Below are 112,122 nucleotides of genomic sequence, written 5' to 3' on the forward strand. Positions count from 1 at the left end.
TCCTCATTCTCGCTGGTCAGAGGCACTTTTCGTTTGCCTGATCACCCGTCGGACACCGGCCTTCATGAAAGCCCGAGGCTAACTCCCCTATTACTGGCCCTTGCGCGAGACCGCACTTCGCGACCCCGGGTCAGACCCCACCCGCCGACAGGAACGCGGTAGGTGTGCGCCGTAGCGCGTCGACCGCGGCTGAATGTATCCGCCCAACTGCCCTCTGCAACAGGTCAATCCGACGAGAATTCTGGGCAGGCTCGAACGCCCGGATCGGTCAACTCCCGCGATTCCAGGGCAAGTCGGGCCGGACATAGCGTGCGCTTCGGCGGCAAATCGCTCGAACACACGGGCCGCATCTTGTCGCGTTCTCATATGCACGGGGCATGGGCGGCGACCGGGGCTTCCCCCACTCTACCCCTTTCAACCATGCAGAATTGCCCCCTCCGCTTGTGAGCGGAGGGGGCAACTTGGGTAAACGCGGGGCGCGTTGGAGGCGTGCGTACGCGCCCCCTCAGCGGCCGAGGAGCGATCAGCCGCCGGCGACGGCCGGGATGATCGAGACGCCTGCGCCGTCCGGGGTGGCCGTCTCCAGGCCGCTCTCGAAGCGGACGTCGTCGTCGTTCACGTACACGTTCACGAAGCGGCGCAGCTTGCCCTGGTCGTCCAGGACGCGGGCGGCGATGCCCGTGTGGTTCTTCTCCAGGTCGGCGATGACCTCGGCGAGGGTCGCACCCTCGGCGGCCACCTCGGCCTCGCCTCCCGTGTACGTACGCAGGATGGTGGGAATGCGGACCTTGACGCTCATGGTGTTCAGCCTTTCCAGTACGGGAGGGATTCAGCGGGCCAGGCCGGCGTCGCGGAACGCGTCCAGGCTCGGGCGGATGGTCGCGGAGGGGCCGGTGGTCGGGGCCACCGCGTCCAGCGTCTTGAGGCCGTCGCCGGTGTTGAGGACGACGGTGGTGAGGGTGGGGTCGAGCAGACCGGCCTCGATGAGCTTCTTGGTGACGCCGACGGTCACACCGCCCGCGGTCTCCGCGAAGATGCCCTCCGTACGCGCGAGGAGCTTGATCGCGTCGACGACCTGCTCGTCGTTGACGTCCTCGACCGCGCCGCCGGTGCGGCGGGCGATGTCCAGGACGTACGGGCCGTCCGCCGGGTTGCCGATGGCGAGGGACTTGGCGATGGTGTTCGGCTTCTGCGGGCGGACCACGTCGTGACCGGCCTTGAAGGCGGTCGACACCGGGGAGCAGCCCTCGGCCTGGGCGCCGAAGATCTTGTACGGCTTGTCCTCGACGAGCCCGAGCTTGATCAGCTCCTGGAGGCCCTTGTCGATCTTCGTGAGCTGCGAGCCCGAGGCGATCGGGATGACGATCTGGTCCGGGAGCTGCCAGCCGAGCTGCTCGCAGATTTCGTACGCGAGGGTCTTGGAGCCCTCGCCGTAGTACGGGCGCAGGTTGACGTTGACGAAGCCCCAGCCCTCGCCGAGCGGGTCGCCGATGAGCTCGGAGCAGAAGCGGTTCACGTCGTCGTAGTTGCCCTCGATGCCGACCAGCTCGCCCCCGTACACAGCGGCCATGACGACCTTGCCCTGCTCCAGGTCGTGCGGGATGAACACGCAGGAGCGGAAGCCGGCGCGGGCCGCGGCGGCGCCGACGGCACCCGCGAGGTTGCCGGTGGAGGAGCAGGAGAGGGTGGTGAAGCCGAAGGCGCGGGCGGCCTCGACGGCGATCGCGACGACGCGGTCCTTGAAGGAGTGCGTCGGGTTGCCGGAGTCGTCCTTGACGAACAGACCGCCGGTGACACCGAGTTCACGGGCCAGATTGTCCGCCTTGACCAGCTTCGTGAAGCCGGGGTTCAGGCTGGGCTTCTCGGCGACGTCGGCGGGGACGGGGAGGAGCGGGGCGTAGCGCCAGATGTTGTCGGGACCGGCCTCGATGCGCTTCTTCAGCTCTTCGGGGCTGTCGGTCGGCAGGTCGTACGCGACTTCGAGCGGTCCGAAACAGAGCTGGCAGGCGAAGATCGGACCGAGTTCGAAGCGCTCTCCGCACTCGCGGCAGGAGAGGGCGGCGGCGGGGCCGAGGTCAACGGTCTTCGGAGTGGCTTCGGTGGTCTGCACAGCCATGATGGCGAGGTCCTTTCCTCATCTTCCCCGCGACGACTTTCGTCACGAGACGGAATTGGCACCTTCCTGACCTGACCTCGCGGTCGGCCGGGGGGTTGCCGGGACTTCAACGGGCCGTTTCCCTCTGTCCCTCTGGATGAGCGCTATGACTCCGACGCCGCACAGGCGGCCCGGGTGTTTGTGTACGCAACGACCCCGACATGCACAGGTCGTCCGCGTTGTTCAAGACTGTAACCGAACCCCCGGACGGGTGTGCCAGACGTCCGGACCGCGAGATGGATCACAAAAGCGACCACATGGGCAGGAGTGACGGGCGTGCTGGAAGAGGTGGAGCGCTGGCTGCGGGCGCGGTCCTGGTCGGCCGCCGACCGCCCGCTGGAGCAGCTCCTCACCGCGAAGGCGGCCCGGTCCCAGACGGTCTCCGTCGTCCTGCCCGCCCTGAACGAGGAGGCGACGGTCGGCGAGATCGTCGCCACCATCCGCCGGGACCTGATGAGCGCCGCCGTCCCCCTGGTGGACGAACTGGTCGTGATCGACTCCGGCTCCACCGACCAGACCGCGAAGGCGGCGGCCGAGGCGGGCGCGCGGGTGGTGCACCGGGACGAGATCCTGCCGCGCATCGCGCCCCTGCCCGGCAAGGGCGAGGTGCTGTGGCGCTCACTCCTGGTCACCACGGGTGACGTCGTCTGCTTCGTGGACGCGGACCTGAAGGACTTCGACGCGTCGTTCGTCAGCGGGATCGTCGGCCCGCTGCTCACCGACCCGTCCCTGCAGTTCGTGAAGGCCACCTACGACCGTCCGCTCGACGGGGCGGCCGGCCAGGGCGGCCGGGTCACCGAGCTGATGGCCCGCCCCCTGCTCAACCTCCACTGGCCCCAACTGGCCGGTTTCGTCCAGCCGTTGGGCGGCGAGTACGCGGCCCGCCGCTCCCTCCTGGAACGCCTCCCCTTCCCCGTCGGGTACGGAGTCGAACTGGGCCTGCTCATCGACGCCCTGCACACGGTCGGCCTGGACGCACTCGCCCAGGTGGACGTGGGCGTACGCATCCACCGCCACCAGGACGGCCAGGCGCTGGGCCGGATGGCCGCGGCCATCTACCGCACGGCCCAACTCCGTCTCTCCCGGGGCCACTTGATACGCCCCGCACTCACCCAGTTCGAGCGGATCGGCGCGGACTTCGTCCCCCGTACACACCCTGTGGACACGGAGGAGCGGCCGCCGATGCGGGAAGTCGCGGAGTACGCGGCCCGCCATGCGGCGTAACCGGGGCGGGGGCAGCGCGTCGCACCCCGCACCGTAACTCTCCGTAGCTAGCTTTCGCGGTATGCGACTGAACCGTCCCCGGAGCACCCTGGCCGTGCTCCTCGCCGCCGCGGCCCTGACCACCGCCGCGGCTCCGGTCCCGCGTCCCCGTGCCGAGGTCGTCGAGCCCTTCGCCCAGCGGTACGACAAGGCCCTCTACGGCGACTTCCGCACCCTGGGCAACACGGTCCTCGGCTGCCCCACCGACCCCGCCGACGAGGCCGAGGACTGCGCCGACATCACCTCCGCCGAACGCCCCGGCGCCAACAACACTGTCCGCACCCGCCGCTTGAACACCACCGGCACCGACCCGGCCTTCGGCTCCAGCACCGGGCGGACGGTGCTCCCGCCGGGCGCGAAGGTGGCGTACGCGCGCCTCTTCTGGGGCGGCACCACCGGCGAGAACCTCGACTTCCGGGGCACCCTGAAGCCCGGCTGCGACGACCACCCCGGCGCGGAACAGGTGGGCCTCTCCCCCGGTGCGCCGCTGGACGCGGTACCGCGGATCCGGGCGGGCGGCACGGGCGCCTTCGTTCCCGTACGGCCGGAATTCAGGGCGACGGACCCGCAGACGGCGAAGGGCGCGCACTTCTACACGGCCGACGCGGACGTGACGAGCGTCTTCGCGGGGCTGACCGGCGACGGGAAGCCGCTGCCGGTGGCGGTGGACGGGATCTGGGCGGCGGAGGGCCTGGGCTGCGCGGCCGGCTGGTCGCTGACGATCGTCCACTCCTACGACCGCCCGCACCCGGAGCACGCGCCGAACCTGCGCCATGTGCACGTGTACGGGGGCCACGTCCTCCAGGGCGCGACCGCCCCCGACACCACCGTCTCCGTGTCCGGCTTCCGCAGGCTGGGCGGGGCGAAGGCGCGGGCGAGCGTGACCGCGTACGAGGGCGACCGGAGCTTCGTCGGGGACCGCTTCCTGGTCGGCGGCAAGGAGATCGCCGAGACCAGCACGGGCACCACCGACAACTTCTTCATCAGCCGCGCGGACGGCGCCCTCGACCCGGCGTACGTCAACAACCTCTCCCTCGACGCCAAGGAGTTCGACCTGCCGGAGGGGGCGATCGCACCCGGTGCGACCGCCACCGAGCTGACCTTCCGCACGGCGGGCGACGCGTACGTGCCCTCCGCGCTGGCCCTGTCCGTGCCCGTACCGGACCTGGAGGTGACCAAGACGGCGTCGCGCAAGACCGTGCATCCGGGCGAGAAGGTGACGTACACGATCCGGGCGAAGAACGGCACCGCCTTCGACCACCCGGACGCGGACTTCACCGACGACCTGACGGACACCCTGGACGACGCGGTCTACCTCGGCGACGCGCGGGCGACGCACGGCACGGTGACGTACGAGGCGCCGAAGCTGCGCTTCAGGGGAGACGTTCCGGCGGGGGCGACGGCGCAGATCACGTACTCCGTACGCATCAAGGACCCCGTCGCCGGCGACCGGAGGATGCGCAACGGCGTCGAGGTCGACGAGCCGGGCACGAACTGTCCGCCGGGCAGCAAGGACCCGGCGTGCGTGGTGACGCCGACGGTGGGGCCGGTCAAGCCGACCGGCAGACCGACGGGTCACGGCCGGAAGCCGGGCGGCTCCTGGTGGCACGGCGGCGGGACCAAGCCGGGCGGCCGGCCGCACCCGGGGCCGATGCCGTCCGCGCAGACCACGGGCACGCGCGAACTGGCCCGCACCGGTCCCGACGACCGGGCGCTGTGGGTGGCGGCCGGGGGCGCGCTGGCGCTGGCCGGGCTCGGAGTGCTGGCTTCCGTGTCGGTCCGGAGCCGCCGCAGGCCGTGACGCGGCGCGTCGTGCGGCCGTACTCGATCGCCGGGTGCGGCCGTACGCACGTTTGAGGGGAATCCGTACCGGCTAGGTTTCGGCACATGACTTCCGAGTACGACGCCGCAGCGCAGCAGAAGGCCCAGATCCTCGTCGCCTCCAACCGGGGGCCGGTCACGTACGCCCTCGGTGACGACGGGGAGCTGACCGCGAAGCGCGGCGGCGGCGGGCTGGTCTCGGGGCTGTCCGCGATCGGCCCGGACGCGGACGCGCTGTGGGTGTGTGCGGCGCTCGGCGACGGCGACCGGGAGGCGGTGCGGCGCGGGGTCGGCGAGCCGGGCGTACGGATGCTGGACATCGACGCGGACACCCACTCCGACGCCTACAACGGCATCGCGAACTCCGTGCTGTGGTTCGTGCACCACCTGCTCTACCAGACGCCGCTGGAGCCCGTCTTCGACGCGGAGTTCCGGCGCCAGTGGGCGGCGTACGAGACGTACAACCGGGCCTTCGCGCAGGCTCTCGCGGAGGCGGCGGCGCCGGGGGCGGCGGTACTGGTCCAGGACTACCACCTGTGCCTGGTCCCCGGAATGCTCCGCGAGCTCCGCCCCGACCTGCGCATCGGCCACTTCTCGCACACGCCGTGGGCGCCGGTGGACTACTTCCGCCTCCTCCCCGACGACATCGCCGAGCAGCTCCTGCGCGGCATCCTCGGCGCGGACCGGGCGGCCTTCCTCACCCGGCGCTGGGCGGACGCGTTCACACAGTGCGCGCTGAGCGTGCTGGGCGAGGAGGCGCTCGACGGCAAGCGGATCGGGGTGCACGGTCTGGGCGCGGACGCGGACTTCCTGCGGGAGCGGGCGCACCGGGACGACGTGGAGGAGCGGCTCGCGGCGCTGCGGGAGCAGGTCGGCGGCCCGGACCGGCGCACGATCGTACGCGTCGACCGCACGGAGCTGTCCAAGAACATCGTGCGGGGACTGCTGGCGTACGGGCACCTGCTGGAGACCCGGCCCGAGTGGCGCGAGCGGGTGGTCCACATCGCCTTCGCCTACCCCTCGCGGCAGGACCTGGCGGTGTACCGGGACTACACGGAGGCGGTGCAACGGGTCGCCGACGACATCAACTCCCGTTACGGGACGCCCGACTGGACCCCGGTCGTCCTCCACGTGAAGGACGACTTCGCCCGCTCCCTCGCCGCGTACCGCCTCGCCGACGTCGCGCTCGTGAACCCCGTCCGGGACGGCATGAACCTGGTCGCCAAGGAGATCCCGGTCGTCTCCGACGAGGGCTGCGCACTCGTCCTGTCGCGGGAGGCGGGGGCGTACGAGGAACTGGGCGAGGACGCGGTCGTGGTCAACCCGTACGACGTCGTCGGCACGGCGGAGGCCCTGCACGAGGCGCTGACGATGGATGCCGGGGAGCGGGGCGAGCGGACGAAGCGGCTCGCGGCGGCGGCGACGGCGCTGCCGCCGGCGCAGTGGTTCCTGGAGCAGCTGGAGGCGCTGCGCTAGCCGGCCGAACGACCGAAGGCCCGGGATCCCTGTGCGGAATCCCGGGCCTTCGGTCTATCTAGTAGCGGGGACAGGATTTGAACCTGCGACCTCTGGGTTATGAGCCCAGCGAGCTACCGAGCTGCTCCACCCCGCGTCGGTGAACACGACAGTACGGGGTTTCTGCGGCGGTGGGAAATCGATTATTCGGCGAGGCGCTGCGCGAGGCGGGCCAGGAAGGCGGTCACCTCGGCCGGTCCGGGCAGCAACACGTCGGCCTGCTCGGCGAGTTCGGGGATGGCGGTGCCGCTGCACAGCAGCAGTCCGGGGATGCCGTCGGAGCGGAGTTTCTCCACGGCCGCGTAGGCGGGGAGATCACCGAGGTCGTCGCCGGCGTACACGACGCACCGCGCTCCGACTTCCCGTACGTACGCCTCCAGGGCCACGCCCTTGTCCACCCCCGGCGGCCTCAACTCCAGCACCAGACGCCCGGGTTCGAGGATCAGCCCGTGCTGGGCGGCGAGCTCGGCCAGGGGCGCGCGGAGGGCTTCGAAGGCGGCCTCGGGGTCGGTGGCGCGGCGGGTGTGGACCGCGACGGCCTGGCCCTTCTCCTCCACCCAGGTCCCGCGCCAGGCGCCGTGCGCGTCCAGCACTCCGGGCAGCTCGGCGCGGGCGGCGGCGATGCCGGGGTGGGGGGAGGGGGCGTGGACGGTGCCGGTGAGGGCGTCCCAGCGTTCGGCGCCGTAGTGCCCGAGGACGACGAGGTGCTCCAGCCCCGCCACCCCGGCGAAGCCGCCGTACCGCACGGCGACACCGGCCGGACGCCCGGTGACGATCGCGACGGACGCCACGTGCGGGGCGAGGGCGGCGAGGGCGGGGACGGCGCCGGGGTGGGCGCGGGCCTGTTCGGGGTCCGGGACGATGTCGGCGAGGGTGCCGTCGAAGTCGAGCGCGACGAGGGCGCGGGCGGGGTCGCCCAGCAGGGCGGCGAGGGCCTCGCGGCCGGCGGGGGTGGACGGTTCCGGAAGAGTGTCCATGCGGGGAGCCTACCGAGCGGACCCGGGACCCGAACGTGCGGTTCCGGCCTTGGGGCCCCCTCTAGGGGCGCGGGGAACTGCGCGAGCAACCACGACGCACCCGCACGGAACCGTTCCCCTTGCCCCGCGGGTTCAGGTGAAGGGGCGGGGCTGGGGACTCCATGCCCCGGCGGGCCGGGGCCGAACGCACCCGGTGCCGGGAGGCGGCCCTACCGCCGGCCCCGGCGGTCGTCGCGGATGCGGCGGAGGCGCTTGACCGTGGCAGGGTCGTGCTCCCACGCGCGGGCGTCGTCCAGGAGGGCGTTCAGGAGCTGGTAGTACCGGGTGGGGGAAATGCCGAGCTGTTCGCGGATCGCCCGCTCCTTGGCCCCCGGCCCCGGCCACCCCCGCTTCTCGACCCCGAGCACGGCGAGCTCCCGCGCGGACAGCGGCGCACCCGCACCGGGGGCCCCGCCGGCAGGCGGCTCGGCGGCCGGGGCCGCGCCGGCCGGGGGCTCGGCGGGGGCGCCCCCGGGCTCGTACGACTCATGCGGGTCGGAAGCGGACATGGGTCCAGCCTAGGCCGACGGCCTACCGCTGTGCCGCGTTGTCCAGCGCAGCGGCCTCGCGGGAGAGGACACCCAGGATGCCCCCGGGCGTGTTCGACGGCTCGACGGCCTTGCCGATCTGCTGCTTGATGTTGCCGCTGACCGTCGCCCAGGAGGTCTTGGAGACGGGGTAGGACTCCGAGTTCGGCAGCGCCTCCAGGAACTTGTGCAGCTTCTGGTGCTTGTTGTCGCGGGCCATCTTCTCGGACGCGGTGAGCGTGACCGGCAGCAGGTCGAACTCGTCGGCGAAGGCCAGGACGTTCTCGTCGCTGTAGACGAAGTCCAGGAACTTGCCCATCTCCTTGCGGTGGCCGTTCTGCTTGAAGCCCATCATCCAGTCGGCGACGCCCATCGAGGGGCGGGCATTGCCCTTGGGCGTGGGCATCGGCGCCATCTCGTACTTGACGCCGTTCTTCTGGGCCTGCTGCATCAGCGACGGGTGGCCGTTGAGCATGCCGACCTGGCCCTTGGCGAAGGCCTCGAAGGCGGCCTTGCGGTTGAGCTTGCCGGGGGCGACGGGGCCGGTCAGGCCGGGCTCGACGAGTTGCTCCTTCAGGAACCGGAACGCCTTGATGTTGTCGGCCGAGTTGATGGTGTACGTGCCGATTTCGTCCACGTAGCCGGAGCCGCCCGCGAGCATCCAGTTCAGGGTCTCCGCCTGGGCCTCCTCGGGACCCAGCGGCAGTGCGAACGGGGTGGGCACGTCCGCCTTCTTGAGCTTCTTCGCGTCGGCGGCCAGCTGCTCCCAGGTCTCCGGGGCGTCGGTGATGCCGGCCTTCTGGAAGAGGGTCTTGTTGTAGAAGAGCTGGCGGGTGCTGCCGATGAAGGGCAGGCCGTACTGGATGCGGTCGACCCGGCCGTCCTGGGAGAGGGAGTCCAGGAAGTTGGCCTGGGTGGGGATGGAGAGCATGTCGTTGGCGGAGTAGAGCTTGCCGTCGGCGGCGTAGTCGGCGTACGCGCCGATCTGGGCCAGGTCCGGGGCCTCGTTCGCCTTGACCATCTCGGCGACCTTCCGGTCGACGTCGTCCCAGGAGTAGATCGTGACGTCGACCTTGATACCGGGGTTCTTCGCCTCGAACTTCTTCGACAGGCCCTCCCAGTACTTCTTGGTGCCGTCGCCGCCGTCGAGGTTGTAGTCGGCGGCCACCAGCTTGAGGGTGACGTCACCGCCGGCGGCACCGACGCTTCCGCAGCCGGAGACCGATATCGCCGTCGCAAGTGCGGCGACTGCCGCGGTCAGACCCAAGTAGCGCCGCTGCACAGCCCGTTCCACCCTCTATTGCCCGTTATGCCGCTTGTTGACATTGATGTGTACGTTGATGTCCACGTGCCCTTGTGAGGCCCCACGTGTCCCACCTACGCCCTTATCCACATGAGTTGTGATTTTGGCCCATGCGCGAGCGCGAGGTCTACACCACTTGGGTATCTCTTCCGCAACACCTTCCGCAAATCGCGTACGGCCTGCTAAGCAGGGCGGCAGCAAGGTCATCCCAGGTTCGCCCGCGTTCGAGGAGTCGTCGCGCATGTCCCGCACCGCAGTTGAGATAGCCACCCAGCCGACCTGTTGGCGGCGTGCCGCCGAGTACGCGGCGGACTTCGAGGGGCTTCCCCTGCCTGGTGAGCGCGTTGCGGTCACCGGCTGCGGCACGTCGTGGTTCATGGCCATGGCGTACGCGGCGCTGCGCGAGGCGTCCGGCCAGGGCGAGACCGACGCCTTCGCCTCGTCCGAATTCCCGGTCGGCCGCGCCTACGACCGTGTGGTGGCAATCACGCGCTCCGGTACGACGAGCGAGGTGCTGGCCCTCCTCGGCGAGGTCCGCGGCACGGTCCCCACGCTCGCCCTCACCGGCGACCCGACCACCCCGATCATGTCCGCGGCGGACACCGTCGCCGTCCTGGACTGGGCGGACGAGGAGTCCGTCGTCCAGACCCGCTTCGCGACGACCGCACTGGCCTTCCTGCGGGCGGGACTTGAGCGCACGGGCAAGCTGGCGGACGGCGTCAAGACGGTGGCCGAGGCCGCCGTCGACGCCGAGCTCGCGGTGACGGAACCCCTCCCGGAGGCCGTCACCTCCGCCGAGCAGTGGACCTTCCTGGGGCGGGGCTGGACGTACGGGCTCGCCCAGGAGGCGGGGCTGAAGATGCGGGAGGCGGCCGGCGCCTGGACCGAGTCCTACCCGGCGATGGAGTACCGCCACGGGCCGATCTCCATCACCGGTCCGAACCGGGTGGCGTGGATGTTCGGCACCCTGCCCGACGGGCTGGCCGCGGACGTCGCGCGGGTCGGCGGCACCGTCGTCGCGCACGCCTCCGCCGACCCCATGGCGGACCTGATCCGCGCGCAGCGGCTCGCGGTGGTCCTGGCCGAGTCCAAGGGCTACGACCCGGACCACCCCCGGAACCTCTCCCGCAGCGTGATCCTGGGCTGACGGGTCCCGCCCCTTCAGGGGCGCGGGGGCGTGCTTGCATGTGCGGCTGCCCCCGCACGGGCGCCCCTTCAGGGGCGCCCAGCACCCGGCACGGGAGCGCAAAGCCCCGCCCGAAGCGGCAGACCCCCCGAAGCCCCCGGCACGGGAGCGCGACCGGTCCTGCAAGGCCCAGGGCGAAGGGCCCGAGAGCGTACGGGCACCAGAGGTGAACGCTCAGTGGACTAGACCTCTCCGAGCAGACGCGCGACACTGACCCACGTGAAACACGTCATCGCCCTCGATGTAGGCGGCACCGGCATGAAAGCCGCCCTGGTCGCCCCCAACGGCACCCTCCTCCACGAGGCCCGCCGCCCCACCGGCCGGGACCGCGGCCCGGACGCCGTCGTCGAGTCGATCCTCGCCTTCGCCGAAGACCTCCGCGCCCACGGCGTGACCCACTTCGGCGAGAGCGCCTCCGCCGCAGGCGTGATCGTCCCCGGCATCGTCGACGCCGAGAACGGCATCGCCCTGTACGCGGCGAACCTCGGCTGGTCCGACGTACCCATGCGCACCCTCCTCAGCGAGCGCCTCGGCGGCATCCCCATCGCGCTCGGCCACGACGTCCGCACCGGCGGCCTCGCCGAGGGCCGCATCGGCGCGGGCCAGGGCGCCGACCGGTTCCTGTTCGTACCGCTCGGCACCGGCATCGCGGGCGCCATCGGCATCAACGGCACCATCGAGCCGGGCGCGCACGCATCCGCCGGCGAGATCGGCCACATCGTCGTGCGCCCCGGCGGCGTCGACTGCGGCTGCGGTCAGCGCGGCTGCCTGGAGCGGTACGCCTCCGCCTCCGCCGTCTCCCTCGCCTGGGCCGCCGCGACCGGCGACCCGGACGCCGACGCCGCCGACTGCGCGAAGGCCGTCGAGGCGAAGGACCCGAAGGCACTCGCCGTCTGGCAGGACGCCGTCGACGCCCTCGCCGACGGTCTGGTCACCGCGCTGACCCTTCTCGACCCGCGCACGATCATCGTCGGCGGCGGGCTCGCGGAGGCCGGGGAGACCCTGTTCGGCCCCCTGCGCGAGGCGGTCGAGAAGCGCGTCACCTTCCAGAAGCTGCCGACGATCGTCCCGGCGGCCCTGGGCGACACGGCCGGATGTCTGGGCGCGGGCCTCCTCGCCTGGGACCTCCTGGCGACGTACAACGACAAGACCCCCCAGAACACCCCGCAGAACACCCCTCACACCCCCCACACCACCCACGCCATGCACACCGACGTCATGGCCCCCACGGAGGTATCCGACTGATGACCAGCAGCAAGGGCAGCCAGGTCCAGGTCCTGTCCGGCGCCAAGGTGGTGCTCCCCACCGGCACCGTCGACGGCGGCCGGGTCATCGTCGACGGCACGAAGATCGCGGGAGCGCTCCCCGACTCCGCGGCCACCGCCCCCGCGCGCGACCTGTCCGGCCACTGGATCGTCCCCGGCTTCGTGGACATGCACGTCCACGGCGGCGGCGGCGCGTCCTTCACCTCCGGCACCCCGGAGGAGGTCCTCACGGCGGTCGAGACGCACCGTCGGCACGGTACGACCACGATGGTCGCCTCCACCGTCACCGACGACATGGACGTCCTGGCCGGCCGCGCCGCGCTGCTCGCCGAGATCGTGCAGCAGGGCGACCTGGCGGGCATCCACTTCGAGGGCCCGTTCATCTCCCCCTGCCGCAAGGGCGCGCACAGCGAGGCTCTGCTGCGCGACCCCGACCCGGCGGACGTCCGCAAGCTGATGGACGCCGCGCACGGCACGGCCAAGATGTTCACGCTCGCGACCGAGCTGCCGGGCGGCCTGGACTCCGTACGCATGCTGGCGGACAGCGGTGTGATCGCCGCGATCGGGCACACGGACGCGACGTACGAGCAGACCGTGGCCGCCATCGACGCGGGCGCCACCGTCGCCACCCACCTCTACAACGCGATGCCCGCGATCGGCCACCGCACGCCGGGTCCGATCGTCGCGCTGCTCGAGGACGAGCGGGTCACGATCGAGCTGATCAACGACGGCACGCACCTGCACCCGGGTGCCTTCCAGCTCGCGTACCACCACGCGGGCGCGGACCGCGTCGCGCTGATCACGGACGCGATGGACGCGGCGGGCTTCGGGGACGGGCGGTACGAACTCGGGCCGCTCGCCGTCGAGGTCAAGGACGGGGTGGCGCGTCTGGTCGAGGGCGGTTCCATCGCGGGCTCGACGCTCACCCTCGACACCGCCTTCCGTCGCTCGGTGACGATCGACGGTCTTTCGGTCGACGACGCGGTGCGCTCGCTGTCCGCCAACCCGGCGCGGCTGCTGGGCGTGGACGACCGGGTCGGCTCGCTCGACCCGGGCAAGGACGCGGACCTCGTCGTGCTCGACGCGGACTTCGCGGTGGTCGGCGTGATGCGCAAGGGCGAGTGGGTAGTTGAGCCCCAATAGTTCCCAAGTGGGGTGATTTCCCCATGAATTGATTTGAAGTGGCTGGCCCGGAACCCTGGGCCAGCCACTTTTCTTTTGGCATGATCCCCCTGGAAAGCACGCCAGAAAGCGCTTTCTACGCTCTTGAGCTCTTGGGGGGATGCGGATCATGGCCAGGATCCTCACCGTCACGCTGAACACCGCACTCGACCTCACCCACCACGTCCCCCGACTCGTCCCGCACACCTCGCACCGCGTCACGCGCGTCACCGAACGCCCCGGCGGCAAGGGCCTGAACGTCGCCCGGGTGCTCGCCGCCCTCGGCCACGACACGGTCGTCACCGGCTTCGCGGGCGGGCCCACGGGGGAGGTCCTGCGCGCACTCCTCGCCGCCGAGCGGCCGGTCGACGCGCTCGTGCCCATCGCGGGCAACACGCGCCGCACGCTCGCCGTCGTCGACGAATCGACCGGTGACACGACCCAGTTGAACGAACCCGGGCCGACCGTCTCCCCCGCCGAGTGGGAGTCCTTCCTCCTCTCGTACGAGTCCCTGCTGGCCGGCGCGTCGGCGGTCGCCCTGTGCGGGAGCCTGCCGCCGGGCATCCACGTGGGCGCGTACGCCGACCTGGTGCGGCTGGCCAGGGGCGCCGGGGTGCCCGTCCTCCTGGACACCAGCGGCGAACCCCTCCTGCGGGGCATCGCCGCCCGCCCCGACCTGGTCAAGCCCAACGCCGACGAGCTCTTCCAGCTCACCGGGTCGCGGGACGCGTGGAAGGCCTCTGCGGAAGCCCGCCGCAAGGGGGCGCGGGCGGTGGTCGCCTCCCTCGGCCCGGACGGCATCCTCGCCACCACGGACGAGGGCGTCTGGCAGGCCGCCCCGCCCACCTTGATCCGGGGCAACCCCACCGGAGCCGGTGACTCCGCCGTGGCGGGCCTCCTCTCCGGGCTGGTCTCCGGCCTCCCCTGGCCCTCCCGCCTCGCCCAGGCGGTCGCCCTCTCGGCGGCGACGGTGGCGGCGCCGGCGGCGGGCGAATTCTCCCCTTCGGTGTACGAGTCCCTCCTCCCGGAGGTCAAGGTCACGGAACACGGCGGCACGGCACCGGAGTAGGCCGCAGTACGGCACGACCGCCCGGCGCGCCGCCGACGCCGCGCCGCGCATCCAGCACGTCGAGCAACAGACAGGTACAGGGCCTCGGGCCCGGGGATTGGAAGCACATGCCCCTCGTCACCACCGGTGAGCTCATCGCCGGCGCCAGCACCGAGGGCCGCGCCCTCGCCGCCTTCAACGTCATCACCCTGGAGCACGCCGAAGCGATAGCCACCGGCGCGGAGGAGGCCGGGGCCGCAGCCGTGCTCCAGGTCTCCGAGAACGCCGTGAAGTTCCACGGCGGCAATGTGCTGGCGATTGCCGCCGCAGCCGCCGCCGTCGCACGGGCGTCGTCCGCGCCGCTCTCCCTCCACCTCGACCACGTCGTCTCCGTGGAGCTGCTGCACTCCGCTCACGAGGCCGGCTTCAGCTCGGCGATGTTCGACGCGTCGAAGATGACGTACGACGAGAACGTGAAGGCGACCGCGGAGGCCGTCCGTTGGGGGCACCAGCGCGGCATCTGGATCGAGGCCGAGCTCGGCAAGGTCGGGGGGAAGGAAGGGGAGGCCCCACTCGACGCGCACACCCCCGGTGTAAGGACCGACCCCCAGGAGGCCGCCACTTACGTCGCGGACACCGGCGTCGACGCCCTCGCCGTCGCGGTCGGCTCCTCGCACGCCATGACCGAGCGCACCGCCTCCCTCGACCACGAGCTGATCGCCCAGCTCCGTGACGCCGTCCCCGTTCCGCTCGTCCTGCACGGCTCCTCCGGCGTCCCGGACGAGGAAATCCGCCGCGCGGCCGCCGCCGGCATGGTCAAGATCAACGTCGGTACGGCGCTCAACACCGCCTTCTCGGGCGCCGTACGCGCGTACCTGGACGCCCACCCCGGCACCGTCGACCCTCGCAAGTACATCGCCCCGGGGCGGGACGCGATGGCGGCGACCGTCGCGCACTTCCTGCGGACGGTCGGGTAGCGCGTACGTACGCGAGAGGGCCCCTGCCGGAACGGAAAGTTCCGGCAGGGGCCCTCTCGCTTAGGCGGTCAAGGACCCGCTAGCTGCTGGGCTTTGCCCAGCCCGGGTGCAGCGACACCGCCGCGAGGTTGGCCTCGCAGCCGGAGGCGCACGAGATCACCAAGGTGTTGTCGCCCTCCTTGAGCATCACGAAGGAGTAGGTGTTCTGCCAGCCCTTCTCCCAGTCCCCCTCGGGCGAACGGCCGTAGTTCTTCATGTTCACGCCGGTGTTGTGCGGCTTGCCGTTGACCGAGAGGTCGGCCTTGGCGTCCTTGCCCGGGATGCCGTAGTTGGCGGACAGCGTGTACTTGCCCGCCTTGGGCACCTTCACGTTCCAGGTCGCCGACGCGCCCGGCGTGCTCAGCGGGACGTAGGTCCCGGTCTCCGAACTCGCGCCCGGCACCGTGTTCGTCGAGCTCAGCCCCGTCGACAACTGCAACATCGCCGCATCCGACTTCGGCAGCTCCGCCGGCGGCTTCTCGTCCTGGGTCGGTTCCGTCGTCGGGGACGGCTTCTGCTCCTGGCCGGAGGTCGTACCGCCCTTGTCGGACGCCTGATCCTTCTTGTCGTCGTCGCCGCCCAGCAGCGCCACGCCGATGCCGATCACCACCGCCGCGACCACCGCGATCGCGCCGATCAGCAGGCCCTTCGTGTTGGGGCCGCGCCCGCGACCGCCGCCGCCGCGCTGGTCGCCCTGGTACGGGGGCGGACCGGACGGGGACCCGCCCTGCTGCGTCTCGGGGGCCGCGTAGTGCGCGTTGGGCTGCCCGTACGGCTGCTGGCCCTGCTGCGGGAAGGCCTGCGTCGACTGCTGGCCGCCCTGCTGACCCTGCTGCCCGTACTGGCGCTCGCCGACCGGCCGGACCTGGTTGTACGAGGTCCTGGGCACCCCGCGCTGCGAGCTCGGTCCCGGGTAGCCGTAGCCGCCGCCCGAGCTCGGCGGCTGAGCGCCCGCCGCACGTCCGTCCTCGTAGAGGTAGCCGAACGGATCGTCGTCCTCGGTCGTGCCCGTGCCGTTGTTCCCGGCCGTCATCCCAGCGTCACTCCTCACCATGTTCCCGCCAGCGTCGCCGACCGGGCGAGCCTACCTGGTGCGGGCGAACGGCCTCCGGGACGTTGACCACAGCATGCGTCCGGGCAGGAGCGGGAAGGTACGCGCGCGGGACTACCCCGCCCGGCGGTGGACCTTCGACCGCGACCGCTTCTCGATGTACATGCGCTGGTCGGCGGACTGGAGGACCTCCTCCACCGTCATCCCGCACTCCGCCCACCCGATGCCGAAGCTGGCACCCACGCGGACCGCCCTCCCGTCCACGCGGATCGGCGGGATGATCGCGTTGCGCAGGCGGACCGCGAGGTCGGCGGCGTCCGCGCTGCCGAGGCCGTCCGCGAGGACGACGAATTCGTCGCCGCCGAGGCGGGCGACGGTGTCGCCGTCCCGGACACAAGTGGTCAGACGGCGGGCGACTTCGATCAGAACCGCGTCACCGGCCTGGTGGCCGAAACGGTCATTGATGGACTTGAAGCCGTCCAGGTCGCAGAAGAGGACGGCCAGACCCTTCGTGCCGTCGTCGGGGTGGCCGGGAACACCCTCCCCCACGCCCTCCTGGGGCGCGACCGTGTGCACGTGGTGGTCGTAGAAGGCGGGGTCGCCCTCGCCCATCGGATCGCCGTAGAAGCCGTCGTCGTACGCCGTGGTGCCGTCGTCGTACGTCAGCCCTTGGTCGTAGGCGTTGTCGTACGCGGCGTCCAGGGCCTCGACCGCCGTTGCGCGTACGGCGTGCGGCCGGCGGCACAGGCGGGCGGAGAGGCGGGCTCTCAGCTCCGCGCTGTTGGGCAGGCCGGTGAGGGAGTCGTGGGACGCGCGGTGCGCGAGGTGCAGCTCGTGGCGCTTGCGTTCCTCGATGTCCTCGACGTGGGTGAGCAGGAAGCGGGGGCCGTCGGCGGTGTCGGCGACGACGGAGTTGCGCAGGTTGACCCAGACGAAGGTGCCGTCGCGGCGCTGGAGGCGCAGTTCGGCGCGGCCGCCCTCCGCGGACGTACGGAGCAGCGTGCCGACGTCCTCGTGGTGGACGAGGTCCGCGAAGGAGTAGCGGCGCATGGCGGAGGCGGGGCGGCCCAGAAGACGGCAGAGGGCGTCGTTGGTGCGCAGCAGGCGGCCGTGCTGGTCGCCGCCCATCTCGGCGATGGCCATGCCGCTGGGTGCGTACTCGAAGGCCTGGCGGAAGGATTCCTCACTGGCGCGCAGGGCCTGCTGCTCGCGTTCCAGGCGGACCAGGGCGCGCTGCATGTTGGAGCGCAGCCGGGCGTTGATGATGGCGATGGCGGCCTGGGAGGCGTACATGGTGAGGGCTTCCTGGCCCCAGGCGCCGGGGCGGCGTCCGCCGCGCGGGCGGTCGACGGAGATCACGCCGATCAGCTCGCCGTCGCCGCCCGAGGCGTACATCGGCGCGTACAGGCGGTCGCTCGGGTGCCACTCGTCGGCGAAGCGGGGGTCGGGGCCCTCGGTGTGCCACTGCGGGACGTCGTCCTCGGTGAGCACCCAGCCCTCGTGGTGCGGGATGAAGTGGAGGGCGCCCCAACGCTCCCCCATCGACAGCCGCCGCTCCCACGAGCCGCGCGAGCCGACGCGCCCGGTGATCAGGGCCTCCGCCGCCGTGTTCCCGGCGAACGCGGCCACCACCAGGTCGCCGTCGGGGCGTACGAGGTTCACACACGCCAGTTCGTACCCGAGACCGGTGACGATGCCGTCGGCGACGGCCTGCACGGTGTCCGACAGACTGCGTGCGGTGTTGAGGTCAGCGACCACCTGGTGCAGTTGCCGCAGGGTCGCAAGACGGACGTACGGCTCCGACTCGGCCTCCATGACCCGCTCCCCGAGACCTCGACAGCAACGACAGCAACTCCAGGCTTCTCATCGTCCGATTGCCACCGCCACTGAATCACAGCGCGCTGCCCTCTCGGTACACAGGGTCAACAATTAGTTCGCTCTGTGACTCAAGTCACAAGCGATGACCGGAAGTTGATGTTTCGGGCGTGGGAGCGCTCCCGCGCTGCTGAGGGCACCCGTGTGGCCGAAAACGGGCGGCGAACGGAGGACGGCCGGGCCCGGTGGAGGGCCGGTGGAGGGCCTGTCGCGAGGGGGGACCTAGGTCCTGTCTGGTCCCTATGCCCGATGTGCCGGGGGCATGGTGCCGCCTAGCGTTGATCATGTGTTGCAGACGACTGAAGCCACCCCGCAAAGCCCCCTCCCTTCGCCCCGCCCCGCGTCGATCCCCCATCCTGAAGGGGTGAGCGATGACGAGTTCCGTGCCGCGATGTCCCGCCTGACGGCGGGCGTGACGCTGGTGACGGCCCATGACGCGGACGGCGGTCCCTACGGCGAGGACGTCGGGATGACCGCGACGGCGTTCATGTCGGTGTCGCTGGAGCCGCCGCTGGTGATGGTCAGTCTGCGCAACGGCTCCCGGATGGACGACCTCCTCGCGGAACAGCCCCTGTGGGCGGTCTCGCTGCTCTCCGAGAGCCAGCGGCACATCGCGGGCCGGTTCGCGATGAAGGGCCGACTGAGTGACCGTCTGCTCTTCGAGGACATCCCGTGGAGGCGCGGCGAGGTGTCGGGGGCTCCGCTGGTGGGCGGCTCGCTGGCGGTCGTGGAGTGCCGTACGGAACAGCGGGTGGAGGCGGGCGACCACACGCTGGTCATCGGCCGGGTGCTCGCGGTGGACCTGCCGAGTGCGGACGGCGGGCCGCTGACGTACTTCCGGGGCAGGTACCGGCAGCTCTCGTAAAGCCGCCCGCCGTCCGTCGTCCGTCCCCGTCGTCCGTCCCCGCCGTCCGTCCCCGTTGTCAGTGCCCGGTGCCATAGTCCGGACATGATCAACGACCTTGAGCTGGACGGCGTCGACTGGGCTTCCCTGGACGACGACGGCGAGCGCATCCCTTCCCTGCTGCGGGCCATGACCTCGGCCGATCCCTCGGCCCGGAAGGAGGCGCGCACCGCGTTCTTCCACGCGGTCAGTCATCAGGGGGATCTGTACGACTCCACGACCGCCGCCCTGCCGTTCCTCTTCGCCCTGGCGGACGACCCCGCGACCCCGGACCGTGCCGGGATCGTCGCCCTGCTGCTCGCCCTCGGAAGCTCGGCCGTCGAACGCGACGACGGCGGTCTCCGGTTCGGCTCGGACGGCGAGGTGACGACGGCGTACGCGGACTGCGCGGCGATCATGCGCGCACACGCCGACTCCTTCGTCGCCTACGCCTCGGAGCCGGACCCGCTGGTGCGGCGGGCGGCCCTGGAGGGGCTGGGGCTCTTCCTCGACGACGCCGGGCGGGCCGTCGGTGTCCTGGGCGAGCGGCTCGGGGCGGCGTCGGACACGGCGGAACGGCTGCTGGTCGTCGAGACCATGGCCACCCTCGCGCTGCGGCTGCCCGCCACGAAGGACGCCGTCGTGGCCCGGTTCGACGCCCTGGCCGACGACCCGGCGACGGACACCGCGATCCGGCTCGGCGCCCTCGTGCAGCGTGCGCACTGCGACCCCGGGGCCATCGTCGCCGACACCGTACCGACGGCGATCGAGCTGCTGCGCCGCCTGACCCCCGCGCCGGAACCGGGACCCACAGACACCTGCCACGACTCGTCCGGCACCTGCCCGTGCGCCGACGCCGAGCGGGCCGCGCAGGAGCAGCAGGAGGCCGTGTCCCAGGGCGCACCCCCGCACATAGCCGCCGCCTTCACGGACCTGGCCCGGCACGGCCGCACCCACGCGCCGACCACCGCCCTCCTGACCACCTTCCACGAGGCGCTGGGCACCCGTGTGCCCGAGCGCACCGCCCTGCTCGCCGCACAGCTCCGCAGCCCCGACTCCGGCACCCGCTACGACGCCATCGGCATGGCCACGCGGCTGATCAACACCGTGCGCGGCGACCACTCCGCGCTCGTCCTGCTGGTGGCGGACTGCCTCGACCCGCAGGACGCGTACACCTCCGCCGAGGCGGCCAAGTGCCTCGCCGCCCTGGGCACCGACGCGGAACCCGCCCGCGAGGCCCTCGCCTCGTACGTCGGCGCACGGCGCGACACCCACGGCCCCGAGGTGTGGGCCGCGCCGCAGGCGCTGGTGCGCCAGGCCCACCAGGAGGCCGTCCTGGCGCTGGCGGGCCTCGGCGACCCGCGTGCGCTGCCCTGTGTCCTGGTGGGCCTGGACAGCGGGGTCGACTCCTGGCGGGCCGTGCTGGTCGCGGGCGGCATCGGCGCAGGTGCCGGGGAGTTGGTCCCCCGGCTCGCGCGCGACCTCACCGGTGTCGACTTCTCGCAGGAGTGGCCCGTGACGAACCCGCACGCCCTGGCGTCCGCGCTCGGCCGGCTGGGGGATGCGGGGGCCGTGCCCGCGCTGGTTCACGCGCTCACCCAGTCCGTACGTCATGAACAGTGGAGCACCGCCTGCTCGGCCCTGGAGGCGCTCACCGCGATCGGCCCTGCGGCCGCGCCCGCGCCCGGGGAGGTGCGTCCCCTGGCAGAGGCGGAGGACCTGTCCGTACGCATGGCCGCGACGGCCGCGCTGTGGGCGCTCGAAGGGGATGCGGCCGACGTCGTCCCTCGGCTGCTCGCCCTGCTCGACACCTACAAGGCGGCCGACGCGGCCGATGTGCTCGGGCGGATCGGACCGGCTGCCGTGCTCGCGCTGCCGCGGCTGCGGGAGATCACGACGAAGAGCTCCGAGTGGCGGCGCGTGCACGCGGCTGCCGCGCTGTGGGACGTCGGGGGCGAGGCCGAGGCGGCCGTGGTCGTCGACGCGCTCCTGGCGGCGTGGGAGGAGAACGACTGCACCGCGACCTTCGTCGTGGAGTGCCTCGACAGGATGGGACCGGCAGCCGCACCGGCACTCCCGCGCATCCGCGACGAACTGTCCCGGCCGCAGGGCAGCTACTTCCGGAGCGCGTCCGCCGACCGGGAGCTGCTGCACCTGTGCAGGTCGGTCCTGAGCCGGCTGGGCTGAGAGGTCCTGGTGCTAGCTGGGCTGACAGGTCATAGTGCCGGCTGAGCTGACAGGTCATAGTGCCGGCTGAGCTGCGAGGTCCTAGTGCCAGTCGCGGCCCGACCGGCCGCCCTTGGTCTGGCTGCGCTGCTTCTTCTCGCGCAGCCGCCGCTCGTTGATCCCGCGCGGGATCTTGGTCGCGCGGCGGGGCTTGGGCGGTGGGGCGGACGCCTCCGCGAGCAGGGAGGCGAGGCGTACGGCGGCGGTCTCGCGGTTGCGCCACTGCGAGCGGTGCTCGGCGGCCTGCACGGAGACGACCCCGTCGACCAGCCGTCCGGCCAGCCGCTCCAGGGCGCGTGCCTTCCACACCTCGGGCAGCGCCTCGGTCTTCGCGAGGTCGAAGCGCAGCTCGACGCGGGTGTCGGACGTGTTGACGTGCTGCCCGCCGGGCCCCGACGACCTGGAGAAACGCCACATGAGCTCGGCCTCCGGGAGGGAGACGGAGCCACGGATGATGTAGGGCCCGGACATGCGTCCATAGTCCCTGCTCGGGCGGCGTCCCGTCACACCGTTTTCGGGGAGCGGGCGTACGTCTGCGTAAAGAAAGTAAAGAGAACCGGGCCGAGCTGGAACTTCCGGGGACCCTGGCCGCGTTAGATGGGGTGACGGTAGCTTCGGGACTCGTACCGAAGCCCGCACATGACGCACGAGGAAAGGGACATCCCATGGCAGTCAGCCTCAGCAAGGGTGGCAACGTTTCGCTCTCCAAGGAGGCCCCGGGCCTGACCGCCGTCACGGTCGGCCTCGGTTGGGACGTCCGCACGACGACGGGCACGGAGTTCGACCTCGACGCCTCGGCCATCGCGGTGAACGCGGCGGGCAAGGTCTACTCGGACGGTCACTTCGTCTTCTTCAACAACAAGGCGACGCCGGACCAGACCATCGTGCACACCGGCGACAACCGCTCCGGCGAGGGCGAGGGCGACGACGAGCAGATCAACGTCAACCTGGCCGGTCTGCCCGCCGACATCGACAAGATCGTCTTCCCGGTCTCCATCTACGACGCGGAGTCCCGCTCGCAGAACTTCGGCCAGGTCCGCAACGCGTACATCCGCATCGTGAACCAGGCCGGCGGCGCCGAGATCGCGCGCTACGACCTGAGCGAGGACGCCGCCACCGAGACCGCGATGGTCTTCGGCGAGCTGTACCGCAACGGTGCGGAGTGGAAGTTCCGCGCGGTCGGCCAGGGCTACGCCTCGGGTCTGTCGGGCATCGCGCAGGACTTCGGCGTCAGCGTCTGAGTCGCAGCGGTACGCAGCCGCAGCAGTACGTAGTCGAGGGCCCCGGCCGCCTTCCCGCCTCGTGCGGGTCGGTGGCCGGGGCCCTCGGTCGTCCCTGTCAGCTCTTGGACAACGACCAGTCCCGCAGGCCCTGTTGGGCCAGGATTTCGTTGGCCGTACGGGCGAACTCCTCCGCCGTGGCCGCCGCCGGAGCCGTGAGGCGCAGGCGGGCGGCGTTCGCGAGGAACTCCACCGGCTCGGCCTGCCAGCCGGCCGGGAGGAGGGCCATGAAGCGGATCGCCGCGGTCTCCGGGGGCGCCCCGGCGGGGCCGGTGATCAACACCTGGTGCGACGTGTGCTTGGCCGTGTTCATGAACTGCTCCGACTGGAGAGAGGGTGGGACAGGGGGTGGAGAGAAGGCGCGGTCAGCGGGTTTCGCCTGTCTTGGGGAAGCGCGCCACCAGCGCCACGATCGCGAGCGCGACCACCGCGCCCACTCCGTAGCGGACGCCGTCGGCGGCACCGCTGGCGAGCACCGCGACCTCCGCGCAGGCGAGCGCGGCGAGCAGGGCGGCGTAGGGGGCGCGGGTACGGGAGGTGGTGCTCATGGTGGGGGTTCCTTTCGGTGGGGGGTGGGGTTTCTTGCGGTACCGGCCCGGTCGGTGGCCGGTGAGTCGGTGCGTCCGTACGGGAGGGGTCAGTCGCCGAGCTTCAGGGCCTGGCCGAAGGAGAGCTTCCGGTCGGTCTGGAGCAGGGCCCGGCGGTAGACCCGGCTGCTGAGGGTCACGATGGCCGCGGCTGCGGCGAGCGACAGGGCGAGGGCGACGGCCGGCTCCCACCAGGTGACCTCGCCCGCCAGGACCCGGGCCGGCATGGTGACCGTCGAGGTCAGCGGGATGAAGGAGAGGATCTCGCGCATGCCGCCCGAGGCGGCGATGCCGATGATGAAGACGAGTGCGGTGACCGCGTTGACGGGCGTCGTGGTCGCCTGGACGTCCTCGCTGCGGGTGGCGAGCGCGCCCGCCGCCGCGTACAGGCAGGCCAGGACTGCGATGCCGACGACGTAGAAGACCAGGAACCAGCCCATTCCGCCGACGACGTCGGTGAGGATCGCCGTCTCGCCCGTGGCCAGCAGCCCGATCGCACCCACCAGGCAGAACAGGGTCATCTGGGCGAGCGCCAGCAGCGTGGAGCCGACGATCTTGCCGACCAGGAGCGCGCGCAGCGGGACCGAGGAGGCGATGAGTTCGACGATGCGGTTCTGCTTCTCCTCCACGACGCTGGTGGCCAGCGCGGAGCCGAGGAGGACGGAGGCGAGGTAGAAGAGGAAGCCGAAGAAGTAGGCCGTCATCTTGACCGCGCCCTCGGGGGCCTTGTCGGTGGAGAGGACGGTGTGGTGGAGCTGGGCGCCCTTGCTCAGGGCCTCCATGCTGGTGCCCGCGTCCTGGGCGTTCGCGGCGAGGGCGGAGTTCTGGACGGCGGCGCCGATCCAGGTGGCGGCCACGTCGTTCTGGCCGGTGTCGCCGAGCAGGGTCCAGCCGCCCTTCTCGTACAGCAGACCGGCCTCGGCCTCCCCGGACCGTACGGTCTCGCGCACGGCGTCGGCGGAGGACTCCTGGCGTACGGAGATGGTGACGTCCTGGTCGGACTGGCGGGCCAGCTTCTCGCCCAGCCCCGCGATCTGGCCGCTCTTCTGGTCGACGACCGCGACGGTGATCTTCCCCATCGAGTCGGCGAGGAAGAGCTGGAGGCCGATCGCGCCCACGATCAGGGCGAGGGTGACGAAGGTCGACACCAGGAAGCCGCGGTTGGTCAGCTTCACCTGGATCTCGCGGGCGGCGACGATCCGCCAGGGTGCGGCGCTCCTGGTCGTACGCGTACGGGGCCGAGGGGCTTCGGGGGAGGACACGGGTGCGGTGGGCGCCGGAGCGGTCTCGGTGTCGGTCTCGGGGGTCTGGGTCATGGCGCTCATGCGGCGGTCATCTCCCGGTAGATGTCGGCGATGCTGGGGACGAGGGGGGTCAGGGCGTGCACGGGGCCCCTGCGCAGGGCTTCGGCGAGGAGCAGGCCCGGGTCGGTGTCGGGGCGCAGTTCCACCCGTGCGCCGTCGGGGAGTTCTTCGAGGTCCGTGACGTCGGGCAGTGCGCGGGCCCAGCCCGCCGGGGAGCCCGTGACCAGGTGGAAGCGGGGCCTGTCGCGGTGGCGCAGCTCGTCGGCGGTGCCCTGGCCGACGACCCGGCCGCGGGTCATGATCACCAGGTCGTCGCAGAGGCGCTCGACCAGGTCGAGCTGGTGCGAGGAGAAGAGCACCGGAACGCCGGCGTCGGCATACTCCCGCAGCAGTTCGGCCATGGTGTCGACCGCGTGCGGGTCGAGGCCGGAGAAGGGCTCGTCGAGGACGAGGAGTTTGGGGGTGCCGAGCAGGGCGGCGGCGATCTGGACGCGCTGCTGGTTGCCGAGGGAGAGGGACTCCAGCTTGGCCTGGCTCTTCTCGGCGAGGCCGAGGCGTTCGAGGAGTTCGAGCATGTGGGCGCGGGCGGGGGCCGCGTCCTGGCCGCGCAGTCTGGCGAGGTAGACGAGCTGGCTGAGGACGGACTGCTTGGGGTAGAGGCCGCGCTCCTCCGGCATGTAGCCGAAGTCCCGGCGGTCGGCGGCCGTCACGGGCTCGCCGTCCCAGTGGATGCGGCCGTCGGTCTTGGCGAGCACTCCCATGATCATGCGCATGGTGGTGGTCTTGCCCGCGCCGTTCCCGCCGACGAACCCGGTCAGCCGGCCGCCGGAGACCCGGAAGGACACGTGGTCGACGGCGCGGTTGCTGTCGAAGTCCCGTACAAGTTCCTTCAGTTCCAACATCTGTCTGTCTCTCTCAGCTCGGTCTCTCGACGTTCGTGGGGCTCGCGCGAGCCGGGGCGTGGGGGTGTGCCCTGGTTCAGGGCAGGGGGTGGGGGGCGACGTCGCGTGGGTCGTCCACGCGGGCCTGGCAGCCGGTGCGTTCGACGGCCGACGCCAGACGGGGCCGGTGCCAGCTCCAGTCCTGGGTCTCGTCCATCCGGAGGTTCTGGTATCCGGGGGCCAGCACCTTCACCACGTGCCACCCCATCGCGGCGACGGCCGGGGAGAGGCGGTGGGTGAGGCCGACGGCGAGGGGGGCGGCCCCGTCGGCGGTCAGGGCCCGGGTGATCTCGGCAACCGGCAGGCGAGCGGCGGGAGTCGACGGAAGCGGCTCCGGCGCCTGGAAGCCGTCCACCCAGTCGCGTACGGACTCGTACGCGGGCCGGGTCAGCATGTACGCGAGCCGGTCGTGCTCCGTCACCACCGAGGCGACGGGACCGGGGTCGCCCTCCTGCCGGTGCAGTGCCCGCAGCGCGGTGCGTACCTGCCACGCCTCCTGAAAGGCCTTCACCGCGGCCTCGGCCGGGTCGGTCGAGGCCTTCATGCCCACGGAGGCGAGGGCCCCCGGGGCTTCGGGGTCGATCAAGCAGGCGGTCATGCACCAGAGTTCGGGCACTGCGGTGGGGATGCGGGCCAGGAAGGGCACGGTCCCCTCCGCCCCGGCCCGCTGCCAGACCGCTTCGAGTGCGGTGTCGGCGGGCGACGGCACGTACGTCGGAAGACGCAGTTGGCGGCCCCAGGCGACGGTGAAGGCGTCGCGCTCGATGACCTCGACCATCGCCGCGCCGAGCGCGGACTCGTAGCTGCGGCCGGCCGCCGCCCCGGACGGGCTCGGGTCGAAGAGCGCCGCCGAGGTGGAGCGGGCGGGCCAGTCGACGCAGTCGGCGGGCACCAGGACCGGTGCCCCGGTGGCCACGTCCTCGGCCTCGTACCAGGGCATGGCGGCCGTGGCGGCGTCCGGGTGGGCCAGGGCGTGGTCCGGGTGGAACGCGTACAGGGTTCGCAGGGTTACGGAGTCCAGTTCCGCGGCGGCGGCGAAGCGGGCCCGGTGGGCGGCCGAGGGGTGCAGGGCGCGGCGCTCAACGGCCTCGCCCGTGCCCCTCAGCAGGGCGTCGTTGCGGGTGGAGCCGCTGGCTCCGGCGAAGCGGGCGGAGGGCGGGAGGTCCGCGCCGGTGCCGATCCCGCGGCCCGAGCCGTCCTCGTACCCCGAGCCGTCCTCGTACGACTGAAAGCCTTCGAGGCCCTTCAGGCTGCCGACGGGCTGGAGTTCGACCGCGCTGCTCCACAGCGGTTCGTCCGCGCGGGGCGGGCTCACCGAGTGGCGCAGGGCGACCCCGGCGGCGGGGGCGAGGGTGGCCGGGATGTCGATCACGACGCCACCTCGGCGGGCACGGGGGCCTCCTCGGCGGGCACGGACGCCGCCTCGGCGGCCGTCACGGCCTCCGCACCAGCACGGGGCGCCTCCGGTGCCAGGAACGGCAGCGCCGGAGCCCCGTCGCGCAGGGACGCCAGCGTCACCAGGACGCCCGCCGAGCCGGTGCCGAGGTCGGTGGAGAGCCGGTAGCCGTGGTTGCCGAGGAAGTCGACGCGGCCCGGTTCGGCGGCGAGCGCCTCCCAGCCGAGTGCGTCGAGGTGGGCGCGCAGGACCCGGCGCTGGGCCTCGTCCTGTGCGTCGGCCGCGTCCGCGAGGACCAGGATCTCGCCCGCCCGGCCGTAGAGGAGGCCGCAGGAGAGGGCGAAGCCGCCGTGCGGCAGCGCGGTCAGGCGCTCCATCGCGGCGTGCAGCCGGGTGTCGTCGGGGGTGTGCGGGAGCAGGGCGCGCAGGGTGAGCACGATGCCCGCCGAGCCTTCGAGGCCGGGGGTGAGGAAGCGGTCCTCGAAGGTGGGGCCCTCGATGATGTCGAGGTCGGCGTGGAGTTCGGCCACGGCCTGGTCCAACAGCGCGCCGTCACCGGTGTGTTCGAAGAGGCGGAGCAGGAAGAGGGCCCGGCCGCAGCGGCCGTGCAGCAGTCCGAAGCGCTGCGGCACCGAGGTGTCGGGCAGCCGTGCGGCGAGCTCCAGGGCCTGGGCGAGGCGGCGGTCGTCGCCGCGTGCCGTGGCGAAGTGCAGTGCGGTGAGGCCGAGCCCGGAGATGCCGGTGGCCAGGGTGGAGCCGACGTTGGGGTCGCAGGCGGCGAAGGCCCGGTCCAGGACCTCGTCGGCGGCCGCGTGGTGGCCCAACTCCTGGAGGGTGTAGGCGATTCCGGCGAGCCCGGTGAAGAAGCCGGGCCCCTCGCCGGAGACCTGGGCCGCCTGGTCGAGCAGCCACTGGACGTGCTCGGCGGGGGCGTCGTGCCCGGCCCGGTGCAGGGCCCACAGGACTCCCGCCGCGCCGTGGGCGAAGGTGACGCCTCCGTCGGCGGCGATGAACTGCATGACGTCGCCGGGGTAGAGGCGGTCGGAGCGCTCCGGGGTGGCGGCCTCGACGATGGACGCGGCGAGTGAGGCGGCCAGGGTGTCGCCCTGTTCGCCGCCGACCGGCCAGCGGACCTCGTAGTCGGTGTGGGCGCCGAGGACGTCGGGGCCGAGCCCGCGCTCCACCTGGTCGACGAACTCCTGCGGCAGCGGGAAGTCCCGTACCGCCGCGTCCAGCAGGGTGCGGATCTTGGCCGTGCCCCATGGCACCACGTGCGGCATCGGCACGAACAGCGTCAGGCGCAGCACGTCGAGGGCGAAGAGGTCGACGTCCGGGCCTCTGAGGTGGCCCGGGGCGCGGAAGCCCAGCGAGCCCATGGCCTGCGGGCGCATTTCATCAACCGGGCTGGCGGTCTCCAGGTCGATGAAGGCGACCTTGTCGTCGGCGCCGACCAGGATGTTGCCCGGGTGCAGGTCGCCGAAGACGACTCCCCGCTCGTGCATGGCGGCGATGCCCTCGGCGACCTGGTCGAGGATGTGCAGCGCCCACTGGGTGTACTCGACGCGGGTGCGGGCGGTGTTCTCGGCGGAGCCGTGCGGGTGGCGCTGGTGGACCAGTTCGGTGAGCGGGGTGCCGTCGACGTACTCGCGGGCCAGGAAGTAGTGCTCGTGCCCCTTGCGCTCGTCCACCAGAGTGGGGACGGAGGGCAGTCCGGCGAGCAGGGACAGCGCCCAGTGCTCGCGCTCCAGGCGGGTGACCGCGTCGTCGCCCGCGGCGTCGAGGCCGGCGAGCGGGCGGGCCTCCTTGAGGAGGACCTCGTTGCCGTCGCGCTTGTCGACGGCGCGGTAGACGCCGCCGCCGTTGGAGAAGTGCAGGGCCTTGTAGACGCGGAAGGGGAAGTCTTCGAGGGTGCGGCCGCGGCGTTCGGCGAGGGCCTCGGCCAGGAACGGCGGCAGCGTGACCCAGTCGGGGGTGTGGAAGCCGGGCCGCCGCTGGTCGGGGACGAGTTCGCCGTCCGGGGTGGTGATCGCGGGGGTCAGCGTGCCGTCCTTGAGACGGGTCGTCTTCAGTACGAAGCCGCCGTAGCGGACGTACAGCGGACCCTCCTTCCAGCGCAGGTCGCTGAGGATGGACGGGGCGGGGGCGCCGCCGACCAGCTCCTCCAGGTCGTCGAGGGTCTGCTTCAGCTCGGCCTCGTCGACCGGGTAGATGGTGATGAACTTCCCGCTGGCGCTGCGGTCGCCGTACTTGCTGCCCCGGCGGCCGAGGGTCTCCAGGTCGGAGATGTACTTGTACATGAGCCCGTGCTCGACGCAGTACGGGGCGACCGCGTCCAGGAGTTCCGCGGCGTTGCCGGGCGAAGCGGCGACGTGGATCTTCCAGCCCTGGTCCGGGATGCGGTTCTCCGGCGGGGTGCAGACGGTCCACTCGCGGCCCCGGACGGTGGTCCAGCCCTCGGGGAGGGTGCGTCCCTCGTGGAAGTCCTCCCCGACGGATTCGGTGGCCGGGGCGTCGTAGAACAGTGAATCCGCTCGGATGAAGTCGATGAACCGGGTGTCGAGCACGGTGTTCTCCAGTGGTCGAAGGGCAGGCCAGTCGTCGTGAGGGCGGGCCGGGGAAGTCGGGTAAGTGGCGATGCTTGCGGGCTAGTTGGGCAGGAAGGGCAGTACGTACGTCCGGTACAGCGACTTCCACAGCGGGACCTCGCCCACCGAGACCTCGGCGGTGCCGTCGGCCGGCGAAGGAGTCCGGTCCAGGTCGATGGCGAAGGCGGTGGCGGGCATGCCCACCGCGTCGCCCATGTCGATGGGGAAGAAGGCGGAGACCGAGACGTCGGCCGGCTGCGCGGGGGCCGCGCCGATCCGGGTGGTGGCGACGTCGTCGTTCATGATCAGACCGTTGGTGCGCAGGCTCACCTGCTGTCCCTCGTGCACCAGCTGGCCGGCGCTGCCCTGCGGCAGCACCACCCGAGTGCCGGAGGCGTCGGTGACGTAGGCGGCGGCCAGGGTCTGCTGGACCGGCAGGAACAGTGCGCCGATCCCGGCGGCGACGAGCGCGGCACTGACCGTCCACGCCCGCACCCTGCTGACGCCCGCCGCCTTGACCTCGGCGGCCAGCCTGACCCCGCCCCGGCCCAGCAGGTACAGGGCGTAGGAGATGACCGAGGAGGCCAGCAGCAGTCCGAGCCAGCCGACCCGCTGCATGGTGTCGATCCAGGTGCCGAGCGCCGTGGTGATGAAGTACAGGGGGAAGGCGAGGCAGCCGAGGCCGTACAGGATCGTCCACCGGGTGGGCAGTTCACGCTTGTACGTGCCGCCGAACAGGAGCCGGGCCAGGGTGCGCCGGGCGTCGGCCATCGACTTGTCCCGCAGGTACGGGGTGTCGACGTGGCTCATCAGGGCGATGTAGCCGTCGAGCTTGATGAACGGGGTGAGGTTGAGCAGGCCCGTCGCGTAGCTGCTGATCGCGAAGAAGAGCAGGCAGGTCTTGGCGACTGAGTCGTCCATCGGCCAGGCCGCCAGGGCCGAGAGCGCGGCGAGCGAGGTCTGTACGGCGGGCCCGGCGAGGGCGGTGTGGACCCGCTGCTTGCGGTCCGGCAGGCGCCAGGCGTCCGACACGTCGCAGAAGAACGCGGGCATCAGGTAGAAGAGCATCACGCCGATGCGGGACGGCTTGCCCCCGTACCGGATGAGGACGGCGGCGTGGCCCAGCTCGTGGATCGACACACCGAACAGCAGGGCCAGCAGTACGCCGACGAAGGTGACGGCGGACATCGGGCTGTTCAGGGTGGTGGCCACCGCCTGGTGCTGGGCGACGAGGGCGACCACGCCGGCCAGTACGCAGAGAATCCCGGCCGCCACGGCGCCCTTGGAGAACAGGCGGGCGAACACGGGACGCAGGGCCTGCATGGCTCGTCCCGGCCGCAGCACGGTGAGCTGGAACGTCATCGGGGGGACGATCAGGAACCGCGGGGCGATCTTGGGCGGTGCGGTCTTGCCGTCGTCCAGGAGCTTGAGGGAGTCCAGTTGCGAGATGGCACTGCCGACCCGCTCGGTGTTCCAGCCGGGGCCCAGCCGGTCGGCCAGGGCCTCGTGGTCGCGCTCGCCGTCGAGCGCCTCGACGAGTTCGGCGACGCGCTCGTTGATCCGCACGTAGCGGGAGCCGTGCTGGAGGACCCAGTTGCCCTGCCCGTCGATCGGCGCGTGGACCTCGGCGCTGGGCGCGAGGCGGGGCTGCCGGGTGTGGTCTTCGGGGAGGGACTCGGTCGAGGTCTCTGTCGGGGGCGGTGGAATCAGGACTGCACTCACGGAGGTTTCCTTAACGGGAACGGAACAGCGGCAGGGAGTGGGGAATCGTGCGACACCCCTGCGGGGGGCCGGCCAACCGTGGCCGGCCGGCCCACCGCAGATCCTCGGGGTCACCCGAGCGGGTAGCCGAGGTGAAGCTGGGAGTCGGGCAACTCCGGCTCCCGCAGCGTCAGTTCACTCGTCGACGCAAAGCCGGTTCGGCTCAGGTGAGGGTGATGGAGGTGGCGACCGAGGCGCTGATCGCGACGCCCGTGGAGACGCCCGTCCAGAAACCCGGGGCCTCCAGGGCCTCCAGCTCCTGCATCTCCAGCTCGACGAGCTCGTTGTTGGCGATGTTCTCGACGGTGCCCAGGTTCTCGCTCATGTGAATTCCCTTTTCTGTGAGGTGTGTTGCGTGGTGGTGGTGCGATGAAGGGTGAAGCGGTCGGATACCGGCCCGGATCGGCCGTTACCGGTCCGGATCAGGTCAGGGTGACGGAGACGCCGACCGAGACACCGGTGGAGAAGGCGACGGAGAAGGTGCCCCAGCCCGGAGCCTCAAGGGCCTCCAGCTCCTGCATCTCCAGCTCGACGAGGTCGTTGGTCTCGATGTTCTCGACGGTGCCCAGCTTCTCGTTCATGTGAATTCCTTTGTGTGCGTGGTGTGTTGAGTGAGGTGTGGTGCGGTGTTGCTGATCCGGCGGGCCCGCCGTCGGGCGGGCCCCGGCCGGTTCGATCAGGTGAGGCTCGCGGCGACCGAGACGATCGAGATGCCGACGCTCACGCCGATGCTGGTGCTCCAGCCCGGGGCCTGGATGGGCTCCAGCTCCTGCATCTCCAGCTCGTTGGCGACGAGTTCCAGCTCCTGCTCGACGGCCTGGATGTTGTCGCTCATGGTGATCTCCTCTTGTTCTGTTTCTTCAGGGATGGGAAGGGTGGTGCGGTTTTCACCTCCCGGTCAGGCGCTCGGGCCCGCCGGAAGGAGTTCGTGGGAGTCGGCCGCGTGGGCGGCGGCCGACTCGGTGGCCTCGTCGAGGAGCGCGGCGATGTCATCGGCGCTCAACCCGGCGAGGGTGGGAAGTCCGGCACCCCAGGAGCGCACGCTGCGCAGGGCGACGGTGCGCAGCAGCTCCCTGGGGAGGCGCACGGTGTGCTCGATCTGCCAGCGCAGCATCAGCTGCTCCAGACCGTCGTACGGGTCCGACGCCAACCACGTTGCGTGGAGACGGAGTTGCCCCCACAGCCGGTGGATACGGGCGGCGCTGCCGAAGCGGGTGTCCCCCGCCAGGGCCCTGCGCCACACGAGCGGCCAGATGGCTGCGACGGCTCGCATCTTGGCCAGGCCGAGCGTGGTGGAGACTTCGTTGGCGAGCGCCCAGCACTTCACCGCGTACGGGCTGCGCCCGACGTTGATGGCACCGAGCTGGCTCTCCGCGCTGAGCCCGGCGACGCGCAGCCGCTCGGCTGCGGGCGCCGGCTTCCCGGCGGCCAGGCTGCGGGCGATCTCGTCCCCGGCCAGCAGCAGGGCTCCGGCCAACTCCTCTACAGCGGCGTCCTGTTGGGGCAGGTCAACACTGTCACTGGTGTACGGGATGACGGTCCGGAAGATCGCTTCCAGCACGCCGTCCAGCACGAGCGGCCCCGGCAGGGTTTCGGTCGCGTCGGCCACCCGGAGGGCGACGCGCGGTCGCAGGACCTCGCCCATCGCGATGCGTTTGACGCTGTCGTACGAGGCGCTCTCGTACGGGAAGCAGGCGACGGGTCCCGCTTCGGTGCCGGTGCCCAGGGTGGTGGGCACCGCGAGGATGTTCGCGTACTCCCCCAGTGCCGCAGGGAGTACCACCAGCCCACTGCGCTGGCCCGCGGTGAGGTAGCGGACGGTTTCGGGGCTGCGGCTGATCGCGGTCGCCAGCTTGGCGAAGTCGAGGGTGCTGCCCCCGCCGATCCCGACGACCAGCTCGCCGTCTGCCAGCCCCGCTGCGAAGGCCTCGATGGCCGGCAGTGTGCCCACCGCCGGGGTCGACACCAGTTCCGGTGCGTACCCGGCTCCTGCGATACGGTCCCTGACCTGCTCGGTGACGGTGTGCTCCGCCACGGCCGGGTCGGCCAGGACGGTCACACCGGTGGGGCGCAGATCCCGGAGCAGGCCAGGGATCTGGTCGTACGAATCGAGTGCGGCGGGCATCTGTCGGCTCCTTCCGGCTCAGGCGGTGGCGGTGGCGGTGGCGGTGGCGGGCAGCAGGGTGTCGATCCCCGCCTCGATGCAGGTCAGAAGCTCGGCGACCTCGTCGCGGGAGTAGGTGAGGGCGGGTACGAGCTGGACGCCGGAGGGGCCGGGGTGGACGATGGCGCCCGCGCTCCGGATCCGGGCGACCAGGTTGCCGACGTCCTCGCCGGACAGTTCGCTGCCGTCGGCGTGCCGCAGGTGCAGGGTGCGGAAGCAGCCCGTACCGGTGGTGTCGTGGGCGAGCGGGTGCCGCTCGACGAGTTCGGCGAGCCCCTGCTGGAGCCAGGCGGCGACGTTGCGTCCCGCCGCGACGGCGTCGAGGCGTTCCATCTCGGCGATGGTGGCGCTGACGGCGGCGCCGACGAGGGCGGTGCCGCCCTGGGTCTCGGCGTGGGCGAAGAAGGTGTCGTGCTCTTCGAGTACGCCGCTCACCCGCCGGGACATCACCAGTGCGGCTGCCGGGCAGGCCCCGTTGGTTAGGCCCTTGGACGTCACCAGGACGTCCGGGCGGCCGGGCCAGCTCTCGGAGGCGAAGTACTGGCCGGTGCGGCCGAAGCCGGTGGCGACCTCGTCGGCGACCAGGAGATAGCCGAACTCGTCGCGCAGTCGGCCCAGTTCGGCGACGTACTCCTCGGTGAGGGGGACGGTGCCGGTGCCGACGACAGGTTCCACGATCACGGCGGCGACGCGATGGCCGAGGGAGGCCATCAGCCGGCCGAGTTCGGCGGTGTCGTTGGGCGAGACGTGCCGGATGTGACGCTGGTCGACTCCGTAGACGCGCTGTCCGAGGTCCTCGCCGGTGAGGGCGAAGCCGCCGAAGGTCAGTCCGTGGAAGCTGCCGCGCAGCGAGACGATCAGATTGCGGCCCTGGGCGCCCTGCACGGCGTGGAAGATGCGGGCCAGCTTCATCACGGCGTCGTTGGCGACACCGCCGCCGGTGGAGAAGAGAACACGGGAGTAGTGGTCGGGGCCGCAGACCCGCAGCAGGTCGTCGGCCGCCCGGCGGGCGTAGACGTTCTCGAAGCGGAAGGCTCCCAGGTAGGAGGCGTTGGCGGCGGCTTCTGCGAGGGCCTGGGCGATCCGCTCGTTCCCGTAGCCGAGGTTGACGTTCCACAGTCCGCTGTCGGCGTCCAGGCGGGTGCTGCCGTCGGCGAAGGTGACGCGGTGTCCGCTCGCGGAGACCGCGCAGATGCTGTCGTCGCCGTGGCCGGAGGGCGGGACGAGGTAGGGCCAGAGCGCTGTCGTCGTCATCGGGAGGCTTCCGTGGTCAGGAGCGTCACACGGTGACGCTCGCCGGGCGGGGTGAGGGGCTGGCGGGCGGTGACGGTCAGCCCTGCGGCCGTCAACTCGGCTTCGAGCTCGGGGAGGTTGACGATGGCCACGCGGTCGGTGCAGACCGTGGTGGGGCCGTCGTCGGGTGCGCCGTCGGCGGGCAGGGGAATCAGGGTGACGGCCCGGCTGTCGGCACCGGCGGGCCAGTGCTCGTACAGCTCGTAGACCGTGCCGCTGGCTCCGGCGACCCGTACGGCGGTCTCGGCGGGGCCTTCGGCGTCGCCGCGCTCCATGACGGTCAGCAGGAACTGGCCGTCGTCGGTCAGGTGGTCCAGGACGCTGCGGAACAGGCCCTTGCGGCCGTTCCCGTCCAGGAGGGAGAGCGAGGTGGTGCCGAGCAGGATGTGCGGGAAGCGCACACCGCCGAGCTGGAAGTCGGACATGTCGCCCTGTACGACGGTGCAGCGGTCCCGCATCGAGGCGGGGGCCTTGCCGAGTTCGGCGTGCAGGAGGGCGAGCATGTCGGCGGACAGGTCGAGGGCGGTGACCTCGCGGCCGGCAGCGAGGAGCGGGAGGGTGAAGCGGCCCGCTCCGGCGGCCAGGTCCAGCACGGCTCCGGGAGCGGTGCGCACGGCGCTCAGCAGGGCCCGGGTCTCGGGGTCGTCGTAGGTGGCGAGGTCCTGGTAGAGGGGGGCGCCGAGGGAGTCGTACAGACCGCAGAGCCGTACGCGGTCGCCGAGCCCGGCGACGCGTCGGGCGGCGTGGGTGTTCGGGGGCGCTTCGAGGGTGAGGGGGGCTTCGGGGGTCAGGGTCGCGGTGCTCATGCGGCTACCACCTGGGGGGTGTCGAGGCGGACGCCGTGCTGGGCGAGCAGCTCGTCCAGCTGGTCGAGTTCGGCGGCGGGGACGAGTTCGGTGACGCGCTCGGGGGCGGCCAGGAGGCATTCCAGAGCGCGGGCGATCTCCCTGCGGACCGCGAAGAGCCGGCCGCTGATCACCATGTACGTCTCGGAGTCGCCGTGGACGACCAGGGGCAGGGTGGCGTCGCCCAGGTCGGCTCCCGCAGCGGCGAGTTCCGGGGTGAGCCGGGCGCCGAATCCGGAGACCCGCAGTCCGGTCTTGCCGTGTGCCATCAGGATGCGCATCGCGGCGATGGCCTTGAGGTAGCGGGGCAGGAAGGGGCGGCTGCGCAGGGCCTGGGCCCGGATGTCCTCCGGGACCACCGCGCCCAGTGCCGCTTCGTCGGGGCCGATCCCGGCGTACCGCCGGGTGAGTGTGTCGAGGCTGTCGTGGACCGTGCCGAGTACGGCGCCGGTCGGGGTGGTGGAGACGAACCCGTCCGGGTCGGCGTAGAGCCGTACGGCGGGGCCGTCCGCCGGGTGGTGGCTGCCGCCGAGGGCTCCGGCGTCGGCGAGCACCACGGAGGAGGTGAGGAGGAAGTCGGGGAAGACGCCTTCGGTCAGGGCGCGGTCGGCGTCGGCGAGGTAGGCCTCGAAGTCGGGGCGGTCCGTCAGCCGTACGACGGTCGGGCCGAAGACGGTCATGTAGGGGCTGGAGGCGTAGGAGTGGGTCTGGAGGAAGAAGTCCTGGCCGTTGGAGAGCTCGTCGCCGGGTTCCGTGAGGCTGCCCTCGTACCCCGTGGCGGGGGCGGGGACGCCGGTCCCGTCGTGGGGTGCCAGCAGCAGGGTGCCGGGGCCGACAAGTCCGGCGGCCACGACGGCGGGGACGTGGTCGGCGTTGCTCAGTACGAGCGTCTGGACGCCGGGGCCGGGGGTGCCCTTGAGGGGGGCGCCGGTGGCCCAGGAGATGAGGTGGTCCTTGAGGCGCTTGCGGTCGGCGGCGGGGGCCGTGCGGGGATCGGCCCCGGTGGAGGCCGTGCCGGGCTCGGCGGAGCCCACTCCTGTCGTGTCCATGCCAGAGAACATCCTTCGTCGGTGTACGTTCCCGTCTGCCTCCAGAGGCATCGGGTCAATGTCAGGTGCTGAATGTCTGAGGGGGGCCGAAGCCCAGGTCATGCGGGGGGCGGTGCCGGTCAGTGCGGCTCGACGACCGCCTTCAGAAGGGTCGACAGGTCGGAGAGGGTCTCCTGCGTACCGAAGAGCTTGTGCACGGCGGTGCTGTTGAGCACGATCTCGTCAACTCCCGCCTCCTCGAAGGCCCGTAGCGCCTTGACCGCCTGCGACAGGTCGCCGCCGGCGAACGCACCGGTCTCCACGACACCGCGCGCCACGTCCTCCAGCTTTCCGGAGCGGACGTCCACGCCGGCCCGGCCGAGCATGTCCAGGTAGTGCGGGGCCTGCATGTGCGGGGCGTTGCCGATCACCGCGAGCCGTTCGGGTGCGTCGCCCTCGCGGCCGTCCTTCTGGATCCCGGTCGGAACCATGGCGACGATGCGAGGAAGAGTCGTACGTCCCGCCCGGGCCGCGCCCTCCTCCACTGCGGGCAGAAGGACTTCCCGCAGATACGCGGGCGGCGTCAGCCACGTGATCACCACATCCGCCACCTCACCCGCCAGCCTGGCCATGCCGGGCCGCAGTACCCCGAGGCCGACATCGACCCTGGGCGCCACGGCCGGGGCGAGCTGCCCCCGGAAGGTGTAGTGCGGTCCGTCCATCTCGACGGTCTCGCCGTCGAGCAGGCCGCGCACTGCCTGTACGTACTGCCGCGCCACCTGGAGCGGCTTGGGGTACGGGGCCCCGAGGATGTTGGCCTGGAAGGCGGCGGCGCCGGGGCCGAAGCCCGCGATCACCGACTCGCCGGTCGCCAGGGCCACCGAACGGGCCTGGAGAGCCGCTTCGTACGGATGCCGCAGCGGCATCAGCGTGACCCCGAAGCCCGTCGGAACCCTGAACCCGGCCCCGGCCAGTCCCGTGAAGGTCTGGTGCGGCTCCATCACCATGGCCTGGCCCTGCCAGAGCCGGGTGGCTCCGGTCCACTGGACCAGTCCTGCGAAGGGCAGTGCCTGCTCCAGTCGGCGGGGGACGCAGGGCAGGAGAACGGAGTAGTCGGTCATGGTCGGTCGGGGTCTCCTCGGTCGTGTTCGCGGGCGGGCGGGGGGCGGTTCGTCGGCGCCCGGTGCGGGCTACTTGCCGCCGCGACCGGCGGACGGGGCTTCCCAGTCGTTGTTCTCGACCTTCAGCGCCACCGCCCCACGGGCACCCGGCACCTCCCAGTCGTTGTTCTCGACCTTCAGCGCCACCGCCCCACGGGCACCCGGCACCTCCCAGTCGTTGTTGTTCTCGGCCGCCTGGGCCGCACCCTGCGCGCCGAAGGCGAGAACCCCCGCGGTCAGCAGACCGACAACAACCTGCGCGCTGCGGCGGGAAAGCCGGCTGTAGGACGAGTTGCTGTTCACGATGATCTCCCCGTTGCTCGGTGCGGTTTCGCTGTGTTCCTGCGGTGCTTCCTTGCAAGAACGACTTTGCCGTCTGCGGGAGCCGGTCACGAGGGCATATGCGCGCAGCTTGCTGCACCTTCGTTTTCCGCATCGTGCAGCGGTCGCCATCGGGCCCTCACAAAGCCTTCGCCAGCGCCTCCCGACAACTCCGCCCCCACAAACGGAACCTGACAACCCGTCAGAAACCTCCGTTGACAACCCTCGATCATCACTTGAAGATCCAGTAAAAGATGTGGTGCCCGCTCGACCACGGGGGAAGACGAAAATGCCGCACTTGCTGGAGTTTCTGGGTGTGAGCGAGAGAGAGGACCACCTCTACCGCGCACTCCTCCGCCGCGAATCAACCCACCCGCCCACCGACCACCCGGAGCGCCCGGCCGCCGAGCGCCCCGACACGGAATCCCAGGCCCCAGAACCCCAGGCCCCAGATCTCCAGGCCCCGGACCCGGACCTGGACCGACTGGTGACCCTGGGCCTGGCCTCCCGTGCCTCCAACGGAGTCGTACGGCCCGTCCCGCCGCCCCGAGCCGTGGACGCCCTCATAGACGGCCGCCTGCGCGCCCTGCGCGAGGAACTGGAGAGCGAGGTCACCCAGCGCGCGGTCCTCGAATCCCTCTTCCGCGAACGCCGCGCGGCCACCCCGTCGCCGCACGCCGGAGCCGGCTCCGAGAACAACCAGATGATCACGCACCTGTACGGCATCGACGCCGTACGGGAAGCCATTGACGAGCTGACCTTCTTCGCCCGCTCGGAAGACCTGACCACACACCCGCGCGGCGTGATGTCGCCGGAGTCCATCGCCGTCTCCCGCCCCATCAACATGCGGCTGCTGCGGCGCGGAGTGCGGATGCGCATGATCCTGGGGTCGGCGGTCCTGCGGGACGAGGCCAGCCTGGCGTACACGCGGGAACTGGTGACGCACGGAGCGGAGATCCGGGTCTCCCACCACCCCATCGAACGCGTGATCATCGTCGACCGGCAGGCCGCGCTCACCCCCATCGACCCCACCCTCACCGCCAAGGGCGCCCTCCTCGTACGCGAACCGGGCCTGGTCTCCACCCTGATCACCCTCTACGAGCGCATGTGGGCGGCCGCCGAGGAACTCCCCGGCGAGGACACCGACCTCCCCTCCGACATCGAACGCAAGGTGCTGGCCCTCCTGCGCACGGCCGACAAGGACGAAACCGCCGCCCGCCACCTGGGCGTCTCGATCCGCACCTACCGCAAGCACCTCGCCACGCTGATGCGCCGCCTGGGAGCAGCCAACAGAGTGGAAGCGGCCCTCATAGCCAACGAGCGCGGCTGGCTCACCTGACCCACCCCTGCACGAGGGCCCCGGTTCTCCGCGCGTCAGCGACGCCGCGACCGGGGCCCTCGCCCGTACCCCTGCAACTCCTGCCGAATCCGCTCGGCCTTTCCGCGTACGACGCCGACGGGCAGCCCCTGCTCAGGACGCTCGACGGGGACTTCGGCTGGGCGGACGGCGCCCCGTACGACCGGGTCGCCGCGACCTACGCGGTGCCGCAGGTCCCGTACGCCTGGGTCGAGCAGAGCGTCGCGCCCGAGGGGCGGATCGTGACGCCGTGGGGTGTCCCGGGACGGCGGCCGGACCTGGGGCCCGTCCGGCGTCTTCGCCTTCGCCATCCCTCGTACGGGGGATGGCAGGCCCGATACTTTCGAACTACTTTGAAAGTCATGAGCGCCGACAGGGCTGAGCAAGCCGACAGAAACGCAGCGGTGAACTTCTCCGAACTGGTCAACAAGAACAAGCAGACCCTCGCCCGCCTCAAGCAGACCCCCCGACTGCTGCTGCACCGCCGGGACGGCGAGGACCTCGTGCTCACCACGGCCTCGCGGGCGGCGCAGGACCAGACCGTGGTGTCGGCGGCGACCCGGATGCTGGCCGCCATCGCCCGCCGCGAGCCCGGCAGCATGGAACTGCTGCTGGACGTGCTGCCGGAGGCATTCCCCTGGGTGCGCTTCCTGCCGGAGCAGGACGTGCACGCCTTCGCCGTGGAACTCGTGTCCACCATGCGAGCGGCGGAGTCCATCGCCAACACCGCCTCCGTCGCCCAACTCCTCACCGCCTGGCAGCACACGGCCGAAGTCCACTCCGACCCGGAGCTGCTGGCCGCACTGACCACCGATCACGGCGCGGACTACGGGGCCGCTCCCGACCCGAGGGGCGTGGTGTGACGGCAGGACGCGGCGACCGGGCGGCCCCGCCCGCGCCACCACAGGCTGAAGGGCACTCTCGCGCACGGCACCCATCGCGGGCAGACCTGCGAGCAGTGGCAGATCGAGGTGACCGGCGGCGGTCGCATCTGGTACCTCGTGGACACCCTGCGCACCACGTGCTGGATCGCCTACGCGGGTACGGCGCATCCACGCGCTACGGACTGAACCGAGCCGTCGCACCTCGTGATCACAACTCCGCTCCATCGCACACCCGTTGACCGAATATCGGTCAGAAGCCCTCACAAATGGATCCTCAGCGGACGATCAACGGGCAAGGGATGGTCAAAAAGTTGTGAGGCAATTGTTGGCAGCCCGTCAACTCCGGTCATTCGATGTAACTCTCACATCGCTTCAGCTCTTACCCCCCACGGAACGAGTGATGGAGAGCGCATGAACCCCCAGAAGAGCTCTGTCCGCACGTCTGCAAACAGCACAGCGAAGAAGAACGGCACGCGTGCCGCCGCCCTCGCCGCAGCCGCCGCCATGGTGGTCGTCGGTGTGCAGGCCGGTACCGCCACCGCCGCCCCCGAGAAGGCGGACACGGCGCAGGCCCTCTCGGTCTCCGCCAAGGCCGCCGCCATTCGGGCGAACAACATCAAGTCGGCCCAGGCCAACGCCACTTCCGCCGCCAGAAGCCTCCAGCTCGGTGCCGGTGAGAAGCTCGTCGCCCGCGATGTCATCAAGGACGCCAACGGCACCGTGCACACCCGCTACGAGCGGACGTACGACGGTCTGCCCGTGCTCGGCGGTGACCTGGTCACCCACGTCGCCAAGGGCGGAAAGCTCAAGGGCGTCGACAAGGCGACCGACGCGAAGATAGCCGTGGCGTCGACGACGCCGAAGGTGAAGGCCGCGGCCGCCGCCCGCAAGGTGATCTTCGCCCTCAAGGGCAAGCCCGTACTCGCCTTCGAGACCGTGAAGACGGGCACGAAGAAGGACGGCACGCCCAGCCGCCTGCACACCGTCACGGACGCCAACTCCGGCAAGAAGCTGTACGAGTTCGACGAGATCGAGACCGGTACCGGCAGCAGCATGTACAGCGGGGAAGTCCCGCTGTCGACGACGAAGGGCGGCTCGGGCTTCGAGCTGACCGACGGCGAGCGCGGCGGCCACAAGACGTACGACCTCAAGGGCGGGCAGTCCGGGACGGGCACGCTGTTCACGGACGCCGACGACAAGTGGGGCAACGGCAAGGCGGACGACGCCCAGACCGCCGCCGCCGATGCCGCGTACGGCGCCGCCATGACCTGGGACTTCTACAAGTCCGAGCTGGGTCGCAACGGCATCGCCGGTGACGGCAAGGCCGCCTACTCCCGCGTCCACTACGGCAAGGCGTACGTCAACGCCTTCTGGGACGACAGCTGCTTCTGCATGACGTACGGGGACGGGATCGGCAACACCCACCCGCTGACCGCCATCGATGTGGCGGGGCACGAGATGAGCCACGGGCTCACCGCCGCCACCGCCAACCTGGAGTACGCCGGCGAGTCCGGCGGGCTCAACGAGGCCACCTCCGACATCTTCGGCACCGCCGTCGAGTTCTTCGCCAAGAACAAGGAGGACGTCGGGGACTACCTGATCGGCGAAAAGATCGACATCAACGGGGACGGCTCGCCGCTCCGTTACATGGACAAGCCCAGCAAGGACGGCCAGTCGCTCGACTACTGGGACGAGAAGGCCGGGGATGTGGACGTGCACTACTCGTCCGGCATCGCCAACCACTTCTTCTACCTGCTCGCCGAGGGCAGCGGCGCCAAGGAGATCAACGGGGTGAAGTACGACTCGCCCACCAAGGACGGGTCGAAGGTCACGGGCATCGGCCAGGAGAAGGCGTACAAGATCTGGTACAAGGCCCTCTCGACCTACATGACGTCGACCACCGACTACAAGGCCGCCCGTGAGGCGACCCTGAAGGCGGCCGGCGACCTGTACGGGGCCGACGGCGTCGAGGCGAAGACCGTGGCCGCCGCCTGGACCGGGGTCAATGTGAAGTAACGCTCAGGCGTTCGGAGTTGCGGGGCGCTCGCCCCCGTAGAGCCAGACGTCCCAGACCGCCGACAGATCCGCGCCCGTCTTCTTCTCGACGAACGCGGTGAAGTCGGCGGTCGACGCGTTTTTGCCCCGGTACGCCGCCGGCCACTCCTCCAGGATCTCGAAGAAGGTGTCGTCGCCGACGGCCTGGCGGATCTTGTGCAGGACCATCGCGCCGCCGTAGTAGACGGGGGACTCGGAGACGTACTTCGGGCCGGGCGGGCTCGCGGGCGGGAACTCCCAGTTCGCGTCGGCGGCGAAGGCTTCCTCGAAGGACTGCTGGGCGGTGTTGCCGCCCTCCAGCTCGTCCTCTTCCCAGAGCCATTCCGCGTACGTCGCGAAGCCCTCGTTCAGCCACATGTCCGTCCAGCCCTTGGGCGAGACGGAGTTACCGAACCACTGGTGGGCGATCTCGTGGAGCTGGGCCTCGTCGAGCGACGCGCCTTCGCCGTCGGTGACGCCTGCGTAGACCGGCTTGGTCTGGGCTTCGAGTGCGTATCCGACGTCACCACGCCCCCGCGTGACGACCGAGCCGATCGAATCGAAGGGGTACGGGCCGAAGTAGGTCACCGCCCAGTCCATCAACTCCGGAATCTGCTTGCGGAGTTCGAGGCTCGACGCGTCGACGGACTCCTCGGCCGCCGCGTACACCGGCACCGTGCGCTTCGGTGTCTTGCCGTCCGCCTCGAACTCGGCGTTCGCCTTCGACTCCCAGATCTTGAAGTCGCCGATCGTCACCATCGCCAGGTAGCTGGCCATCGGCTCGCGCATCTGCCAGTCGAAGGTGGTGCGGCCGTTCGCGGTGCGGGGAGGGGTCTTCAACTCACCGTTGGAGATGGCCGTTTGACCCTGGGGGACGGTGATTTTGATGTCGTACGTCGCCTTGTCGGCGGGGTGGTTGTTGCCGGGGAACCAGGCCATGGAGCCTGCGGGCTGGCCCACCGCCACCGAGAGCTTCTTGTCCTTCGGGCGCAGCCAGCCCTCGCGGGCCTTGTCCACGTCCTTGACCTCCTGCGGGCTGCCCGAGTAGCGGACGACCGCCGTGAACGTCTCGCCCTTGCGCAGGTCCCGCTTGGGGCGCAGCGTCAGTTCCGTACCGGCCTGGCGGGCGGCCGCCTGCTCGCCCTCGACGGTGGCGGAGTCGACGGTGAGCCCGGCCAGGTCGAGGTTGAAGGCGCTCAGCTCCTGGGTGGCCTTCGCGGTGATGGTGGCGGTGCCCTTGAGGCGGTTGGTGGCGGGGGTGTAGTCGAGGTCGAGGGCGTAGTGGGCGACGTCGTAGCCGCCGTTGCCCAGCTTGGGGAAGAGGGGGTCGCGCAGGCCGTGCGCACCAGGGGTGCCGGTGGGGACGCCCTCGCCGGTGCAGCCGCTGACCGCTGCCGCCAGGAGGAGGGCGACGGTCGCGGTAGGGGTACGGAGGGGGCGGCGGCTGCGGGAGGGCATCCCTCGATCCTAAGCGGGGCGGGGCGGACGGGTCCTCGTACCGGCGAGCGGGTCCTCGTACCGCAGGAGCAGGTTCCCGTACCGCACGCGCGGACCCTCGTACCCGACGAGCCGCCCCCGCCGACAGCCGTCAGGGCACCAGCACCACCTTGCCCACCGTCCGCCGGTTCTCCAGGTCGGCGTGTGCCCGGGCCGCCTCCGCCAGCGGGTAGAGCTGGACGGCGGGGCGCAGGACGCCCTCGGCGGCCAGTGCCAGTGAGCGGGTCTCCAGGGTGCGGATCGGGTTGGGGCCGCCGCCCGCCCTGGCCAGCATGGGCGGGCCGAGGACGACCTCGCTGGTGATGGCGCGGTCGGCGAGCTCGGCCTCGGTGAAGGTGAGGGGTTCGCCGTCGTGGACGCTCTTGCCGGACCAGCCGAAGACGAGGTGGTGGCCGCCGGGGGCGAGCAGGTCGACGGCGGCCAGGCCGGTGTCGCCGCCGACCGAGTCGAAGACGATCGTGGCGCCGCCGATGCCGCGCGAGGAGAGGAACGAGGTCACCTGCTCCTGCCAGTCGGGCTGGAGGTAGTCGACGGCGAGGTCGGCGCCGTTCTTCTCGACGAGGGCGACCTTGGCGGGGCCCCCGGCCAGGCCGATGACGGTGCCGCCCACGTGCTTCACGTACTGCACGAGGAGGGTGCCGATGCCGCCCGCCGCCGCCGGTACGACGGCGACCGTGTCCGCCGTGACCTCGGTGAATCCGAGGATGCCGAGGGTGGTGCGGCCGGTGCCGATCATGGCGACGGCCTCGGGGTCGGTGAGGCTGTCGGGTACGGGGTGGAGCTTGGCGGCGTCGGTGACGGCGGACTCCGCGTACCCGCCGGCGGGGGTCTGGGGGTTTCCCCCAGAAGAGAGGGGCATGCCGAGGTGGGCGACGACGCGCCGTCCGAGCCAGGACGGGTCGGTGCCCTCGCCGAGCGCGTCGACGGTGCCCGCGACCTCGCGGCCGGGGACGGTGGGCAGGGCGGGCGGCGCGGGGAAGGGGCCCGGTTCGCCCCGGCGCAGGGAGGTGTCGAGGAGGTGCACGCCGGACGCGGTGACGGCTATCCGGACCTGGCCGGGGCCCGGCGACGGGGTCTCGGTCGTCTCGTACGTCAGGTTCTCGGCGGGGCCGAAGGCGTGGAGGCGGATGGCGTGCATGGCAACTCCCTGGTTCTGTCCGGCCGTTGGTGTGACCTTCGACCTCGTGGAGATCACCCTCCAACCTCAAGCGCGATTGAGGTCAAGGGATCGGGAGGCACGGAGTGCGAGCGAGGCGGCCTCCAGGGCGCTGTTGAGGGAGACCTCGGCGAGCAGGCCGGGGGCGGCGACCTGGTCGCCCGCGAGGTAGATGCCGTCGCCCCGGTCGACGGCGGGCCGGTCGCGCCAGGTGGTGCCGGGCAGGTCGAGGGCCCCGGTGCGCCCGGCGGCGAGGGCTTCGGAACGGTGGGTGACCCGGTCCCGCCAGCCGGGGAACCCAAGGTCGAGCAGCCGCTCGGCACGCGCGATGCCCACGCTCCTCGACTCCCCCTCCTCGACCGGCAGTTGGGCCTGCACGAGCTGCTCACCGGCCGGAGCCAAGGACGGATCCTGCGCCGTGAACCGCTCGATCCACCCCGGTGCGTCCAGGTCCGACACGATGAACGCGTCGCCGCGCCGGGTGCGCAGCCCGAGGTCCAACAGGGCGGTCCGCCCGCTCTCCCCGGCCAGGGAGTCGTCGCCGAGGAGGGCGCGGGCGGCGGCGAGCGAGGTGGCGACGACCACGGGCCCGCGCGCGGCGGCGTCGGCGAGGCCTCCCGGAGTGACACGGGACGCGGTCTCGATACGTACACCGAGCGACCGCGCCCTCCCTGCCAGCCGCTCCACCACCGAACTCCAGCCCCCCACCGGGTACTTGGCCTCCGGGGGCATGGCCAGCACGCGTCGCAGCCGCTCCTGCACGAAGCGGGCGGAGAGGGTGCCGGGGTCGTGGTGGAAGAGGGCGACGGCGGCGGCGTTGGCCGCGTACCGGGCGTGCCGCTCGCCGACGAGCGAGGCGGCCCAGGAGAAGAAGTCCCGGTCGACCGGGGCCAGTTGGGGATCGCGCCGCCCGAGCCGGATCACGGCGAGCGGAGGCGTCCGCCGCAGGGCGCCGTCGCGGTGGAAGCGCATGCGGGCGGCGGCGGACAGGGGGACGGACGCCACGGGCCCGATCAGATCCCGCTGCTGGAGCCAGGTCCAGAGGGGGCCGCGCGAGTAGAGGGCGTGGGGTCCTTCGTTGGTCTTGTACGGGGACGATTCGGCGGTGCGGGCCCGGCCGCCGGGGCTGCGGTGGGCCTCGTGGAGGGTGACGCGGGCGCCGGCCTCGGCGGCGGTGACGGCGGTGACGAGCCCGGCGAGACCGCCGCCGACGACGGTGAGGGTGGTGGTGCTGCTGCTCATGGCGGGTGCTCCCGGTGGCTTGGTGGCTGGGCCTTCGGGAGTGGGACGGACGGGCCCCGCCGGAATGTGACATCGACGCCGGAGGAGTTCGAGGAATTCTTCGACCGGGCGTTGTCAGTGGCGTGGGGCAGCATGGGGACATGGCACGCGAGGCGAAGAAGAAGAACGAGGTCCCGGCCGTACGACGCGCCCAGGTGCGGCTCCCCGAACTGGAGCCGTTCGGGGGCGGGGAGCTGGAGTCGGAGGGGGACTACGACGGCCTGGAGTTCCGGGACGTGGACTTCGCGGGCCAGGAGGGGCGGGGCTCGCGCTTCATGGACTGCGGGCTGTACGGGGTGGCGCTGGACGAGACCCGGCTCGGGCGGGTGCGGGTCATGGACTGCGTGCTGGAGCAGGTGCGCGGGGTGGGCACGCAGCTCGCGGAGGCGTCGCTGCGGGACGTGGAGGTGATCGACGCACGGCTGGGCGGGACACAGCTGCACGGGTCGGTGTGGGAGCGGGTGGTGGTGCGGGGCGGAAAGATCGACTTCGTGAACCTGCGGAAGGCGAAGCTGACCGACGTGGTCTTCGAGGGCTGCGTGCTGGTGGAGCCGGACTTCGGGGACGCGCGGCTGACGCGGGTGGAGTTCCGGGACTGTGTGCTGAAGGGGGCGGACCTGAGCGGGGCGACGCTCAAGGACGTCGACCTGCGGTCGGTGGCGTCGCTGGAGATCGCCCGGGGGGTGGAGCGGCTGCGGGGCGCGGTGATCAGTACGGGGCAGATGCTGGATCTGGCTCCGGTGTTCGCGGGGGCGATGGGGGTGCGGGTGGAGGGGTGAAGGGGTGAAGGCCGGGGGCCGGTCAGTCGATGCGGGGGAACTTGGCCTGGAGGGTCCAGAGGGCGGGGTTGTCGGCGAGGCCCTCGTGCATGTCGGTCAGGTCGGCGATCAGGTCGTGGAGGAAGTCGCGGGCCTCGCGGCGCAGCAGCCGGTGGCTGAAGGTCAGTGCGGGCTCCTCGGCCGGCATCCAGTCCGCCTCGACGTCCACCCACCCGAAGCGGCGCTCGAAGAGCATCCGGTCCGTGGACTCGGTGAAGTCCAGCTCCGCGTACTGCCGGTGCGCGGAGCGGTTCCCGCGCGGGTCCTGGTCGATCTGCTCGACGATGTCGCACAGCGCCCACGCGAAGTCGAGCACCGGCACCCATCCCCAGGCTGTGGAAACCTCCCGGTCCGCCTTGACGTCCGCGAGGTACACGTCCCCGCAGAACAGGTCGTGCCGCAGCGCCCGTACGTCCGCACGGCGGTAGTCCGTCTGCGGGGGATCGGGGAAGCGGCGGGAGAGGGAGTAGCCGATGTCGAGCACGTTCCCGATGGTCGCACGGGAGGGGGCGGGACGGAGAAACGTATCCGCGCACACGTTCGGGTGAAGAAGTCCGCTCACGGCAGCAGCCGCTGCTCCTTCGCCACCGCGACCGCGCCCGCCCTCGTGTCCACGCCGAGTTTGGCGTAGATGCGGCCCAGGTGGGTCTTGACCGTGGCCTCGCTGATGAAGAGGGCGCGGGCGATCTCGCGGTTGCCCAGGCCGTGGGCGAGCTGGGCGAGGATGTCGGACTCGCGGTCGGTGAGGGTGGGGCGGCCGGTGCCCCGCATCTGGGCCATGACGCGGCTGGCGACCGGCGGGGAGAGGGTGGTGCGGCCCTGGGCGGCGGAGCGGATCGCGGCGAAGAGTTCCTCGGGGCGTTCGGCCTTCAGGAGGTATCCGGTCGCCCCCGCGGCGATGGCGCGGGTGATGTCGGCGTCCGTGTCGTAGGTGGTGAGGACCAGGACGTGGGGGCCGGTCCCGGCGATGCGGCGGGTGGCCTCGACGCCGTCGATGCCGTCGCCGAGCTGGAGGTCCATCAGGACGACGTCGGGGGCGAGCTTGGCGGCGGTCGCGACCGCCTCCTCCCCGTTCCCTGCCTCGCCGACGACCTCGATGTCCGGCTCGCTGGAGAGGAGGGCGAGGAGCCCGGCCCGTACGACCACGTGGTCGTCGCAGAGCAGGACCCGTACGGGAGTGGTCGTCGTCATGGCTGGGGCTCCAGGGGGATCGCGGCGGACAGGACCGTGCCCTCGCCGGGGGCGGACTCGACGGCGAGGGTGCCGCCGAGCTGCTGGACGCGGGCGCGGATCGCGGGGAGGCCGTGGCCCCGTACGGCGGACGGGCCCGGGAGCGTACCGGCCTCGAAGCCGCGGCCGTCGTCCGCGATGTCGAGGACCACCTGATCATCCAGGTAGGTGAGGGTGAGCGCGGTGGTGGTCGCGTTCGCGTGTTCGCGGACGTTGGCGAGGGCGCCCTGGGCGATGCGGAGCAGGGCGGACTGGACGCGGTCCGGGAGGGGTGCGGCGGGGGCGGTGCCGTCGATGTGGAAGCGGGCGTTCTCGCGGCCGGCGACCGCACGCAGCGCCTCCTCCAGGCCGCCGCCGCGTGCGCCCGCCTCGGCGAGGTCGGCGGGGGCCAGGTCGTGCACGAACCGGCGGGCCTCGGCGAGGTTGCGCTCCGCGATGGAGGTGGCGGTACGGACGTGGCGGCGGGCGGTCGCCGGGTCCGTGTCCCAGGTGCGGTCGGCGGCCTGGAGCAGCATCTGCTGGCTGGACAGGCCCTGCGCGAGGGTGTCGTGGATCTCGTACGAGAGACGCTGACGCTCGGCGAGGGTGCCCTCGCGGCGTTCGGTGGCGGCGAGTTCGCGGCGGGTGCGGATGAGGTCGTCGATGAGGGCGCGCTGGCGGGCGGCCTGCCGCTGCATGTACACGAACGTACCCGCCGCGACGGCGGCCACGGCGGGCGGTGCGAGCAGCATGGTCGGGTCGAACTGCCCTTTGGAGAGCTGGAGTTGGGCCGCCACGACGAAGGCCGTCAGGAGGGCGACGAGGGCGAGGGCGGTACGGGTGGGGAGGGTGCGCAGCCCGGTGTAGAAGAGCGGAACGGCGCACCAGGCGAAGCTGGGGGCGAGGACGACGAGCACCACCCAGACGGCGACGACGATGCCGAGGTGGACCCGGGGCCGGACCCACGCCGGAGTCCGGCCGATGGCGGGCCGCCGGTCGGGCCGGACCACGTAGAAGAGCACGTGGAGCACGGCCAGCGCGGCACTCAGCCCGATGATCCACGGGGTGCGGGTCTCACCGGGGTGCCGGAGCAGGAACCGGGCGAGGGAACCTCCGAGGAGGAGGAAGAAGGCGACGTGCATGAGGAGGGCGAGGGGGCGGGCGTCGGGGTCGCCACCGGGGGAGGCGGAGGCACTCTGCCCAGGGGTTGAGGCACCCTGCCGGAGGGCCGCAGCGCCCTGCCCGAAGGTCGGGTTCCCCGGTGAGGGGTTGGGGGGCGTGGTGTGTGCCATGGGCTCCGGGTCCTCGTCGGGGGTGTGTCGGCCGTGCGGTGCGGGGGCGGGGGCGTCCGCTCCGGGTTGGGCGCGTGGTGCGGGGGCGGGGGCGTCCGCTCCGGGTGGGGCGGGCGGCCGCGTCCGGCGGTCGGGGGCCGCGCCCCGGGGGACGGGGTCGTCCGTCACCGGTGGCGGCCCCTGACCGAGCACCGTACATACCGCCGCACACCGCCCCGTACACCCCCATCCTCAACCCCCAGGACCACCCCCGCATCAACCGATCGGCTGACCCCCGCATCGGCCCTGCGGTCCGCCGGGAGCAGCCGGTGCACCGACCGTACGGGGCCGGGTCCGCGCCCAGGATGGAGAGCAGAAGGAGCCAGGCAGTCCCGCCGCTCCGGCAGCACCTCCCCCTCCCTCCCCTGGAGTCCACCATGCGCAAGCTGTCCGTCCGTGCCCGTGTCCTGACCGCCTCCGCCGTTCTCGCCGCCGTCGGCGCCGGTACGTTCGGTGCCGTGAGCGCCAACGCCTCCGCCCCCGCCGCCGAGACCAAGGCCGCCGTCGCCGCCGACGCCTCGAACCGCAACCTCCAGCAGTCCACGCACCTGACCGTCGCCGCCGCGACCAAGGCCGCCGAGGCCGTCCTCGACGCCGCGAAGAAGGAGAACCAGCGCGTCTCCGTCGCCGTCGTCGACCGCAACGGCAACACCATCGTCACCCTGCGCGGCGACGGCGCCGGCCCGCAGTCGCCCGAGTCGGCCGTGAAGAAGGGCTACACCGCCGTCTCCTGGAACGCCCCCACCTCCGAGCTGGCCAAGCGCCTCGCCCAGGCCCCGAACCTGAAGGACATCCCCGGCACGCTGTTCCTCGCGGGTGGTGCGCCGGTGCAGGCCAAGGGTGCGCCGGTGGCGGGCATCGGTGTCGCGGGGGCGCCGAGTGGTGACCTGGACGAGAAGTTCGCGCAGGCGGGTGTGGCTGCGCTGGGGCGCTAGCCGCTTCGGCCGGGGGTGGGGGGGCTCGTTGCCCCCACCGCCTCCCCCGGGACCGCTTCTCGGTGCGCCGTCGGCCGCTTCGGCGGGGTGGGGGTGAGGGGCTCGCTGCCCCTCACCCCGGACCACTTCCCGGTGCGCCGCCGGTTCAGCCCGGGCTCCCTGGCCAAGGGGGTCCCCAGCCCCGCCCCTTCACCTAAACCCGCGGGGCAAGGGGACCGGTCTCGTGCGGGTGCGTCGTGGCTGGCGTCTTGCGCAGTTCCCCGCGCCCCTAAATGCCCCCCCGGAATCAGGAAGGCCCCGCCATGTCCCCCACCCCCGACCAGCGCCTCCTCGCCGCCTCCGTGGCCGGTGACAGTGTCGGCGTGCGGGCCGCTCTCCGTGACGGGGCCCGTGTCACCGCCCGGGACGCCGAGCTGCGCACCCCCCTTCTCCTCGCCGCCCTCGGCAGCCACGTCGACGCCGCCCGGGCCCTCGTCGCCGCCGGGGCCGACGTCAACGCCCAGGACCTGCGCGAGGACAGCCCCTGGCTGGTCACCGGCGTCACCGGCAGCGTCGCGATGATGCGCGTACTGCTGCCCGCCGGCCCCGACCTCACGCTGCGCAACCGCTTCGGCGGCATCTCCGTCATCCCGGCGAGCGAACGCGGCCACGCCGAGTACGTCCGGGCCGTGCTCGCCGAGACCGACACCGACGTCGACCACGTCAACCGGCTCGGCTGGACCGCCCTGTTGGAGGCCGTCATCCTCGGCGACGGCGGCCGCGCCCACCAGGAGGTCGTCGAGGTCCTGCTCGCCGCGGGCGCCACCCCCGACCTCGCCGACGGCGACGGCGTCACGCCCCTCACCCATGCCGAACGCCGCGGGTTCACCGTCATCGCCCACCTGCTCCGGCAAGCGGAGAGCGCCGCGCTCCCCCACCACCCCGGGACCCCCTCATGAAGACCCGCCTCGCCCTGTGGGCCCTCCTCGTCACCGTCACCCTCAGCCTCCTCGCCGGATGCGCGGGTACGGGTTCCGGTTCCACCGAGAGTGCCCCCGAGCGGCCCCGCCCCGCGACCGTCACCCCGACCGCGCCCACGCCGAAGGCCACCGCCACCCCCGCCGGCACCCTCCTGGTCGCCGACTTCGACGCCGACACCGTCACCTTCGTCGACCCGGCCCCCGGCAAGGGGCCGATCGGCTCGGTGCGGGTCGGCACCGCCCCGTACGGTCTCGCCGTCGGCAAGGACGGCCGCGCCTGGGTGGCGACCGCCGAGGGCGTCGCCGTCGTCGACACCCGTACGCGTACGAACCTCGGCCGCATCCCGTACGCGACGAAGGCGGACGGCCCCGCGACCATGGGCGAGTACCGGGCGGGCGGCATGGGCATCGCCCTGTCCCCCGACGGCAAGCACGCCTACGTCGGCGTCAACGTGCCCGACGCACGCGGGGTGCTGGAGGTCGTCGACACGGCCACCCGCAAGATCACGGACACCGTCCCGGTCGGCCGCCGCCCCTTCGACGTCGACGTCTCCGCCGACGGCCGCGAGGTCTACGCGACGGGGCACGACTCGTACGACGTGACCGCCGTCCGCACGGACACCCTGAAGGCCCGCCGCCTCGAAGTCGCTCCGTACGGTACGGAGGGCGGCCTCGGCTCCTGGCTCAAGCCGCACTACGCGGCCGTGCGCCCCGCCGACGGCAAACTCCTCCTCCCCTTCGAGGGCGAACGTCTCGCCGTCCTCGACCCGCGCACCGGCAAGGTCACCGTCGAGCCGATGACCGCCAACACCCACCAGCACGGGGCGGCCCTCGCCCCCGACGGCACCCTCTTCGTCGTCGGTACGGGCCCGATCGGCGGCGACGACGCCGCCGCCTCCCTGACGATCCGTCGGCCGGACGGCACGGAGCGGGTGATCCCGCTGGACGGGGCCCACGAGGACATCGCGGTCGCCCCCGACGGGCGGACGGCGTACGTCACCGGCGGCTTCACCCGGGAGGGCTCCTGGGACGGGGTCACGGTGGTCGACGTTCCGACCGGTGACACCCGTCGGGTGGCGGGCGGGGTACGGCCGCTGGGCATCGCGGTCCTGGGCTGAGCCCCGACCTCCCCCGAACCCCGCAAGGCCCGGCTCCTCCCCCGAGTCCGGGCCTTGCGGCCCCCCGCCGCGCCGCTAACCCGCCACCCTCCCCAACGCCTCGTCCGTCAGCCGGTACACATCCCACTCCCCCTGCACCCTCGCCCCCATCGCCTCGTAGAAGTCGATCGCCGGCCGGTTCCACTTCAGCACCGACCACTCCAGCCGCTCGTACCCCCGCTCCACGCACACCCGCGCCAGCTCCGTCAGCAGGGCCTTCCCGTAGCCGCCGCCCCGCGCCGTCGGCCGTACGTACAGGTCCTCCAGGTAGATCCCGTGCACCCCGCGCCACGTCGAGAAGTTCAGGAACCACAGGGCGAAGCCGACGACCGCCCCCTCCCCGTCCTCCGCCACATGCGCGAAGGCCGCCGGGTGCTCGCCGAAGAGGGCCTCCCGCAGGTGCTCCTCGCTCGCCCGGACCTCGTCCAACGCCTTCTCGTACTCGGCGAGTTCCCGCACCATCGCGTGGATCTCCGGAATGTCCTCGACCGTCGCTCTACGAATCATGACCGCACCCTAAGCAGGGTCTCCGCGACGACCACGTGAATATCCGGAATGCGGACCTCGCCGTCCTCCAGCTCCCACAGGCAGTCCTGGAGCACCCGCCCGAGCGTCCACGCCACCGCCCTCTCCCGCTCCAGCCCCATCACCTCCACCATCAGATCGAACCGCCGCACCACCTCCCCCGCCTCGAACCGGTTCCTGATCGCCGGGAACAGCTCGAACCCCGGGTCCCCCGCGAGCGGCTTCGGGTCGATGACCACCCACCGTTCGGCCCGGCCCGAATCCGCCCTCGGCGCCAGCACGTTCTCCCCGTGCAGGTCCCAGTGCAGCAGCCGGTCCCCGGCCTCCCCAGCCACCTCCCGCACCGCCCCCGCACACCGCTCCAGCAGCCGGCGCTCCCCCGCGTCCGCCAGCTCCGGCAGCAGTTCCGATACGTCGTCCAGCATGGCGGCGGCGAGGTCGCCGAGCCTGCGCATCCCCGCCGGGGCCGCCACCGTGTTCAGCCGGGCAAGCTTCTCCGCGATCACCCGTACGCCGTCCAGCGCCTCCCGCACCCCGCCCAGCGACCTCCCCTCGTCGAGCCGCTCCAGCAGCAGCGCGCCCCGGGCCTCGTCCGCCGCCAGCACCTCCACCACCCCGAGCCCCGCCCAGGCCCGCAGCGCCGCGGCCTCGCCCTCGTTCTCCTCGTCCCGGAGCTGGAGCTTGAGCACGGCCGGCCGCCCGTCCGCCTCCCGGACCACGGGCACCACCAGCGCCGCCGCCCCGTGCATCACCCGGCCGTCGAGCCGCAGCCCCCACCCGTCCAGGCACTCCCGGGCCAGGCCCGGCAGCTCCGCCACCCAGTCCCGCCCCGCCTCCCCGTTCCACCGCAGCTGCGGCTCCACCAGTCCCGCCGGGACCTCGACCTCGTACCGCTCACCCATCCGCGCACCTCCTCCCTTGCCAATCGCCGTACGAGACGAGAATGCCCGCACGAATCACCCGAAACCGCCACAATCGGTCCATGCCACGCCCCCTCCGCACCGTCCTCGGCTACCTCCGTTCCGCCCCCGGCACCCATCTCTGGCTCCTCGCCCTGCTCCTCACCACCGTCGTCATCCGCCGCATGGACCCCGCCTTCGCCGACGAGTTCCTCCGGCAGCGCTCCACCAACATCCACCAGCTCTCCCAGCACCCCAGCCGGGTCCTGATCTCCTCCGCGTTCTGGATCGACGGCGGCGGCTGGCTGCTGTACGCCGTCCTCTACTCCCTCTTCCACGCCCCCGCCGAACGCTGGCTCGGCACCCTGCGCTGGCTCGGTGTCGTGCTCGCCGCGCACGTCGGCGCGACGTACCTCAGCGAGGGCGTCCTCGGCTGGGCGATCAAGCACGGCATCGCCCCGCCGCAGTCCGTCAACACCCTTGACGTCGGGGTGAGTTACGCGCTCGCGGGCGTCGTCGCCGTCCTCACATACCGCATCCCGACGCCCTGGCGGTACCTCTACCTCTTCGCCGTCCTCACCTTCTACGCCCTCCCTCTCGTCAACGGCCGCACCTTCACCGACCTCGGCCACTTCACCGCCGTCCTCATCGGCCTCGCCTGCTACCCCCTCACCCGGAGCCCAAGGAATCCAGCGCCGCAGCATCCCCGGCAGCCCCGTACTCCTCCATCAGCTCCGCCCAGAACCCCAGCTCCCTGACCTCCGCATGCCGCAGCCGCTTCCCGCCCGCCGTCGGCCGCAACCGCTCGTACGCCTCCCGCAACCCCTCAGCCACCCCCACCGTCAGCAACTCCAGCCGCTCCCGCACCAGCAGGTCCCAGTCCACCGCACCCGGCCCCCGCCCCTCCCGGTGCAGCTCCACCAGCGGCAACTGCCGGCCGACCGCCCACACCGCCAACTGCGGTACGTCCCGCCACAGATGGGCATGCCCGTATCGCTTCCCGCGGCCCATCCGCGCCACCACACCGCGCACGCACCGGGCGATCTCCACCGCCCGCAGCACGCCCACCGCCTCGGTGTTCTCGTTGAACACCGTCCGGTACGACTCTCCGCCCCGGTCCGACCACAACCGCTCCCTTCCCGCGGCGCCGTCCGCCGCGTGCGCCACCTCCAGCCGGGACCCCGGTGCCAAACACGCCAGCGCCGACGTCGCCTCCTCAACCGTCATACACCGCTCGCCCGCATAAGGTTCCCGCACCTCTCCCCTGCGCACCGCGAACCGCACCCCGTCCTCCCGGAACTGCCGCATCAGCCGCAGCACGTTCGGGTCCCGGACCAGCTCGTCCTGAGCCGTGGCGGGATTGCGCCGCCGGTCCTCCGCGTCCAGTTCGCCCCGTACGGTCTCCACAACCGGCCCGGTCACCAACTCGACCCGCAGCAGCGCCCGCTTCAGCCACTCCCCGGGCAGCCCCTCCGCGACCGCCTGCCGCAACACCCCCAACCGCTGCACCCCGTCCAGCACTTCGGGCTGCTCGACCTGGACCGTGCCCGACCCCCGCAGCCCACCGGGCAGCACCCGCACCTCCTGCGCCGCAAGCACCACCGACCCCACCACCCCGAAGTCGTACGGCCGCTGCCACAACAGCTCCGTCAGCTCGACGTTCGCGTCGCTCTCCCCAAGGAACCCGCGCCGGCCCCCCTCCCACTCCCACTCCACCAGCTGATCGGCACCCACCCACGCCGACCAGCGATGATCCCCGACCCGCTCCACCCTCTCCGACTTCAGAACCAGCCCCTCGAACGACGAGGGCACGGACGACGACACCAGCTGCGGCGGCAGAAACAGAACTTCGGTCATGCCCCGTCCAACGCCCCCACCACCCTCAAGGTCGCGCCCGCACATCCGCACCCCGCACCATCACCACGCCCGCCCCACCCCCACCGCCGCACCGGGCCCCGCCTCCACCACCACGCCCGGCCCGCCCCCACCACCGCCCCCACCCCGACACACCGTCGAGCCGCGCCCCCCGAGCGCGCCCCCCGACGCCCATTGCGCCCCCCACCCACGCCCGCTAGCGTCCCGGCACCACCGCCGACCAGCCCCGAAGCCGAACAGGACGAAGGCCACCATGAGCAGCACCCCCACCCCCCGCACCACCAACGGAGGCATCTCCTTCTGGTACGCCGACCACGGCATACCCACCCCCCGCGAGCCCCTCCCCGGCGACACCACCGCGGACGTCTGCATCGTCGGCGGCGGCTACACCGGCCTGTGGACCGCGTACTACCTCAAGAAGGCCGTCCCCTTCCTCAACATCACCGTCCTCGAAGCCAAGTTCTGCGGATACGGCGCCTCCGGCCGCAACGGCGGCTGGCTCTACAACGGCATCGCGGGCCGCGACCGCTACGCGAAACTCCACGGCCAGGAGGCCGCCACCCGCCTCCAGGACGCCATGAACGACACCGTCGCCGAGGTCGTCACCACGGCCGCCACCGAGGGCATCGACGCCGACATCCACCAGGGCGGCGTCCTCGAAGTCGCCTACACCCCCGCCCAGTTCAGCCGCCTCAAGGCATTCCACGCCACCGAGGTCGCCTTCGGCGAGAAGGACCGCATCCTCCTCGGCGCCCGCGACACCGCCGCCCGCATCAAGGTCGCCGGAGCCGTCGGCTCCACCTGGACCCCGCACGGCGCCCGCCTGCACCCCGCCAAACTCGCCAAGGGCCTCGCCGACACCGTCGAGGCGCTCGGCGTGACGATCCACGAGTCCACCCCGGTCACCGCCATCGAGCCCAAGCACGCCCGCACCCCGTACGGCACCGTCCGCGCCCCGTACATCCTGCGCTGCACCGAGGGCTTCACCCCGAACCTCAAGGGCCAGAAGCGCTCCTGGCTCCCCATGAACTCATCCATGATCGTCACCGACCCGATCCCTCCCCACCTCTGGGAGACCATCGGCTGGGACGGCCGCGAGAACCTCGGCGACATGGCACACGCCTACATGTACGCCCAGCGCACCGCCGACGACCGCATCGCCCTCGGCGGCCGCGGCGTCCCGTACCGCTTCGGCTCGAAGACCGACAACGACGGCCGCACCCAGCCCGCCACCATCGCCGCCCTGCGCGACATCCTGGTCCGCTTCTTCCCCACCCTCGCAGGCACCGGCATCGCCCACGCCTGGTCCGGCGTCCTCGGCGTCCCCCGCGACTGGTGCTCCACCGTCACCCTCGACCGCTCGACGGGCCTGGGCTGGGCGGGCGGTTACGTCGGCTCGGGCGTCGCCACCACCAACCTCGCCGCCCGCACCCTGCGCGACCTCTTCCTCCAGGACTCCGGCCAGGGCGGCACCACCGACCTCACCACCCTCCCCTGGGTCAACCACAAGGTCCGCAAGTGGGAGCCGGAGCCCTTCCGCTGGCTGGGCGTCCAGGGCATGTACGCCGCGTACCGCGAGGCCGACCGCCGCGAACTGACCGGCCGCACCGCCGAAACCAACCCCATCGCCCGCATCGCCGACCGCATCGCGGGCCGCTGAGCCCCTCACACGTAAACGAGGATCTTCCCCCGCAACCGGCCGCGCTCACCACGAGTGTGCGCGGCCGCCAGGTCGCAGAAGGGGAAGGAGCTGTCGATCCGGCTGCGGAACGTCCCCGCCGCCACCCTGTCGAGCACCGAACCAAGCGGTTCCGCTGTCGGGGTCCGGCTGCCCGTAGAGATACGTACACCGAGTGACGCGTCCTCGAATCCGGCGATGGTCACCACCCGCCCCGGATCACCGGTCAGCCGGACGGCGACCGCCGGAAAACCGTGGCCGGCCGCGTCGTACACCGCATCGACCCCGCGCGGATCCAGGTCCCGGATCCGCTCCTCCACTCCGTCGCCGTACGAAACGGGTACGGCACCCAGAGACCGGACGTAATCGTGGTTGGACTCGGAGGCCGTACCGATCACCGTCACCCCCGGCGCGACGAGGAGCTGGACGGCGGGCCCGGACGGGGCCGGAGTCCGAAGGTTGTCCATGAGCGGTTTCTCCTGATGCGGTGTCCGCCGTCGGGTCCGCCACACGTGCGGGAGGGCGTCCGGTCCTGGTGGGGTTCGTACGTCATGCCTCGTACGTCATGCCTCGTACAGGGAGCGCGGGGCGCGGGTCCCCGGAAGGCGACCGGAAAGGTCAGTCGACGGGCACGGCACGCACCGCACCCGTGTCGGCCGACTGCGCCCAGGCCGCATAGGCACGCAGTGCCGTCGTGACGGGCCGCTCGGCGCGGACCGGGCGGTATCCCGTACGTTCCCGCTCCGCGCGGCGCTCGCCCAGCTCCGCCTCGGGAACCTCCAGCCGCAGGCCACGGCCCGGGATGTCGACCGTGATCAGGTCACCGTCGACGACGAGGGCGAGCGGGCCCCCGGCGGCCGACTCGGGCGAGACATGGCCGACCGAGAGACCCGAACTCCCGCCGGAGAAACGGCCGTCGGTGACCACCGCCACCGTCTCGGCCAGGCCCCGATCACCGGCTGGAACGCCGCGTACCTCGACCTGTACCCGAACGTGGCCACCGTCGATGCGGCCGAACGCAACCTCCTCTGGCTGGTGTTCACCGACCCCTACGTCCGCAGCCCGCTGCCGGACTGGGAAGTGACCAGCCGCCGCTTCCTCGCCGAATTCCGCGCCGAGGCCGGACCCAGGGTCGGCGACCTCGCCCAGTCCCCCGCCGTCCAACGGCTGCTGGAGACGAGCCCGGAGTTCCGGGCGGCCTGGCAGGACCACCACATCGAAGGCTTCACCTCCCGGCTGCGCGCCTTCGACCACCCCACTTCGGGCCCGCGCTACTTCGAACACCACCGCCTCGCCCCCGCCGACCACCCCGACCTGTACGTGGTCGTCTACACCCCGGCACACGGTGCAGGACAAGAACGACCTTCACGACGTCGGTGACACGACGGGGCAGCAGCACCCCCCTACTCGACCTCGACCCCGTGATCCCCGATCAACTCCCCCAACCCGCCCCGATACCCCTTCCCACCGGCAACGAAATCCCAGTCGCCACCGCCACGCCGACGGAAGGACCCCAACACCAGAGCTGTCTCCCCCGGCCTCCCGTCCGCCACCGGCAAGCGATCCAGCTCAGCACCCGACACGTCCCGCAACAACACACTCGCATCCGTGAAACCCGACAAGTCGGCATCCGGATTCCTCTCAACATCCACGGACGCCACCAGAACGAGACGGTCCGCCTCCCTCGGCAACCCGTCGAACGCCACCCGCACGGCAGCCCGATCACCCGCCACACCCGGAACCATGCACACAGCGCCGTCCGGCGTCCGGGAATTGTTGAAGAAGACGAAGTACTCCTCCCCCAACACCCGACCGCCCGTGCACACCAACGCGCAGACGTCCAATGCCACGGGCCCCGCCCACGTCATGCCCAGCACGTTGAAGTCATCGCAGCCACTCGCATCGCTCGGCTCCCGAGGCGAGGGAACCGGCGCCACCACATCCACATCCGCACCCGCACCCGCACCCGCACCCGCACCACCCAACCTGCCGCGCAACCCACACCGGTGCAGCAGATCCACCAACTCCGCCCCCGACACCAACGTCAACGGCTTCCCCTGAGCAAACGTGTACGACCCCGGCCCGAACCCCGACGTCGTCACCAGAACACCCTTGTTCGCCCCAGCCCCCTGCACCGTCCCGAACAGATCACGCACCGCACTCGGCGGCACCGTATTCCGGTACCGCTTCACCTGAACAATGATCTTCCCGCCACTGATCGGATCCGGATCCAACGCATCCACATCCACCCCGCCATCATTCGACCGCTGCGTCGTCACCGCCTGCATCCCCCGAGCCCGAAACAGCTCAGCAACCAGCCCCTCGAACTCCACCGGATCCATCTCCAGCAAATCCGGCTCCCCCTCCGCCCCGTGCGACACCACCCCCGACCCCACCTGCTCCGGCAACCGCCCCGGCCGCACCGCCACCCGCTGATCCGGCCGCGCCGACAACTGCCCCCGCAACCCCTCCACCAGACAGTCCACCGCCGCCACAAACTCCAGGTTCAACGCCCCAAAAGCAGCCTTCTCCACCATCACCGTGCTCAAAAACACCTCAGCCGGCCGCCCCGTCACCGGATCCAGACCATCGACGAACCCGTTCACCACCACCGAGTCCAACGCCCCGAACTCATCCGCCACAAACACATCCCGCAACGCCAACAACACACACTGCGCCAACACACTCCGATACAACGCCTTGCGCTGCGTCATCGGACGCGCAGACTCCCGCTCCTCATCAGCACTCGCCACAAAACGCACCGACTTCACCTCAGGAACCACCTCGAACCCCGGCAACTCCCAATTCAGCACCAACTGACGCCCACCCCGGTCGAACGCACCCGACACCCGCCGCGGAAACCCCTCCGGCCAAGCCTCCGACGCATACAACGCCGCCGAAAAGAACTCCACCACCGTCTCCGGCTCACCCGCACGCAACGCATCCGCCATCCCGGCAATCCCCGCGTTGTGCCCACGGATCTCCGCCAGCCGAGCCGCCGCCCACGCGTCGTACTGCTGCCGATACCCCGCCAACTGCTGCTGCCGCTGCAACTCCGCCGCCTGCGCCGCATGCCAGTCCCGCTCGAACCGGGCCCGCGCCTCCTCCTGCGCCTGCGCCCGACGCGCAGCAGTCCACCCACCGCCCTGCGCCTGGTACCGCTGCGGATCCGGCATCACCACCGGCACCGCCAACTGCCCCGGCGCAAAAGGCTCCAACACCTCCGACCGCACCAACGCACCCACCCGGAACGGAGCCGCCCGACACCCCGAAGCAAGCAACCCCTCCAACCGGGCCACCTCGGCATCCAGCTCTTCCGTACGCCGCCGAGCCTCCGCCTCACGATGCTGCCGGTACGCCGCCTGCTGCTGCCGGTCCGCCCGCGCCCTCTCCCGCTCATACGCACGCTGCTGCTGTACCTGCGCCCGCTGCTGGGCCTCCATCCGACGCTGCTGCTGACGCTGCGCCTCAGCCCAGGTGCCGATCAGCCCACTCGACCGACGACTCATCCCGCTGCCCTCCCCACACGGGGCCAGGGAACGCCGCCCGGACCCCCGTACTGTCCCGGAAACGCAAGTGTCCCGGACCAGGGGTGGTCCGGGACAGCGTTTGGAACGAAGAGAGCCGCCTGTCGGAATCGAACCGACGACATCCGACTTACAAGATCGGTGCTCTGCCAATTGAGCTAAGGCGGCGCTGCGCACACCGCGAATCGCGCGCACAAGCACTCTCACTTTACACAGCGCGCTCCCCACTGATCCACGAACTTTCCACCGCCCCCGTAACCCGCCCGACAACTCGTTCGTTGAACGCACTGAATCGCTGTTCCGACTATCGGACAACGCGACGAAGCGAGGGAGGGGACATGACCGAGGCACTCGAGCAACCGCTCCCGCCCCGCGTCACCGGCGCCGAGGCCAAGCGCATCAAGCGCGAGGCCCTGCGCATCCCCGACCAGAGCAAGCACCACCAGCGCCCCGCCACCCCCATGAAACGCCGCGCCAAGGAACCCGGCACCCACCAGCGCGTCTACCGCTACCGCTGCTACCCGACCCCCGACCAGGCAGAACAGCTCATCGAGACCTTCGGCGCCTGCCGCTGGGTCTACAACGAGGGCCTGACCCTGCGGTCGAACGCCTGGCGCGACCACCGCGTCTCCGTCGGCTTCGCCGAGACCTGCCGTGCGCTCACCGGTTGGCGTCAGGCCCGCGAGACGTGCTGGCTCCAGAACGTCTCCTCGACCGTCCTCCAGCAGTCCCTCCGCCACCTCGAAAGCGCCTTCACCCGGTTCTTCAAGGGAGGGGCGAATTACCCGCAGCGCAAGAAGAAGGGCCGCTCGCGCGACTCGGCGACGTACGTCCGTACTGGCTTCCGCTGGTTCGAGGACCCCGAACGCCCCGGCACCGGTCTGATCGCCCTCGCCAAGCAGACCGACCCCCTCGACATCCGCTGGTCCCGCCCGCTCCCCGCAGGCACCACGCCCGTGAAGCTCACGATGACCCGGGACCGCGTGGGCCGCTTCTTCCTCTCCGTCCTGGTCGAGGAACACATCGAGCCCCTCCCTCCCGTCTTCCTGCCGGGCACCCGCGCTCCGAAGGCGGTCGGCATCGACCTCGGTCTGGCCACCCTCGTCACGCTCGACGACGGCGAGAAGCTGGACCATCCCCGTTTGCTCCGGAAGTACGAGAAGAAGCTCGCCAAGGCGCAGCGCGAGCTGCACCGCAAGAAGAGGGGATCGGCGAACCGGGAGAAGGCACGCCAGGAGATCGCCCGCCTGTACGCCCTGATCGGCGACGTCCGCAGGGACATGCTGGACCAGCTCACCACCCGCCTCGTGCGCGAGAACCAAGTGCTCGTGGTGGAAGACCTGGCCGTCATGAACCTGCTGAGGACAACCACCGGCCCTGGCCGCAAGCGCAAGGCGAAGCTGAACCAGTCGATCTTCGACGCCTCGTGGGGCGAGCTGCTGAAGCAGCTCCGCTACAAGTGCGAGTGGTACGGGCGGACGCTCGTGATCGTCGACCGGTACTTCCCGTCGACACGGCGTTGCTCGTCCTGCCACGTGAAGGGGGAGCGGCTGGATCTCTCCGTGCGGGAATGGAAGTGCGGCAGTTGCGGCGCGGTGCACGACCGGGACGTGAACGCGGCGCAGAACCTCCGTGAGGAGGGAATGCGGCTGTATGGGCTGGTGGCCGGGTCCCTGCCTCCGGGACGGACCCCACCACCCGTGATCCGCGCCTCCGAAGTGCCGGAGGTTCCACTGGCCGCTTGATGCACGTGCTGTACCGGACCGACGGGCCGTCGGCCGTGATGCCTGTGGAGCCCATGTAAGACCGGTGGGGTGCGGTTCTTGAGGACCGCGCTCGGCCGGCAGCGGGTAGTGAAGCAGGAAGTGCTGCGTACGGGGCCAAAAGGCAAGTGCTCTGTCACCGCATCAATAGGCCAAAAAGCCCGTGCTCTTCCCACATCAGCGCACGGTCAAAAGTGGGGAACTCTGCCCACCAGCCAGTCCCCGAAATTTCCCTGCCCGCGAAGTACTGACAGAACCCATCCCCCCAGGTAGCGTCACCCCTGGTCCGCCAAATTGGACCAGACCACTCCCTTACAACGGATCGTCCGGCACGTTCCTGCCGGTGAAGGAGACGCATCACCATGGCAACAGTCACGTTCGACAAGGCCACCCGCATCTACCCGGGCTCCACCAAGCCCGCCGTGGACCAGCTGGAGATCGCGATCGAGGACGGCGAGTTCCTCGTCCTCGTCGGCCCCTCCGGCTGCGGAAAGTCGACCTCCCTGCGCATGCTCGCGGGTCTCGAGGACGTCAACGGCGGTGCGATCCGCATCGGCGACCGCGACGTCACGCACCTGCCGCCGAAGGACCGGGACATCGCCATGGTGTTCCAGAACTACGCGCTCTACCCGCACATGTCCGTCGCGGACAACATGGGCTTCGCCCTGAAGATCGCGGGCGTCAACAAGGCCGAGATCCGCAAGAAGGTCGAAGAGGCCGCGAAGATCCTCGACCTCACCGAGTACCTCGACCGCAAGCCGAAGGCCCTCTCCGGCGGTCAGCGCCAGCGTGTCGCCATGGGCCGCGCCATCGTGCGTGAGCCGCAGGTCTTCCTCATGGACGAGCCGCTGTCGAACCTCGACGCCAAGCTCCGCGTCTCGACCCGTACGCAGATCGCGAGCCTCCAGCGCCGCCTGGGCATCACGACCGTGTACGTCACGCACGACCAGGTCGAGGCCATGACCATGGGCGACCGCGTCGCGGTCCTCAAGGACGGTCTGCTCCAGCAGGTCGACTCGCCGCGCAACATGTACGACCGCCCGGCCAACCTCTTCGTCGCCGGCTTCATCGGCTCCCCGGCCATGAACCTGGTCGAGGTCCCGATCACCGACGGCGGCGTGAAGTTCGGCAACAGCGTCGTCCCGGTCTCCCGCGAGGCCCTGTCCGCCGCCGCCGACAAGGGCGACACCACGGTCACCGTCGGTGTGCGCCCCGAGCACTTCGACATCGTCGAGCACGGCGGCGAGGCCGCGAAGACCCTCTCCAAGGACACCAGCGACGCCCCGGCGGGCCTCGCCGTCTCCGTCAACGTCGTCGAGGAGCTCGGCGCCGACGGTTACGTGTACGGCTCCGCCGAGGTCGGCGGCGAGCACAAGGACCTCGTCGTCCGCGTCAACGGCCGCGCCGTCCCGGACAAGGGCACCGAGCTGCACGTCGTCCCGCGCCCGGGCGAGCTGCACGTCTTCTCCACCAAGACGGGCGAGCGCCTCAGCGACTGACCCCGGTCAGCCTCAAGTACGGTCAAGGGCCCCGCACTTCGGTGCGGGGCCCTTCCGCGTGCCGTGCGCTTGCCCAAGCGCACACCGACAAACGTTTATGTGCCGACCAGCTCAAATACCCCGGCACACTGGGCATTTCGAGCCGCGTACGTCAACACACAATTCGAAAAGGCGGATCGAACCTTCCCTCATCAGGGTGACGGAATGTCGCCAAATCGTCACCGCCCGCTACGCTCACTCGCGTGACCCACTCAGCCCGCCGCATCGGCCGAACTCTCGCCCTCGTCCTGCCCGTCGTCCTGGTGCTCTCCGGGACCCTCGCCGTCACCCGCGTCCCGTGGGTCGCCGGCACTCCCGAGTCCCAGATGCTCACCGCATCCGCCGAGGACGTCTCCACCCAGGCCAAGTCCCGTGCCCCGCAGGATATTCTGCGCGACCGGCTCCTGGTGGAGCTTCAGGAGAAGGACCCCGGAACGGCTCTCACGCACCTCCAGCGCGAGGTCGAGCGCCGCCCGTCCCTCGCCAAGCACTGCATGAACATCGCGCGCTCGCTGGGCCGCGCCGCCGTCAAGCACTACGGCCCGACCCGCGCCCAGTCGTACTCGCGGCCCGTCTGCGACACGTCCTTCGCCTCCGGCGTCGCGAACCACCGCCCCTGATCGGCCGAAACGGACCACCGGTAGACACCCCACAGAACTGACGGCCCTGCCCCTCAACGGCGGCGCCCCCCGCGCCGCATATCGTCCCCTGCATGACCACCCCCGACACAACGGCGCCCGCAGCCCCCACCCAGGCCGTCGTCCTGGCCGGCGGCCAGGGCTCGCGACTGCGCCCGTACACCGACGACCGGCCCAAGCCGATGGTCGAGATTCCCGGCACCGGAACCCCGATCATCGGCCATCAACTCGCCTGGCTCGCCGCCGAGGGCGTCACTGACGCCGTCGTCTCCTGCGGCCACCTCGCCGAGGTCCTCCAGGACTGGCTGACCGAGCAGGCCCCCCAACTCCCCTTGCACGTCACGACCGTTGTCGAGACGGAGCCCCTGGGTCGAGGCGGCGGCCTGAAGTACGCCGCCAAGCACCTGCCGCACCCCGAGCAGCCCTGGTACGCCACGAACGGCGACATCTGGACCCGCTTCTCCCTGCGCGAGATGGCCGCCTTCCACGCCGAACGCGACGCCACCGCCACCCTGGCCCTGGCCCGCCCCCGCATCCCGTGGGGCGCCGTCGAGACGGACACCTTCGGCAACGTCACCGACTTCATCGAGTCGCCGCCCTCGCCGTACCTCATCAACGCGGGCGTGTACGTCTTCTCCGCCGCCTTCACCGCCCTCCTGCCCGACCTCGGCGACCACGAGCGCACGACCTTCCCGCGCCTCGCCCGCTCCCGCAGCCTGGCCGGCTACCCGATCCCCCAGGGCGCCTACTGGCGGGCGATCGACACCGCCAAGGACCTCACCGAGGCCGCCAAGGAGCTTGCCGCGCAGGGGCGTTGAGAACGTACGGGAAAGGGCCCGGCGCCATCCCCGGCGCCGGGCCCTTCTCCGTGTACGTACGCGTCCCGCCCTACCCGAGCAGTCCGCCGATCACCTTGTCCCCGCCGGACCCTCCGCCGGAGTTCCCGCCCTGGGAGCCGCCGGAGGACGAGCCGCCCGAGCCGGACCCGCCGGAGGAGGAGGAGCCGCCGTCGCCGGTGCCGCCGCTGGAGGACGGTCCCGCCGTGGCCGAGGGGCCCGAGGAGGCCGAGGCCGGCGGGTTGTTCCGGGTGGGGGTGCGGCCGGTGGAGCCCCGCGTCCGGCTGGGGCCCGCGGTCGCGCCCGCGGTGGCCGTGGCGCGCGGCCCGGCCGTGCTGCTGGGCTTCGCCGACGGCGAGACCGAGGAGGAGGCGGAGGGCTTGGGGGCCTTGCGCTGCGGTCCCTGCGAGGTGCGCTGGGCGCCGGGCTCCTTGGGGAGCGGGCGGCCCGGCAGGTGGTTCGCCGGGTCGTCGTCGGGTCCGGGCACGACGACCTCGGCCGAGCGGACCGCCCCGCCGAGCACCGAGCCGACCAGCAGGGTGAGTCCGACGACCAGCGTCACCATCAGGAAGCCGCGTCGCAGCACGCGCCGCCGCAGCTCCCACACCGCGCTGCGCGGCCCCAGCGTCCGCCAGGCCTCGCCCGCGAGCCGGGAGTCCATCGAGTAGACGGGCGCACCGGCGATGATCAGCGGCGACCAGGCGGCGAGGTAGATGATGTCCGGCGCGTCGTACGCGGGGACGCTCTTCCAGCTCACGGTGAGCAGCAGTGCCGCCGACAGCAGCGTCCCGAAGACCGCCGCGACCCGCTGCCACAGGCCGAGCACCGTGAGCACGCCCACGACGACCTGGAGGAACGCCACGCTGAGCCCGGCACCGACCGGGTGCTGGAGCGCGAAGTCCCGCAGCGGCTCGGCGAGCGGCCAGGGGTGCAGCGCGTTGAGCCACTTGACCATGGAGCCGCGCTCGCCGCCGTCGAAGAAGACGGGGTCGCAGAGCTTGCCCATGCCGGCGTAGATGGAGATGAAGCCGAGGAAGACGCGCAGCGGGAGCAGCACGACGCCGAGGTTCATCCGCCGGTCGGGGTAGAAGGAGTGCCGCGAGCGCCCGTCACCGCGCCCGTCCGCCTCCGACTCTTCGTCGTCGTAAGGGAGTTGGTCCTCGTAGGCGTCGTATGCGCCCTCGGCCTGCCGCATCCGGGGCAGCATCCGGGTCGGCTCGCCGGTGACGGCCGGGGTCTGCATGGTGTCGTCGGGTGCGGGCTCCGGCGGGCCGATGCGCGGGATGAGCTGCGTCGCCCCGGCATCGAGCCCTGCGTCGAGGTCGTCGGCGGGGCCTGCGGGGCGGGTGGCGGTCGAGTTGCGTACGGCCTGGAGGAGCCCGCCCGCGCCGGGGTCGCCCGGCTCGGACCTGCCCGTCCACACGACGGGCGCCCGGCGGCGTCCGGCCGCCGCGCCCGCCGCCGCACCGACCGCAGCGGCTCCCGCCCCGCTGAGCGCGGGGATCTTCGCCGTCCGGTCGTCCAGAGCACCCCGCACCACGGTGGGGCGCGCGCTCTGGCTCGGGGCGAGCTGCACGCGGAAGCTGGCGTGGTTGACGATGACCTGCGCCGGGTCGCAGGGCACCTTGACCATGCTCAGTGCGGGCTGATCGTCGAACCCGGGTGTTCTGGTGTCCACACTCATCTAACCGAGTGATGTGTGTTTAGGACACTGCCTTGACGCCCTCGATCTGTCCGAGACCCGTCAAATCGACACGTTCTCGCAGACACCGCAGGTCAACACAGGTGGACGAAAAGGGCCCCGGACGGAATCCGGGGCCCTCTAGCGCAAACTGACGCACTACTTCCGACGACGCGCCGTCTCGTACAGGACGATCCCGGCCGCGACACCGGCGTTCAGCGACTCGGCGCCGCCGGGCATCGAGATGCGTACGCGGTAGTCGCAGGTCTCGCCGACGAGGCGGCCGAGGCCCTTGCCCTCGGAGCCGATGACGATGACGACGGGACCGCCGATGGCCTCCAGGTCCTCGACCTTGTGCTCGCCGTCGGCGGTGAGGCCGACGATCGTGAGACCGGCCTTCTTGTAGTCCTCCAGCGCGCGGGTCAGGTTGGTGACGCGCGAGACGGGGGTGCGGGCGGCGGTTCCGGCGGAGGACTTCCACGCGCCGGCGGTCATGTGGGCCGCGCGCCGCTCGGGCACGACGACGCCGTGGCCGCCGAAGGCGTTGGTGGAGCGGATGATCGCGCCGAGGTTGCGCGGGTCGGTGACGCCGTCGAGGGCGACGATCAGCGGTTCCTCGTGGTTGTCGTGCGCGGCGTCGATCAGGTCCTGCGGGTGGGCGTACTCGTACGGCGGGACCTGCAGGACGATGCCCTGGTGGTTGAGGCCGTTGGTCATGCGGTCCAGCTCGGCGCGCGGGGCCTCCATGAGGTTGATCTTGCCGCGCTCGCCGGCGAGCTGGAGGATGTCGCGGACCCGCTCGTCGTTGTCGATGTACTGCTGGACGTACAGCGTGATCGCGGGGACGCCGTCGCGCAGGGCCTCGTACACGGGGTTGCGGCCGACGACCATCTCCGAGGTGCCCTTGACACCGCCGCGGCGGGGGGCGGGGCGGCGCGCCTGGGCGTGCTTGGCCTTGGCGGTGGCGAGACGGTTCGCCTTGTGCTTCTTGCGGTCCTCGGCCTTGGGGGTGGGGCCGCGGCCTTCGAGGCCCTTGCGACGCTGGCCGCCGCTGCCGACCTGCATGCCCTTCTTGTTGGACGTGCGTCGGTTCCTGCGCTGGCTGTTGCCGGCCATGACTACCTGTTTCCTGTGGATCCGGCGATCCACATGGTGATGCAGATCGTCAATGCGTACGTAAATGAAGTGTGCCGCCCGGGGTCCCGGGCGGCACATCGGAAGGCCCTTTCGCGGGCCCTGCTCGCCTCAGCCCCTAGCGGGGCCCGAGCGTCCACCTCGGTCCGGACGGGCTGTCCTCGATGACGAGCCCCGACTGCTGGAGCTGGTCGCGGATGGCGTCGGCCGCCGCCCAGTCCTTGCGCTCGCGCGCGGACTGACGCTGGTCGAGCACGAGTCGTACGAGAGTGTCGACGACCCCGTGGAGGTCCTCGCCCCGGTCGGACTCGCCGGCCCAGTGCGCGTCGAGCGGGTCGAGGCCCAGGACGCCGAGCATGGCGCGGACCTCGGCCAGCCTGGCGACGGCGGCTTCCTTGTCGTCGGCGGCCAGGGCGGAGTTCCCCTGCCTGACCGTCGTGTGGATGATCGCGAGGGCCTGCGGGACGCCGAGGTCGTCGTCCATGGCCTCGGCGAACGCGGGCGGCACCTCGGCGGCGGGCTCGACCGGCCCCGCCTTCTCCACCACGCGCTGCACGAAACCCTCGATGCGCGCGAAGGCGGACTCGGCCTCGCGCAGGGCGTCCTCGCTGTACTCGATGGCGGAGCGGTAGTGCGGCGTACCGAGGTAGTAGCGCAGCACGATGGGCCGCCAGGCCTTGACCATCTCGCTGACGAGGACGGAGTTGCCGAGGGACTTCGACATCTTCTCGTTGGCCATGGTGACCCAGTGGTTGTGCACCCAGAAGTTGGCGAAGTCGTCGCCGTAGGCCTTGGCCTGGGCGATCTCGTTCTCGTGGTGCGGGAAGATCAGGTCGATCCCGCCGCCGTGGATGTCGAAGGCCTTGCCGAGGTACTTGTGCGCCATGGCCGAGCACTCCAGGTGCCAGCCGGGACGCCCGCGGCCCCAGGGGGTCTCCCAGGAGGGCTCGCCGGGCTTGGCGGCCTTCCACATCGCGAAGTCGCGGGGGTCGCGCTTGCCGGTCTCGCCCTCGCCGGAGGGCTGGAGGAGGTTGTCCAGCTCCTGGTTCGACAGCTCCAGGTAGCCGTCGTACGAGCGGACGTCGAAGTAGACGTTCCCGTCGGCCTCGTAGGCGTGACCGCGCTCGATGAGGCCGCGCATCATCTCGACCATCTCGGTGATGTGGCCGGTGGCGCGGGGCTCGTAGGTGGGCGGGAGGCAACCGAGCACGTCGTAGCCGGAGTTGAAGGCGCGCTCGTTCTCGTAGCCGATGGACCACCACGGGCGGTTCTGGTCCGCCGACTTCGCGATGATCTTGTCGTCGATGTCGGTCACATTGCGGATGAAGGTCACGTCGTAGCCGCGGTGGGCGAACCACCGCTGCATGATGTCGAAGTTCAGTCCCGACCTGATGTGCCCGATGTGCGGGGCCGCCTGCACGGTGGCGCCACACAGGTAGATCGAGACACAGCCCGGGACGAGCGGGGTGAAGTCACGCGTCTGCCGGGCGCTGGTGTCGTACAGGCGAATAGTCACCCTGCAAGGGTACTGAGTGTTTCACGTGAAACGGGCCCGTACCCCGCGCAAAAGCACGGCGGGACACGGGCCCGGAGGGGTGCCTAGATGTTACCGACGACCTTGCGGGCCGTCACGCGGACGACGACGCGCTCGGTGTCGTTGACGGAGGTCGGGTTGAACTCGGCGTACTTCTTGCCCGTGTACTTCACGGACAGCTCGTCGATCAGTTCCTGACCGCCCTCGGTCGTCAGCTCGGCGGTCCCCCGGATCTCGGCGTACGTGTAGGGGGAGTCGAAGGGCTGGAGCAGCACGGTGACGCGGGGGTCGCGGCGCAGGTTCTTCTCCTTGCGCCGGCCGATCGTCGTCGAGAACAGCACGGCGTCGCCGTCCCGCTTCACCCAGACCGGGGAGACCTGGGGGCTGCCGTCGGGCTGGATGGTGGCGACGGAGATGAAGACGGGGGTGTCGAGGAGTGCCTTGAGGTCTTCGCTGAGTGCGGCGGTCACGTCGGCTCGCGTCCTTCCGGGGTTACGGATACGGCTTGGCCCCCTACGTCTACCCCACCGCCCGCCCCCCATGGCAGAGGCAGGACGGCAAGGAGCGCCCCGGTGAGCGGCACGGCGGCGAGCACGCCCCACAGGACGACGCCCCCGCCCGCCAGCAGCGTTCCGGTCGCGGAACTCCCGATCAGCACCACCAGCCCCGACACGGACGACAGCGCGCCCATGGCGAGCCCGAGATGCCTGTCGTCGACCAGGTCCGGGACGAGGGCGCGGGCGGCCGGGACGAGGAGCATCTGGCCGAGCGTGATCGCGACGACGAGGAACGCGCCGGGGAGCAGCCCGGCGGCCCCGGTGAGGTGCAGCGGTACGGAGGCGGCCACCCCGAGGAACCCGGCCGCCACCACTCCGAGCCCTCCGACGAGCGCGGTCCGCAGTCCGAGCCGTCGCCCGGCCCACCGGGTGACGGGCAGCTGTACGAAGACGACCAGCAGCGAGGACAGCGCGAAGAGCCAGCCGAGGGCGGCCTGCGATCCGGTCGCCCGCTCGACCTCGGCGGGCAGGGCCAGGTACAGCTGGTTGTACGCCACCAGATAGGTGCTGTACGCCAGGCACACGATCACGAACCCGGGGCTGCGCACCAGCGCCCGCACCCCGCCCCGCCGGTGCTCCCTCGCGTGCGCCCCTTCCCGTGCGGGCATCAGCCGCCAGTGCCCGGCGAGCACGGCCACGAAGACCACGGCTCCCGCCAGGCAGGCGGCCCGGAATCCGACCAGGAGCAGCAGGGACCCCAGCAACGGACCGACGAATGCCCCCGCCTGCCCGGCCGCCGAGAACACCGCCAGCACCTGTGCCCGAGGCGTCCCCGTCTCCGTCTCGAACCGCACGGCCTCGCGCGCGGTCTCCGATTCGACGGCGGGCGAGAAGAGCGCCGCCGCGAACCCGATCAGCAGCACGGCCCCGATGACGGTCCCCGTGCTCCCCGCGAACGCCAGCCATACGAACCCGGCGATCCGCAGCACGCACCCCACCAGCACCACGGGCCTCGGCCCGTACCGATCGGTGAGCGCCCCACCCACCACGAACAGCCCCTGCTGGCTGAACGTCCGCAACCCCAGCACGAACCCGACCACCCACCCGGCCATCCCGAGCGCCCCGCCGAGGTGCTGCGCCAGGTACGGCAGCACCGCGAAGAACCCCACATTGAACGCAAGCTGCGTCCCGACGAGCAGCCGCAGGTAGGGCGTCAGCTCCCGCACCTCGGCGAGGGCCCGCCACCTTCCACCCTTCGGGGCCCTGCCATCCGCCTTGTAAGGGCGGCGCTCAACACTGGAGCTGCGCTCACGCCCCGCCGCCCCCTTGGGCGCGCCCCCTTCCGCCGCCGCCCCCTTGGGCGCGCCCCCTCCCGCCGCCGCCCCCTTGGGCGGCGGGGCCGCCCCCCGGGGGCGGGACGGGCGGGCAAGGGGGCGGCCCCTCCCGCTCCCGGCCCGCCCGGGTGCCGCCCCTCGGCCCGCCCCGGTACCGTCCGGCCCCCGCTCCGGCCCCCTCACGCCCGTACCTCCACCAAGTCCTTGTCCACAGCTGTGGACAACCGGCCCCGGCGGCCGGCGGCCCCCGCCACTGCCGCCCACAGCACCGCCCCCACCCCCAGCACCACCAGCGCCGCCGCCGGTGCCAGGACAGACCACGGCGCCCGCTCGGCGTAGGGCAGGTTCTCGGCCAGCATCCGCCCCCACTCCGGAGCGGGCGGGGCCGCGCCCAGCCCCAGGAAGCTCAGCGAGGCGAGGGCCAGAGCGAGGGCGGGGATACGCAGCACCGCGTGCCGGACGACCCCCGGGAGGACGCCGGGGAGGACATGGCGGCGCAGGACCCAGCCCCGCCCCGCCCCCAGCGCCCGCGCCGCCGCGACATGCGGAGCCGCACGTTCCTGCTCGTACAGCGCACGCGTGTGCGCGGCGAGCGGGGCCCAGGCGACGACCGACACCGCGACCGCCGCCGCCACCGCGCCCGGTCCCGCGACGCCCGCCACGACCAGGCCCGCGACGATCGCGGGCAGCGCGTTCACCATCTCGGTGAAGCCGCCCGCCCCGGGGAGGAGCCCCACCAGTACCCCGACCACCAGCGTCACCACGGACACCGCCAGCGCCGCCAGCACTGTCCGCCCCGCCCCGTGCCCGAGCCGGGCCAGCGTGTCGCGGCCGAGGGAGTCGGTGCCGAGCGGATGCCCGGCGCCGGGCCCGGCGAGGCGGGCGGTCACGTCGATGGCGTACGGATCGCGCAGCAGCCCCGCCACCACGACCCCCACGAACACCACCGTCACCAGCACCGCCCCCCAGCGCACCGCCCGCCCGGCCTCCAGCCGGGGCCTGACCAGCGTCGGAAGCGCCCCGTCGCGCAGGGCGGGCCCCAGGAGCAGCCGCCCGAGCCCGCGCACCGCGAGCCCCGCCGCCACCCCCAGCAACAGCAGCACCAGGACGGAGGCCTGGAGGACCGGGAGATCCTGCGCGAGGGCGGCCGCCAGCGCCGTACCCCCCAGCCCGGGAATCGCGAAGAGGGTCTCGACCGCGACCGCCCCGCCCGTCAGCCCGACCACCACGAACCCGAACTGCGGCAGCACCCCGGGCAGCGTCCTGCGCAGCGCGTGCAGCGCCACCCGCGCACCAGGGATCCCACCTGCCGCAGCCGCCCGCGCCCAGGGCTCCGCGAAGGCCCCCGGCAGCGCGTCGTCGAGCAGCCGCCCGAGCAGCGCTCCGGCCGGGATGCCCATGGCCACGGCAGGCAGCACTACGGCCGCGAAGGTCCCCCAGCCCACCGCCGGGAACCACCCCAGTTGAACGGCGAAGACCGTCGCCAGCACCGCCGCGATCAAGAACTCCGGCAGCGCGGCCAGCACCGCCCCGACCACGCCCGCCCGCGCCCGTACGAGCCCCCGCCGCGCCCCGAGCCGCAGCGTCCGCAGGCACAGCAGCCCCGCCAGCACCACGGCCACCAGCAGCGAGCAGCCCATCAGAGACAGAGACACCCCGAGGGCACCCGTCACATCCGGGCCGACGGGCGCGCCCGACACCCACGACACCCCGAAGTCCCCGCGCAGGGCCGCGCCGAGCCAGCCGCCCAGCACGTGCAGCGGGCCGCCGTCGAGGCCGGTCTCGGCGCGGATGGCGGCGAGCGTCTCGGGCGTCGGCGGCCGGTCGGCGTACCGCGCGTGGAGGATGGTGAGCGCCGGATCGTTCCTGGTCAGCCAGGGCAGCAGCCCGACCGCCAGCACCACCGCGAGGAGGGCGACGGCCCGCCCCGCGAACCCCCTCAGCCTCATCCGATATGGGTGTCGGCGGTGACCAGCGTCCGCTCCATCGGGTCGAGCGAGACGCCTTCGACGCCCTTGCCGACCCCCTGCACGAACCGCTCGTGCACCAGCGGAACCACCGCGTCCGTCGCGAGCACGGCCGCCTCGGCCTTCATCTCGGCGGCCTGCCGGGCCGGGGTGTCGACGGCGGAGACCGTCTTGGCGGCGGCCTCGTCGACCTGCTTGTCGCAGAGCTGGGAGATGTTGAAGGACCCGGCGCAGGTGAAGTCGCTGGCCAGGTAGGAGGACGGGTCGCCGGTGTCGAGCAGCGTGTTGCGCGGCAGGATGAACGCGTCGAACTTGCCGCCCAGCGCGTCCGCCTCCATCTGCGCGTAGTCCCGGACCACCTGGCGGACCGTGAAGCCCGCCTTCTCCAGCTGCTGCTGGACGGCCGTGGCGACCTCGGGCAGCTCGGGCCGGTTGGTGTAGGTGGCGAGGACGATCTCCCCGGCGGCCGCGACCTTGTCCCGGGGCGCGGGCGTGGCCCGCCCCTCGACGGGTACGCGCTGCTTCGCCGCCCAGGCGACGCCGGGCCCGAAGAGGCCCTGCGCGGTGTCGGCCCGGCCCTCGTACACGCCCTCGACCAGCGCCTTGCTGTCGATGGCGGCACGGGCGGCGGCCCGCAGCGCGGCGTCCGCGAAGGGGCCCTTCTTGGTGTTGAGGTAGAGGCTGTTGGTGCGCGCGGTGGGCACCTCGCGGACCTGGCTCTCCTCCAGCAGGGAGGCCTGCGAGACAGGCACGTACTCGGCGATGTCGGTCTGCCCGGCGCGCAGCGCGTTCGCCCGCGCCTTGCCGTCGGCGACGAACGCCACGTCGACGCCGATCGCCTTGGCCTTCGTGCCCCAGTAGGTGTCGTTCCTGGTCAGCGTGGCGCTGACGGCGCCGTTGAGCTTGGTGAGGGTGTACGGGCCGGTCGCGTGCCCGGCGGGGTCGACCTTGCCGCCGCTGTACGCGCCCGCCGAGAGGATCGCCAGGGAGGGGTTCGCCAGCCGCTGCGGGAGGAGCGGGTCGGCGGTCTTGGTCGTGATGCGTACGGTCTGCGCACCTTCAGCCTTGGCGTTCAGGTCCGTGTCGCTGAGCACGCGCGGCTTGGGCTTGGCCTGCTCGGCGGCGGTCAGGGCGCGTACGACGGACTCCGCGTCGACCGGCTTGCCGTCCTGGAAGACGGCCTTGCGCAGGGTGAAGGTCCAGCTCTTGTCGCCGTCCGGCTTCCATTCGGTGGCCAGCGCGGGCAGTGCCTCGCCGTTCTTGCCGAGCGCGGTGAGCCCCTCGACGACCGCGAGGCGGCTGAGGGTCACGGCGTCGTCGCCGTACGGGGACATGGCCTGCGCCGGCGGGAACGCGAGCGAGACGCGCAGCCGGCCGTCACCGCCGCCCGAGCCCGCCGCACTGCCGGAACCACCGCCTCCGCAGGCCGTGACGGTCAGGGCGAGCGTGGCGGCCGTCGCTGCGAGGGGCAGCGCGGCACGGCGGCGTATCGAGGACATGTCACGACCCTACCTGAAAACGATTATCACCTAGCGGGCGGGCTGACCGCTCTCCCCGGCGCCCATCGGCAGCTCGAAGTGGACGATGCCCTGCCCCCCACCAGGCAGCTTCCGCTCGTCGCAGACCTCGGTCGCCAGCGAGCGCCAGAACGGCTCGGCACCCGGAACGGCGGGGTCGGTGTGCAGATAGACCGCCTCGTACCCACCGACCTTCACGACAAAGTCGCACAATTCGCGCACGAGCGCGCGGGCAAGTCCGTGCCGCCGGTGCTCCGGGCGGACGTAGATCCGGCAGAGCTGGGCGGTGGTCCCGGACGGGAAACGGGCCGCGACCCACTCCGGATTGGGCGGCGCCTGCGGGCCCTGGTCGCGCACCGCCCCGGTGGCGACGATCTCGCCGTCCTTCTCGACCACGAGGAGGGTGCGCCGCTCGGGGCGCAGATACGTTCCGTCGAGGTCGATGATGTCCGCGTGCCAGCGCGGTACGTAGCCGGACTTCAGGTCGCGGTAGACGGTGTCCAGCATGACGGCGCGCGCCCCGCCGACGTCCTCGGCGGTCGCGGGCCGCAGCACGTATCCCGTGGACACGCCGGTCCGGACCTCGGTCGTCACCGTCACCGCTTGCCTCCACTCGTGCCACATGCCTTGCCGTACCAGCGTACGTGCAAGGCATGTGCAAAAGCGGAGCGGGCGGTTCAGCCCAACAGGGGCAGGGCTCAGACCCGGTACACCAGCGCCGTGGCGATGGCCGCCAGCCCCTCCGCGCGCCCGGTGAGCCCGAGCCCGTCGCTCGTCGTCCCCGACACCGACACCGGTGCGCCGACCGCCGCGCTCAGCACCTTCTGGGCCTCCTCGCGCCGCTTGCCGACCTTGGGCCGTACGCCGACGACCTGCACCGCGACGTTCCCGATCTCGAAGCCCTCGGCCCGTACGATCCGGGCCGCCTCGGTGAGCAGCGTGACCCCGGACGCCCCGGCCCACTGAGGCCGCCCCGTCCCGAAGTGCGCCCCGAGGTCGCCGACCCCGGCGGCGGAGAACAGCGCGTCGCAGGCGGCGTGGGCCACCACGTCGGCGTCCGAGTGCCCGGCGAGTCCGAACTCCTCGTCCGGCCAGTGCAGGCCCGCGCACCACAGCGCACGTCCGCGCTCGAAGGCGTGGATGTCGGTCCCGATGCCGACCAGCGGAATCACCGGGGCGGGATTCCCGGGGTTGTTCTCAGAAGCCATCGTTGGCCCTCCTCCGTGCGAGTACCGCCTCGGCCAGCACCAGGTCCAGCGGCCGGGTCACCTTGAACGCCTCTTCGTGCCCGGGGACCACCACGACCGGCCGCCCGAGCCGCTCGACCATACCGGCGCAGTCGGTGGCCCCCTCCTCCGTGCCGGGGACGGTCTCGTGGGCGTGCACCAGCAGCGCGCGGTCGAAGCCCTGCGGCGTCTGCACGGCCCTCAGCAGCGCCCGCTCGGGCGTCGCGACGACGAGTTCCGGAGCCCCGTCCTTGCGGGGCTCGACCTGCTTGACGGTGTCGGAGAGGGGCAGCGCGGGCACCACGGCCACGGCCCCGCCCCGCACCGCTTCGACCACCGCGTCCACGGTGTCCACCGGGACGAGCGGACGTGCCGCGTCGTGCACCAGTACGGCGGTGATGTCCTCGGGCAGCGCGTCCAGGCCCAGCTTCACGGACTCCTGGCGGGTGTCCCCGCCGGGGACGACCAGGAACTCGGTGCGCTCCGGCAGGGCGTGCTCGTACTCGTCGAGGAGGCTCTTGACCTCGGTCTCGCCGTCGGAGGGGGCGACCACGACGACCAGCGAGACGTGCCGGGAGGCGGCCATCGCGCGGACGGCGTGGATGAGCATCGGGGTGCCGTTGAGGGTGCGGAGCGCCTTGGGGGCGCCGGGGCCCAGGCGGACGCCGCGGCCTGCGGCCGGGATGACGGCGGCGGTGCGGGCAGGGCCGTTCACCGGGCTTCCCGTGGGGCTCGCGGGGCTCTCGGCGGGGCTTACGGAGGGCGCAAAGGGGTGTTCGACTGTCATGGACTACTCCGGAGGTTTGTGTCCTCGTCCCCCATGGGTATGGCCACAGCGAGCCGGGAGCGACGCCCTGACCGGACCCCTTCCGTGACAGTCGGACGGGGCGGCGCATCGGCACCGCAAAAACCGCATGCGGGATCAGGCGCAGGGAACGTAGAAAAGAAGAATGCCGCGGTGTCCAACGGCCGACTGCGGACACAGTCGGTCGCCGGGCACCACGGCATCACTCACACCATCAACGCACGCGCCGAAGCGGCAGCAGCCGATGCGACGGCACGTGAACGGTTACGACGCGAGAACCTCGTCCAGCAGGGCCTCGGCCTTGTCCTCATTGGTGTTCTCCGCGAGGGCCAGCTCGCTCACCAGAATCTGGCGCGCCTTCGCGAGCATGCGCTTCTCGCCGGCGGAGAGACCGCGCTCGCGCTCACGACGCCACAGGTCGCGCACTACCTCGGCGACCTTGATGACGTCGCCAGAAGCGAGCTTCTCCAGATTTGCCTTGTAGCGACGAGACCAGTTCGTGGGCTCTTCCGCATACGGTGCGCGCAGCACCTCGAAGACCCGGTCCAGCCCGTCCTGGCCGACCACATCGCGTACACCGACGAACTCCGCATTGTCCGCAGGCACACGAACCGTCAAGTCGCCCTGGGCGACCTTGAGCACCAAGTAGGTCTTGTCCACGCCTTTGATCTGGCGAGTCTCAATGGCCTCGATCAGCGCGGCCCCGTGATGGGGATAGACCACGGTGTCGCCAACCTTGAACGTCATGTGACAGGTACCCCTTCCGTGGCTATCCAGAGTAACACGGAAACTGCTTGTTCTGAATGGCGTTTCCGCAGGTCAGGGCATATCTCGGGGCTTGACAACTGCAACAGGAACGTGCTGCGGAGGCCTTCCGGAAGACGGTATTCGCAGGTGGGAGCGGCTCTGCGGGCGAAGAGAAACGCGTACGTTACACGCACCACAGACCCTTGAAGAGGGCCCGAAAGTCCCGGTTTGCCGGGTTCCGCGAGGTGAACTTCGTCTACTCCGTTCGGAGATCGATCACCCGTCCGGCGGCAATCTTCGGCAATCCCCGCCAATCCCGAATTGATCACGGTCCCGTTGATCAGTCCTTGATCAGCCCTTGATCAATTCCGCTGGCAATATCCCGCCATTGAACGCTGTACGAATTCCGCCACCCCGCGCGCCGGGCCGTCGCCCCGCGTGCGCGCCGGGTGCCGTGCGACCCGTGGGGCGGGTCGGGTGCAGGCCCAGGTCGGCGAGTCGATAACCTAAGCCCGCAGTAAGTCGGACCGCTGTATGTCAGACCGCCTGCCAAGTCCCCCCGTCCGTAACGTCCAAGGAGTTGCCGCCGCCGTGAGCCGCAGCCTTCGACGCGGCACCCTCGCCGCCACCGCCCTCGCGTTCTCGATCGTCTCGCTCGCCGCATGTGGCGCCGGCAACGACGCACAGACCCTGGCCATCAAGCCGGACAACGCCGCGATCTCCGTCGACAACGGCAAGATCAAGATCCAGAACGCGCTGGTCATCACCCAGCCCCTGGACGAGAAGACCAAGAAGGCCGGCAAGGGCGATGCCGTGGTCGCCGCGACCGTCTTCAACAACGGCGACAAGCCGCAGACCCTGGACGCCATCAAGCTCGACGGCTCCTCGGCCACCGTGAAGCTCACCTCCGGCAAGGCCGAGGGCGCCAAGACCGGCCCGATCACCGTCCCGGCCGGCGGCTCCGTCGTCATCGGCGGCAAGGACAACGCCTCCGCCGTCGTCCCGAGCGGCAGCGAGAGCGAGAGCCCCTTGCTCGGCAAGGCCCAGCCCGTCACCTTCTCCTTCAGCGAGACCGGCGACGTGACGCTGAAGGCGTTCGTGGTCCCGTCCACCGGTCACTTCGAGGGCTTCGGCCCGGACAAGCTCCCGGCCACCCCGGCTCCGACGGGCTCCCCGACCGGCTCCCCCTCGGGCACCCCCGCCTCCGGCGCCCCGGGCGGCACGCCGACGGGTGCGGCCTCGGGCACCCCGGCCAAGCAGGACCCGAAGAAGGACGCCAAGAAGGACGAGAAGAACACGCCGTCGGGCGCGGCCACGACCGGCGCCGGCGCGGGTCGCTGACCTTTCGTACGTACGACGAGGGGCCCCGCCGGAATCGGATTCCGGCGGGGCCCCTTCGTCATGTGCGGGAGGCGGTCTACGGCTCGAACTTGTAGCCCAGGCCGCGCACCGTGACCAGGTAGCGCGGGGCGCCCGGGTCGGGCTCGATCTTGGCGCGCAGGCGCTTGACGTGGACGTCGAGGGTCTTGGTGTCGCCGACGTAGTCCGCGCCCCAGACCCGGTCGATGAGCTGCATACGGGTCAGCACGCGGCCCGCGTTGCGCAGCAGCATTTCGAGGAGGTCGAACTCCTTGAGGGGAAGGTCGATCTTGGCGCCGGCGACGGTGACGACGTGCCGGTCGACGTCCATCCGTACCGGACCGGCCTCCAGGGCGGCCGGGGTGACCTCCTCCGGTTCGCCGCGGCGGCGCAGGACGGCGCGGATGCGGGCGATCAGCTCGCGGGAGGAGAAGGGCTTCGTGACGTAGTCGTCGGCCCCTATCTCCAGCCCGACGACCTTGTCGATCTCGCTGTCCTTGGCGGTCACCATGATCACGGGGACGTTGGAGCGCACGCGCAGCTGGCGGCAGACCTCGGTGCCGGGCAGGCCCGGCAGCATCAGGTCCAGCAGGACGAGGTCGGCGCCGTTGCGCTCGAACTCGTCCAGGCCGTCGGGGCCGGTCGCGGCGATCGCGACCTCGAAGCCCTCCTTGCGGAGCATGTAGGACAGGGCGTCGCTGAAGGATTCCTCGTCCTCGACGACGAGCACTCGGGTCACGGAAGGACCTCCGGGGCAGGGGTGTTCTCACGGATGGGGGTCTTGAGCGCGGGGGTGCCGACGGCGGTCGGGGCACCGGCCTGGGCCGTGTCGGCTTCGTCGACTGCGCCCGTCTCGTCGGTTTCTTCGGCTTCGTCGTCGAAGTCCTCGACCGCGTCGGCGTCGCCGGGGCCGACGAGGGGGCGGCCGGGGGTGTGTTCCACCCGGGCCTCGCGGACGGAGCCCGCTTCGGGCAGCCGCAGGGTGAAGGTGGAGCCCTGTCCCTCGGAGCTCCACACGGTGACCTCGCCGCCGTGCGAGGCGGCGACGTGCTTGACGATGGACAGGCCGAGGCCGGTGCCTCCGGTGGCGCGGGAGCGGGCCGGGTCGACGCGGTAGAACCGCTCGAAGACCCGGTCGCGGTCGCGCTCGGAGATGCCGATGCCCTGGTCGGTGACGGCTATCTCTATGAGGTCGCCGCCGGGTGCGGGCACCCGGCGGGCGGCGATGCCGACCTTGGTACGGGCGGGGCTGTAGTTGACGGCGTTCTCCACGAGGTTGCCGAGGGCGGCGGCGAGCTGGCCGCGGTTGCCCCAGACGTGCAGGCCGGAGGTGCCGCCGGCCTGCATGGTGATCTGCTTGGTGGACGCCGTGTGGCGGCTGCGGTCGATGGCCTCCGCCACCAGCTCGTCCACCCGTACCGGCTCGGAGTCCTCCAGCGGGTCGTCGTTCTGCACCCGGGAGAGGTCGATCAGCTCCTGGACCAGGGAGGTCAGGCGGGTCGCCTCGATCTGCATGCGGCCGGCGAAGCGGGTCACCGCCTCCGGGTCGTCGGAGGCGTCCATGACGGCCTCGGAGAGCAGGGAGAGGGCGCCCACCGGGGTCTTCAGCTCGTGGCTCACGTTCGCGACGAAGTCGCGCCGTACCGCTTCGATACGGCGGGCCTCGGTGAGGTCCTCCACGAGGAGCAGTACGAGGCGCGAGCCGAGCGGGGCCACCCGGGCGGACACCGCGAGGGCCTCGCCGCGGCCGGTGCCCCGGCGCGGCAGGTCCAGCTCGACCTGGCGTATCTCCCCGTCCCTGCGGGTGTCGCGGGCCATGTGCATCATCGGCTCGACGGCCAGCTTTCCGCCTCGGACCAGCCCCAGGGCGTACGCCGCCGAGCTGGCCTTCACCACGTTGTCGCTCTCGTCGAGCACGACCGCGGAGGAGCGGAGCACGGAGAGGACGGTGTCCACTCCCGGCGGCAGCGTGGCGTTCACCTCGGGGCGCACGGCGGCCCTGGTGGGGCGCTTCTGGTCGCGTTCGCTCCAGCGGAACGCCAGCATGGCGATGATGCCGGTGCACAGACCGGCTATCGCTGCTGCTGCGGCCACTGCCGCGTTCACGTCCATGTGCCCAAGGTTATGCCTGGTCACTGACACTGCCCCAAGCGAATGGGTGTCAGCTCGAACGTTCGTCGCCCAGAGTTCACCAAGGGGATGGGGGCGGTTCACTTCGGCGGTCGGAACCGGACGCGTACCGCGCGGATGGTGGGAGTGTGGGGACCGGAGCCCCGCCAGACCCCGGAATTCACGGCTGCGCTGTGCCGCAGTCGGCCGTACTGACGAAAGCAGGAACCCCCATGCGGGACGCGTACCACGAGGAACTGGACTCGATCGGCGAGGACCTGGTCGAGATGGCCCGTCTGGTCGGCTCTGCGATAGGTCGCGCCACGACCGCCATGCTGGACGCCGATCTGAAGCTCGCGGAGAGCGTCATCGCCGCCGACCAGAAGGTCGACGACCTCCAGCACGACCTGGAGGCGCGCGCCATCGCCCTGCTGGCCCGCCAGCAGCCGGTCGCCACCGACCTCCGTATCGTCGTCACTTCCCTCCGTATGAGCGCGGACCTGGAGCGCTCGGGCGACCTCGCCCAGCACGTGGCGAAGCTGGCGCGGCTGCGCTTCCCGGCCACCGCCGTGCCGCACGACCTGCACGCGACCATCCTGGAGATGGGCCAGCTCGCGCAGCGCCTGATGGCGAAGGCGGCGGAGGTCATCATCACCAAGGACGTCGACCTGGCCCTCCAGCTGGAGCAGGACGACGACGAGATGGACCTGCTGCACCGCACGCTCTTCACGCACCTGATGGACGACCGCTGGAAGCACGGCATCGAGACCGCCGTCGACGTCACCCTCCTCGGCCGCTACTACGAGCGCTTCGCGGACCACGCGGTCTCGGTCGCCAAGCGGGTCGTGTACCTGGTGACGGGCGAGCACGCGGACGACGTCCAGGCGGCGCAGGAAGGCTCCGTACAGGCGTAGTACGGGCGTATCCGCACGGACCCCGTGCAGGGCACATCAACTCCTGTGCTTCCGCGCGCTGTTGATGCGCCCGCGATTCGGGCATGCAATGGGTGGGGGGAGGCCGCCCGCCTCCCCTGCCGTGCCTTCGGGCATCGAGCCAGTGATCCATCGAGAACCCGAGGAGATCCCATGGCCGACACCCCCACCACGACCGAATCCCCGCAGGAAGCCCCCGAAGTGACCCACCTGCCGCTGCTCGGCGCCTGCGGCTGCGGCTCGGGCTGCGGCTGCGGCTGCCAGTCCGGCGCGCCGTGCCAGTGCGGCGGCTGCTGCGGCTGATTCCCGCACGTCCTACGCAGTACGAGGAGGGGCCCCGCCCGCACCGGACGGGGCCCCTCCTCATGCGTGTGCGGGAGGTGGTCCTACTTCACCGTGACCTTGACGGTCGGGGAGACGGTGTCGTCGTCGCCCTTGATCCGGAGCTGTTCCTTGCCCTTGGTGAGGAGTTTGGCGTCGAGGGTGTAGCCGCTGCCGTTCTTGACCGTGGTGCTCGCCTTGAGCGTGGTCCACTTGGTGCCGTTCTTGTGCTGGAGCAGCAGCTTGCTGCCGACCTTGAGGCCCTTGGTGCGGCCGGTGAAGGTGACCGTTCCGCCCTGGTCTACCTCGTTGGCGCTGGCCTTGACGGTGATGGCGGCGGTGCTCGCGCCGGCGCTGGTGCTGGCGCTGGGGCTGGGCTTCGGGGAGGGGGCCGCGGAGGCGGCGGCGGTACCGGCGGTCAGCAGGGCGGCGGTCAGGACGCCCGCCGTGAGGGCGTGGGCGCAGCGGCTGCGCAAGGAGGCGTTCATACCGGACAAATTACCCCGAATGGGTGAGACCCGCCTGGGGAGCGACGCGGGGTGCGCCGGGCAGCGGAGAGGCCCCCGGCCGCGGTGGTCCGCGGCCGGGGGCCTCTCTCGTACAAAAAGAACGGAAAGAAGGGGCTACTTCTTCTTGCCCTGGTTCTTGACCGCCTCGATGGCCGCGGCGGCCGCGTCCGGGTCGAGGTACTTGCCGCCCTTGGTGACCGGGCGGAAGTCGGCGTCGAGCTCGTAGTAGAGCGGGATGCCGGTGGGGATGTTCAGGCCGGAGATGTCCTCGTCGGAGATGCCGTCGAGGTGCTTGACCAGGCCTCGGAGGCTGTTGCCGTGGGCGGCGACCAGGACGGTCTTGCCGTCGAGGAGGTCCGGGACGATGCCGTCGTACCAGTACGGCAGCATGCGCTCGACGACGTCCTTGAGGCACTCCGTGCGGGGGCGCAGCTCCGAGGGGATGGTCGCGTAACGCGGGTCCTCGGACTGCGAGAACTCGGTGCCGTCTTCCAGGACCGGCGGCGGGGTGTCGTACGAGCGGCGCCACAGCATGAACTGCTCCTCGCCGAACTCGGCGAGCGTCTGCGCCTTGTCCTTGCCCTGGAGCGCGCCGTAGTGGCGCTCGTTCAGGCGCCAGCTGCGGTGGACCGGGATCCAGTGGCGGTCCGCGGACTCCAGTGCGAGCTGGGCGGTGCGGATGGCGCGCTTCTGGAGCGAGGTGTGCAGCACGTCCGGGAGGAGACCGGCGGCGGTGAGCAGCTCGCCGCCGCGCACTGCCTCCTTCTCGCCCTTCTCGGTGAGGTTGACGTCCACCCAGCCGGTGAACAGGTTCTTCGCGTTCCATTCGCTCTCGCCGTGGCGGAGGAGGATCAGCTTGTACGGTGCGTCGGCCATGCGTACGAGCGTAATCGACATTTCGGCCCTCCCGCGCGGGACGAGGGACCGTACCGGCGGGACCTTCGTCGATTGCGGACCTGCGTCAATTGAGTGGCGGATGCACCGGGCGCGTACGTAAGTTCCGGGTGTCCAGTGAGCCGCTTACACACCCGGGGGATTCCGATGTCCGCAGCAGGTCTCAGACGCGCCGTGCGCGAGAGCGTGTCGGGGCTTCCCCGGGAGTTCTGGTGGCTCTGGACGAGCACGCTGGTGAACCGGATGGGGGCGTTCGTCGCCACCTTGGTGGCTCTTACTTAAACCGTATGAGGTTCCGACAGGCGGAGTCGTACGGTTGTTCGATAAGGGGGTCACCGTATGAATCTGTCCGGTATCCAGTCGCTGCGCGAGAGCTTGAAGGGCAAGCGAGCGGGGCTGTACGCACGGAAGAGCGCGTACAGAGGAAAGGGGAAGCGCAGGGGCTACTCGGTCCGTGAGCAGCTAGACGTCGGCCGCGCCACTTCCGACGAGCTCGGAACGGTCGTTGTTGGTGAGTTCATCGACGACGACCGCTCGGCCTCCACCTACCGCGACCGCGACCGCGAAGAGTTCGAGCGCATGATCGACGCCGTAGAGGCTAGCGAGCTCGACATCGTGATCGCTTACGGATCGAGCCGGTTGCAGCGCGACGTCGAGATTTACGCCCGCCTCCGCAACGCCTGCGCAAGGCACGGCGTTCTCTGGTGCTACGGGGGCAAGGTCTACGACCTGACCAACAAGGATGACCGTTTCCGTACCGGCCTCGACGCACTGATTGGCGAGCGTGAAGTCGACGAGCTGCGCGACAACGTCATGCGCACGCTGCGAGCGAACGCCGTTTCTGGCCGGCCGCACGCGCAGGCCGCGTACGGCTATCGCCGCGTCTATGACCCGCGTTCGGGTGCGTTCATTCGCACGGAGGAACACCCCGAGCAGAAACCGATCCTCGTGGAGCTGACGCAGCGTGTCGGTAGGTTCGAGGAACGCACAAAGATCGCCGTTGCCTTCAACAAGCGAGGCATTGCGCCGCCAACTCGCCATTGGACAAAGGGGATGGTGAAGAAGCTCGCGGCATGGCATCCGGGGCTGAAGGAAAACGAGGACATCCACCCGGATTGGGTCGCGCGAATCGAGGCTGCGGTCGACCTCCGCCAGGAAGCCAAGGACAGGCTTGACGGCGGCGAAGAGGCGAAGGACATTGCGCGGGACTTCATCGACCGCGACGAGCCGCTCGTGATGGCGCGGTGGATCGCCGTCACCGTTACCGCTTATGCAACCGACACCCGGTATCTCGGATACCGCAAGCACCACGGCAAGGTGGCCAATAAGGAAGCATGGCCGGCCCTGGTAGACCCGACCGATCACCTGCTCGCCGTGGCAGCCATCAAGAAGGGCCGGGAAGGGAGGGCGTTCAACGCACGCCCCGGTCGATCGATTCACCAACTGTCGACCCTGATGATCTGCGACGTCTGTGAAATTCCGGTCAATTCCGATCGGAAGTACGGGCACCCCCGATACGGGTGCGAGACGCCGGCCCCCGAAGGCCAGAAGGGGTATCACGCTACGGCGCGGGTCGCCATCGTCGACCCGTATGTCGAGTCGAAGCTGTTCACATGGCTCGCGTCCCCAAAATTCGCCCGCGCGTACGCAAGGGACGACGCCGAGATGCTGAAGGAGATGGAACAGGCCGCCGCCACGGCCAAACTGCTTCAGAGCGAGCTTGACGAGTTTTACGCGGAAGCGGGGGCGGGGCGCCTGTCGGCTCGTGCCCTGGCAGCGGTCGAGGCCGAAAGGCTGCCGAAGATCGAGGAAGCCAAGACGCGGGCGCGCACGTTGTCTGTCCCGCCCATGGTCCGAGAGCTTGCGGGCGCGTCCGTCAAGGAAATCGCGAAGGCTTGGGCAGTCATGGACTTGTCACAGCGCCGGGCGATCATCGGGGCGTTGCTTGAGGTACGACTGAAGCCGCAGGGGCGGAGGCGCAATGTTCCGGTCGAGCAGTTCGTCGTCGTGACCCCGAAACAGGCCAAGCGACCCAGGAAACAGCGGGCGAGCGCATCTGAGCTGACGCGGGCAGCGTAGGCAGGGAGGGCAAACGGGAGGGCCGCACGGACGTCGCGCGGCCCTTTGTGATGCTCATGCCCGGGGGCGCCGGGGGGAGTGTGGATCGGGGGCCCTGGTACCGCGAGCGTGGGGGGCGATGGCATTCAGGACGGTCTCTAGCGCGCGTGCGCCTGCGGCAGAGATTTCTCTGTCGTCGAGCACGATGTCGGTTCTGTCGGCAGCGGCACGCGCTGCTGCCGGGGTGGTGTCGTCGAGTCGGATACGGGTGACGCGGTACAAGATGCCCCCCTCGTGGCATGGCTGGCCCTTGCATCGGACATATGTTCGATGCAAGGTCCGGACCACCCTACTCCCGCTGACACCGCAGGTCACGCTCTTAGGACCCAGTGTTACCGCCCGTAGAGGGCGTTCCTTCCTTGCCATCAACTGCCCATGTTTTGAGCAGCTCTTGAAGCTTTGTCATGTCCTTTGGTCCCGACCCGGGGACGTGGGCGACGACGACTGTCGTCTCCGCCGTACTGGCACCAAGCGGGTCGCCGGCGACGAGTCCGACGTACTGCTGCGCAGCGGCGAGCTGCACCTCCCGCTCGGGCTTTCCGATCCCAGCGGCGACCGCCCTCACGAGTCCCGGGTGAATCTTGACGGACTGGCCCTGTCCGATCTTCCACAGCGTGGTGTGCGTGGCCTGGAAGCCGGTAACGGGGTCGACCGCGCGCTGTGCGAGCTGACGCGACGTCGTCCCCTGTAGGGCTTCCTGCACGAGCTCGGCAAACGGCGCGCCGGATTCCCACATGGTTTCGCATCTCCGTTCTTGTCGCGTTACGCGAACACGCTCATCTAACCAGCCATAGGGCCGATTCGCACGCCGATCAACGCCGTTGACGTGCAGGAATGACCCCCCTAACGTTGCCCCTGTTCCCAAACAGGAACAGGCGTTCCGCCCATACCGGGCAGCTTCCACCTGCGCTTGTTTCTGTTCGAGTACAGGCAAGGGGGAGTCATGCACACCGCAGAGAACGGCGCCGACGAACGGACCGAGCCGCAGGAGTGGCCGGAGCCGACCGACGAGCAGCTCGCGATGATCCGCCGTCTCCTCGCGCCTGAGATCCACCGGGCGCGCACCGAGCGCGCAGCCGACCCGTTCGCAGCGTGAGGAGAGAACAGCACGTGAACGTCGAGTTCATCGGTCCGCCGCCGACTAAGCAGCCGAACACCAAGCACGCCGTTATCGCCGACAACCTGCGTCGCCACCCTTCTGTGTGGGGCGTCGTACGGCGCGCGGCGACAACCACCCGCGCCGCTTCCGCCGCGCAGGCCATCCGTGACGCGCGGCTCACCTCGTATGCGCCGGTCGGCTCGTTCGAGGCAGTCGCGCGGACCGTGGTCGAGGGCGGCATCGTCGAGCATCGGGTGTACGCCCGGTACGTCGGGGGCGAGCAGTGACTGCGCCCGCACCAACTCTCGCCACACCGACGGGCGTTGTCGTCGCGCCGCCGGACCTCGACCGCGAGCAGTGGCTCGCCGTTCGCCGTACCGGCATCGGTGGGTCGGATGTGGCCGCGCTGCTCGGCATGAGCAAGTACACCTCTCCGCTAGAGCTGTACCTCGACAAGCTCGGCGAGCTCGGCGACGTGCCGCGCTCCCCCGAACTCGTCGAGGCGGCGTTCTGGGGGCACGTGCACGAACCGTCGGTCGCGAACGTCTTCGCCGAGCGTTCGGGTCTGCGCGTCGTCGAGGGTCCCGGCGTGCTGGCGCATGTCGAGCGTCGTTGGATGCTCGCCAACGTCGACCGGTACGTGCTCGAACCTGGCGAGCGGACGCCGTCGAGCCTCTTGGAGATCAAGACGCGTAGCGCGTTCCAGCTCGACGAGTGGCTGCTCGGCGTTCCGGACGGGCCGGCGCTGCAAACGCACTGGTATCTCGCCGTCACTGGTTATCAGCACGCGCACGTCGCCGCGCTGCTCGGCGGTAACCGGCTGCTCGTGCACCGGGTCGAGCGCGACGAGCAGCTCGTCGAGCACCTCGTCGACCTCGTCGGCGCGTTCTGGCAGCGGGTGCTCGACCGCACGCCGCCGCCGGTAGACGGTTCGGAGGCGACCGAGTCTCTGCTCGGCCACCTCTACGCGGTGCGGCCGGACGCCGTCACCGTGGCCGATCCGGCGGAAGTGCTTCCCCTGCTGGAACGCCGCCGCGAACTGAAGCGGCGCGAGCAGCGGGTCGAGGCCGAGCTGCGCGAGATCGACAACCGGCTGAAGGCGACCGCGGGCGAGTCCGAAGTCGTCGAGGTGCAGGGCTCGACCGCGTACACGTTCCGGCAGAACGGGCCGTTGGCGCAGAAACGATTCATCGCCGCGCACCCCGCGCTCGCCGCCTCGTACACCCATCAAGTTGACGCGCTCAACACGACGCGACTCGCAGCCGAACACGCCGACACCGTGCGTGAGTTCCGTGCGCGTCGTCTGGTCGTCCCGAAGGAGAACAGCGCAGCATGACAACCAACCTGGCCGAGCGAGTCGCCAACCGCCGTAATCATGTGCCTGCGCGTCAGTCCGCGCAGCACGGTGCCGCGGCGCAGCCCACCCTCGTGCAGTTCGTGCAGTCGATGCGTGGCGAGATCGCCCGCGCGCTGCCGGCGCACGTCGCCAACCCGGAGCGCATCGCCCGTATCGCCCTTACCGAGCTGCGGCGCGTGGAGCACCTTGCGGAGTGCACGCAGGAGAGTTTCGGCGGTGCGCTGATGACCTGCGCGCAGCTCGGTCTCGAACCGGGCGGTGCATTGGGTGAGGCGTACCTGCTGCCGTTCTGGAACAAGAAGGTGCGCGCCTACGAGGTGCATCTCGTCATCGGCTATCAGGGCATGATCCGGCTGTTCTGGCAGCACCCCGCCGCCGCTGGTCTGGCGACGCACACAGTGCACGAGAACGACGAGTTCGCTTTCGAGTACGGGCTGACCCCGGTACTACGGCACAAGCCGGCCCGTTCCAACCGGGGGCGCCCGACCGATTACTACGCTGTCGCGACCATGGCGAACGGCGGAAGTGCGTTCGTGGTCTTTTCGGTCGAGGACGTCGAGGCGATCCGGCAGCGCAGCAAGGCACGCGATTTCGGGCCGTGGGCCACGGATTACGACGCCATGGCGCGCAAGACGTGCATTCGCCAACTGTTCAAGCTGCTGCCCAAATCGAGCGAGCTCGCTCGCGCGGTCGCACATGACGAGGGCGTGCGGCGCGATGCGTCGCCGGAGGGGCTCGACGTGCCCCCGGACTACGTCGAGGGTGAAGTCGTCGAGCAGGCGCCCACGCAGCAGGCAGTCGAGGACGTGCCCGAGGAGTTCACCGGGTGGCCCGAAGCCGCTGAGCCTGCCGCTTCCCAGTGAGGCACGGCAGCGCCGTTCCGCCGCCGTTGTGCGGGCATTGGAGCGGCGCCGACCGCCGGTACTGCCGTGCAGTCGACGGCGTCCGCCTCTACCTCCCCGGACACCGCTGCCCCGTGCATACCCCTGCCGCGCTCGCCGGTCGTCCCGAAGCACCGGGGGCGACAACCCCTGTAAGGAGAAGGACAGTTGAGCCGCGCAGCGACGGAATGGGTGTGGGACCACGCCACCGCCCGGGGAACCGCGCGAATCGTGCTGCTCGCCATCGCTGACCGGGCGAACGGCGACGCCGTCGCCTACGCCGGTACCGCGATGCTCGTGCAGCGCACCCGTGCGGCTCGCTCGACCGTGCGCGACGCCGTCGACGCGCTGCTCGACTCGGGCGAGCTCGTCGTCGTCGAGGGCGCCACGGGGCCGCGCGGAGAGACCGTTTACCGCCTGCCGCTCGTCGCCGAGCACGCCCTGTCGGAGGGGGCCGGAATCCGGTCCGGGCCGGAATCCGGTCCGGGTCGGAAATCGGCCCCCCGGGGGCCGGAATCCGGTACGGAGGGGGGCCGGAATCCGGTACCAGGGGGGCCGGAATCCAGCCCCCAGAACAAGAAGAACAAGAGAGAACAAGAAAAGCAGCAGCCGCGCGCGAGCTCGGCCGCCCGCTCCCCGTTGATTCCCGAGCTGCACCCGCTTGGCGACGCACTCGCCGCCGCCGGCGTTTCGGTCCGCTGGTCACTCGGTCTCGGCGAGCAGCGCGACGTCTGGCGACTCGTGCAGCAGCACAGCGTCGAGGCCCTCGTCGAGCTCGCCGCACGCCGCACGCAACCGGGCACCGACCCGAAACCGGGCCGCTACTGGCTGAAGGTCTGGGGCGACCTCGACCGCTCCCCCGCCGTACGCCCGGGGCCCAATGTCGTTCCGTTCCGCAGCAGTTCGCCCGCCGCCTATACCGACAATCTCGCCGCCGGTCTGCAACTGCTGCGCGCGCAGAAGGAGAGTTCCCAGTGATCGACGAACACATCGTCGCCCTGCTCGCCTACGCCGGGCGCCTCGACTCCCGCGTGCGCCGCGCTCTTGCCGACCCGCAGCAGTCGGCCCGTACCATCGCCGATTGGTCGACCGCGCTCGCCGACGTACCCGCCACCCTGCCGGCGACCGGTTGGGACGCTTCACACGCCGTCCGCCGCTACTACGAGCAGAAGGCGGGCGACCGCTCCGCACAGTTCCGGGGCGTCGAGCCGCACGACGTGCTCGCCGCTTGGTCGCCCCACCGGGCCGAGCTCATGAACCGTCACACCGACCCCCTGCCGGCCGCAGACCCCGACGACCCGCAGGCGTGGCGGGCGGAATTGCTCGGCGGGCGCGTCGACGTCGCACACGGCCACCGTCCGCCCGCGCAGTACCGGGCCGAGATCAACGAGGGCGGGCAGAAACGTCTCGCCGCCCTGATGTCGGGCGTCGGGACCGAGCGCCGCCGCTACATGCCCGCGCACGTTGCCCGCGAGCTCGCAGCGTTCCGGCCGAGCCGTGCGCACCGCGAGACCCTCGTCGACGAGGGGATGCCCGACCCGCTCGGCGCCCCGTGCCCCCACTGCCGCGCCACCGTCGAGCAGCCGTGCCAGACCGGATACCGGCGCAACGGCAAGGGGCGCCGGCCGATCAGCGGCGTGCACCCCTCCCGCATCGAGGCAGTTGTCGCCGCACTTGGGCCCGACGCTGCGAAGGATGCCGAGCGGGTACGGCTCGCCCGCATCATGTGCCAGCCGCCCGCCCCGCGCCGTGACGCCCGCGCCCGCCACACATCGGGAGGGCAGCACTGATGATGCCGCCCGCTGCCCGTGCTGCCATCGCCGCGCACCTGACCGACGCGCTCGACGTGCACCCCACGCTCGCCGCGGACGACATCGCCCGCCGCCTTACCGCAGAGGGATGGGAGATCAACAGCGTTCGTCTGCGGGATGCCGGTCAGGACCGACGCCATGCACACGTACCCGCGCGACCGGTCGCGCCTCGCGCGCGGGGGCCGCGCGCTCGGCGCCTGCCTGCTCTGCGCAGAGCCCTGCGCGTATTCGACGTTCGTCGTCTTGCGCACGAAGAAACGGACCACGCCGTATGACCACTGCCCAACTCGTCTCCGCCCTCGTTGTCGTGCTCGTCGTGCTCTCCGGAATCCCGCTCGGTCGCATCGCCTGCCGACGCGACCCCGGACCGCGGCGACGCCACCCTGCCGACACCCGCGGCGCCTGCGTCGCCGAATGCCGTACCTGCACCGCACTGAAGGAGAGGGGCTACTGATGAGCCGCCGTATCGACGCCCGACGAGGACGTGCTGCCCGACGCGACGCCGCGCGCGACGAGCGACGGGCACGGCTGCACGTCCTGCTCGCTCGCGCCGACCGGGGCGTGCTCACCCCCGAAGACTGCGCGGCCCTGCGCCTCGGCGTCGAGGCCGAGATCGCCGAGAGCAACACCCATCGCCGGAGCGCCGGCGGGCAGCAGGCAGCAGCGACGCGACTGCACGCCCGGGTCGAAGCTGCCGAGCAGGCGATCGTCGAGACCGAGCAGCGCGCCGAGACCGCCGAGCAGCTACTCGACGCACTGTGCAGCACCCGCACGTACCGCGACCTGCTCGCCGAGCAGCTCGCCGAACGGCACGGGCCCCTCGTCGACGAGTACCCGCCGGCCTTTCACCGCTTGCTCGACCACGTCGCCGAGCAGCTCGCCCCCCGGGCGCAGCAGTGAGCACTCGTCGGCCCATCCTGTGTGCTCACCGGTACGGGCTCATGCAGGACTCATGCCCCGGGTGCGACGCCGAGCAGGAACGGCCGCACCCCGCGGACCCCGTTGCCGTACGGCCCCGATGGGCCACACGCGACTACCGGCGCTGCCGGCGCTGCTCCCTCGTTCCGTCCGCCCGCATTCACCGGGGGCACACCCCCACCACGTGATCACGGGGCGCAGCCGCAGCCCCTGCGCCCCGCACTGCGCCGTCGCACCACGCCAAGGAGAGACCCACCGTGCAGCACCCTGATACCCACCGCACGGCCGCCAGCCTGCGCACCATCCGGGAACTGTGGGGCGAGCTGCTGCTCGCCATCGCCACCCCGCCCGCGGACGTCTGGCCACCGCGGCAGCTCGCGCAGACCCTGCACGCCGTCGACGACGAGCTGCTCGTCGTCGAGCGGGCGCCGCTGGTGTTGAGGGAGCACCCCGCGCCCCTGAACCTGACCGCGCTCGATACCGGTCTCGCGATCGAGCGCGCGCTGTTCGCACTGGCCGACACGCTCGCCGCCGCAGTCCAGCGCGCCACAGCACGCGATGCACGGCGCTGGGACTACCAGGACCCGGACGCCGTCGACATCCGGCGGGCGCACGGAAGCCGCGCGCACGGACTGCACTTCGCATCGGTGTGGATCGAGGGGCGCGTGCTCGACGAGGACACCGAGCCCGAGCAGCAGCTCGACGGAACGTTCGTCGCCGCCCCCTTTAGCGTGCTGCCCGAGTACCTGCTGCACGAGGCGCGGCACGTGGTGCAGGGGGCAGAGGCGCGGCTGCTGCGGACGCTCGGCCTTGACCAGCGCACCACGCCGGTACCCGACCGGCCGTGCCCGTGGTGCGGGGGAGAGCTCGAACTGCACACCGGGCCCGATGAGGCGCCGAGCGTGACCTGCTCGACCGGCATCCCGTGCACTGCACCCGTACCGCTCGACGCACAGAGGCGACGTATCTGGGAATGGGGCGATCTGCCGCCCCTGGTAACCGCCCTCGCTGGCCTTGAGCAGCCTTACGCAGGCACTCAGACCTCATAGCTGCGCGTTACAACGGGCCCCGGGGCGTAGCCTCGGGGCTCATCTCTGTTTCATAACGATGCGTCAACTGCCGTTGTCGGCAGGGGAGTTGCGCTTCACCATTCTACTCAGGGATCGCAACCGCGATCCTTCTCGACCTAATTTTAGTTAGTTTCCCTAATTAACTCTTTAGGTCGGTAGTCAACATTGAAAGCCCGGACGTAAAAAGGTCGGAAGCAAAATGGTGAAGCGAGTAATTGACCTGATCCGCAACGCAATCCAGAGCGGCGACAGGACCCTGCGGCTCATCGTCCTCATGGGCGCAGGGGCGGCCTGCGTGATCACCATGGGTGCGGTTGCGGCGGTTACCGCTAAGTACGTCGGCTGGATCTGAGTCGAACACCCCCACCGTCGAGAGTGAGGAATAATTATCATCACCGGACCTTCACATGGGCGCAGGAGTGGCCCGTCGCACTCTGCACCGGGAATCACTTGCGCCGTTATCGTTCTGTGACCTAAAGTTTGCGGTGCCTCCGGCGTGCCCGGAAACACCTTGACCCGTGCGCCCCGCCACCTCCCCCGTGGCGGGGCGCACGCATGTCCGTCAGGAGGTGAGCACGTGGCCGGGCCGATCACCGACCGGGACCGGGAGCAGGTTCGCCGGCTGCACGCCGAGGGCAAGTCCCGCAACCACATTGCCCGCGCGCTCGGCCGCAGCGCAGCCACCGTAAGCAAGATCGCCCGCGCCGAGGGGCTCGCCTTCAGCGGGGGCGCACGCGTCGCCGCCGCCACAGAGGCGCGACGAGCAGACGCTGCCGCACGGCGCGAGCTGCTCGCCGACGAGGCACTCGACGGCGCACTCGGTCAAGTCGCCCGTACCGGCGGCGCCGAGAGTGCACGCGATGCCCGAGACCATGCCACCGCAGCCCGCGCCCTTACCGAAGTTCACGCCCGAGTCGCCGAACTCGCCCGCCAGACCGGCGCCGGCAGCAAGGGCGCAGCGATGCTCGACCGGCTCGCCGACGCACTGAGCGGACCGGCCGGAGGTGACCCGGAGGGGGATTGATGCCCGCCCCTCTCCCTCTCTCCGACAAGCAGCTCGCATCCGTCCGCAGCGCCACGGCCCGTATCTGCATTTGGCATGGCAGCGTCCGGTCGGGCAAGACCATCGCGAGCCTGCTCTGCTTCCTGCTGCGCGTACACCGTGCCCCCGCATCGGGACTGATCTTGATCTGCGGCAGATCGTTGCAAACGATCGAGCGAAATGTGATCGAGCCGCTTCAAGATCACGGCCTGTTTGGCGACGTCGCCGACGAGGTCCGCCACACCCGCGGCGCCACAACTGCCGTAATCCTGGGGCGTGTTGTGCACCTCGTCGGCGCCAGTGACGCGCGGGCAGAGGGGCGGCTGCGCGGACTGACGGCGTCGCTCGCCTATGTCGACGAGGTCACCCTGTTGCCTGCTGCGTTCTTCCGGCAGCTACTCGCCCGACTCAGCTTGCCAGGGGCGCAGTTGATCGGGACGACGAACCCTGACTCGCCCCGCCATTGGGTGAAGCGCGAGTACCTCGACCGCGCGCACGAGCTCGACCTCGTCGAGTTTCATTTCAGGCTCGCCGACAACCCGAGTCTTTCGCCTGCGTACGTGGCTGCGCTCGCCGCGGAGTACACCGGCTTGTGGCGCCGGCGCATGATCCTGGGCGAGTGGGTTGTCGCTGAGGGCGCGATCTTCGACGCGTACGACGAGGCGCAGCACGTCGTCGACGAGCTGCCCCCGATGCGCCGCTACTGGGCAGCCATCGACTACGGAACAACGAATCCGTTTGCGGCGATCTTGCTTGGTCTCGGCGACGACGACGTGCTGTACGTGGTCAGTGAATGGCGCCACGACTCGCGCGCAGCGCACCGGCAGCTCACCGACGTGCAGTACAGCCGTGCCGTACGCGAGTGGCTCGACGAGCTCGGCGTCGAGCCCGAGTGGACGTTCGTCGACCCCTCCGCAACCAGCTACATCACTCAACTATGGGCCGACGGGCACCCCGGCGTCACCCGGGCCCGAAACGACGTCCTCGACGGAATCCGCAGCGTCTCGGCCGCGCTCGGCGCCGGCCTGCTGCGTATCCACCGGTCAGCCGCAGGGCTGCTCGACGAGCTGCCGTCGTACGTATGGGACGACGCTGCCGCTGCCCACGGTGAAGACCGGCCCGTGAAAGCGGCCGATCACTCCGTCGACGCACTGCGCTACGCCGTGCACAGCACGGCGAACGAGTGGCGCGGCCTGCTGCCCGCCCCTGCTGCCTGACCACCCGCACCCCGCCCGGCCGCCCCCGGGCGGAAGCGGGGCGTTCCCACGCTCACCCAAGGGGGCACGTCGTGCAGGACTTCACCGACCGGTTTCTCGACAAGATCCAAGATGCTGCCGGCGGTTGCTGGCAGTGGACCGGACACCTGAAGTCCAACGGCTACGGGCAGTTCACCCTCGCAGGGCGCCCCGCCTACGCGCACCGGGTCGCGTACGAGCTGCTGCGCGGACCGATCGAGCACGGACTCGTCATTGACCATCTCTGCCGCAACCGCGGTTGCGTGAACCCCGGGCACCTCGAACCGGTCACCCACCGGACCAACATCCTGCGCGGCGTGAACGTGGCAGCGGCTCGCGCACGGCAAACGCACTGCGCGCGTGGCCACCACTTCGACAACGCCACGACCTACCGGGCGAAGAACGGCACACGCCATTGCCGGGTGTGCGCCCGCTTCCGGGCACGGGAACGACGCAAGGGGGTGCACTGTGCCGCTGCCTGAGAACAACGCCCCATGGCCACCCCCGCAGTTCGGCGCTCTCTTCCGGGAGATGCGCGTCGATGACGCGTGGTACAGCGGCGACCCCCAACGGCTTGCCGCGGTCTACCGCAATAGCAACCAGCGGCGCGACGGACAACGCCGCCTCTGGGGGCGCGACCGGCACCCGGACCCGGGGCGGCGCGACAACCGGCTGCACATCCCGCTCGCAGGTGATCTCGCCTCGACGAGCGCAGAACTCCTCTTCGCCGAACCCCCGACCCTCACCGTCGACGACCGGGCAACGCAGGATCGGCTCGACGCCGTCGCCGATGCCGACGGACTCGCGAACACCCTGATTGAAGCGGCCGAGATCGCCGCCGCGCTCGGCGGCGCCTATCTCCGGATCACTTGGGATCGGGAACTCGTCGACCGGCCGCTGCTCACTGTGGTGCACGCGGATGCGGCTGTGCCGGAATTCCGTTGGGGGATGCTCTCGGCCGTGACGTTCTGGCACGAGCTGCCCTCGACGTCCGCGGTGGTGTGGCGCCATCTGGAGCGGCACGAGCGCGGGCGCATCGTTCATGGCCTCTACCAGGGCGCACCGGATCGTCTCGGCGAACGTGTCCCCCTGACCGAGCACCCGGCCGTCGCACTGCTCGCCGCTTCACTGGGCCCCGAGGGCGACACCATCGAGACCGGTCTCGACCGCCTGACCGCGGTCTACGTGCCCAACATCCGGCCCAACCGGCGCCACCGCGGGTCAGACTTCGGACGCTCCGACTACAGCGCTCCCCTGTACGACATCTTCGACGCGTTGGATTCGACGTGGACCTCGTGGATTCGCGATCTGCGGCTCGCCCGCGGCCGGCTAATCATCCCCGATGGTTACCTGCGCGATCACGGCCCCGGGCGCGGCGCGAGCTTCGACGACGACCGGGAAATCTGGCAGCTCCTGAGCATCCCCCCAGGCGAGCAGGGCGCCGCGGGCATCACCCTGTCGCAGTTCGCGATCCGAGTCGAGGAACACGAGCGGACGGCGGACGCCGCCACACGGCAGGCCGTACGGTCCGCCGGCTACAGCCTTCAGACGTTCGGAATCGGCGATCAAGTCGCTGCCACCGCGACAGAGGTCAAGTCGCGTGAACGCCGGAGCATGATCACCCGGGCCAAGAAGGCACGGTACTGGGGGCCGCAGCTCGCGGAAATCCTGTACGTCCTGCTGCTGCTCGACGCGCAGATGTTCACCCCCCGACTCGTTCCGCAGGCACCCCGAATTGCGTTCGGCGACTCTGTGGCAGAGGACATGGTCAACCTGGCGCAGACCCTTTCCCTGCTTCAGCAGGCACAAGCGGTATCCGTCGATACCAAAGTGCGCATGGTCAATCCGCAATGGGATGAGGCAGCAGTGCAGGCAGAAGTCGCACGCATCCTGACCGAGACCGGCGCGGCAGTGCCCGACCCGATGCAGGCCGGGCAACTGAACTGACCTACTAGCTGAGCGGCCACCCGCTGAACTTGTCGCCGTCCTCGAATACGAGCTCCATACCGGCATGGGTGATGAGCTCGGCCAAGTCGTCGACCGGGCGTTCGGGGAGCAGCACGACGAGCCGCGCATCCTTCGGGGGGATGTGCCTGCTGTAGTCGTGAAGCTGCCCGATGGCGAACCGGACGGCGTTACGGCTGCTGCTGCCCTTCAGTTCATAGAGCACGTTGTCGGTCGCGTCGTACAGGTCCGTCCAGAACGTAGACGTCAGACCCTTTACCCGAATCTTGAACCGGTCGACCTCGTGGCCCTGCGACTGGAGGAAAGCGAGGAATCGGTCGCTCAGTTCCGCCTCGCGCCGTGTGACCTCGACGGCGTCGCTCGCCTTCCGCGTGACCTTCTTCTTGCTGTTCTTCTCCGGCTTGCTGATCTGTCCGGTAGTGGATTCCGCCGGCTTGAGTTCAAGCAGGCCGGGGTCGCTGATCGGTACGGCCGGCAAGGTCTCGACCTGGTCCTGAGACGCCGCGGGTACAAAGTCCGCGGCGGCCTGTTCAACTTCGACGACCGGACGCAGGCGGAAGACGTAGACCCAACGCATGTCCTTCTTCTGATCGAGGACTCGCCGCATCACAAAGGGCTCGTCCTCGTCGAGCCTGAACTCACCGACGTAACGGTGCCGCTTGGCGCCCGACCCCTCCGCCTTGCCCACGGCAACGAAGACGCGCAGCGTGCGCCCATCGTCTGCGTGGTTCAGGACCGACCCGTTAAACCCCTTGAGGGTCTGGTCTCCCTCGACACCCTGCCCGGTGTACTCGAAGATCCGGCCCTTCTCGTCTTCCTCAGCAAGCCAACCGTCTTGATAGCCAAAGGTCTTACCGGTCTTGTGGTCGGTAAAGAGCTGGATGGTGTCGCTCGTCTTCGACGGAATGATGCCGCCCTGCCCCGATCCCCCGAACATTTCGTTCAGTTCTCCGCGGGTGTGGACGTCGCCGGGCTTGATCTGCACAGAGGTCATGCCCTCGACGGTACCGACCACCACTGACAATCCACGGTGGCCAAGAACCCGGGGGGTGCCATGCCAGTTCACCCCGGAATGGTCGAGGACCTGTCCGCAGGCGTGCGCGATCTCTACGCGGACGCCGAGCAGCGGCTGCTCGGCATCGTGGCCCGGCAGCTCTCGCAGGGTTTCGAGGCGCCCGGTTGGGCCAGCAACAAGCTGCGCGACGTGCAGGCCCTGCGCCGCGCGTCGCAGGGTGTCGTCGACGCGCTCAGCAGCGCAATGCAGGTGGAAGTGTTCGACACCGTCGCAGAGGCGTACAACGCAGGCGCCCGCGCGGGGCTCGTCGAGCTCGGCGCCGTGCACGACGACGACGCCCGCCGGATCGCGGACACCACGCCCAACACGAGGGCGGTCGACCGGCTCGCGCAGGAAGCGGTCGACCTCTGCACTCAGACGCACCGCGGGATCTTGCGGGGCGTCGAGGACGGTTACCGCCAGGTGATCAGCCAGGTAACGGCGACGCCGCTGCTCGGTATCGACACCCGTAGGCAGGCCACCCAACGGGCAATGGAGGCTTTCGCCGACCGGGGGCTGCGGACGTTCGTCGACAAGGGCGGGCGCGCGTGGCAGATGACCTCGTACGCCGAAATGGCCACCCGCACCGCCGTAGGGCGCGCCGCGGTCGAGGCGCACGGCGACCGGCTGCGCGCTGCCGGCGTCGAGCTCGTCATCGTGAGCAACGCCCCGCACGAGTGCCCCATCTGCCGACCGTTCGAGGGCAAGGTGCTGAGCCTTGACGGCCCCGACGCCGCCCGTACGGTCGAGGTCGAGCACGCCACCCTCGACGGCGAGCTCGTACGCGTCGACATCGCCGGAAGTCTCGACGGCGCCCGCCAAGCAGGGCTGCAACATCCCAACTGTCGCCACAGCACGGCCGCTTACTTGCCCGGCGTCACGCGTCCCAGCGTCGACGCATCGCAGGACCCCGACGGGTACGAGGCAACGCAGAAGCAGCGGGCGATCGAGCGCGGAATCAGGAAGTGGAAGAACCGCGCCGCCGGATCTCCGACCCCGGAGGGGCGGCGCGCAGCAGAGGCGAAGGTGCGCGTGTGGCAGAAACGGCAGCGCGATCACCTTGCGGCACACCCCGAACTCATCCGCCGGCGCGAGCGCGAACAGCCCGGCGCGGGGAACCCTCCGCCGCGCGACGGTATGGCCGGACGGCCCGGCACTCCGGACGGCCCGGGGTCGGACCCTTACGAGGCTGCGCGTGTCCGCGCCGGCGACGCTCGGACGCTGCCGGAGATGACCGACGAGCAGCTCGGCGCAGCGATACGGCCCGGAGTGCTCGACGAGCGCGACCTCGACCGGATCGGATCGGAGTCTGACCGGCGCGACGAGGCCGAGCTGCTCGCCCGCATCCGGCCCGGCGGACGGCTCGCCGACGACCTCGTCCCCTTTTCTGACGACGAACTCGCAAGAGCAGCAGGGCACTTGGGCGACGACGACATGCTGCGCGTCATGGGCGAGATGGACCGGCGCGACATCGACGCCGCCCTGCCCGCCGCCCGCCGGGACTTGATCGGGCTTTCCGAGCAGGAACTTGCCACCCGCGCCCGGCACGTCGAGGGCGACCGGGCGGCGATCGGCGCCGAGATCCACCGGCGGCGCTTGCTCGCCGACGTTTTCCCGGGTGGGCGCCTGGCCGCGGACCTGTCCGCGGTCGGCGACGACGTGCTCGGGTGGGCAGTCCGCTACGCCCGCCCCGACGACGCCGCCCGGATCGCCGACGAGCTCGACGCCCGGTACCCGCCCGCCCCGCTGCCGAGCGCAGCAGGTGCACGGACGGTCGAGGGGCAGCTCGCCGACCGCGCAGCCGTCGACGCCGCCCTCGAACCGGCCGCAAAACCGGACGCGTGGAACGGCCTTTCCGTCGACTGGTACGCCGGCATGTCGGACACCGAGCGATGGATTGCTGAGCGGGAGTACGCCGACATGCAGCAGCGCACCGCGTACACCCGCGAGCAGCTACGCGAGATGTACCGCGAGCACACGTATGCGCAGGTCCTCGACGCAGAGGCGGCGACCAACGGCTACATGCTGAGCAAGGCGGCGCAGCTCGCCGGCGTCGACCCGATCACCCTGTTCTCTGGCCCTGCTCACGTTGCTTACGCCCGTGCGTCGGAGGAACTCCGGCGCTGGTGGCAGGAGAACCCCCGTACGACGTTCGCGGAGTACGAGGAGATGGTGACCGGTCAGCGCAGCAGCGCGGCCGAGACTGCCCGCCGCTCCAGCAACGCACAGCAGAACCGGCTCTAAGGGGGTGGCAGTGGGTAGTCGTGGCGATCTCGTGCGCGCCCTGCTCGACGGCATCGACGCCGGCCGCGCTGCTTCCCCTCTTATCTCGTGTCCGTACCCGAGCGGCGATCTGCGCCGCTCGGCGTGGCTGCGCGGGTACGCCCGAGCCCGAGAGCTTCCCGCCGTCGACGAGACCGCGGGCGAGTAGCGCGCAGCTCTACTTCTCCCCTCTTCCCCTCTTTGGGCCTGCCGGTTGGCGGGCCCTTTTTCATGCCCGCATCCGGACCGGAGGAACACCCCCTTATGGCCGAGCAGACGTCTGCCCCCTCGACGACCGAGACCACCAACGCCACCAACGCGGCCGAGACGAGCGGCACCTCGACCACCGCCGAGCAGACCGAGCCGCAGACCGCCCCCGCGGCTGGCCCGAACGCCGAGCAGTTCGCCGAAGCGACGCAGCGCGCCGAACAGGCAGCGGCCGAGCGAGACGAACTGCGCGCCGCCCTGGACGCCGTGACCAAGGCCCTGAATCCGAACGCCGCGGAGGCCGAGCAGGACCCGGCCAAGCTCGCCGCCGCCGTCGCCGAGCGCGACCGGCTGCTCGACGAGAACGCCGCCGCACTGCGTACGGCACGCGTCGAGCTCGCCGTCGCCCGCGCCGCCGCGGACGCCGGAGCGCGCGGCGACCGCCTGCTGAACAGCCGCAGCTTTCTGGACTCCGTCGCCGAGCTTGACCCGTCCGACCCGAAGTTCGACGAGCAGCTCGGCGCGGCGATCAAGACCGCCGTAGAGGGCGACCCCGACCTCTACCGCGCCGGCCCGGCCCCTGCCCCCCGCGGCGGCGCCGAATTCCGCGGCGCCCCGGGCGGCGAGCGTCGCCCGGCCACCCTGCACGACGCCATCGCCGCCCGTCTCGGCAGCTGACCCACTGGAGAACCGCGCACATGGCAATCACCCTGGCTGACGCCAAGCTCAACACACAGGACGACGTCGATCTGACCGTGATCGACGAGTTCCGCAAGTCCTCGTGGCTGCTCGACAACATGCAGTTCGACGACGTCGTGAACCCTTCCGGGGGCGGGGCGACCCTCACCTACGGATACACCCGCCTCGTGACCGAGCGCAGCGCGGCATTCCGCCCGCTGAACACCGAGTACGGCACCGAGCAGGCCAAGCGCACCCGCGCAACGGTCGACCTGTCCGTAATGGGCGGCGCGTTCGAGATCGACCGCGTTCTCTCCAACCTTGGGCCGGCCGCATCGAACGAGGTCACGTTCCAGATGAACCAGACGATCAAGTCGGCTAAGGCGTTCTTCGCAGATCAGGCCATCAACGGCACGATCAACAGCTCGACCTCGACCGGTTTCGAGGGGCTGTCGAAGGTGCTCACCGGCTCGGGCACCGAGTACAAGCAGGGCGCCGACTGGTCCGCGCCGGCAAACGAGAGCGTCGCGCACAACGCGCTCGACGCCGTCGACGAGTTCCTCGGTCTGCTCGACGACACCCCGAGCGCGCTGCTCGGGAACAAGAAGACCATCGCGAGGATTCGCAGCCTGGCCCGTCGCGCCGGCTACTACAGCCGTTCCGAGAACGCGTTCGGCCAGACCATCGAGTCGTACAACGGCATTCCGCTGGTCGACCTGGGCGCCAAGGCCGGCAGCGCCGACCCCGTGATCGGCATCGACTCCAAGACCGGCGCAACGGACCTGTACGCCGTCCGGCTCGGCCTCGACGCTTTCCACGGTGTCTCGACGGTCGGCTCGAACCTCGTCCGGCAGTGGCTGCCTGACTTCTCCATGGCGGGCGCGGTGAAGCGCGGAGAGGTGGAGCTCGGCCCGGTTGCCGTGGCTCTGAAGGCGACCAAGTCCGCTGCCGTGTGGCGCGGCATCAAGGTCAACCCGGCGACGCCGTAACGCCGTGCGCCGCCCCTACGCCACCCCGGAGCAACTCGCGGCGTGGACCGGCGCCCCCGCCCCGCCGTCCGCCGAACGACTGCTCGCCCGCGCAGGCGAAGACCTCGACTCTGCGCTGCTGACTGCGATTTACCGGGTCGACGCAGACGGCGACCCGACCGACCCGAAGATCGTGCAGGCACTCGCCGATGCGGTCTGCGCTCAGGTCGAGCACTGGATCGCCACGGGCGATGACGGAAGCGGCGCCGCAGACCGATGGGACTCCGTCTCGATCGGCCCCGTCAGCCTCTCCGGTCGCAGCGGCCCGGCGCCCGGGGCGAGCGGCGTTGTGCTCGCCCCGCGCGCCGCCCGCGCGCTGCGTCGTGCAGGGCTCGAACCGGGTCGGGTGATCACGTGGTGAACGCCGTCCCCCCGTTCCTGCTGCGGCACCGAGTCGTCGTCGAGCCGTATCTCGGCGATACCGCGTACGGCGCGCAGTACGGCGCTGCCGTGGCGGAAGTGCCCGCCCTGGTGGCCGAGCAGCGAACGATGATCCGTGATGCGACCGGCCGCGCCGTGACCAGTACGGCGCAGGTCATCGCCGGCCCCGATCTCGTCTGCCCTGTCGGTTCACGGATCACGCTGCCCAGCGGGCGCGTCACCACCGCCCTTGCGGTCGCTCGCCATACCGCCCCCGGCCTGCCCGTTCCTGCCTGCTGTGAGGTGAGCTGCGAATGACCGCACAACGTGCTCGCCTGCGCTGGAACGGCGCGGCTACAACCGGGGCGATCCGGCAGGCTGCTGCGCGCGGTCTGCTGCTCGGCGCCGAGCACGTGCTCGACGCGAGCAGGCAGCGCGTGCCGATCGCTGAGGGCACCCTCGAACGGTCCGGCGCCGCCTCCGTCGACGAGCAGAACCTGACCGCTGCCGTTTCCTACGACACCCCGTACGCCACCCGCGTTCACGAGGACATGACCGCCCAGCATTCCCCCGGACGGTCCGCGAAGTACCTCGAAAGCGTGCTGCCGCAGACCGCCCCTGAAGTGCAGGCGTTGATCGCCGCGCAGATCCGGCGGGCGCTGCGCTGATGTCCTACACCGTCGACCTGCTCGACGGTCTCGCCCGCCTGCTGCACTCCGCCGGCGTCGGCATCTACCGCCCCGACGGAACGTACGCCGCGGGCGAGACCGCGATCACCATCGCAGCCCTTCCCCCCTTCCCCGACCGGGTCATCTGCCTTGCGGCCTACCCGGTGACCGACTCCCCGGTGCTCACCGACACGACGACCGGCATACAGGTGCGCACCCGCGCGAGCAGCGATCCGCGGGACGTCGACGCCCTCGACGACGAGGTGCTCGACGTACTGCACGCCTCCGGCCCCCACGTGTTCGGCGCCGTACCGGTGCCGCTGATCTTTCGCGTCTCGGCCGCCCCGATCGGCGCCGACACCTCCGGCCGCTGGGAGCGGACCGCCAATTTTCACGCCCGCGCCCACCGCGCGAGCCCCCATCTTGAATAGGAGGCGCCCCACGTGAGTACGCCGACGCCGCCGGCCGAGACCATAACGGCGCTCGCGCGCCGGTACCGGCTGGAACTCGACACCGGTACAACCGGCACCCCCGCTTGGACACTCGTACCGGGCATCACTGAGTTCACCCCGAAGGTGGAGCCGACGCAGCAGGACGTCACCACCTATGACGCCAACGGGTGGACAGAGCAGGCCGTGACCATGCTTGCGTGGTCCATCGAGGCCACGCTCGCGCACCGTGCGCACCCGACAACCGGCGCGTTCAACGCTGCACAAGAGGCCCTGCGCCGCGCGTCCATGTCGTTCGGCTCGAAGAGTTACGTACGAGTGCGCTACTACGACCGCAACGGCGCTCCCGACGCGCAGGAAGGTTCCGCGCTCGTCACGTGGGAGCCGTCCGGAGGGGGCCCCGACGAGGTCGACACGATCAAGGTCACGCTTACCGGGTCCGGCCCGCTCGTCGAGATCACCAACCCCGTTGCGAGCGGCGGCTCGTTCGCCCTCGCTGCCAAGTCCAAGGGGGGTGACGCGTAGTGGCGTTCGAGGCCCTCGACGAGCTGCTCGACGAATCCCTGCCCCTGCCCATCGCCGGCACCATCTACCGCGTACCGGCCCCGTCGGCTGCGATCGGCCTGCGGACGCAGGCACTGATCAACGCCGCTGCCGTGGCCGCGGACGGCGGAGCGGTCGACGAGCAGGTGCTCGGCGATGCAGCCGAGCGTGACCTGTACGCCGATGTGCTCGGTACCGCCCATGGGCAGATGGTCGACGACGCCGTGCCGTGGCCTGCTCTCAAGCACGCCGCGCTCACTGCCATGGTGTGGATCGCACAGGACAAGAGCGCGGCCGAGACCTTTTGGAACAGTGGTGGCGCCCCTTCTCAGGCAGCCCCGAACCGAGCGCAGCGCCGATTGGCCGCGGCGAGCTCGACGAAGTCTCGGGGCTCTACGAGTGGTACGAGTGGCCGGAAGGCACCCGCCCGCGCAGCAGCCAAGAAGGCAGCACCGTCTCGCTGAGCTGGACCCAAATTCTCAACGAGTGGCCCCTCGTCGAGGCCGATCTGCACGAGGTCTACGGCATCGACGCCGGCGCCCCCGATCTGCTGCATACCCGTTCGTGGCGTTGGCTGCGCGTGCGCGTGCTCGGCCTGCTCAGCGCTGAATCTCGTCTCGCACGGGTGCTCACCCCTCCGCCCTAAGCCCCCGCACCACCGGGAGCACGACCCCCCGGAGGTGATGAGCCGTGGCGCTTATGGTCGGCGAGCTCGCCGCAACCGTCGTCATCGACGATTCCGGCGTCGGCTCCGGCATGGCGCGCGCCCGCGGCGCGGTGCAGTCGGGCGGTAACCAGATCACCGCCGCCGCGGACCGTACCGGGCAGCAGGCGGGCGACGCGCTCGGCGATGGTCTCGCCGACGGCGCCACCGACGGGGGCAACCGGGCATCGCGCGGAATGGGCACCGCGCTGAAAGGTTTCGCCGCCGCGGCAGTGGGCGCCGGCATCGGTGCCGCACTCATGGCCGGTATCGGCCAGGCCCTCGAACAGGGCAAGATCCCCGGGCAGTTGCAGGCGCAGCTCGGTACCACCGGCCCCGTTGCTGCGCGGTACGGCAAGGTGGCCGGCTCCCTTTACGCCGGCGCGATCGTCGACTCGGTGCAGGACGGCGCAACGATCCTGACCGGGATCGCCCGTCAAGGGCTGCTGCCACCGGAGGCCACGCAGGGGCAGATCAAGGCCATGGCGACGCAGGTCGCTGATACTGCGTCGGTCATGGGAGAGGACGTCTCCAAAGTCTCCCGCGCCGTTGGCACGATGCTGAAAACCGGCATCGCGAAAAACGCCAAAGAGGCGATGGACGTCCTTGTCAAGGGGACGCAGAACGGCACCAATTCGGCTGAGGATCTGCTCGATACCTTCGCTGAGTACAGCACGCAGTTTCGCGATCTGGGGCTCGACTCACAGACCGCAATGGGGCTCATGCAACAAGGGCTCCAGGGCGGTGCGCGCGACGCCGATACTGTCGCCGACGCGCTGAAGGAATTCGCGATCCGCAGTAAGGACATGTCCAAGGGGAGCGTTGCGGCTTTCAAGGACATCGGACTTAACGCCGACAGCATGGCGAAGGTGTTCACCAAGGGTGGACCGGAAGCCAGTAAGGCCCTCGATACTGTCCTGACGCGTATCAAGGCGATTGAAGATCCAGCCAAGCGGAACGCAACTGCGGTCGCGCTTTTCGGCACTAAGGCCGAAGACCTGCAAGGCGCGTTGTTCAAGCTCGATCCGTCAACGGCTGTTGCTGCGCTCGGAAATGTAAAGGGCGCAGTTGACGGGGCGGGCGACGCCATGCGCGACAACGCCGCGACCAAGATCGAAACGTTCAAGCGGGCGGCGATTCAGGGTGTCGTCGAACTGCTCGGCACGTACGTGATTCCCGCGCTGATGACCGGCGCACAGTGGATCGGCACGCTTGGCTCGGCGTTCGCCACCGCGGGCGCGTTCATCGCGCAGCACTCGACGATCTTCTCGATTGTCGCCGGCGTCATCCTGGCGCTACTGCTTCCGACGCTGATTGTCCTTGCCGTGCAGGCGACGACGACCGGCGCCGCGGTGGTGGCGAGTTGGGTCGCACAGTCAGCAGCCGCAGTAGCTACCGGCGCTCGGTTCCTCGTAACGAACGGCCTGCTTCTTGCGGGGTGGATCGCGCAGGGAGTCGGCGCGGGAGCAGCCGCCGCTCGTGTTGTTGCGGCATGGGTGCTCATGGGCGCGCAGTCCTTGCTTCAGGGCGCCCGCATGGCTGCTGCGTGGGTGCTCGCCATGGGCCCTGTCGGCTGGATCATTACCGCCGTTGTCGCCCTGGTGGCGTTGATCGTCTCGAACTGGGATGCGATCGTCTCCGCCACGCGCACCGCGTGGGATTGGGTGTGGGGAAAGATCAAGGGAGTTGGCAAGTTCCTGCTTGACCTCTTCCTGAATTTCACGCTCGTCGGCATCATCATTAAGCATTGGGATTCCATCAAGGCAGGAACCGCCCGCGCCTGGGATGGCATCGTGAATTGGGTCAAGGGAATCCCCGGGAAGATCGTAAACTTCTTCCTGAATTGGACCCTCGTTGGATTGATAATCAAGCATTGGGATTCCATCAAGACCGGCGTAGCGCGTAAGGGACTCGAACTGATCGCGTGGGTGCGCGGCTTGCCCGCCTCGATCGGCCGCTCGATAGGCAATTTGGGGCGCCTGCTGTACGACAAGGGGCTCGACGTTGTCCGCGGCTTGTGGAATGGCATCAAGTCGATGGGTTCATGGTTGGGCAGGCAGCTAGTTTCGTTCGCGAAAAACATGATTCCCGGACCGATTGCACGGGCGTTGGGAATCAAAAGCCCGTCGCGTCTTATGCGCGACAAGATCGGACGGTTCATTCCGGCGGGCATCGTCGAGGGCATCAAGGCCGGCGCCCCCGCCGTCGACCGCACCATGCGCAGCCTCGTCTCGGTCCCCGCCGCCCCGCAGTTCGCCACCGCCGGAACAATCGGCAACGGCACTGCGGCGCAAGGGAGTTGGGGGCGCGGCGTGCACATTGAGCACTGGCACGCAGGCGACGCGTCACCGGAGCAGACCGCGGTCGCGCTCGCCTGGCACGCCAAGGGCAGGGGGTGATCGGATGGCCGCCGGCGATCTGGTCACCCTCCCCGGACACATCCAGTTCGGCGAGCTGCTGCTCGGCCCCCACACGGTCTACGGGTGGTCAACCCTGACCGGGTGGGAGGACACCCCGGGCAACGACTCGGGAAACGTCAACCGCAGTGATGGGCACGGGAGTTACCCGGGTCGGCTGTTGGCGCAGGCACGGACGATCACCCTCGACGGCATGGTGCTGCGCAGTGACCCCGGACGGATGGGCGCAGCCGTGCGCGCCCTGTCCGTGGCAACCGCACTGCGCGACGACGAGCTGCCGCTCGTGGTCCGCCTCGACGACGCCGAGCCGCTGCTCGTCTTCGCCCGCTGCATCCGCCAGGCGATCCCTGTCGCCACGGGTGGGTACGCGGTCGGCGTCGTCAAAGGGGCGGCGTTGCAGTTCGAGGCCACCGACCCGCGCCGCTACTCGCTCGCCGAGCAGGTCGTCGAGGCACGTCTGCCGCAGTCCGAACCGGGGCTCGACTGGCACCTCGACCCCGGGCCCGAATGCCTCGACTGGCCGCTCGACTTCGGGGCGCCAGGATCGACCGGCACCGTCGCCGCGCTGAACGAAGGAAGCGCGCCGGCGCACCCGCTCGTCGTCTTCCGCGGCCCCGTGGAACGCCCGAGCCTGACCAACATCGCGACGGGCGACATGCTCGAATACGACATCGCGCTCGCCCCCGACGACGAGCTCGTCGTCGACACCAACGCCGGAACGGTCACGCTCAACTCGACCGCATCGCGCCTCTACACGGTGTCCAACCGGTCTGCGCCCGAGCAGTCGTTCACGTTGCCCCCCGGCTCGACGCAGCTCGCCTTCCGCGCTGCGCCCGGATCATCCGACCCCCGCGCGAGCGTCGCCCTGCGGTACCGCTCCGCCCACTGGTAAGGAGCGCTCACCGCATGACGGTTCGTTCTGCATGGCTGCTCACCGCCCCCGGCGGGCAGACCCGAGAGGACACCCGGATAACACCGCTCGGCACCATGGCGCCCGAAGGGGAGCTGCTCACCCGAGACGGCGTGATCGCCGGCGGAAAGCCGTTCGCGGCGACGAGCGCAGCAGCGATGCAGGTACAGATCGGCGTCGGGCGCGCAGTCGTGCAGGGCACGAGCGCGCAGGGTGCCTATCCCGTAGCGATCACTGCGCCCGAAGTTCTCACCGTGACCGACGGCAACGCGCAGTTCGGCCGGATCGACTCGGTTGTGCTGCGCGTGCTCGACGGCCTGTACGACGTAGGCGGGCAGACCCTTGCCCGCGCCGAGATCGTGCAGGGCGAGCCGATCGCCACCCCGCAGCCCCCGAACCTTCCCCCCGCCACGCTGCGACTGTGGGACATCGCCGTACCCGCGGGAACCTCTGCCGGAACCGGAGGGATCAACTGGGCAACCGCGCTCGGCGACCGCCGCCGGTACACCGCGGCGTACGGCGGGATCATTCCGCCCGGATACGGGTCGAGCTACACCGGCAGCTACCCCGGGCAGTACCGCGACAACGGCAGCGGACTGGACCGATGGGACGGCGCAGCCTGGCGCCCCCTCGAACCGTCCGTCGGCTGGACCCCGGTAAGCCTTGCGGCCGGCTACACCAACAACGGCAACGCGCAGGGCGTCGTCAGATACCGCAGGATCAACATTGCGGGTGTGCCGCACATGCAGTGGCGGGGCGGCGTGAGCTGGACCGCGAACGGCAACCCACCGAACACCACCTACCCGTTCGCCGCCGCGCTTCCTGCCGGATACCGGCCCGCGACCCTGATCTCGCTACCGATCGCCGCGGGCGGCGTCGACATCAAGATCGACTTTCAGACCGGCGGACTCGTCAAGCTCATCCCCAGTACGGGGCTCACCACCTGGGCTTCACTGCACGGCCTGTTCTACCCACTCGACGCGTGAACCGACGGGGGGTGAACCGTGGCCGCTCCCACGTACCGAATCCTGCTCTGCGACCTGCGTTCCGACCAACTGCTCGACGTGCTGCCCGTGCAGCAGGTCACCCTCGACGACTGGATCGGCAAGACCGGCAGCTTTGCCGGAACCGTGCCCGTACCCAACGCAGCCATCGCCACCAGGGCGCGCCGCGCCATCCTCCCCGGACGTACCGCGGTATGGGTCGAGCGCGACCGGGCGATCTGGTGGGGCGGAATCCTCTGGACCGCCAACGTGTCGAGCAGCGACCGCGGGTTTCTCGGCGTGCAGATTCAAGCGGGCGGATGGGATTCCTACCTCGACCACCGGCTACTCCTCGACTCGCACAAGGCAACGCAGACAGATCAATTCGACATCGCCCGCGCACTCGTCGACTACGCGCAGTCCACCCCCGGCGGCGACATCGGTATCGAGGCCGGCACCGAACTGTCCGGCGTACTGCGCGACCGCGAGTACAGCAGATACGACATGCCCACCATGCGCGACCTGCTCGCGCAGCTCGGCTCGGTCGAGGGCGGTTTCGAATGGCGGATCGCCTCGTACCGCGACCCGGAAAGCGGGCGCCGCATCAAGCGGCTGCAACTGGGCTCGCCCGTGATCCGCGCCGGTACGAACACCATCGTTCTTGACCACCCCGGGCCGGTGTTGTCGTACGCGTGGCCTATCGACGCCACCGGCAAGGCGAACGCATGGCAGTCCCGCGGCGCCACCACCAACCAGAACCAAGCGACTGACTCGGTTCCGCTGGTTTCCGAGCTGCTCGTCGACCGCGACGACATCGCCGCCGGCTGGCCGCGCCTCGACGGCAGCTCTGACTACTCCACCGTTTCCGACCTCCGAACCCTGAACGCGCACGCCGCGGCCGATAAGGCGCGCGCCCTCGACCCGCGGACCATTCCCGAGATCACCGTGCGCATGGACGGGTCGATATCCCCCGCGTTGCTCGGCGCCACCATCCGACTGCGCGTGCGTGACCTCTGGTGGCCGGAAGGGCTCGACCAGCGATACCGCGTGGTGGGTCTGGCGATCACCCCGCCCGAGCGCGGCCGAGCAGAAACCGCCCGCCTGTATCTGGAGGCTGACTGATGGCTGTAGTTCCGCAGGATCTGCTCGACGAGGTGCGCGCGCTGCGCCGCGAAGTACGGCTGCTCTCGGGGCGGGCGCAGATGCGCCCCGCCCTCGATCAGATCCTGCATGGCGATGTGACCGTCGGGGAGGGCGGGCGCCTGCTCGTACAGGACCCGGACGGGACCCAGATTCTTGCGACTGGCCAATCGAGCGCGGGCGACTGGTTCGTGAGGCTGCGCAGGGACAACGGAACGTTGGCGTTCGGAGTCGGCGCCAATACCTATACGGGCGACGACGCCGTAAAGCAGATGGTTCGTATTTTCAGCCGTCAAGGCAGCGCCCTCTTTATGGATGACTATTACAGCGATGAATTCCTCGGTCGGCCCTCGATCCCGATTCCGTGGCAGCCCACTAACGCAAGCTCCACCACCCTCACGACACCCCAAGTCTCATGGCTAGCTGCGTCCCGCGTGCAGTGCGCGGTGTTCTACCTCTCGTTTGAAGTATGGGTATCGGCGGGGGCGACAGTGACTGTTGAACTCGATTGCTCCGCCCCTGGCACTTCATGGGAGTCGTGGCAGACATGGACGGTTGCCGCAGGGGCGACAGGCAAATGGGAAATCCGCGAATTCACTCGCCCCATGCATGGCATTCGGCACTTCACACACGCGTATTGGCGACTGAAACACCACGTCAGTAAAGGCACGGGAACGGCAATTACAAACGTCTGGGGGAGTTACCAGCGGAACACCTTCACCGTCGCGGAAACGCCCGACCCGCCCGCCGCCGCAGCGTCCGCAGCGCGCGAGCTCGGCCTGCCG

General features: G+C 70.8%; 110 protein-coding genes, 2 tRNA genes, 3 pseudogenes and 1 riboswitch (1 of these 116 only partly in view). Of the genes and pseudogenes, 60 read left to right on the forward strand and 55 right to left on the reverse strand.

The annotated features are described in order from the left end of the window. Window positions 1–523: 523 nt before the first annotated feature. Together IE269_RS08035 and thrC are read right to left on the reverse strand one after the other, a co-directional pair. Complete coding sequence (locus IE269_RS08035) at window positions 524–799, reverse strand: MoaD/ThiS family protein (RefSeq protein WP_189822116.1); 276 nt, start codon at window positions 797–799, stop codon at window positions 524–526. A gap of 30 nt (window positions 800–829) precedes the next feature. Beyond that, a complete protein-coding gene (gene thrC, locus IE269_RS08040; protein ID WP_189822117.1) occupies window positions 830–2,116 on the reverse strand; it encodes a threonine synthase in 1,287 nt (428 codons plus the stop codon). Between the two features lie 15 nt (window positions 2,117–2,131). Further along, window positions 2,132–2,259: riboswitch (SAM riboswitch) on the reverse strand. Window positions 2,260–2,431: 172 nt separating this feature from the next. On the opposite strand from thrC, the gene IE269_RS08045 reads away from it, so the two are divergent. The 3 genes from IE269_RS08045 (at window position 2,432) to IE269_RS08055 (ending at window position 6,715) form a co-directional block, all read left to right on the forward strand. After that, window positions 2,432–3,379 (forward strand): glucosyl-3-phosphoglycerate synthase, encoded by a 948-nt coding sequence (locus tag IE269_RS08045; protein ID WP_189822118.1) that lies wholly within the window; start codon window positions 2,432–2,434, stop codon window positions 3,377–3,379. A 61-nt stretch (window positions 3,380–3,440) separates the two neighbouring features. After that, window positions 3,441–5,219, forward strand: a complete 1,779-nt coding sequence (locus IE269_RS08050) for a DUF7927 domain-containing protein (protein WP_189822119.1) — start codon at window positions 3,441–3,443, stop codon at window positions 5,217–5,219. An 86-nt stretch (window positions 5,220–5,305) separates the two neighbouring features. Next, window positions 5,306–6,715, forward strand: coding sequence for an alpha,alpha-trehalose-phosphate synthase (UDP-forming) (locus tag IE269_RS08055; protein ID WP_189822120.1), 1,410 nt, complete (start codon window positions 5,306–5,308; stop codon window positions 6,713–6,715). A gap of 62 nt (window positions 6,716–6,777) precedes the next feature. Here the strand turns inward: IE269_RS08055 and IE269_RS08060 are convergent. From IE269_RS08060 to IE269_RS08075, 4 genes are all read right to left on the reverse strand, one after another. Continuing rightward, a tRNA-Met gene (locus IE269_RS08060) sits at window positions 6,778–6,851 on the reverse strand. Between the two features lie 46 nt (window positions 6,852–6,897). Further along, window positions 6,898–7,731: a trehalose-phosphatase gene (gene otsB, locus IE269_RS08065; protein WP_189822121.1), complete on the reverse strand. Its 834-nt coding sequence runs from the start codon at window positions 7,729–7,731 to the stop codon at window positions 6,898–6,900. Window positions 7,732–7,940: 209 nt separating this feature from the next. Continuing rightward, entirely contained in the window at window positions 7,941–8,279 is a 339-nt protein-coding gene (locus IE269_RS43725; protein ID WP_189822122.1) for a DUF3263 domain-containing protein, read from the reverse strand. Between the two features lie 22 nt (window positions 8,280–8,301). Next, window positions 8,302–9,579, reverse strand: coding sequence for an extracellular solute-binding protein (locus tag IE269_RS08075; protein WP_229897478.1), 1,278 nt, complete (start codon window positions 9,577–9,579; stop codon window positions 8,302–8,304). A gap of 262 nt (window positions 9,580–9,841) precedes the next feature. Here IE269_RS08075 and IE269_RS08080 point away from each other — a divergent pair, with 262 nt between their 5' ends. The 5 genes from IE269_RS08080 (at window position 9,842) to IE269_RS08100 (ending at window position 15,237) form a co-directional block, all read left to right on the forward strand. Further along, the gene (locus IE269_RS08080; RefSeq protein WP_189822124.1) at window positions 9,842–10,747 is read left to right on the forward strand and encodes an SIS domain-containing protein; all 906 of its coding nucleotides are present in this window, start codon (window positions 9,842–9,844) and stop codon (window positions 10,745–10,747) included. Between the two features lie 258 nt (window positions 10,748–11,005). Then, window positions 11,006–12,031 carry an ROK family protein gene (locus tag IE269_RS08085; RefSeq protein ID WP_189822125.1) on the forward strand — a complete coding sequence of 342 codons (1,026 nt, stop codon included), beginning with the start codon at window positions 11,006–11,008 and terminating at the stop codon, window positions 12,029–12,031. Then, entirely contained in the window at window positions 12,031–13,194 is a 1,164-nt protein-coding gene (gene nagA, locus IE269_RS08090; protein WP_189822126.1) for an N-acetylglucosamine-6-phosphate deacetylase, read from the forward strand. The genes IE269_RS08085 and nagA overlap by 1 nt, the downstream gene beginning before the upstream one ends. Before the next feature lie 148 nt (window positions 13,195–13,342). Next, a complete protein-coding gene (locus tag IE269_RS08095; RefSeq protein WP_189822127.1) occupies window positions 13,343–14,281 on the forward strand; it encodes a 1-phosphofructokinase family hexose kinase in 939 nt (312 codons plus the stop codon). A 107-nt stretch (window positions 14,282–14,388) separates the two neighbouring features. Further along, on the forward strand, window positions 14,389–15,237 hold the full coding sequence (locus IE269_RS08100; RefSeq protein WP_189822128.1) for a class II fructose-bisphosphate aldolase: 849 nt from the start codon (window positions 14,389–14,391) through the stop codon (window positions 15,235–15,237). Between the two features lie 79 nt (window positions 15,238–15,316). Here IE269_RS08100 and IE269_RS08105 read toward each other — a convergent pair whose 3' ends face one another. Beyond that, on the reverse strand, window positions 15,317–16,309 hold the full coding sequence (locus IE269_RS08105) for a carbohydrate-binding protein (RefSeq protein ID WP_189822129.1): 993 nt from the start codon (window positions 16,307–16,309) through the stop codon (window positions 15,317–15,319). Window positions 16,310–16,441: 132 nt separating this feature from the next. Beyond that, window positions 16,442–18,142, reverse strand: coding sequence for a diguanylate cyclase CdgB (cdgB, locus tag IE269_RS08110; RefSeq protein ID WP_189822130.1), 1,701 nt, complete (start codon window positions 18,140–18,142; stop codon window positions 16,442–16,444). Window positions 18,143–18,464: 322 nt separating this feature from the next. Here cdgB and IE269_RS08115 point away from each other — a divergent pair, with 322 nt between their 5' ends. Then, complete coding sequence (locus IE269_RS08115; RefSeq protein WP_189822131.1) at window positions 18,465–19,067, forward strand: flavin reductase family protein; 603 nt, start codon at window positions 18,465–18,467, stop codon at window positions 19,065–19,067. Window positions 19,068–19,151: 84 nt separating this feature from the next. Beyond that, window positions 19,152–21,272 carry a HEAT repeat domain-containing protein gene (locus IE269_RS08120; protein WP_189822132.1) on the forward strand — a complete coding sequence of 707 codons (2,121 nt, stop codon included), beginning with the start codon at window positions 19,152–19,154 and terminating at the stop codon, window positions 21,270–21,272. 81 nt (window positions 21,273–21,353) lie between these two features. Here the strand turns inward: IE269_RS08120 and arfB are convergent, their stop codons facing one another. Then, complete coding sequence (gene arfB / locus IE269_RS08125) at window positions 21,354–21,782, reverse strand: alternative ribosome rescue aminoacyl-tRNA hydrolase ArfB (RefSeq protein WP_189822133.1); 429 nt, start codon at window positions 21,780–21,782, stop codon at window positions 21,354–21,356. 194 nt (window positions 21,783–21,976) lie between these two features. On the opposite strand from arfB, the gene IE269_RS08130 reads away from it, so the two are divergent. Continuing rightward, window positions 21,977–22,552 (forward strand): TerD family protein, encoded by a 576-nt coding sequence (locus IE269_RS08130; RefSeq protein ID WP_189822134.1) that lies wholly within the window; start codon window positions 21,977–21,979, stop codon window positions 22,550–22,552. Window positions 22,553–22,649: 97 nt separating this feature from the next. Here the strand turns inward: IE269_RS08130 and IE269_RS08135 are convergent, their stop codons facing one another. The 16 genes from IE269_RS08135 to IE269_RS08210 form a co-directional block, all read right to left on the reverse strand. Further along, a complete protein-coding gene (locus IE269_RS08135; RefSeq protein WP_189822135.1) occupies window positions 22,650–22,904 on the reverse strand; it encodes a hypothetical protein in 255 nt (84 codons plus the stop codon). A gap of 52 nt (window positions 22,905–22,956) precedes the next feature. Beyond that, on the reverse strand, window positions 22,957–23,139 hold the full coding sequence (locus tag IE269_RS08140; RefSeq protein WP_189822136.1) for a hypothetical protein: 183 nt from the start codon (window positions 23,137–23,139) through the stop codon (window positions 22,957–22,959). 89 nt (window positions 23,140–23,228) lie between these two features. After that, window positions 23,229–24,503, reverse strand: a complete 1,275-nt coding sequence (locus tag IE269_RS08145) for an ABC transporter permease (RefSeq protein WP_189822137.1) — start codon at window positions 24,501–24,503, stop codon at window positions 23,229–23,231. Further along, window positions 24,500–25,384, reverse strand: a complete 885-nt coding sequence (locus IE269_RS08150) for an ABC transporter ATP-binding protein (RefSeq protein ID WP_189822138.1) — start codon at window positions 25,382–25,384, stop codon at window positions 24,500–24,502. The genes IE269_RS08145 and IE269_RS08150 overlap by 4 nt, the downstream gene beginning before the upstream one ends. A 76-nt stretch (window positions 25,385–25,460) precedes the next feature. Continuing rightward, window positions 25,461–26,795, reverse strand: coding sequence for a YcaO-like family protein (locus IE269_RS08155; protein ID WP_189822139.1), 1,335 nt, complete (start codon window positions 26,793–26,795; stop codon window positions 25,461–25,463). Next, the gene (gene lanKC, locus IE269_RS08160; RefSeq protein WP_189822140.1) at window positions 26,792–29,383 is read right to left on the reverse strand and encodes a class III lanthionine synthetase LanKC; all 2,592 of its coding nucleotides are present in this window, start codon (window positions 29,381–29,383) and stop codon (window positions 26,792–26,794) included. The genes IE269_RS08155 and lanKC overlap by 4 nt, the downstream gene beginning before the upstream one ends. Window positions 29,384–29,464: 81 nt before the next feature. Next, window positions 29,465–31,126: a daptide biosynthesis intramembrane metalloprotease gene (gene mpaP / locus IE269_RS08165; RefSeq protein WP_189822141.1), complete on the reverse strand. Its 1,662-nt coding sequence runs from the start codon at window positions 31,124–31,126 to the stop codon at window positions 29,465–29,467. Window positions 31,127–31,328: 202 nt separating this feature from the next. Further along, entirely contained in the window at window positions 31,329–31,490 is a 162-nt protein-coding gene (locus IE269_RS08170) for a daptide-type RiPP (protein ID WP_189822142.1), read from the reverse strand. 97 nt (window positions 31,491–31,587) lie between these two features. Continuing rightward, window positions 31,588–31,746 (reverse strand): daptide-type RiPP, encoded by a 159-nt coding sequence (locus IE269_RS08175; RefSeq protein ID WP_189822143.1) that lies wholly within the window; start codon window positions 31,744–31,746, stop codon window positions 31,588–31,590. A 95-nt stretch (window positions 31,747–31,841) separates the two neighbouring features. Continuing rightward, window positions 31,842–32,000 (reverse strand): daptide-type RiPP, encoded by a 159-nt coding sequence (locus IE269_RS08180; protein WP_189822144.1) that lies wholly within the window; start codon window positions 31,998–32,000, stop codon window positions 31,842–31,844. Between the two features lie 63 nt (window positions 32,001–32,063). Beyond that, entirely contained in the window at window positions 32,064–33,290 is a 1,227-nt protein-coding gene (gene mpaC / locus IE269_RS08185) for a daptide-type RiPP biosynthesis dehydogenase (protein ID WP_189822145.1), read from the reverse strand. Between the two features lie 18 nt (window positions 33,291–33,308). Next, window positions 33,309–34,583: a daptide-type RiPP biosynthesis aminotransferase gene (gene mpaD / locus IE269_RS08190; RefSeq protein WP_189822146.1), complete on the reverse strand. Its 1,275-nt coding sequence runs from the start codon at window positions 34,581–34,583 to the stop codon at window positions 33,309–33,311. After that, window positions 34,580–35,428, reverse strand: a complete 849-nt coding sequence (mpaM, locus tag IE269_RS08195) for a daptide-type RiPP biosynthesis methyltransferase (RefSeq protein ID WP_189822147.1) — start codon at window positions 35,426–35,428, stop codon at window positions 34,580–34,582. Before mpaM ends, mpaD begins: the two co-directional genes overlap by 4 nt. Then, window positions 35,425–36,516 carry a daptide biosynthesis RiPP recognition protein gene (gene mpaB, locus IE269_RS08200; protein WP_189822148.1) on the reverse strand — a complete coding sequence of 364 codons (1,092 nt, stop codon included), beginning with the start codon at window positions 36,514–36,516 and terminating at the stop codon, window positions 35,425–35,427. Before mpaB ends, mpaM begins: the two co-directional genes overlap by 4 nt. Window positions 36,517–36,635: 119 nt before the next feature. Next, a complete protein-coding gene (locus IE269_RS08205) occupies window positions 36,636–37,616 on the reverse strand; it encodes an LLM class flavin-dependent oxidoreductase (RefSeq protein WP_189822149.1) in 981 nt (326 codons plus the stop codon). Window positions 37,617–37,685: 69 nt separating this feature from the next. Further along, the gene (locus tag IE269_RS08210) at window positions 37,686–37,958 is read right to left on the reverse strand and encodes a hypothetical protein (RefSeq protein ID WP_189822150.1); all 273 of its coding nucleotides are present in this window, start codon (window positions 37,956–37,958) and stop codon (window positions 37,686–37,688) included. A 334-nt stretch (window positions 37,959–38,292) separates the two neighbouring features. Here IE269_RS08210 and IE269_RS08215 point away from each other — a divergent pair, with 334 nt between their 5' ends. The 4 genes and pseudogenes from IE269_RS08215 (at window position 38,293) to IE269_RS08230 (ending at window position 42,233) form a co-directional block, all read left to right on the forward strand. After that, on the forward strand, window positions 38,293–39,315 hold the full coding sequence (locus tag IE269_RS08215; RefSeq protein WP_189822151.1) for a helix-turn-helix transcriptional regulator: 1,023 nt from the start codon (window positions 38,293–38,295) through the stop codon (window positions 39,313–39,315). A gap of 128 nt (window positions 39,316–39,443) precedes the next feature. Then, a pseudogene (locus IE269_RS43000) lies at window positions 39,444–39,581 on the forward strand (protein-L-isoaspartate O-methyltransferase); the annotation flags it as partial. A gap of 114 nt (window positions 39,582–39,695) precedes the next feature. After that, on the forward strand, window positions 39,696–40,196 hold the full coding sequence (locus IE269_RS08225) for a hypothetical protein (protein ID WP_189822731.1): 501 nt from the start codon (window positions 39,696–39,698) through the stop codon (window positions 40,194–40,196). Between the two features lie 432 nt (window positions 40,197–40,628). After that, the gene (locus tag IE269_RS08230; RefSeq protein ID WP_189822152.1) at window positions 40,629–42,233 is read left to right on the forward strand and encodes a M4 family metallopeptidase; all 1,605 of its coding nucleotides are present in this window, start codon (window positions 40,629–40,631) and stop codon (window positions 42,231–42,233) included. A gap of 3 nt (window positions 42,234–42,236) precedes the next feature. Here the strand turns inward: IE269_RS08230 and IE269_RS08235 are convergent, their stop codons facing one another. From IE269_RS08235 to IE269_RS08245, 3 genes are all read right to left on the reverse strand, one after another. Then, window positions 42,237–43,709, reverse strand: coding sequence for a M1 family metallopeptidase (locus tag IE269_RS08235; protein ID WP_189822153.1), 1,473 nt, complete (start codon window positions 43,707–43,709; stop codon window positions 42,237–42,239). Window positions 43,710–43,839: 130 nt separating this feature from the next. Further along, entirely contained in the window at window positions 43,840–44,886 is a 1,047-nt protein-coding gene (locus tag IE269_RS08240; protein ID WP_189822154.1) for a zinc-binding dehydrogenase, read from the reverse strand. 66 nt (window positions 44,887–44,952) lie between these two features. Then, window positions 44,953–46,146 (reverse strand): NAD(P)-binding protein, encoded by a 1,194-nt coding sequence (locus IE269_RS08245; RefSeq protein WP_189822155.1) that lies wholly within the window; start codon window positions 46,144–46,146, stop codon window positions 44,953–44,955. Window positions 46,147–46,286: 140 nt separating this feature from the next. Between IE269_RS08245 and IE269_RS08250 the strand changes: the two genes are divergently transcribed. Next, complete coding sequence (locus IE269_RS08250) at window positions 46,287–46,964, forward strand: pentapeptide repeat-containing protein (RefSeq protein WP_189822156.1); 678 nt, start codon at window positions 46,287–46,289, stop codon at window positions 46,962–46,964. Between the two features lie 22 nt (window positions 46,965–46,986). Here the strand turns inward: IE269_RS08250 and IE269_RS08255 are convergent, their stop codons facing one another. From IE269_RS08255 to IE269_RS08265, 3 genes are all read right to left on the reverse strand, one after another. Further along, complete coding sequence (locus IE269_RS08255) at window positions 46,987–47,487, reverse strand: hypothetical protein (RefSeq protein WP_189822732.1); 501 nt, start codon at window positions 47,485–47,487, stop codon at window positions 46,987–46,989. A 74-nt stretch (window positions 47,488–47,561) separates the two neighbouring features. After that, window positions 47,562–48,194 carry a response regulator gene (locus IE269_RS08260; RefSeq protein ID WP_189822157.1) on the reverse strand — a complete coding sequence of 211 codons (633 nt, stop codon included), beginning with the start codon at window positions 48,192–48,194 and terminating at the stop codon, window positions 47,562–47,564. After that, window positions 48,191–49,504, reverse strand: a complete 1,314-nt coding sequence (locus IE269_RS08265) for a sensor histidine kinase (protein WP_189822158.1) — start codon at window positions 49,502–49,504, stop codon at window positions 48,191–48,193. The genes IE269_RS08260 and IE269_RS08265 overlap by 4 nt, the downstream gene beginning before the upstream one ends. A 416-nt stretch (window positions 49,505–49,920) precedes the next feature. Between IE269_RS08265 and IE269_RS08270 the strand changes: the two genes are divergently transcribed. The 3 genes from IE269_RS08270 to IE269_RS08280 all read left to right on the forward strand — a co-directional run bounded on the left by IE269_RS08270 (window position 49,921) and on the right by IE269_RS08280 (window position 52,555). Continuing rightward, window positions 49,921–50,478, forward strand: a complete 558-nt coding sequence (locus IE269_RS08270; protein ID WP_189822159.1) for a GlcG/HbpS family heme-binding protein — start codon at window positions 49,921–49,923, stop codon at window positions 50,476–50,478. Window positions 50,479–50,780: 302 nt separating this feature from the next. Next, window positions 50,781–51,416: an ankyrin repeat domain-containing protein gene (locus tag IE269_RS08275; protein ID WP_189822160.1), complete on the forward strand. Its 636-nt coding sequence runs from the start codon at window positions 50,781–50,783 to the stop codon at window positions 51,414–51,416. Further along, window positions 51,413–52,555: a beta-propeller fold lactonase family protein gene (locus IE269_RS08280; RefSeq protein WP_189822161.1), complete on the forward strand. Its 1,143-nt coding sequence runs from the start codon at window positions 51,413–51,415 to the stop codon at window positions 52,553–52,555. The genes IE269_RS08275 and IE269_RS08280 overlap by 4 nt, the downstream gene beginning before the upstream one ends. Window positions 52,556–52,630: 75 nt before the next feature. Here IE269_RS08280 and IE269_RS08285 read toward each other — a convergent pair whose 3' ends face one another. Next, window positions 52,631–53,101: a GNAT family N-acetyltransferase gene (locus IE269_RS08285; protein WP_189822162.1), complete on the reverse strand. Its 471-nt coding sequence runs from the start codon at window positions 53,099–53,101 to the stop codon at window positions 52,631–52,633. After that, complete coding sequence (locus tag IE269_RS08290; RefSeq protein ID WP_189822163.1) at window positions 53,098–54,021, reverse strand: aminoglycoside phosphotransferase family protein; 924 nt, start codon at window positions 54,019–54,021, stop codon at window positions 53,098–53,100. The genes IE269_RS08285 and IE269_RS08290 overlap by 4 nt, the downstream gene beginning before the upstream one ends. A gap of 80 nt (window positions 54,022–54,101) precedes the next feature. Between IE269_RS08290 and IE269_RS08295 the strand changes: the two genes are divergently transcribed. Continuing rightward, complete coding sequence (locus IE269_RS08295; protein WP_229897479.1) at window positions 54,102–54,776, forward strand: rhomboid-like protein; 675 nt, start codon at window positions 54,102–54,104, stop codon at window positions 54,774–54,776. Here IE269_RS08295 and IE269_RS08300 read toward each other — a convergent pair. Beyond that, window positions 54,688–55,875, reverse strand: a complete 1,188-nt coding sequence (locus IE269_RS08300; protein WP_189822164.1) for a hypothetical protein — start codon at window positions 55,873–55,875, stop codon at window positions 54,688–54,690. The two genes, IE269_RS08295 and IE269_RS08300, sit on opposite strands and share 89 nt — an antisense overlap. A 271-nt stretch (window positions 55,876–56,146) precedes the next feature. Between IE269_RS08300 and IE269_RS08305 the strand changes: the two genes are divergently transcribed. Further along, window positions 56,147–57,553 (forward strand): NAD(P)/FAD-dependent oxidoreductase, encoded by a 1,407-nt coding sequence (locus IE269_RS08305; protein WP_189822165.1) that lies wholly within the window; start codon window positions 56,147–56,149, stop codon window positions 57,551–57,553. Between the two features lie 5 nt (window positions 57,554–57,558). On the opposite strand, the gene IE269_RS08310 is transcribed toward IE269_RS08305, so the two are convergent. Further along, window positions 57,559–58,038 (reverse strand): zinc-binding dehydrogenase, encoded by a 480-nt coding sequence (locus tag IE269_RS08310; protein WP_189822166.1) that lies wholly within the window; start codon window positions 58,036–58,038, stop codon window positions 57,559–57,561. Window positions 58,039–58,189: 151 nt separating this feature from the next. After that, window positions 58,190–58,522: pseudogene (locus IE269_RS08315) on the reverse strand (dihydroxy-acid dehydratase); the annotation flags it as partial. Between IE269_RS08315 and IE269_RS08320 the strand changes: the two are divergent. After that, on the forward strand, window positions 58,445–58,951 hold the full coding sequence (locus IE269_RS08320; RefSeq protein ID WP_189822167.1) for an MmyB family transcriptional regulator: 507 nt from the start codon (window positions 58,445–58,447) through the stop codon (window positions 58,949–58,951). The pseudogene IE269_RS08315 and the gene IE269_RS08320 overlap by 78 nt on opposite strands. Before the next feature lie 23 nt (window positions 58,952–58,974). On the opposite strand, the gene IE269_RS08325 is transcribed toward IE269_RS08320, so the two are convergent. Further along, window positions 58,975–61,080: a restriction endonuclease gene (locus IE269_RS08325; protein ID WP_189822168.1), complete on the reverse strand. Its 2,106-nt coding sequence runs from the start codon at window positions 61,078–61,080 to the stop codon at window positions 58,975–58,977. Between the two features lie 113 nt (window positions 61,081–61,193). Then, window positions 61,194–61,266: transfer RNA gene (locus tag IE269_RS08330), tRNA-Thr, on the reverse strand. 170 nt (window positions 61,267–61,436) lie between these two features. Between IE269_RS08330 and IE269_RS08335 the strand changes: the two genes are divergently transcribed. The 4 genes from IE269_RS08335 to IE269_RS08350 all read left to right on the forward strand — a co-directional run bounded on the left by IE269_RS08335 (window position 61,437) and on the right by IE269_RS08350 (window position 65,855). Continuing rightward, complete coding sequence (locus IE269_RS08335) at window positions 61,437–62,843, forward strand: RNA-guided endonuclease InsQ/TnpB family protein (protein WP_189822169.1); 1,407 nt, start codon at window positions 61,437–61,439, stop codon at window positions 62,841–62,843. Between the two features lie 380 nt (window positions 62,844–63,223). After that, window positions 63,224–64,360 carry an ABC transporter ATP-binding protein gene (locus tag IE269_RS08340; protein WP_189822170.1) on the forward strand — a complete coding sequence of 379 codons (1,137 nt, stop codon included), beginning with the start codon at window positions 63,224–63,226 and terminating at the stop codon, window positions 64,358–64,360. A gap of 242 nt (window positions 64,361–64,602) precedes the next feature. Then, window positions 64,603–65,019, forward strand: a complete 417-nt coding sequence (locus tag IE269_RS08345; protein WP_189822171.1) for a hypothetical protein — start codon at window positions 64,603–64,605, stop codon at window positions 65,017–65,019. 92 nt (window positions 65,020–65,111) lie between these two features. Then, window positions 65,112–65,855 (forward strand): nucleotidyltransferase family protein, encoded by a 744-nt coding sequence (locus IE269_RS08350; RefSeq protein ID WP_189822172.1) that lies wholly within the window; start codon window positions 65,112–65,114, stop codon window positions 65,853–65,855. 70 nt (window positions 65,856–65,925) lie between these two features. Here the strand turns inward: IE269_RS08350 and IE269_RS08355 are convergent, their stop codons facing one another. The 11 genes from IE269_RS08355 to IE269_RS08405 form a co-directional block, all read right to left on the reverse strand. After that, window positions 65,926–67,557: a DoxX family membrane protein gene (locus tag IE269_RS08355; RefSeq protein ID WP_189822173.1), complete on the reverse strand. Its 1,632-nt coding sequence runs from the start codon at window positions 67,555–67,557 to the stop codon at window positions 65,926–65,928. Window positions 67,558–67,713: 156 nt separating this feature from the next. Continuing rightward, entirely contained in the window at window positions 67,714–68,670 is a 957-nt protein-coding gene (rlmB, locus tag IE269_RS08360; protein ID WP_189822174.1) for a 23S rRNA (guanosine(2251)-2'-O)-methyltransferase RlmB, read from the reverse strand. Window positions 68,671–68,806: 136 nt separating this feature from the next. Next, on the reverse strand, window positions 68,807–70,204 hold the full coding sequence (gene cysS, locus IE269_RS08365) for a cysteine--tRNA ligase (protein WP_189822175.1): 1,398 nt from the start codon (window positions 70,202–70,204) through the stop codon (window positions 68,807–68,809). 83 nt (window positions 70,205–70,287) lie between these two features. Continuing rightward, the gene (locus IE269_RS08370) at window positions 70,288–70,692 is read right to left on the reverse strand and encodes a PPOX class F420-dependent oxidoreductase (protein WP_189822176.1); all 405 of its coding nucleotides are present in this window, start codon (window positions 70,690–70,692) and stop codon (window positions 70,288–70,290) included. Continuing rightward, on the reverse strand, window positions 70,689–71,945 hold the full coding sequence (locus IE269_RS08375) for an MFS transporter (RefSeq protein WP_229897480.1): 1,257 nt from the start codon (window positions 71,943–71,945) through the stop codon (window positions 70,689–70,691). The genes IE269_RS08370 and IE269_RS08375 overlap by 4 nt, the downstream gene beginning before the upstream one ends. Before the next feature lie 287 nt (window positions 71,946–72,232). Continuing rightward, window positions 72,233–73,996: an ABC transporter permease subunit gene (locus IE269_RS08380; RefSeq protein WP_189822733.1), complete on the reverse strand. Its 1,764-nt coding sequence runs from the start codon at window positions 73,994–73,996 to the stop codon at window positions 72,233–72,235. 2 nt (window positions 73,997–73,998) lie between these two features. Continuing rightward, window positions 73,999–75,519, reverse strand: coding sequence for an ABC transporter substrate-binding protein (locus IE269_RS08385; protein WP_189822178.1), 1,521 nt, complete (start codon window positions 75,517–75,519; stop codon window positions 73,999–74,001). A gap of 30 nt (window positions 75,520–75,549) precedes the next feature. Next, complete coding sequence (locus tag IE269_RS08390) at window positions 75,550–76,137, reverse strand: GNAT family N-acetyltransferase (protein WP_229897481.1); 588 nt, start codon at window positions 76,135–76,137, stop codon at window positions 75,550–75,552. A 98-nt stretch (window positions 76,138–76,235) separates the two neighbouring features. Further along, window positions 76,236–76,745 (reverse strand): 2-C-methyl-D-erythritol 2,4-cyclodiphosphate synthase, encoded by a 510-nt coding sequence (ispF, locus tag IE269_RS08395; RefSeq protein WP_189822180.1) that lies wholly within the window; start codon window positions 76,743–76,745, stop codon window positions 76,236–76,238. Continuing rightward, window positions 76,735–77,550 (reverse strand): 2-C-methyl-D-erythritol 4-phosphate cytidylyltransferase, encoded by an 816-nt coding sequence (ispD, locus tag IE269_RS08400; protein ID WP_189822181.1) that lies wholly within the window; start codon window positions 77,548–77,550, stop codon window positions 76,735–76,737. The genes ispF and ispD overlap by 11 nt, the downstream gene beginning before the upstream one ends. A 282-nt stretch (window positions 77,551–77,832) precedes the next feature. Beyond that, on the reverse strand, window positions 77,833–78,315 hold the full coding sequence (locus tag IE269_RS08405) for a CarD family transcriptional regulator (protein ID WP_003953493.1): 483 nt from the start codon (window positions 78,313–78,315) through the stop codon (window positions 77,833–77,835). A gap of 591 nt (window positions 78,316–78,906) precedes the next feature. Here IE269_RS08405 and IE269_RS08410 point away from each other — a divergent pair. After that, a complete protein-coding gene (locus IE269_RS08410) occupies window positions 78,907–79,656 on the forward strand; it encodes a copper chaperone PCu(A)C domain-containing protein (protein WP_189822182.1) in 750 nt (249 codons plus the stop codon). A 76-nt stretch (window positions 79,657–79,732) separates the two neighbouring features. Here IE269_RS08410 and phoP read toward each other — a convergent pair whose 3' ends face one another. Next, entirely contained in the window at window positions 79,733–80,413 is a 681-nt protein-coding gene (gene phoP / locus IE269_RS08415) for a two-component system response regulator PhoP (RefSeq protein WP_189822183.1), read from the reverse strand. Beyond that, window positions 80,410–81,786: a two-component system sensor histidine kinase PhoR gene (phoR, locus tag IE269_RS08420; protein WP_189822184.1), complete on the reverse strand. Its 1,377-nt coding sequence runs from the start codon at window positions 81,784–81,786 to the stop codon at window positions 80,410–80,412. Before phoR ends, phoP begins: the two co-directional genes overlap by 4 nt. A 230-nt stretch (window positions 81,787–82,016) precedes the next feature. Between phoR and phoU the strand changes: the two genes are divergently transcribed. Together phoU and IE269_RS08430 are read left to right on the forward strand one after the other, a co-directional pair. Beyond that, window positions 82,017–82,697: a phosphate signaling complex protein PhoU gene (gene phoU, locus IE269_RS08425; protein ID WP_189822185.1), complete on the forward strand. Its 681-nt coding sequence runs from the start codon at window positions 82,017–82,019 to the stop codon at window positions 82,695–82,697. A 171-nt stretch (window positions 82,698–82,868) separates the two neighbouring features. Further along, entirely contained in the window at window positions 82,869–83,018 is a 150-nt protein-coding gene (locus tag IE269_RS08430; protein ID WP_189822186.1) for a hypothetical protein, read from the forward strand. An 83-nt stretch (window positions 83,019–83,101) separates the two neighbouring features. On the opposite strand, the gene IE269_RS08435 is transcribed toward IE269_RS08430, so the two are convergent. Further along, complete coding sequence (locus IE269_RS08435; RefSeq protein ID WP_189822187.1) at window positions 83,102–83,524, reverse strand: hypothetical protein; 423 nt, start codon at window positions 83,522–83,524, stop codon at window positions 83,102–83,104. Window positions 83,525–83,659: 135 nt separating this feature from the next. After that, the gene (locus tag IE269_RS08440) at window positions 83,660–84,421 is read right to left on the reverse strand and encodes a phosphoglyceromutase (protein WP_189822188.1); all 762 of its coding nucleotides are present in this window, start codon (window positions 84,419–84,421) and stop codon (window positions 83,660–83,662) included. Between the two features lie 165 nt (window positions 84,422–84,586). Between IE269_RS08440 and IE269_RS08445 the strand changes: the two are divergent. Then, window positions 84,587–84,715 (forward strand): annotated as a pseudogene (locus IE269_RS08445) (MFS transporter); the annotation flags it as partial. Between the two features lie 63 nt (window positions 84,716–84,778). After that, window positions 84,779–86,518: a recombinase family protein gene (locus IE269_RS08450; RefSeq protein WP_189822189.1), complete on the forward strand. Its 1,740-nt coding sequence runs from the start codon at window positions 84,779–84,781 to the stop codon at window positions 86,516–86,518. A gap of 358 nt (window positions 86,519–86,876) precedes the next feature. Here the strand turns inward: IE269_RS08450 and IE269_RS08455 are convergent, their stop codons facing one another. Beyond that, a complete protein-coding gene (locus tag IE269_RS08455) occupies window positions 86,877–87,293 on the reverse strand; it encodes a hypothetical protein (protein ID WP_189822190.1) in 417 nt (138 codons plus the stop codon). Between the two features lie 207 nt (window positions 87,294–87,500). Here IE269_RS08455 and IE269_RS08460 point away from each other — a divergent pair, with 207 nt between their 5' ends. From IE269_RS08460 to IE269_RS08525, 14 genes are all read left to right on the forward strand, one after another. Then, window positions 87,501–87,653: a hypothetical protein gene (locus tag IE269_RS08460; protein WP_189822191.1), complete on the forward strand. Its 153-nt coding sequence runs from the start codon at window positions 87,501–87,503 to the stop codon at window positions 87,651–87,653. 14 nt (window positions 87,654–87,667) lie between these two features. Next, window positions 87,668–87,943, forward strand: coding sequence for a hypothetical protein (locus tag IE269_RS08465; RefSeq protein ID WP_189822192.1), 276 nt, complete (start codon window positions 87,668–87,670; stop codon window positions 87,941–87,943). Continuing rightward, window positions 87,940–88,992, forward strand: a complete 1,053-nt coding sequence (locus IE269_RS08470; protein ID WP_189822193.1) for a YqaJ viral recombinase family nuclease — start codon at window positions 87,940–87,942, stop codon at window positions 88,990–88,992. Before IE269_RS08465 ends, IE269_RS08470 begins: the two co-directional genes overlap by 4 nt. Next, window positions 88,989–89,876 (forward strand): recombinase RecT, encoded by an 888-nt coding sequence (locus IE269_RS08475; RefSeq protein ID WP_189822194.1) that lies wholly within the window; start codon window positions 88,989–88,991, stop codon window positions 89,874–89,876. Before IE269_RS08470 ends, IE269_RS08475 begins: the two co-directional genes overlap by 4 nt. Window positions 89,877–90,062: 186 nt before the next feature. Then, window positions 90,063–90,872, forward strand: a complete 810-nt coding sequence (locus IE269_RS08480; RefSeq protein WP_189822195.1) for a hypothetical protein — start codon at window positions 90,063–90,065, stop codon at window positions 90,870–90,872. Further along, entirely contained in the window at window positions 90,869–91,684 is an 816-nt protein-coding gene (locus tag IE269_RS08485; protein WP_189822196.1) for a zinc finger domain-containing protein, read from the forward strand. Before IE269_RS08480 ends, IE269_RS08485 begins: the two co-directional genes overlap by 4 nt. 292 nt (window positions 91,685–91,976) lie before the next feature. Then, window positions 91,977–92,159: a hypothetical protein gene (locus tag IE269_RS08490; RefSeq protein WP_189822197.1), complete on the forward strand. Its 183-nt coding sequence runs from the start codon at window positions 91,977–91,979 to the stop codon at window positions 92,157–92,159. Continuing rightward, window positions 92,159–92,605, forward strand: coding sequence for a hypothetical protein (locus IE269_RS08495; protein ID WP_189822198.1), 447 nt, complete (start codon window positions 92,159–92,161; stop codon window positions 92,603–92,605). The genes IE269_RS08490 and IE269_RS08495 overlap by 1 nt, the downstream gene beginning before the upstream one ends. 275 nt (window positions 92,606–92,880) lie before the next feature. Further along, window positions 92,881–93,672 (forward strand): hypothetical protein, encoded by a 792-nt coding sequence (locus IE269_RS08500; RefSeq protein WP_189822199.1) that lies wholly within the window; start codon window positions 92,881–92,883, stop codon window positions 93,670–93,672. Between the two features lie 223 nt (window positions 93,673–93,895). Then, window positions 93,896–94,045, forward strand: a complete 150-nt coding sequence (locus tag IE269_RS08505) for a hypothetical protein (RefSeq protein WP_189822200.1) — start codon at window positions 93,896–93,898, stop codon at window positions 94,043–94,045. A gap of 225 nt (window positions 94,046–94,270) precedes the next feature. After that, window positions 94,271–94,717, forward strand: a complete 447-nt coding sequence (locus IE269_RS08510) for a helix-turn-helix domain-containing protein (RefSeq protein WP_189822201.1) — start codon at window positions 94,271–94,273, stop codon at window positions 94,715–94,717. Continuing rightward, the gene (locus IE269_RS08515; RefSeq protein ID WP_189822202.1) at window positions 94,717–95,952 is read left to right on the forward strand and encodes a PBSX family phage terminase large subunit; all 1,236 of its coding nucleotides are present in this window, start codon (window positions 94,717–94,719) and stop codon (window positions 95,950–95,952) included. The genes IE269_RS08510 and IE269_RS08515 overlap by 1 nt, the downstream gene beginning before the upstream one ends. A 71-nt stretch (window positions 95,953–96,023) precedes the next feature. Next, a complete protein-coding gene (locus IE269_RS08520; protein WP_189822203.1) occupies window positions 96,024–96,452 on the forward strand; it encodes an HNH endonuclease signature motif containing protein in 429 nt (142 codons plus the stop codon). Window positions 96,453–96,501: 49 nt separating this feature from the next. Then, the gene (locus IE269_RS08525) at window positions 96,502–97,917 is read left to right on the forward strand and encodes a phage portal protein (protein WP_189822204.1); all 1,416 of its coding nucleotides are present in this window, start codon (window positions 96,502–96,504) and stop codon (window positions 97,915–97,917) included. A gap of 4 nt (window positions 97,918–97,921) precedes the next feature. On the opposite strand, the gene IE269_RS08530 is transcribed toward IE269_RS08525, so the two are convergent. Next, window positions 97,922–98,929 (reverse strand): SRA domain-containing endonuclease, encoded by a 1,008-nt coding sequence (locus tag IE269_RS08530; protein ID WP_189822205.1) that lies wholly within the window; start codon window positions 98,927–98,929, stop codon window positions 97,922–97,924. A 60-nt stretch (window positions 98,930–98,989) separates the two neighbouring features. Between IE269_RS08530 and IE269_RS08535 the strand changes: the two genes are divergently transcribed. The 15 genes from IE269_RS08535 to IE269_RS08605 all read left to right on the forward strand — a co-directional run. Continuing rightward, window positions 98,990–101,233, forward strand: coding sequence for a phage minor capsid protein (locus IE269_RS08535; protein ID WP_189822206.1), 2,244 nt, complete (start codon window positions 98,990–98,992; stop codon window positions 101,231–101,233). A 10-nt stretch (window positions 101,234–101,243) separates the two neighbouring features. Further along, window positions 101,244–101,420 carry an Rmf/CrpP fold protein gene (locus IE269_RS08540; protein ID WP_189822207.1) on the forward strand — a complete coding sequence of 59 codons (177 nt, stop codon included), beginning with the start codon at window positions 101,244–101,246 and terminating at the stop codon, window positions 101,418–101,420. Between the two features lie 95 nt (window positions 101,421–101,515). After that, window positions 101,516–102,136 (forward strand): hypothetical protein, encoded by a 621-nt coding sequence (locus IE269_RS08545; protein WP_189822208.1) that lies wholly within the window; start codon window positions 101,516–101,518, stop codon window positions 102,134–102,136. 20 nt (window positions 102,137–102,156) lie between these two features. Then, window positions 102,157–103,125 (forward strand): major capsid protein, encoded by a 969-nt coding sequence (locus tag IE269_RS08550; protein WP_189822209.1) that lies wholly within the window; start codon window positions 102,157–102,159, stop codon window positions 103,123–103,125. 4 nt (window positions 103,126–103,129) lie between these two features. Continuing rightward, window positions 103,130–103,525, forward strand: a complete 396-nt coding sequence (locus IE269_RS08555; RefSeq protein WP_189822210.1) for a hypothetical protein — start codon at window positions 103,130–103,132, stop codon at window positions 103,523–103,525. Next, window positions 103,519–103,842 (forward strand): hypothetical protein, encoded by a 324-nt coding sequence (locus IE269_RS08560; RefSeq protein ID WP_229897482.1) that lies wholly within the window; start codon window positions 103,519–103,521, stop codon window positions 103,840–103,842. The genes IE269_RS08555 and IE269_RS08560 overlap by 7 nt, the downstream gene beginning before the upstream one ends. Next, window positions 103,839–104,192, forward strand: a complete 354-nt coding sequence (locus tag IE269_RS08565) for a hypothetical protein (protein WP_189822211.1) — start codon at window positions 103,839–103,841, stop codon at window positions 104,190–104,192. Before IE269_RS08560 ends, IE269_RS08565 begins: the two co-directional genes overlap by 4 nt. Further along, on the forward strand, window positions 104,192–104,623 hold the full coding sequence (locus IE269_RS08570) for a minor capsid protein (protein WP_189822212.1): 432 nt from the start codon (window positions 104,192–104,194) through the stop codon (window positions 104,621–104,623). The genes IE269_RS08565 and IE269_RS08570 overlap by 1 nt, the downstream gene beginning before the upstream one ends. 12 nt (window positions 104,624–104,635) lie before the next feature. After that, complete coding sequence (locus IE269_RS08575) at window positions 104,636–105,166, forward strand: phage tail tube protein (protein ID WP_189822213.1); 531 nt, start codon at window positions 104,636–104,638, stop codon at window positions 105,164–105,166. Continuing rightward, window positions 105,166–105,648: a DUF7426 family protein gene (locus IE269_RS08580; protein WP_189822214.1), complete on the forward strand. Its 483-nt coding sequence runs from the start codon at window positions 105,166–105,168 to the stop codon at window positions 105,646–105,648. The genes IE269_RS08575 and IE269_RS08580 overlap by 1 nt, the downstream gene beginning before the upstream one ends. A 235-nt stretch (window positions 105,649–105,883) precedes the next feature. Continuing rightward, entirely contained in the window at window positions 105,884–108,286 is a 2,403-nt protein-coding gene (locus tag IE269_RS08585) for a phage tail tape measure protein (protein WP_229897543.1), read from the forward strand. A 4-nt stretch (window positions 108,287–108,290) separates the two neighbouring features. After that, window positions 108,291–109,196: a phage distal tail protein gene (locus tag IE269_RS08590; protein WP_189822216.1), complete on the forward strand. Its 906-nt coding sequence runs from the start codon at window positions 108,291–108,293 to the stop codon at window positions 109,194–109,196. A gap of 14 nt (window positions 109,197–109,210) precedes the next feature. Continuing rightward, window positions 109,211–110,200, forward strand: a complete 990-nt coding sequence (locus IE269_RS08595) for a hypothetical protein (protein WP_189822217.1) — start codon at window positions 109,211–109,213, stop codon at window positions 110,198–110,200. 18 nt (window positions 110,201–110,218) lie between these two features. Next, on the forward strand, window positions 110,219–111,319 hold the full coding sequence (locus IE269_RS08600) for a hypothetical protein (protein WP_189822218.1): 1,101 nt from the start codon (window positions 110,219–110,221) through the stop codon (window positions 111,317–111,319). Next, window positions 111,319–112,122, forward strand: the 5' portion of a protein-coding gene (locus IE269_RS08605) for a hypothetical protein (RefSeq protein ID WP_189822219.1). 84 nt of this gene lie beyond the right edge of the window; only the first 804 of its 888 coding nucleotides appear in the window; it begins with the start codon at window positions 111,319–111,321; its stop codon lies beyond the right edge, outside the window. Before IE269_RS08600 ends, IE269_RS08605 begins: the two co-directional genes overlap by 1 nt.

Source organism: Streptomyces spiroverticillatus (genome assembly GCA_014650415.1).
Taxonomy (GTDB): Bacteria; Actinomycetota; Actinomycetes; order Streptomycetales; family Streptomycetaceae; genus Streptomyces; species Streptomyces spiroverticillatus.

Bases quoted from the DNA above. Each gene is read 5' to 3' on its own strand.
- IE269_RS08035 (WP_189822116.1), bottom strand. From the start codon at position 799: ATGAGCGTCAAGGTCCGCATTCCCACCATCCTGCGTACGTACACGGGA.
- thrC (WP_189822117.1), bottom strand. From the start codon at position 2,116: ATGGCTGTGCAGACCACCGAAGCCACTCCGAAGACCGTTGACCTCGGC.
- IE269_RS08050 (WP_189822119.1), top strand. From the start codon at position 3,441: ATGCGACTGAACCGTCCCCGGAGCACCCTGGCCGTGCTCCTCGCCGCC.
- IE269_RS08055 (WP_189822120.1), top strand. From the start codon at position 5,306: ATGACTTCCGAGTACGACGCCGCAGCGCAGCAGAAGGCCCAGATCCTC.
- otsB (WP_189822121.1), bottom strand. From the start codon at position 7,731: ATGGACACTCTTCCGGAACCGTCCACCCCCGCCGGCCGCGAGGCCCTC.
- IE269_RS43725 (WP_189822122.1), bottom strand. From the start codon at position 8,279: ATGTCCGCTTCCGACCCGCATGAGTCGTACGAGCCCGGGGGCGCCCCC.
- IE269_RS08080 (WP_189822124.1), top strand. From the start codon at position 9,842: ATGTCCCGCACCGCAGTTGAGATAGCCACCCAGCCGACCTGTTGGCGG.
- nagA (WP_189822126.1), top strand. From the start codon at position 12,031: ATGACCAGCAGCAAGGGCAGCCAGGTCCAGGTCCTGTCCGGCGCCAAG.
- IE269_RS08095 (WP_189822127.1), top strand. From the start codon at position 13,343: ATGGCCAGGATCCTCACCGTCACGCTGAACACCGCACTCGACCTCACC.
- IE269_RS08100 (WP_189822128.1), top strand. From the start codon at position 14,389: ATGCCCCTCGTCACCACCGGTGAGCTCATCGCCGGCGCCAGCACCGAG.
- IE269_RS08105 (WP_189822129.1), bottom strand. From the start codon at position 16,309: ATGACGGCCGGGAACAACGGCACGGGCACGACCGAGGACGACGATCCG.
- cdgB (WP_189822130.1), bottom strand. From the start codon at position 18,142: ATGGAGGCCGAGTCGGAGCCGTACGTCCGTCTTGCGACCCTGCGGCAA.
- IE269_RS08115 (WP_189822131.1), top strand. From the start codon at position 18,465: ATGGTGCCGCCTAGCGTTGATCATGTGTTGCAGACGACTGAAGCCACC.
- IE269_RS08120 (WP_189822132.1), top strand. From the start codon at position 19,152: ATGATCAACGACCTTGAGCTGGACGGCGTCGACTGGGCTTCCCTGGAC.
- arfB (WP_189822133.1), bottom strand. From the start codon at position 21,782: ATGTCCGGGCCCTACATCATCCGTGGCTCCGTCTCCCTCCCGGAGGCC.
- IE269_RS08130 (WP_189822134.1), top strand. From the start codon at position 21,977: ATGGCAGTCAGCCTCAGCAAGGGTGGCAACGTTTCGCTCTCCAAGGAG.
- IE269_RS08135 (WP_189822135.1), bottom strand. From the start codon at position 22,904: ATGAACACGGCCAAGCACACGTCGCACCAGGTGTTGATCACCGGCCCC.
- IE269_RS08140 (WP_189822136.1), bottom strand. From the start codon at position 23,139: ATGAGCACCACCTCCCGTACCCGCGCCCCCTACGCCGCCCTGCTCGCC.
- IE269_RS08145 (WP_189822137.1), bottom strand. From the start codon at position 24,503: ATGAGCGCCATGACCCAGACCCCCGAGACCGACACCGAGACCGCTCCG.
- IE269_RS08150 (WP_189822138.1), bottom strand. From the start codon at position 25,384: ATGTTGGAACTGAAGGAACTTGTACGGGACTTCGACAGCAACCGCGCC.
- IE269_RS08170 (WP_189822142.1), bottom strand. From the start codon at position 31,490: ATGAGCGAGAACCTGGGCACCGTCGAGAACATCGCCAACAACGAGCTC.
- IE269_RS08175 (WP_189822143.1), bottom strand. From the start codon at position 31,746: ATGAACGAGAAGCTGGGCACCGTCGAGAACATCGAGACCAACGACCTC.
- IE269_RS08180 (WP_189822144.1), bottom strand. From the start codon at position 32,000: ATGAGCGACAACATCCAGGCCGTCGAGCAGGAGCTGGAACTCGTCGCC.
- mpaC (WP_189822145.1), bottom strand. From the start codon at position 33,290: ATGCCCGCCGCACTCGATTCGTACGACCAGATCCCTGGCCTGCTCCGG.
- mpaD (WP_189822146.1), bottom strand. From the start codon at position 34,583: ATGACGACGACAGCGCTCTGGCCCTACCTCGTCCCGCCCTCCGGCCAC.
- mpaM (WP_189822147.1), bottom strand. From the start codon at position 35,428: ATGAGCACCGCGACCCTGACCCCCGAAGCCCCCCTCACCCTCGAAGCG.
- mpaB (WP_189822148.1), bottom strand. From the start codon at position 36,516: ATGGACACGACAGGAGTGGGCTCCGCCGAGCCCGGCACGGCCTCCACC.
- IE269_RS08205 (WP_189822149.1), bottom strand. From the start codon at position 37,616: ATGACCGACTACTCCGTTCTCCTGCCCTGCGTCCCCCGCCGACTGGAG.
- IE269_RS08225 (WP_189822731.1), top strand. From the start codon at position 39,696: ATGAGCGCCGACAGGGCTGAGCAAGCCGACAGAAACGCAGCGGTGAAC.
- IE269_RS08230 (WP_189822152.1), top strand. From the start codon at position 40,629: ATGAACCCCCAGAAGAGCTCTGTCCGCACGTCTGCAAACAGCACAGCG.
- IE269_RS08235 (WP_189822153.1), bottom strand. From the start codon at position 43,709: ATGCCCTCCCGCAGCCGCCGCCCCCTCCGTACCCCTACCGCGACCGTC.
- IE269_RS08240 (WP_189822154.1), bottom strand. From the start codon at position 44,886: ATGCACGCCATCCGCCTCCACGCCTTCGGCCCCGCCGAGAACCTGACG.
- IE269_RS08245 (WP_189822155.1), bottom strand. From the start codon at position 46,146: ATGAGCAGCAGCACCACCACCCTCACCGTCGTCGGCGGCGGTCTCGCC.
- IE269_RS08250 (WP_189822156.1), top strand. From the start codon at position 46,287: ATGGCACGCGAGGCGAAGAAGAAGAACGAGGTCCCGGCCGTACGACGC.
- IE269_RS08260 (WP_189822157.1), bottom strand. From the start codon at position 48,194: ATGACGACGACCACTCCCGTACGGGTCCTGCTCTGCGACGACCACGTG.
- IE269_RS08265 (WP_189822158.1), bottom strand. From the start codon at position 49,504: ATGGCACACACCACGCCCCCCAACCCCTCACCGGGGAACCCGACCTTC.
- IE269_RS08270 (WP_189822159.1), top strand. From the start codon at position 49,921: ATGCGCAAGCTGTCCGTCCGTGCCCGTGTCCTGACCGCCTCCGCCGTT.
- IE269_RS08275 (WP_189822160.1), top strand. From the start codon at position 50,781: ATGTCCCCCACCCCCGACCAGCGCCTCCTCGCCGCCTCCGTGGCCGGT.
- IE269_RS08280 (WP_189822161.1), top strand. From the start codon at position 51,413: ATGAAGACCCGCCTCGCCCTGTGGGCCCTCCTCGTCACCGTCACCCTC.
- IE269_RS08285 (WP_189822162.1), bottom strand. From the start codon at position 53,101: ATGATTCGTAGAGCGACGGTCGAGGACATTCCGGAGATCCACGCGATG.
- IE269_RS08290 (WP_189822163.1), bottom strand. From the start codon at position 54,021: ATGGGTGAGCGGTACGAGGTCGAGGTCCCGGCGGGACTGGTGGAGCCG.
- IE269_RS08295 (WP_229897479.1), top strand. From the start codon at position 54,102: ATGCCACGCCCCCTCCGCACCGTCCTCGGCTACCTCCGTTCCGCCCCC.
- IE269_RS08300 (WP_189822164.1), bottom strand. From the start codon at position 55,875: ATGACCGAAGTTCTGTTTCTGCCGCCGCAGCTGGTGTCGTCGTCCGTG.
- IE269_RS08305 (WP_189822165.1), top strand. From the start codon at position 56,147: ATGAGCAGCACCCCCACCCCCCGCACCACCAACGGAGGCATCTCCTTC.
- IE269_RS08310 (WP_189822166.1), bottom strand. From the start codon at position 58,038: ATGGACAACCTTCGGACTCCGGCCCCGTCCGGGCCCGCCGTCCAGCTC.
- IE269_RS08320 (WP_189822167.1), top strand. From the start codon at position 58,445: ATGGCCGACCGAGAGACCCGAACTCCCGCCGGAGAAACGGCCGTCGGT.
- IE269_RS08325 (WP_189822168.1), bottom strand. From the start codon at position 61,080: ATGAGTCGTCGGTCGAGTGGGCTGATCGGCACCTGGGCTGAGGCGCAG.
- IE269_RS08335 (WP_189822169.1), top strand. From the start codon at position 61,437: ATGACCGAGGCACTCGAGCAACCGCTCCCGCCCCGCGTCACCGGCGCC.
- IE269_RS08340 (WP_189822170.1), top strand. From the start codon at position 63,224: ATGGCAACAGTCACGTTCGACAAGGCCACCCGCATCTACCCGGGCTCC.
- IE269_RS08350 (WP_189822172.1), top strand. From the start codon at position 65,112: ATGACCACCCCCGACACAACGGCGCCCGCAGCCCCCACCCAGGCCGTC.
- IE269_RS08355 (WP_189822173.1), bottom strand. From the start codon at position 67,557: ATGAGTGTGGACACCAGAACACCCGGGTTCGACGATCAGCCCGCACTG.
- rlmB (WP_189822174.1), bottom strand. From the start codon at position 68,670: ATGGCCGGCAACAGCCAGCGCAGGAACCGACGCACGTCCAACAAGAAG.
- IE269_RS08385 (WP_189822178.1), bottom strand. From the start codon at position 75,519: ATGTCCTCGATACGCCGCCGTGCCGCGCTGCCCCTCGCAGCGACGGCC.
- ispF (WP_189822180.1), bottom strand. From the start codon at position 76,745: ATGGCTTCTGAGAACAACCCCGGGAATCCCGCCCCGGTGATTCCGCTG.
- ispD (WP_189822181.1), bottom strand. From the start codon at position 77,550: ATGACAGTCGAACACCCCTTTGCGCCCTCCGTAAGCCCCGCCGAGAGC.
- IE269_RS08405 (WP_003953493.1), bottom strand. From the start codon at position 78,315: ATGACGTTCAAGGTTGGCGACACCGTGGTCTATCCCCATCACGGGGCC.
- phoR (WP_189822184.1), bottom strand. From the start codon at position 81,786: ATGGACGTGAACGCGGCAGTGGCCGCAGCAGCAGCGATAGCCGGTCTG.
- phoU (WP_189822185.1), top strand. From the start codon at position 82,017: ATGCGGGACGCGTACCACGAGGAACTGGACTCGATCGGCGAGGACCTG.
- IE269_RS08430 (WP_189822186.1), top strand. From the start codon at position 82,869: ATGGCCGACACCCCCACCACGACCGAATCCCCGCAGGAAGCCCCCGAA.
- IE269_RS08435 (WP_189822187.1), bottom strand. From the start codon at position 83,524: ATGAACGCCTCCTTGCGCAGCCGCTGCGCCCACGCCCTCACGGCGGGC.
- IE269_RS08440 (WP_189822188.1), bottom strand. From the start codon at position 84,421: ATGGCCGACGCACCGTACAAGCTGATCCTCCTCCGCCACGGCGAGAGC.
- IE269_RS08450 (WP_189822189.1), top strand. From the start codon at position 84,779: ATGAATCTGTCCGGTATCCAGTCGCTGCGCGAGAGCTTGAAGGGCAAG.
- IE269_RS08455 (WP_189822190.1), bottom strand. From the start codon at position 87,293: ATGTGGGAATCCGGCGCGCCGTTTGCCGAGCTCGTGCAGGAAGCCCTA.
- IE269_RS08460 (WP_189822191.1), top strand. From the start codon at position 87,501: ATGCACACCGCAGAGAACGGCGCCGACGAACGGACCGAGCCGCAGGAG.
- IE269_RS08475 (WP_189822194.1), top strand. From the start codon at position 88,989: ATGACAACCAACCTGGCCGAGCGAGTCGCCAACCGCCGTAATCATGTG.
- IE269_RS08490 (WP_189822197.1), top strand. From the start codon at position 91,977: ATGACCACTGCCCAACTCGTCTCCGCCCTCGTTGTCGTGCTCGTCGTG.
- IE269_RS08495 (WP_189822198.1), top strand. From the start codon at position 92,159: ATGAGCCGCCGTATCGACGCCCGACGAGGACGTGCTGCCCGACGCGAC.
- IE269_RS08515 (WP_189822202.1), top strand. From the start codon at position 94,717: ATGCCCGCCCCTCTCCCTCTCTCCGACAAGCAGCTCGCATCCGTCCGC.
- IE269_RS08525 (WP_189822204.1), top strand. From the start codon at position 96,502: ATGCGCGTCGATGACGCGTGGTACAGCGGCGACCCCCAACGGCTTGCC.
- IE269_RS08530 (WP_189822205.1), bottom strand. From the start codon at position 98,929: ATGACCTCTGTGCAGATCAAGCCCGGCGACGTCCACACCCGCGGAGAA.
- IE269_RS08535 (WP_189822206.1), top strand. From the start codon at position 98,990: ATGCCAGTTCACCCCGGAATGGTCGAGGACCTGTCCGCAGGCGTGCGC.
- IE269_RS08545 (WP_189822208.1), top strand. From the start codon at position 101,516: ATGGCCGAGCAGACGTCTGCCCCCTCGACGACCGAGACCACCAACGCC.
- IE269_RS08550 (WP_189822209.1), top strand. From the start codon at position 102,157: ATGGCAATCACCCTGGCTGACGCCAAGCTCAACACACAGGACGACGTC.
- IE269_RS08565 (WP_189822211.1), top strand. From the start codon at position 103,839: ATGACCGCACAACGTGCTCGCCTGCGCTGGAACGGCGCGGCTACAACC.
- IE269_RS08570 (WP_189822212.1), top strand. From the start codon at position 104,192: ATGTCCTACACCGTCGACCTGCTCGACGGTCTCGCCCGCCTGCTGCAC.
- IE269_RS08585 (WP_229897543.1), top strand. From the start codon at position 105,884: ATGGTCGGCGAGCTCGCCGCAACCGTCGTCATCGACGATTCCGGCGTC.
- IE269_RS08590 (WP_189822216.1), top strand. From the start codon at position 108,291: ATGGCCGCCGGCGATCTGGTCACCCTCCCCGGACACATCCAGTTCGGC.
- IE269_RS08595 (WP_189822217.1), top strand. From the start codon at position 109,211: ATGACGGTTCGTTCTGCATGGCTGCTCACCGCCCCCGGCGGGCAGACC.